Raw genomic sequence first — 115,343 nt, 5'->3', positions numbered from 1 at the left:
TAAAACAGTCGTGTACATATAATATATACTAATAACAACGACTGTTCTTGGTAAAGTTAATCTATCTTTGGCCTATTTAAAACACTTATCTATTTTTTGTTCATAAAGTGCGTTAAAGTTGGCTGATTCTATGGTAATAAATCCTATAAAGACGTATATACCAAGACCGACTCACAATAAAAATACGAGGAGAGATATGAAAGCTGCCGTTATTTCTAGCAGGGGAAGTATCCCGCAAATACAAGAGTTTCAAACGCCACAAGCACAAGCGGGTGCACTATTAATCAATGTCGACACCGCCGGTCTTGGCGGCTGGGATGTACTTGGGGCCTATCGACTTGGTGTTGAATACCCCTGCGTCATTCGCGGTGAGGGCGTGGGGCACACTACAGACGGGAAGCGCGTCTATTTTGGCGAACGCTCGGTACTACCGTGGGGCGCATGGGCAGAGCAGACCCTCGTACCAGAAGAAGAAGTATGGGAAGTCCCCGATAATATTGACGACAAGACCGCGATTGCAATGGGTATCGCTGCAACCGGCGCCCTTGTTCCGCTTGAAAACGCAAAAATTCAAGCTGGTGAGAAGGTATTGATTCTGGGCGCAACAGGGACCCTTGGCCAAATCGCACTGCAATTGGCACGCTATCTTGGTGCCGGTCATGTAAGCGCCGCCGCCCGCAACCAAGCCTCGCTCGACAAGCTACTCGAACGCGGGATTTGTGACAGCATCGTTTGCCTTGGCAGCGACGATGACGCCGCCGCATTAAAAGAAGACGCTGGCGAGGGTTACGATGTTGTTCTCGACTTAGTGTGCGGCCAACCCATGCTCAACGCCCTAAAGGCAACTCGCTGGGGCGCGCGCATAATGACCATTGGCACGGGTGCTGGCCGCGAAGTTAATCTCGACATGGCCTTGTTGCTATTCCGCACTTTTTCGGTCGTCGGCACCGGCCAACGCCCTCCCGCAGATCGCGAAAATATATGGCGCCGCCTGCTAAAAATCGCCGAACAAGAAAATATCGAAATTGATTATCTCGATTTTGACTTTGCCGACGCCGACCAAGCTTGGCAAGCGCAAATCGACGGCCCCCACGCAAAAATCACCGCCCGCGTACGCTAACCGCCAGCCTGCACTACCATAAGTAGTGCAGGCGAATTCAAAACCACTTAAAACACACTTCGGTCCATCAATAATACGCCCATATTAGTGAGATAAACTCACCAAAGAACGCCTCACCGGCACTGTTTGATTTGGCCTTGGGTAAAACACCTCTCCATGCATTTCCCCAGTTTGAGTGCCATTATTCCCTCACACCTTAGCTTCTCCATAACTCAAATAAAGGAGTGTTACCTGTGACTGAGCTAACCGATACCCGTGCTGAAGAACCCCAAGCCCTAAATCCGCAGGCCATAGCCAAATCACTAAAACCACTGTTGCAAGAACACGCAGCAGTAGCCGAAGCACAAGGCCAAATAAGTGACGAAGTTTTTAAGGCCTTGCAAAGCAGTGGCCTATTTTCCATGATGTTTCCAAAGCGCGCCGGCGGTGTTGGCCGCAAACTCATCACCCATCTTGAAACAGTCGCGGAGCTAGCCAAAGTCGATCCGGCGAGCGCTTGGGCCTTTGGCTTGCTGTCGAGTGTTTCAGCCTCTGCCGCGGCGCTACCAAAGAACATCAGCGACACTATTTTTACCACCGGCAAAGAATTGGTATGCAGTGTTGCCGCCCGCACAGGCACCGCTAAACCCTGCGCCGACGGTTATGAAATCTCTGGCAGCTGGCCCTATGCTTCGGGTTGCATGCACGCCGACTGGGCAATGAATGGCGTTAATATTCTCGACGAACAAGGCAATATTGTTGATGCTGGTTTCGCAATTATGCCCCTGCGCGCTAATGAGCAAGTAAAAATTAAAAACACCTGGCAGGTTGCCGGCGTTAGCGCATCGGGTAGCAATACCGTTACTGCTGATCAACTCATACTACCGCCACATCTGCTGCTTTCATTCAAAAACCTGCGCAGTGGCGCATCAGATGACCCAGCTGTTATCGCTGCGCTAGAGCCTCGCGATCGCTGGCCAGTAGAGCCCCTATTTCCCTTAACAGTATTAGCGCCAATGCTAGGTGCAGCTGAGGGGATATTAGAATTAGTAAAAGACACCATGCCCAAGCGGAAAATCATTGGCTGGCAGTACGAAAGCCAAGCGGGCTCGGATATTTTATTAGGCGTATTAGCCGAAGCCAGCCTCGAGATAGAATCGGCATGGCTACATATTCGCCGTACCGCCGCACTTGTCGACGAGGTTTCGCCACAGCGCACACTATCCGGTTTCGAGAAAGCAAAAATGCAGGCCGATTGCGGCTACGCGATGAAGCTCGCGCGCAGCGCAGCCGACAAACTGATGGATATAGCTGGGCCAGGTAGCTTCGCCCTGAACAATGCCATGCAGCGCCTGTGGCGCGATCTAAACGTAGGCAGTCGTCACAATGCGCTCAACAGCCGCCTCTCTATGGCCTTATATGGCCGCGCGATATTGGGCATTGAATCAAACCTCGAATTACTCGCCGATATCGGGCCAAAGCCAAGTGCTGAAAATACCTAACGCGAAGAGAACCCATACAGAATATTGAGATGAGCACACCATGACCGACAGCGAAAAGCTAACACACTTTTTACACCAGCAAGTGGCGCACTGGAATAATGGCGACAAGGCAGGCTTCCTCGCCTGCTATCGAGATATCGCCACCAAAGCCTTGTCTATTGAATACCTTGGCGTTGCCAAGGCCGACCCTTGGTTAATGCTAGAAGGCATGTGGCAGGCACAACCAACGATAAAGATCGAGGTGCTTGAATGCATTCAAATAGGCAACCAAGCTGCGAGCCACCACCGTAATTTACTGGCCGATGGCAGTATCAGCACGGAAACCATCGAGCTTTACACGCTGACCGATGGCGCCCTCGAATCGAGAATTTTTATCCAACGCCCTTAAGGATTAGTAGCAACATAAAACTAAGCTAAAGCCCGTGAGCGCGGCCATAAATTAGCCTTATTGCCAGTTTATGGGCTATTTTTCGGTATCAAGCTGTAGCAGGCTTAACAATCATTAGCGGACACCGTGCACAACCGCCGCCAAGCAACACTACTGACATTGCCAGTTCGCTGCATTATACAAAGCCTCGGTCGATGCCGCTTGACCGACAAAAACAGACTCTTGGGGATAGGGACATAACAGGAACTCCCTTGCCGGTGTCCCCTTAGGGGGGTTATCAAGGTAGTCGTAAAAATTAGGTAGGTATTTCGCAATACCGTCGGCCTTAAACGCCAACTCTTTTTCTCCTCGGTGAGTGACAACCGAGGCCGGCGACACGCCATTTTCTACCCAATCAATAAGTGATTCCAGCAGTCTATCAGGCGTATCTACAGGACCGGGACCGCCAAAGCAATGATATAAACCCGGCGCAAGATACATGCGGGCAAACTGATTTAGGCGCTCATCATCGCCAGTATTTTCTCGAATCGCTTCGTAATACCGCAATTGATCTCGAAATGAGATAGCGGCGTCACTAACACCGTGCCAAAAAATTACTTTAGCACCGGCATTTTCGACCCCACTGTAATCCGCCGAGGCGCGCACACCATAGCCAGTTCGCGCCACCGCGGCCCGCCACGCGTCGATATTTTTTTGATCGTTAAAATCGAAATCAGTCATAAATTCATAATCATCACCAAAATAAGCCTGTGAAAAAGAGGTGCTAATCATTTCCGCACCCATTTCTAAAAAGCTTACCCATCCCGTTGGTGTCACATCGACTAACCCTGGGTAAAGCACCTCACCGGTTGGAGAGCGGGGACCAGCAATAATCGATTTAACCACTTCCAGCTCTTGTGCTGTAAAACAAGCCGCTTGGTCTTGGTCTTGGTCCTGCTCACACAACATTTGCGCAGGATCGTAGGCGCACTTACGAGGGTCCCACACCATTTGATCTACCGCGCCATCACTGGCATCGCATTGAGCTTGTATGGATTGCTCCATCGCCAGTAACTTGCCCTCGGCCAACTCCTTTTCAGGTAGCTTATTGAGTTGCTGGGACATCCACATAAAATTAAGAATATTAGTGGTGTCGATACCCGGAGCGCCAATAAGTAGCCCGTCAAAATCTTCTGGGTGATACGTTGCAGCCATCACGCCCATACGGCCACCACCAGAGCAGCCCGAATGGTAACGGTACATTGAATCACTATTGTAGTAGGCCTTGGTCATTGCCTGGGTTTGCACCGCAGACACATGCGCGCCGCGATGAATATGATCAAGTGCCTGAGCTTCATTGGCGAGAAAGCTCCAGTTCAGCATAAAGGCCTGATGCCCGGTATCAGAGCCCGCCACCGCAAACCCCGCCGCCAGCGGATAGCCAAAGGGCGACTCTGAAAAAATCGGCGTTCTACCGGCTCCGCCACCTAAGCCAATAAAATAATACCGCCCATTCCACGCCTGCTCTTTGGGAAGTTGTAGACGAAAATTCACCTGATTGGGGCCGGGATCTGTCGTTGTTACATAACCTTTAACGATGCAATGTTGCACCGGAAACCACATAGATTTAACTGTTGTAAGCGTGGTATCGTCACTGACCACTGCCGCCATTTTTTCTAATGTACAGCTCTCGAGCGGCGTCGTTAAGCTATAATCTACCAGGTAAAATCCCGCCACCAAAAAAATGATACTGATAAGAAATTTTTTCTTTTTTGTCATAACGCTAAAACTCTTCTTATTTTATTTTTTCTGCACCGCTAGATGCAGGCTTAATTAATATTCCCAATCCAAGTCACCTTAGTAGCAATCTTATGAACGCCGTTGATATCACTCTAAGTATTAGGCCGCTTTAGCTTGGCCACCACTGAATTCAGGTGGGCGACCTAGACTTAGTAACATTGCCCCACCCACTGCAGTGGCGAAAATACAGTACACCAACATCGCTTGGTATCCAGCGCTTGCCTTATACATAGCCGCAAACAATAGCGGCGCCATTGCCGATGCTACGGTAATGAGTGCTTGGTGAAAGCCCATTAAACGGCCGTAATCTTTCAAACCAAAAAACTTCGCCACCAGAAATGCCGCAACATCAAACTCGGCGCCAGCACCTGCCCCCACAAGTCCTACAGCCAACATCATGACGGGGATACTGTCGCTGCCCGTATAAAATATGACGCAACCCACTGCAGGAATCATTAAACTAAAGGCCGCTACGCCCGGCGGCCAATAGCGGTCGAGGAAGAAACCAACCGTCAGCCTCCCCAGCACTAGCGATGCACCAAAAGTACTAAAAATATAGCCCGCTTCTTTACCGGAAAAGCCCATGTTTTGTAACATCGGGACGCCATTGGTAATCATCCCCATTACCGCCGACACCACTAACGCAATCGCGATATTGCAGGTCCAAAAACGACGCGATACAACGCCCTTTTTAAAATCAACTCCGCCGAGCGCAGCAATCGATTTACTCTCATCGCCCCCTTCTGAGCTGGACAAACTCGCCCTCGGAAAGCGGAAAAGCATCAGCGTCAATGGTATTAATACAAAATTTAGAACCGCCAACAGCACGAACACACTGGGCCAGCCCCAGCTCTCAATACATGCCGCGATAGCAGATGGCATTACCGCAGCAGTGAGGCCAGTGCCAGACAGACCAATCGCTAGGGCAAGCCCGCGATTTTCAACAAACCATAGATTAATTAGCTGGGTCCAGGTAATAGCTAATGCCCCCATCCCAACAATGGGTAAAATGCCAAACAGGATATACAAGGACCAAATAGAGCCGCCCAATAATGGGATACACACTAAATAGCCCACGCCCATTAATAATAATGATGCCACGGTAGTGGCACGCACCCCCAATGCTATATTTACCCAGCCCACCGCTTGAAGCCCAATGACCGCACCGCCGTACAAAAACGATATAGCGACCTGCTGACTACCGCGATCCCAGCCGAATGCCTCTTCAAAGGGAATGACTAAGGCACCAAAGCCATAAAGCAATACCGCGTTAATACTAACGGCGATACCCAGCAGTGCCAGAATCAATACTTTCCAGCCCGACCTAAATTCACTCAGGTTCATAACTCACTCGCAGTTTAATGTTTATTTACGTTCAGCAGCGGATTGCCGCACTACTGTACTTCTTATTCTAAATTCTCAGGCGCATTTAACACACTTTGTGCTGCTATATAGCCAAAGGTCATGCCAAGGGTATTATTGGCACCATTAGCCGGTGCCTTACCACGCCACAAAGAGTTCATATCTAGTCCAATAGCATGCAGGCCCTTAATTGGCTTACCCGCTTTATTTAACACCCGTGCCTGGCTGTCTACGCGAAGCCCCACCGTGGTAGTCGAATCCCCAGGGAATACCTCTACGGCATAAAACGGTGCACACTCTAACTTGCCAAGGCAGGGATTGGGCTTATGCTGCGTATCACCAAAGCCAAAGTCTGCGGGCTGACCGCCACGCAAAAAATCTTGGTCGTGTCCCTGCTCTGCAAATTGATTAAAACGTGTAACGGTAGCGACTAGGGAACCACTATCGATGCCCAACTGCTGAGCAAGTAGCGGCAAACTCTCGGCCGATTTTATATAGCCCTCTGCCAAAAACTTGCGCAAACCAAATCCGCCAGGCTTAACCAAACCAAGACCGTATTTTTTTATAAATACGTGATCGCATATGAGATATGCAGGAACTGACGCGGTACGGTGAATCGCCTCGACTAGGTTGGTAGTAGATTCATTGCCAAAACGATTCCCCTGCTTATTTACCGCAATACAGCCCGGCTTGCCCCGATCCATAAACAAGTGCGGAAATTTCCGGAGTTTCCCATCTGGTGCTCGATGCACCGACACTACAACCCAACCTGCATTACTAATATTTTCTCCATCAAACACCGCACCTAAATCAAGGCCTTGCTGAATGCCGTCGCCGGTATTGCCGTTCGGTACTAGCGATACATGACGCTCTGCAAAAGGAATATAGCGCTTGCGCATTTCCGCATTTGCCGAAAAGCCGCCGGTGGCAAGAATTACTGCTTTTCGGGCGCGAAGCTTAATCAATTGGCCATTACAATTAACCGTTAATCCCTGTACGGCTGGGCCCTCGCCAGTTCCATCGGTGCTTATAATATTTTCCATCGCTGCATTCGACCACAGCTCTACTCCCGCATCGACACAGGATTTAAGCAGGCTACCCGCCAGAGCATTACCCATTGTTAATCGCGTCCCCCGCGCATAGCGGACACGGTCAACAAAATAACGCATTAAGAGTTTTGCTACATAAGCAAAGGATTTTAACGACTTTCCAGCATTGCTGATGTGAGGCATATCGTCAATCCCTATCATACAACCACCAGGTGCATTAAACTCTGTCAAAGGCGGCCGCAAGCGGGAGAACCAATCACCAAGCAACTTGCCATCAAAACTTAGGGGTGAAAGCAAACGGCCACTCGCCTTAAATCCTTTAACTTGGGGGTGCCAATCTGCAAAGCCATTTTGCAGAGAAAATTGGACCGCGCTGTTATCGACCAGAAACTGAACCATTTGTGGAGCACTTTCTAGAAATTCATCGAGCAAATCTTCACGTAAAGATTCACCAATAACACCCTTAACGTACGTTGCAGCTTCGTGAACACTGTCCGCAACTCCAGCGGCAACTGCATGGGGGCTACAGGGCACCCATATGCCACCGCCAGATAATGCCGTGGTGCCGCCAAAGAACTCGGTTTTCTCAACCAACAGTACCTCTAGTCCACATTTAGCAGCAACTAATGCAGCGGTCATCCCAGCGCCGCCAGACCCAACAACCACAACATCTTTTACAATCATATTTTTTTTATCTCGATGTAAAGTAGAGTATTTACAGCATCGACCCTAGCACGAAAATAGTCGCGATAAATAAATCTCGGCAAATTGTATTTGACCCCGAGACCAACGATAAATCTTTATAGTGTTGAGCATAGCGCCCTATGGCGAATACTATTTTCAATTACCCAGCAGCTGCTATTAATCAAATATAAAAAGGAAAGCACTTTGCGAGATTCATATAAAATAATCATATGGGGCCCTGGTCGTATGGGGAGTATCTGCTTGTGGGAGATGGCGCAATCACCCTACTTCGAGATTGTTGGAGTAAAAGCCTATTCCGCGAGTAAAGAAGGCCTCGACGCCGGTGAACTTATTGGCATTGATCCCATAGGGGTTAAGGTCAGCTGCGACAGCGAAGCGCTATTAAAACTTGACTGCGACTGCGTGGTATACACCGCCCACGATGAAGGAACATTTCACACCGACGAGGAAATATTTTCTATTCTCCGCGCAGGTAAAAATATAGTAACGCCGCTGCCATACCAAAATGCCCACCTGTTCCGCGAGGAGAGTTTTACTCGAAAACTCCGCGAAGCCTGCCAAGAAGGCCAATCGGTATTCTACTCAGGTGGTATAGACCCAGACCTAATCCCCAACCGAGTGCTACTTGCCCTTACCGGTGGCTGCGCCGATGTTAAGGCAATCCGACTACAAGAAAACTGGGATTGCAGCGAAGCCGCACCCGGCCCGCTCCAGTATATTGGCTTCGGCAAACCACCCGAAGATGCAGAAAAAATAGAAGTATCAAAGAAAATGGCGGCAAACTTCATGCTCTCCATCGTGAAAACCGCTGAAAAAGTCCTAGGCGTTGAATATGACAAGATCGAAGCGAGTCATGACTACGTCGCCACACCAGTCGATATTCACGAGCCTTTTTATATCAAAACCGGAACCGTTGGCCGTATCACCCATAGAATGCAGGGGTTTTGTAGCAATATAGGCGATGAGGCGCTATTTACTATTGAGTATCACTGGCTAATTGGCAACGGCATGCTGCCTGAAGGCACCCTTCCCGGCCAATATTATGTCGCCACCATTGAAGGCCGACCATCAATGAAAATGACCCTAGACTTTTGCGTGTCTAATAATTCTGATGAGCGCTTTTTCAATATGGGCAATATGCAGGTAGAGCCAAATTACATCGCAACCATTATTCCCTGCGTGCAAGCAATACCTCATGTTTGCGCAGCCGAGCCAGGCATTATGGAATCGTTCGACCCCAGCCTTAACTGGCGACAAGATCCTCGGATCTAATCGCCAAGCTCCTCCTTAAACGGGATGATTCGCTCGATAAAAGTAGCGAATCTCCAAATTACCTTTATCAAAACGATAAAACTCAATACTCGGCGATGGCGCTATCCCAGTAGACTTGTCTCGGAGATTTAACACGTGTACCGCCGCTTCATTACCGTTTATCAGTAATTCTTGAACCTCTGCCTGAGTCTTGCCACCATAGGCTTCGCACATTTCGTCCAGCGCCTGCCAACCGTCCTGGGGCGGTAAGCCCACGTATTCAATCGTTAACTTAGCTGGTGCGATTTTTCGAAACAATGCCAGCATATCCTCAAATTTACCTTCATTCCAAAGGCGATACTGGCCACGCAGGAATAATTCTATTTCTTCTCTACTCGCTGTTTCCATAAAGCACTCTGTCCCTTGTATTTATTATAAATATCACGCGCTAACCGGCTCAGCCTTATTCGCGGTAGCCAATCCGAAAATCATCGCTGGCGGAATCACCAAACACGCGAGAAGTCCCGCCCAAAGGCCCTTAAATACACTGAATACCAAAAGATCCATTTCAGCAAAGCCAAACATCAACAAGGCCACCAAAGTAACCGGGTAGTAGATCAGTAGCGCAATAGTCGCGAGTAGCAAGCCCATAAGTATTGGACTCCTCGGCAGCCACCCTGGCAAATCTAACTCGACCGCCGCCAACTTTTCCTTATTTACCTTGGTGCGATGAGTCGCTACAAAAATAGCACCAACAATCCAACAAAGAATAAATGCAGTAATGGCCAAATCACCGGCAAAGGAATGCTCCCCCCACATGGCCACTCGCGCTTTAGCTGAAAAAGCAAACCACGCGATAACGCCATTGATTACAAGGTTAATGGCAAAACTTATCGCCATTTCCTTATACAAATGACGCCGAGTATTCTGGGGCAGGTCTAGGCGAATGTTCATTTTCATCACAACTCTCTCTGCGAATTATCATTATTTTAATTAGATCTTTCTATACTCTGCCAACTACCGGTAACAGAGCACCCGTTACGGCACTGGAATTTGGCGAACTTAAAAACAAAATCACATTGGCCAATTCAGCGGGCGCCACCCACGTTGACGCGTCGGCATCAGGCATATCGCGTCGGTTTATTGGTGTATCAATAATACTTGGTAATACGGCGTTGACTCGCAATTTCCCTTTATATTCGTCAGCGAGTGACTCTGTTAATTTTGCTACTGCGGCTTTTGATGCAGTGTAGGCCGCTACACCCGCTACAGATTTGCTCGCATTATTTGCGCTAAGATTAACAATGCTCGCCGTACTCGATTGCAAGAGATACCTCAGTGCAGCTTGGCTCGCATTCACCGCCGTGCGCACATTGATATTGAACATTTTGTCCCAGCTATCAATACCGCTGTCCGCAAAATGCCCCCATACAAAGCCGCCAGCTATATTGATAAGAGAATCTATTCCGCCCATTTTCTCGGCTGCGGATGTTATACAAGCTACTGTGGCAGCTGAGTCGCCAAGATCCACCCCTGAAAAGGTATAAAGACCTTCTCGATCGGCCTCATTGGTTGGCGTAGCATAATCGACCGCCGCCACCGTTGCCCCTGACTTTAGCGCCAATTCAACCACCGCGCTGCCCAATGTGCCATAAGCACCAGTGATCACTATTTTCCGTCCCGAATTACTCACATCTGCCTCCAAACTAATACCACAAGCCATAATCTAAACAAATTTTGACAATATGTATACATTAACGGAAGATTTGAAAGCCCCGCACGCAAAAAAGGCAAGTCAAGCGGTTAGACTTGAGTCGCCAAGCGCGATTGAACGCGTCTAATAAGTGCCATAAGCAGGCACTTGAGGGTTATCATTAGTTCAGCTCTAAAGAGCCCGATAGCTCCAGGTTTTTACACCTAGAATATTTATATCTGTCGCAGGCAATGATGCATTGAAAACTGCTACCTGTGGGTAGAGACATAATAAAAATTCACGATCACCCGCCATAAAGAGAGGAATAAAAACCCTGATACTGGTCTGTTTTTGGGGTAGAAAATAAGTAGTCAGCACCCTTGCCACGCCTTGCAACAACCGCTTCAGACTCGACACCTTTTTCAACCCAGTCGGTCATTGACGTAATGACTGGTTCAGCGTATCAACGGACCCTGTTCCAGACCCTCAGTAGCCCATGCTCGGAATTTAGTATAAGCGCGCAAACTCAGCGACCTGCTCGCACACCGATGCGCTTTTCAACATCGTGGTAGTAGTTACCTAGCTCGAAATCTCCACAGCAGGAATCGCTGCCGCCACTTCACTAGCCTAGTACTTAATGGTATTCATGAACAAACCAGTGCTTTAACTAATTATTATTAAACTTAGGGAGATAGTATTTTTAAATCGAGATCAATCCATAAGTTACTATGTCAATTTTTATAAACAATAATACAGGTTCACTATATTTACAATAGTGTAAATATATAATACAGACAAAAATATTCGACTTATTAAAAAATTTCGCTTGGACAGTCGATACAGCAATCGGCAACTCCCTTATCTAAGCAAGACTAACATTCATTATATCGCGGAGATTAATCTTAATGCCGCTTGATGTTATCAGCCACATTAGCATTTATTGGCCGACCCAAGTTAATACGAAAGGCAAAATAAAATATACTAAAATAGCTATCTAACTGAGCATCAAGTACTTAGCCCTTCTTCTGATAAAATGGTATATTTAACCCTATTAATTACAATTACCTTAATAACAACTGTAATGGCTTTCGATTTAAGGAGAACCCTTTGAGCCCAGTACGTTTAGCCGAACCTGAAAGACAGAAAGGCAACGCAAACTCTTTGCGCGGAAAGGGGCGCCCCCTTCAAGAAGAAAGCGAAGAGACCTTGCGAGATTTATACCGAGTAGCATACAAGCATTTTGTTTTAAACGGCTATGACGGCGCGAGTATTCAAGCTATAGCAAAGGAAGCTGGCGTTACTCGCCAAACCATCCACAATCGCTTTGGCAGCAAAGAACAATTTTTTCAAACTGTTATCAAGGAAAGCGACAAGCGCCTGGCCAAAAGCTTTGTGATAGACCCATTATTAGACAGCGACGACCCAATCTTAATATTCAATTATCTCGCCAATCTTTTATATGCTATTTACACCGAAAAGAATAAAATTCCCTTCTTTCAGGTAATGGATTCAGCCTTATCAAAACACCCAGAAATGGGAGAACAACACGGTAAGTCCCTAAACGAAGCATTCAAAATTATTATTAAGTACATACGACAATGCTCCCCTACTGACGGCAAACACATTGATGCAAGCATGGGAGCAGCCCGTGACTTTGTTTCCTTAATTCACGGTTACGCACTACCTGTTATTCAAGCTCGACAAGAGATGCCAACGGCAAGAAAGCAAAAAAGTGAAATACAGGCCATTGTATTGAGATTCCTGCGCGGTATAGGCTTTTCAGAAATATAACACCAGCCCAATATCAAAAAATGTTTCCTCAACTATCGTACCCGGCACCTCATAAGTAAAGCACCGGGTACGTTAACCAGTAAAATGCTATTTACGTGTTCGATTGACCGCTATCATTAGCTCCCTTCGCCACCCAATTCTTTACGCCCAGACTTACGCGCTAAATCAGCGGTGTCCAAATACTCTCTCCACGAACAAATTAGCCCCTGCTCATCTAGCTCATACACTGCGACCATCGAGTGCGGCTGAGGACGGCCGTTTACAACGGCATAATCTGCACGTTCGGTCATAACAACGCGATCAGACGACACCATTTCAACGATATTGCACTTGTTTTCGGTTACATATGACATTTGGCGGAGTATTTCCGTACGCAGATCTTCCCTGCCTTTGATTACCGGCCCACCTGGCACCCATAGCTGCCATTCTGCGTCCTCCGACATCATTGCGATAATTTTATCAATTTCAGGACGAGATTCTGCTGTTCCGTCACCCCATAGGTCACAAAACTCTTGTATAAATTCTTCTTGTTTAACACCCATATCATCGTTCCTTTACGTTATTTTTATATTAAATATTTTCGAACTACAGGTACCATCGGTGTGGCGCAGGTCATGCCGCCATTTACTTGATAAAGACTTCCGTTCACATACGATGATTCGTCCGATGCGAGAAACAAAGCCATATTGGCGATATCTTCAGGACGCCCAAGACGAGGTACATTTTGAATATCCAAGAATGCAGACTTCATATTCTCGTTGGCCCACATCTCCATTGATTCTGTTTGAATAACACCCGGCAAAATTGCATTACAGCGAATTCCCGATTTACCATAGGTAGCTGCAATAGATTGAACAAAGAAATTAACAGCAGCCTTAGATGCGCCATAAGTAAACTGCGAAACCTCACCAGCAACCGAACTTGTCGAGGAAGTAAAAATGACGGACCCGGCGCCCTGCTTTAACATATAAGGCAATGCGTACTTGGTCGCCAACACACCAGATAGAGCATTGACACGCATTTTCGTAAAAAACACCTCCGAATCAAAATTCAAAAAATCACGATCTCTTAGCGACATTTCTTTGCTATTAATTACGGCATTATTAAACAACACATCAATGCGACCGAACTGTTTAACTGCGAGCTCTATCATTGCGTTAAGCTCTTGCTCTTCCCCAACATCGACTTTAAGCGATAATGCACGCCCGCCTTGCTCTACGATTTCAGCCACTACCTTATCTGCGGCATCTAAATTTAAGTCGGTTACCAACACCGCTGCACCTTCAGCAGCGAATCGTAAGGCAGAGGCGCGCCCGATCCCAGCGCCAGCACCGGTGATAACGGCAACCTTTTTTGCTAATCTGTCCATATCGACTCCTTTGAAAACGCTAGGTTAGTAATACCTAGCATCAATATTATTAATCAAATTTCTTAGCGTTAAATGCGTCGGTAATTGCTGTGGTGCCAGAGGCTTTCTCTTTCAGAATATTTTGCCAAAACTCCCTAACTTCACTGTTTGGATTGCTAATGACTTTGATCTGGTCATCGAATACCAATACTTCTCGATGCTGCAGCGTATAGGGCTTCCACTCTGGGAGCCCTAAAGTATTAGGGTTGCCACTTCTGGCGAATGCGGCAAAAGACTGGCTCATTACCTTAGCCATATTCTCTGCGCGCTCGCCGTTGCCCACAAGTCCCTCGGCGGTATACACAGTGTCAAATACCAAGGGCAATTCAACAGCATGAGGTGAACGCAACTTACCCCCTAGCACTGGGGTCTCCCAGTCAATTTTGTACATGTATACCGGCGCGTTACCCGCAGCGGCTTTCCGCTCTGCAACGACAATAGTATTGCTTGCGAACATCTGGTCAGTGACCATGCTGCTCCACAGATGCATGGGCTTATCTTTAGGGGCCTTCTTGCGATACAGAGCAATTACCTCCTTAACGTTGTGCGGAGGAACGACCATATTTGCCCTAACAGTTAAATCAGCATCGGTCATTTTGTCCCAGCTTGGATCTGTTAAAAACACATTCGTTGCTTCGTCTTTGGTATAACCCAACATAATAGGCACATCGCCTTGATACGTTGATGGCGCAGGATCAAAGGGACTTTGCGTTATTACTTTGCCGTCAATATGCGGCCCAAAAGGCAATAGGCCCATTTTTGCCGCGGCTTTAACAATTACATCGGCGGGCATCGCCTGCAAGGCTTTTACATCACCAGACTCGACACCCAAGATCTCGTAAAGCTTTTTACTAACCTCTGCAGACTCCGCCTTACCACGTATTGTCGGATTCGCGCCGCTTTGTAGTATCGCTTTATGAAACAAACCCTTGGCCTGCGGCATCGCTAGTAAATTACTGACTTTTCCCGCACCACCAGATTGCCCGAACACAGTTACATTATTTGGGTCACCGCCAAACTTTGTAATATTTTCCTGCACCCACTCCAATGCGCGCACAATATCAAGCATTCCAACATTGCCAGATGCTTGATATTTAGAACCAGCCTTGTCGCCAAGATCGAAAAAGCCAAAGGCATTTAGGCGGTGATTCAAGCTCACCACAATAACGTCATTGCCCCGCGCTAGGTTACTGCCGTGGTAGTATTTATCGCCGCCGCTGCCAACAAAGTAACCGCCACCATGTAACCACACCATGACAGGGCGCGCCTTTTCATCAGCAACCCCTGGTGTCCAAAGATCCAATACTAAGCAATCTTCACTGGTCGGTAAGTCTGAGAATGACAACACAGTGGCCATCTCACCGGGCATATTAACTTCAGGTTGAGGGCAGCGATCCCCCTTCGTGTCAGCTTTACGAACTCCCTTCCATTTATCCGGTTTGTTCGACGGCAAAAATCGGGCACCACCTTCTGTAGAAGCGCCATAATGAACACCTAAAAACTCATAGACGCCTTTACTTACATGCCCTTGCAAACGCCCTTCACCTGTTTTAACAATAGGCGCCTCAATACTTTGCTTGTCCCTTTCGGCAAGTACGGAAGCGGTAAATACTGTTGTGCACAACAGTAATGGTGTCGTGATTAGTATTTTTTTAAAGCGTGGTAAAATCATTTAGCACTCACTTTTTAAGATAATAATTATTCTTTACTTTAAAGTTGATAAAGCACTTGAGTAAGACAGCAGTAAGTAGTTACTCGCCCTTAATTCTCATTTACTAAAAGCTAACCATGGCCTGCATTCCCCAATAAACCCGCGCTTGACTCGGAGTATTGATTGCTACCCTACCAAGAATATTTACACCAGATGTTTTAGATCCAGCAAAAAAGGTATCCAGAACGTTTTTAGCAAAGAATGAAACGCGATATTTATTATTAAAGTCTTCTAGACCCACCGCCATATCAAGAAGCCCATAAGCCTCCTGAACAGTTAGCGGGTCACCGTCGAGGTCAAACTGGGCATCATCTCTCCAGTTCCAGTTCACTGCTAGAAAGCCATTTGCCGACTCCAATAACTGCGGAACTTCATAGCGAGCAGATACCGAATAGGCTAAATCAGATGTACCGATAGATGGGTCTCCGTCGACGTCTTGGCTTTCTGGCGTACCATCACCATCAACATCCATATTGCAGCCTTGTTCAGAGGTTTGTTCATAGTAACAAGCTTCAATAATATTCCGGCGCGCCGTATCTAAGGCCGTTAACGAAGCATTAAGACTTAAGTTCTGAGTTACACGGAAGCCAAAAGTTAACTCCAAGCCCAAGCTTTCTAAGTTACCAATATTACGAGCACGCGCTTGAAACTCACCTGGTGGAATCGTCGAGATCTGAACATCACTACTTTCCTGATAGAATATTGCGCCGTTTAAGGTTATGCGATTATCGAGCAACCCCGACTTAATCCCCATTTCCATTGAGATTGCCGTTGTCGGGTTTAGATATTCTTTGCCCTCCTCGGCAACTGCGCTTGCATCAACCCCGGTCCCTATAAAACCGCGTGAAATACTAGCATAAGCATTAGTATCAGTATTAATAAACCACGCCATACCCGCTCTCGCCGCCCACTCTTCCGTTATGCGGTCGCTTTCAAAAGCACCAATCTGATCAACTAATATCTGATTAAATATTCCCTTATCGGGCTCTGAACTAAAGAATGGTTCCATTGCAGGCGTTATCGCTATTCGCGACGAATGGATTAACGATGTTTTTTCACGGTGATAACGCAAGCCAGTAAACACGTCGAAACTGCTGCCTAAATGCCAAGTTATGTCGCCATAAACAGCAGCTTCGTCGCGTCGCAAGTCGGCATCAGATACGATACCTAACGCTAAATGCGCAGAGGTTGTCGGCAATGGCGGCGCTATACCAAGACCGAGAATATCCTCTTCAGCAGCTGTGTCACCCCGTACTAACAAACCAACATTTGTTGGTGAAACCTGACGGAAATTCCGGTAGTAGAAACCAACAACGGTATCACGACTATCGGTTATATTTTGGAACTTAAGCTCGTGGGTCCAGTAGTTAGTGTCTATTACCGCTGTCTCAGCCCCTGCATCATCATCAATATTGCTGATATTAGAATCAGGAAAGAAAATAAAGGGCATATCAAGGCGATTAGTGACACTCGCTGGGGACGAGTCTAAATCAAAAGTTGTTAAATTAAGCAAATCTCGATAGCTAGAGGTTAACGTGATTAAAGACTTTTCCGAAAGGTCCCACGTCGTTTCTAATGTTATCCCCCAGTTTTCTACCGCGCCAAATGCGTCCTGGTTCTGATTGATCAAGAACGGGTCGGCGATTACATGCGCACCCACGGCGGCTTCTCGCTCTGGGACGTCATTGATTGTTGTTACCAAACCGGTATAACTAATAAAGTCCCGGTACTCACCAGTGAGCAAAAATTCGACATTTTCAGTTATTTCAAAAGACAGTTTCGCGACCACCCCTTGCTCATCAATTGAGCCGGCTTTTTTTGCACCAGGAAAGATGTTTTTTATATGACCCTCTTTATCTTTTTTATACGCAAAAACTCTACCCGTTACATCGTCGCTTATCGCTCCCCCAGCTATCACTCGGTATATTCGCTCTCCATCACTACTGACATCGAACTCAGCCCTTGCGGTATGTTCGTTTTCTGGACGTTTACGAACTAGATTGATCAAACCACCAACGGCGTTGCCGCCAAAGAGCGTACCCTGTGGGCCCTTAAGAATTTCTATGCGTTCAATATCAGCAAATTCCATAACAAATTCAGAATCCATTGCCAAAGGCACACCATCTACAACAAGTGATACTGCTGGCTGAATACCCTGTCCGAGTATCAAACTGCTAAATCCGCGCATACCAAATTGGAGGGCATTGGGGCTCATACCTGCTTTCAAGGTTAGTGATGGCTCTTGCAAGACGAGATCTTCAAATCGATCTACTTTCATCTCCACGAGCTTGTCGCCGCTAAAAACGCTAATTGAAATAGGTACATCCTGAATTGACTGCTCGCGGCGCTGAGCGGTAACTATCAACTCTTCAAGCCTTAGACTTTCCTTTTGAGCTGCTTTAGGAACCTTATCTTCCGCCACAACATTTAAAGACAGAACTGATAAAGTTAATCCAGCAGTTATAAGCTCAACAACTTTCTTACTGATATCTTTATCCACAGATTAGACCTCTTTATTATAATTATTAATCTCACGCATCAAGTGCGCTTTCTAGTATATTTGTTTAAATTTACATAGTTGTCAATTTAATATTTTTGATGGGCCTCATTTCTTTATTGAAAGCAGTGAAACCGGCTAGCGGAGCAATATTTGAACATAATGAAAGCGACGCAATAACGGAGCAGAAAGATTGCCAACAACTGCGTTTCCAACCTTATAATTATGGAATCAGTCGCTTTAAACACTTTAAGAAAGCGATTTTATGAGTACACCTCAAAAGAACTTGCCGGCAAGCACTTATCATAAAAACATTGATTACAGGAAAATTCATCCGCAAACGGAGTTTAGACTATTCAGCAACCACAACGCGCACAGATGCCAAGTTGCTTAGGCGTCTAAAGGTGGCGTTCAGGTCACCTTCACGGTGAGAAATCACCTTCGCTGTGACGTAATAGGTGCCCGGCTTATCGAAACTATGGCGTTTAGTTATATGCAGTTCGTCTTTGGCTCTTTGGAGGTTTTCGGCCTCCTCAAACTGCCCCTGCCCTAACCAGTCCCATTCTATGCTCACGATAGATCCGGCATTTGGTGGAACCGCAGCATGGAGCTCAAAACTGACCGAACCAGTCCTCTCGACCTCAACCCGCGAGCTACCATTAGCCGTAATAGTCACTACCGGCTGAACACCCATTCGCTCCGCAGCACTATCAGGTAAAACGATTCTGCCATCTACGAATTGGTAATTTGTTGCTGCCGGTTTTTTATCAGTCTCTACCCAGTCAACAAGATCTGCGAGCCCCTGTTCGATATGCGGTAAATAATCTACTAGCCACGTGGGTGTAGCCCGGTCAGGCGATGACGGCAAAAACGCTGGCGGTACATGCTCGGCATTTTGGGTCCAGCGCAAACAGAAATTTTCAGACAAGCCCTGTTCACCCTGAGCTAGTTCAACCGCCCGCCGATAAATAACGCCCTGCGGCGGCCATAGCGAGGCGTCGTGGGTGTGGTGTATCCACAGCAACTTACCGTCGTACTGCCCAGAATAAGCAACGCCCATAAGCGGCGACTGGAGCGGCATATCGTGCTGGGGATAAATTGGCACACCATCGAGGCGAAGAAAATCATTAGCTGGATCGTCTGATACGTGGTGACGATAGTAATAACAAAAAGCCAAAAACGCGCGATTGTCTACTTGCACTTCATCTCCGGGCTTTACTCCAGTAAAGCGCAGTAAATTGGCTTCGTTTCTACCATCACAAAACAACACATCTTCTGCAAAGCTTGTGCAGTACAGCTGGCGGCCGGCAGCTTCACCAGTGAGTACTTTCACCCCAGTGCCGAGCAAATAGCCGTCATCCATGCCTTCCAGTTGAACCGCTAGGGGAAAGTCTGCCCCGCGCGCCGCCATCATCATTGCCATTGGCTTGGCACGGGCATACTCCGATCCCGCAAACGCCGGACTCTGCAACAACTCCCCGACGGTGATCACTTTGCGAACCCTGACTCGGCAATTGATTAAATCGTCCTGCACATACTCGGGGTTATCAAAGCCGACATAACCCGGCTTAGTCCAAAAATTAGCGAAATACTCAGCGTCTTCCTCTTGCAGCATGTCAGAGATCGATGTCCACAGCCAAATCTGCCCCATTGGCTCCGAAATCATAAATTCATCACCTCGGGGATAACCTAGACGGTATAAGCTATTCAATTCTTCGCGCTGATGGGAATTGAGTCCAACAAAGGGATTAGCACTACCCCCAGGGCGCATTGCGTCAATTACCAGCTTGATGTCGTCGCCAAGTAGACGCTGCACGTTAAACATACAACCAAAGTGCACCGGCTGCTCACTGCGTATGCGGTCTGTAGTTCCGTGTTCGTCAATCGGACCGCCCCCCATAAACGGCAGCGCGCCATCATAAACCCCCGCACCGTATTCGAGACACAGCGGGGAACGGCGACCACCGCCGCTTCCGCCCCACACATATGCGTATTCTGGCGCTTCGCCGTACACTTGAGCGGCGACATACTTTGAAAATCTAGCCGTTTCCACACTGGCGCGGTGCCCGTAAACAGTTGGGTCTGGCCCAACTTTAGCGTCAAGGCTATCGCCAATATGACCGGAATTCGACTCCACCATGTACCCCCCTAAGCGGACGATCATCGGCAAACCACCTAGCATTTTCCCCATAAGCCCATCAAAAGCATCTTCATGGCCGGCATGAGCGCCCTCTATTGGCTGAAACATCCGTGACTTGTAGTCTGCTGCAGGCGGGTAATAGAAAGTAAATCGGGTATCACAGCCAGCGAAGCCGCCATGTATATTCCGATGCGGATATGGGGTATCTCGCCATTCATCACGATCTATATAGGGGTTACCGAAGGCACTGTCGGTCACTGTATAGCCATCAACTTGTATTGCTAACTCCATGTGCGCCTGCTTACTTTCTGCCATATCCAACTCCGTATTTTTTTATAGAATTTTTATTAAAAAATATCGATAGACACTAATCGAACGTACATTTTTATAATTATATTCATCAGGCTCAAGAAGAGAGCCACATGTAATTATATTTACAATCACGTAAATTTAATTGCATGTCAAGATTTGTAGGATTCAGCGACATTAATTTATTGAAATCTTCGAGTAGGTGACCCTACAAGCGCTAATAAAATTAGTAACGATCAGCTCGAGGAGCTGCCAATACATAAGGCGAAAGCCCAGGACTTGGCCAACACCAGGACCTAAGCTTTACAAATGGATTAATATAGGTGAACGCAGGCAAAGCAAGATCTGCCTGTAGAAATGGTTTACCACTATGCACCCAGCATGGCGCGCGTCGCGTCTACTTTGCTTATTTCTTAGGGATTATTGGTAACACAATATGACTAGGGTATTCTTCTGAGTAATGAACCGTAATATCCGCAGGATTCTCATTGGGGAATACATAGGGAAAGTCACTAGAACTGATCGCCACAGCTATACGATGCCCTTTCTTGACCAGCCACGAAGCAGGGAAAAGGGCAATATTGTATTCAACCACCTCACCCACGGGTATCGCTTCTTGACGACGATAGTCACTCTCGTAACTACGAAAGGTACCTTTTAAATAACCGGGTTGAATCATCAGCCACGCACCAGGTTGCGGCGCTGTTAGGATATCTTCGGCTGGATCGTCGGGAAAAACATCAATTAATTTAACGATGAAGTCGGTGTCAGCTGCCGTTGTTGAAGCAAATAGGGTCATGGTAATTGGGCCAGTAATCTCCATGTCTTCCTCAACGGGATCAGACATATAAACAACACGCGAAAGCGGGTTTTCTAGGCGCTGATCGCCGCGATCACCGGGATCGTTATAACCAACAATATCCCGATTCTCAGGATTGGTCTCATTATGCGTTTGCGAAAAGCCAGTATATCCATTACGCAGGCCGTCTATCGGCGAATAAGTGTATGCATTTGAGCCCGCAGTTGTTGGCGGCAGCCCAGACAATGCTCCCTCGACTAATGGATCGCCCATGGGCAATTCCGAACTGCCCGCTTTCAAATACAGCTTGGTATACTGGGTATTTGCAATAGGCCAATTGTCGGCCTCTTTAGACTCCCACTCTTGATAAGTCATATAGCGGAAGCGGGCACTATCAAGCTCATCCTCGATACCGTTTTTCTCATCTTTCAACCAATAATCAAACCAGCGCAGCGCTTCATTGGTTAAATCAAATCCTGGTGCATTCCCCGCATGACTCATAAATCCGAAGGCAAGCATATTGTCTTTACCGCCAAAATGTTCATAGTCGTCTATCGAGCCAGCGACAAACAGATCATCCCACGCGCTCCAAACCCAGGCGGGGATATCGGTAATTTCTCGGTTGGCAATCCCAAAGGCATCCCAAAACTCATCTTTTTGTGGATGATCCCAGAACCCGTAAACTGCCGGACAATATGGCGTTTGTGCGGTGTAAACTTTATCTGTCCAGATTTTTACTGAACGCTCCCATTCACTCTGATCTTGAGGGGGTGCATAGGTGCCATTTTGACCATAGGCCATTCCGCCGGGAATGCTGCAAACTAGCGAAGCCGTAGCAAAAGACCTAATTCCACCGGGATAGAGCAACATATAACCGTTGCCGCTGGTGACCTGAGGAATCATTGCCTTCCATGACGGAGGGGCATAGGGCGCCGTTTGAACCTGGCTGACGCCATTACCTGAACCACCAATTGTACCGACGTTGCCGGTAGACCATTCCTGTGCGCCCAACCACTCAATCGCATCATAATTACGCAAGGCCCAAGCGGGATCACCATAATTCCAAGGGCCACCCTCACTTTCGCCAGTTCCCGGCACGTTTACATAACCAGCGACATAACCGTTACGGACAAACTCAGGAAAACTGACGCCCAAATCAGCCACGCCGCCACAATCCGGTACGGGACCCGCACGAGTGGTATAGGACAATTCAACAATAACAGGAAAGCGACCGGGCGCCTTCTCAGTGCTATCGGCAGATTCTGCAGGAAAACACAGATCTATATTCATCGTGTCCCCATAGCGAGTTGTAAAATATGCTTGCTCGGTAACCATGCCTTCATAGGTCCGCGACTCACTCACTTTGGCAGCCGCTGGTGCAGTCGTTGGTGCAGTAGCTGAGTTACCCCCACCGCCACCACAAGCAGTAAAAATACAAAAAATTGCCACGAGCACTAGCGTACTTAACATGCGAGTTGACTTCATTATATCTCTCCTACAGTGACGCACAGAAAATCGCGCGCCCATTATTTTTATTGTCAATTCAACGATAATTATTACTTGGCCAATATTTAATAACGGGATAAAAATAAAATTTCCTGCGAATCACTAGCTTCATTCTACGATGTAAAATATTGGTATTTAATTTTGAAAAAATCTGTATTACAAACGCTAAACTATCGCCCGAAAAATTTCTTTACTCATCAAAATACACCTCATTATTCTTATTAGGCTACTCACTGGCACGTGAGCGCACTGTATTGGTTCTGTTGATAGTACGACACTTTACATACAGCAAAGAGAAGTCTCGTTTTACTAGGAGTCAAATGTATTAATTTGTGCATTTAAGCCAAGCCATCTGGCTTACGCTCAACTGAAGAGGACCAAGGGAGGTATTGATTAGATATAATAGATACTTAAAGGCTTGACGCTCGCTCTTTAGATACTTACAGAGAAGAGTATATAATTTATTTATCGCTTATAAATCAGCGTCTTACATCAACCCTTCTCACAAACAGTGCCTGATCTAGGCCTTTCAGTCACACGAAGCAATACACAAGTGGGAGGTATAGAAAGGGGATAACAAATGATAATCACTGATCGACCTGCATGTAAAAAGAATACGGCAACTCCCACAGGAACTAGTTACGCTTTAGTACTCCAGCACTTATTAAATCGACAATAAACGGCCGCCACAGCGCCGCTCCCTCATCGCTAGTCGGATCAATATTTCCCAGCACACTTACCACATAACGGTTTGTGAACGTGCTGCCCGCTATCAAGCCTATTGTTGCGAAGAGTAAATCGGGGTTTATGCTTTCTCTAAACTCACCGCTGGCTTTCCCGCGCCGGACTATTTCACCCAACATTTTTGTAAGCTCAGGGCCCAATCGAGCAAATTCATTTCGCGGCGTTTCATGGCTACCGTGATAGCGAATACCATCACCAGCAAGTGATGCAATAAGTGGATGTTTATAGTAAACCTCGATGGTCTTATCAATTAACTCATATAGCGCTGGCACGGGTGCCATGGAGGAAATATTGGACTGCTGCAATTCAGAAATTAATGTCTGCATGGAGTCGTCAGATGAGGCATCAATTACACAGGCGAATAATTGATTCTTATTTTTAAAGTAATGATATACCAGCTGTTTTGTGACTCCGGCTCGGTCTGCAATATCTTGAATATTCGCATCTGCCAGACCCGACTCCGCAAACACCACACCTGCAGCACTTATGATATTGCTAATCGTATCTGATTTACTGCCTTTCTTTGTCAACTTAACAGCTTCCTTTATAAGGCATTCTAGGTAGAAATTACCGATTATCGCTGCAAAATCACCCAATTTAAGCCCCCTCTGCTGGCGGCAGCGCCAATCCAGATCAGAGGCTAAGCTAGGGGTGGCCGAAAAGCTAACAAAGGGCACAACTCAACGATAGTAGCATCAAATAGCATACAGGCTTAGCGCGAGACTCAAAAGCCGTCGACCACAATACCAATGGAGAAATGTAGATATTGAGAAAATGGTGTTAAACCACTGTTGAAAGGATCTGTAATAATACGACTTGGGCCTAGCGAGCTCGCCAATTCGAGTCCAGTACATTCATACTTTAGCGCATTGCCAGCTCTTCGGGTCGATAAGCTGGCAACGTACCTTAAGCTCTTATCACAAATCGAATACGACTTTTTTATGGCATCACAGAATTTTAAATTTCGCCGCTCGCCTACATGTCGTAAACCGGCCACACCCACTATTATTGTTTTAGGCGAGCCAATAAGCCTGTTTAAAAAAACGTGTAACGGGCTTTAATTCCCCAGTAACGTTGAGCTTCCCGCGGCGTACGGACATATACCCGCCCGATTACACCGTCGGTCTCTCCCGCTTGGGCTACAAACTCCTGACCCAACATATTTTTTCCGAAAAGCACAACCTGATAGCGCTCGCTGCGATCGGTAATGCCAATAGTCATATCAAGTAAGCCATAAGCTTCCTGCGTACTCATTGGATCGTGATTCAGCTGGAAAAAGGTATCGTCCTGCCAGCTCCATCCCGCAGTCGCAAAAATATTGTAGGGCTGCTCTTCCAGAGGAACTTCATAGCGTCCTGAAATACTGTAGCTGATCTCCGGTGTATCGATAGCCTGGCTTCCAGCAATGTCCTGTGCATTGGGTGAGCCTTGACCGCTGTTGTCTATATTACAACCCTGACCCTCTGTTTGCCCTACGTAACAGGGCTGCACTAGGCTACCAAACTCACTGTTCACCCAAGTCATCGCGCCATCAATTCTCAGGCGATTGCTCACCTGCCAAGCAAAGTCCAGCTCAAGACCATAACTCTCGATCAAGCCTGCATTAAACGCTTCGGTGTCGATCGTACCCGGAATCAGCCGAGAGACCTGAAGATTGTCCGTCTCCTGCAGGAATACATCAGCATTCAAACGCAGGCGGTTATCAAACAACTCAGATTTAATACCGACTTCAATCGCCTCAGACGTGCTGGGCTCGAGAATGGCGCGCTCCTGCGTAGTTGTACGACCTGGGTCAAAGGAAATACCAACAAAGCTTCGCGCCCAGGTAGCGTAAAAATTAATTGCATCACTGGCAAACCAAGAGATGCCTGCCCGGGCCGACCACTCACCTATGGAACTGTCTGCACTGAACTCAGTTGTATCATTCACAACTGGAACGCACCCCAGCGCATCCGGCGTGAATGTTGCTTTCGTGGCAGTTGTGCTGAAACAGGTTGGCACATCAGCCACAACGACATCACGCCGATAATGATCTATCCCGCCTTCTTCTTGCGTGTACCTGTAACCAGCAAAAAGATCGAGGTTATTCAATGCATGCCAGGTAAGATCCGAATACGCAGACATGGTTTCTATCGTCATATACGCTTCAGGTGTTGTGGTGTAACCAAAGTATTCCCCGGTGGCCAGCGGCAATGACACACCGGCTTCTTGCGCAAAAAATGTGTCTTTAAGGTACAGCGCGACCTCTGCCAACTGGTCTTCATTATAGTCTTGATAGAACACACCGAAGGTCCAATCGACACTGTCATTGCTAAGATCGAAGCGAAATTCCTGACTGGCATAATTCAGTTTGTCGACAATCGGCTCTTCGCTGTCACTATTGGGGTTCAAATTTGAGCGGGGAATATGCACCGCAGGAATATTGAGTGTATTGGTTGCCGTTGCGGGAGACGCGTCGATATCCTGATCAATATCAGAAAACCATTGACGATAATTTGTGATTGACTTGAACAGCAGTGCATCGCTCAGCCGCCAAGTCAGGTCGGCGATAAACCCAGAGTTTTCAATATTCGCTTGGGTCTGGCGATCCTGATTGATTTTAAATATATCTGAAAGCGCTTCTTCACCAATAGCTGCGCGTCGGTCGGGATCGCTGACTACAGTCGGAATCTGCGGCTGACCGCCGTTATAGGAATCGCGGTGCTCAGCGGTGAGCAACAGATCTACTGAATCAGAAAAATCGATCTGGAGCTTGCCCATCGCCCCCCATACCTCCTCGAAGCTGTCATTGCCGATACCTGGTGCAAGGTTTTCGATGTGGCCTTCTCGGTCTTTATAAAACGCAGAAAAGCGAGCCCGCATGCTATCTGATAGTGCGCCATTCACCATAAATCGGGTAAGCGCCTCCTCGTCAGTGGTATAGCTACCTTCGATAGCTAACTCAAACTCTTCACTGGGAGCTTTACGTAACAGATTAATTAATCCACCTGTTGCGTTCTTCCCGTACAAGGTTCCCTGCGGACCACGAAGTACTTCAACTCGCTGAATATCTCCCAGCTCAGTTGCAAACTCCCCCGCACGGGACAACGGCACCCCATCGATAATCAATGCCACACTGGGCTGAATCCCACCCTGACTAGAAAATGAGGTTACACCCCGCATAGAGAAATTCGCGGTAAAAGCAAAACTCGCGGTGGTAAAACGCAAGGATGGCTCAATACGCGCTATTTCAGATACCGAGTTAATATTCATTTCACCCAATTTCTGATCTGAATACGCGTTCACCGATATTGGTACATCCTGCAGACTCTGCTGACGCTTTTGCGCAACAACAATAACCTCCTCAAGCGCTTTCGTGCCCGACTCTGCCACTGCGTATGCCGCTGAAGAAAATACCGATGCCGCAGTAAAGACAGTCAATACTCTAACTGACGATGAAGCCATGCCGCGTAATTTATTCATTATTATTTACCCCGAGTACAACTATCGTGAAAGCTATTGCTATTATTTTATATTGAGCGAGCAGCTTTGGGTCCACGCTCACGCTTTTCTAAAACGTAACAATACGTGCTCGCTAAATTATATGACACAAATATACATTTTGTGCAATTGCGTGTAAACAAGAAATACGGCCAACTTGGTTTAACCCCCCTATTACGTCGTTCAAAAAGGAGAATTCAGATAAACGTTTAGGCCTGAAAACCCCAGCCCTGCCTTTCGCAGCCCTTTGCGCCCTCTCAGAATCTGTCCCCTCGACTGCGTCTAGCTCACGCATCAATCGAGTTATAAAAACGTGGCCATGCCTCCCGCAAGCTCTGCACCCCCGACCGAGCTCGTCACAGGCCTACTAGACGCCACACGGGCAACATTCTGTTTGCAACAAAAACAATTACAACTGCACAAGAATTTCAGGGAAAAGACCAGAACATCGAGAAATAAGGTACCAAATGAGTGATGCCTTTGTTAACTTTATACACCAGATCACCAGCAACGGCTGAGTTAGGTATATGGCCAAGCGACCAAAAGCGACGAACCCTACACTATGATTCGTAACGCCGAATTATAAGTTGAACAGGTTTCACTTAAATGCCGCAAAACTTCGCGCCAACACGAATATTTTCGTGCAATAAACGTATTGATTCCGAGCGAAATATTTGTCCAAGGCGATCTAAATTTCGCCTCTCGCCAACATATCTTTAATCATCGGCGAGACCTCCCGCGCGCCCTCGCCAAGCCGAATTTCTCGACGTGGTGATTTTCCGGCGGTGAGTCGCTCCACAGTTTCGTAGTCGGCCGCAGCGGTCCAGAATCGGCGGATCATATCACCACCGCTTTGACCCCAAACATCCATATTCGAGAGCCAGGCCTGCATGCCATAGGCCGGCCATAATTGAAATTGCTGCCACGCGACTTCCCGTGACTCGACGCCTTTTACACCTAAGGAGAGCAGGTGGTCGTAGTAGTGATTTACTAAATCACGCGCGCTGCTGCGGCGCTCTTCAACCGTGAGTGCACCTAGGGTGAAGTAAACGATATCCCGCCACGGCTTACCCTTGCGCACCAATTGCCAATCTAACCAGACTCGTTCGCCGTTATCGCGTAGAAAACTATTACCTTGATGAGAGTCGCCGTGAACAAGGCACAGCGGCCCCGCCATTTCTCGGTCTATCGCCGCCAGCTCGTCAAAAGCGTGGGCGAAGCGTTCGGGGGTTTGATGGAGCCAGTCGGGTAGAAATTCCCGATAGGCTGGGCGATCAATATTAATTTTTGAATAATTGTACATCCGTAGCACCTGTTCGGTATCCACGGCAGTGTTCATTGAGCGATGCAACCAGTCTTGATTTAACTGTGGGCTATCCCACAGTGAGGCGTGCAATACGGCGAGGGACTCCAGCCCTTTGGCAACGCCGTCGACCCCGAGATGATCGAGACTATTGCCGAATGTGCCCGCAGCGCAACCAAGGTCTTCGAACATAACCACGCCGCGACCACTGCCATCACCGTCCCAATCGGCGAAATAAGACCTGGGCACTGGCGCGCTTAAATGATTTTGCATCATTGAGTAAAAGCGCGCCTCCAATTCGCAAATTTCGCCGCTTTCAAAACCCTCAGACCAGTTTGATTTTAAACACACATTCTGCGGCAAGCCCACGCTGTGCCCTACCGCATTGTAATGCAGCTTCACGCGTAGCTTGGTGGTATGGCTGTTTATTAGCTGGACCTCTTCTAGCTTCTCGACCACGAGCCCTTGGTACTTTCGGCCCAATAGCTCAGTGAGCCACTGCGCAGTTACCTGATTCAGCTCCCGTGGCAAACTACCAGGCCTACTTGGGTAGGGGCGATCATCTTGCTTTGTCTCCAGTTTCTCTTTATCAGCCATTTCCTTGTCCTTATTAAACTTATTATTTACTGCACTGTACTCGAGTTTTATTTGAGAAAGCGGCCACAAACATTTTCACCGAGGCTCACCGTAGCTTTCCATTAGCGACGCCCAATGTTTACGCGCCTCTAGCATGTTGCGCTCTTTAACATGACCAAAGCCGCGAATTGTTTGAGGAATCTCCGCCAGCGCAATCGCGGATGCCAAGCGCTCTTTACTTAAGCTAGCGCAGAACTCCTCAGTTAAGGCGAGGTAATCCGCAATCCACTGACGTTCGTGCTGGCGTTCTTCGGTATATGAAAAGATATCCAGCGCCGTGCCTCTTAAAAATTTCATTTTGGCCAGCAATTTAAAGGCAGGCATCATCCAGGGGCCAAACTGACGTTTGATTAAATGGCCGTTGTGATCCTTTTTCGAAATCAGCGGCGGTGCCATATGGAAATTCAGCTGGTAGTCTTTACCTGGTGTACCCGCAAACTGTTTTTTTAGCTGCTGCATAAAGACTGGCGAGGCGTGCAAACGCGCAACCTCATACTCGTCTTTGTAGGCCATTAGCTTCATTAAATTGCGTGCTACCGAAATGCTTAGGGGATTACCCCGATTAGCACCGACCTTGTCTTCTGCCTGCCTAACGCGCTCAACAGCATCAGCATAGCGCTGGGCGTAAGCCTCGTTTTGATAATCACGCAGCAAGGCCATACCGCGTTCGACCACGCCGTTTAGCGTTTCTGGCTCTACCCATTGCACCGCACGGGTATCCGTAGCCACTTCTGGCAATAAATTGCGATCGTGGGCGGCAACCCGGCCCCACTCAAAAGCATCGATATTTTTATCTACCGCCACCCCATTTAATTCAATGGCGCGCTGCAAAGACTCATAAGAAAGCGGCACCCAGCCCTTCTGCCAGGCGTAGCCAAGCAAGAGCGGATTGGCAAATATACTGTCGCCCATAACCGACTCTGCTAATGCCGTGGCATCGATATATTCACAATCATTACCCAGTGCTTGCTGAATATTGCCTTCAGCCGTTTCCGTAGGGAACTTCCAATCCGGGTTCGACAAAAACTCTGCCGCCGGCGTTAGCGCGGTATTGATGACTGCTTTGGTCAAGCCCACTTTCACCCGCGACAACACATCATTTGAGGCCGCGACAATTTCATCGCAACCAATTAGTGCGCTCGTCTCAGCCACCGCAATGCGGGTGGCGTGAATATCGTCAGGACGGGCGGCAATCTGAATATGACTCATCACCGCCCCGCCTTTTTGGGCGAGTCCGGTTTGATCTAACACTGTAATACCGCGGGATTCTAAATGCGCCGCCATGCCCATTAAGGCGCCAATGGTTACTACGCCAGTGCCACCAATACCCGCTACCACCAAACCATAAGGTTGCTCTAATGATGGGAGTACCGGCATCGGTAAGTCTTGCAGCAGATCGCGTTTACCTTCAAGCGCTTCGGGCCGACGTAAGTCACCGCCTTCAATCGTCACAAAACTCGGACAGAAGCCTTTTAAGCAGGAGAAGTCTTTATTACAACTATTCTGATTAATCTGGCGTTTAGTGCCCAATGGCGTTTCTAAAGGTTCTACCGACACGCAGCCAGAGGCCACCGAGCAATCACCGCAGCCTTCGCATACAGCGGGGTTAATATAGGCTCGGCGCTTTACATCAACCATTAAGCCGCGTTTACGGCGGCGGCGCTTTTCGGTTGCGCAGGTTTGATCATAAACAATCACGGTGACCCCAGTGGTATCCCGCAGGCGCAATTGTATAGGTTCTAATTCATCACGATGGAAGACCTTGGCATTGACCTTGAGCTGCTGATATTTTTCTGGCTCGTCGGAAACCACCAGTACCTCGGCAACATTCTCTGCTAGTAATTGGTCGACAATTTGCGGCACCGTCAATACGCCGTCTACGGGCTGGCCGCCGGTCATTGCCACCGCGTCGTTAAACAGAATTTTATAGGTCATATTGGCGGAGGCGGCTACTGCAGCGCGGACGGCCAAAATACCCGAATGGAAATAGGTCCCGTCGCCAAGATTCACAAATACATGCTTATCGTTGGTGAAATGCATTTGCCCTAACCACGTAACCCCTTCACCGCCCATCTGACTAAAGGTTTCGGTGTTGCGGTCCATCCACATTGCCATATAGTGGCAGCCAATACCCGCCAAAGCCCGCGAGCCTTCTGGCACTTTGGTCGAAGTATTGTGAGGGCAGCCAGAGCAGAACCACGGCTTGCGCTCGACCGGCATACCAGACTGCTGCGCCGCGTTTTCTTTGCCTTCGATAATATCGATACGCGACAGTATACGACGCCTAACTTCATCGCTGAGCGGCATTCTGGTTAAGCGCGAGGCAATCGCCTTGGCGATGATGGCCGGTGATAATTCGTAGCGCGCAGGCAAAAGCCAGCTACCACGGGGCTGCGACCATTCGCCACCGGCATTATCACGCTCGTCAAACTTACCGTAGATGCGTGGCCGCACGTCTTCGCGCCAGTTATACAGTTCTTCTTTAAGGGCGTACTCTAAAATTTGGCGCTTTTCTTCCACCACCAAAATTTCTTCTAGGCCCTCGGCAAAGGCGCGGCAATCTCGGGCATCCAGTGGCCATACACAACCCACTTTCATAATACGAATACCAAGCTGGCGGCAGGTATCCTCGTCTAAACCAAGATCGACCAGCGCTTGACGAAGGTCTAAATACGCCTTGCCCGCGGCCATAATGCCGAAGCGGGCACTGGGTGAATCCAATACCACCCTATTCAACTTATTAGCACGAATATATTCTAGTGCCGCATACCATTTGTAGTTCAGCATACGTACTTCTTGATCGAGAGGCGTATCCGGCCAGCGGATATTTAAGCCGCCCTCAGGCATTTGAAACTCGTCAGGTAAAATGATCTTGGTGCGATCTGGATCTACCTCTAGCGAGGCTGAGGACTCAACCACGTCGGTAACACATTTCATGCCAGCCCACAGGCCGGAATAGCGACTCATCGCCCAGCCATGCAAACCGTAGTCGAGATATTCCTGCACATTGGCGGGGTACAATACCGGAATACCGCAGGCGATGAGAATGTGCTCTGATTGATGGGCAATAGACGAGGATTTAGCCGCGTGATCGTCACCCGCCAGCATTAACACCCCGCCGTGGCGCGAGCTGCCCGCTGAATTTGCGTGTTTTAACACATCCGCAGAGCGGTCTACCCCTGGGCCTTTGCCGTACCACATACCAAACACGCCGTCGTAGCGGCTGCTTTCATACAAATTGGTTTGCTGGGTGCCCCACACTGCCGTAGCCGCAAGGTCTTCGTTTAAGCCTGGCTGAAAGACAATATTCTTCTCGGCAAGCTCTTTTTTCGCCGCCCACAGCGCCATATCAACGCCGCCGAGGGGCGAACCTCGGTAACCAGAAATATAACCTGCAGTGTTTAATCCAGCGCGATGATCACGTAATTGCTGCATCATTGGCAGACGCACCAAGGCCTGGGTGCCGCTGGCGTATATTTGGCCCTGCTCTAGGGTATATTTGTCGTGTAGAGCAACTTCGCGCAGTGCTTTTGGCGGCGTTAATAATGACTCAGAGCTCATAATCTTACCTATTCATATGTCGTCGGCCAGCTGCTGCATTGCCGATGGTGTTTATTATTTATTGAACAGATTCTAGAAAATTATTAACATATCGTAAATTTAAATATATTCATCGAATGTATCTGTTTTATAGATACCAGTCTCGCTCTCACAATTTCACGGTCGGCGCTAACATACACGCCTCCGCCCAGATGCGTGCCCGCGTTAAGGCATAGCGCGATTGTCCGCTCCAGCACAGCCACAAACCCAATAATGACACGGGCAAGGCGGTAACCGACACCGCGAGGTGCAAGGCTTTGCCGGCAAACACTAGATCGCTCGTTAGCGCCACAAGGGTTGGTCCTAGGCCAATGCCCAGCAAGCCGCCCAGCAGTAAGTAAATTGCTATAACTTGGCCGCGCATGGCATTTGGCGTTACTTCCTGAATAGCCGCGGGCGCAGCGGTTTGCGCAATCGACAGCCCTAAAACCGCAAAGAACAATACACCGAGGGCCATGCTTGAGGTGGGCATTAGCGACCAAGTGCTCACACAGGGCAATAACAGCATTTGACCAACAAGCGCGACTCTAAACCGCGCCGCTTGCACCCCCTTCGCACGCCAGTAATCACTGAGATGGCCACTGATCAGGCCGCCTATAATTCCTGCGCCCGCAATAAGGCCACCCAATAACATTCCCGAATGGGAGATATCCAAGTTAAAGCGACGGGTAAATACCGACGGTGCCCAAGCCAAACTGCCGTAGCCAATAATCGCTAGTATCGAGGGATAAAATAGTAAACGCCCGAAGGTGGCGCGCTCGCTGCTCAGAAAGGCGAGTAATTCAGAAACAGGCACATTGAGGCGCTGCGCAAGCTCGCGGCGCTCTGGTTCGCGGATCGTAAACATCAGCAAAGACAACAGTAGCCCCGGCAAGCCGGCAAAAATAAATACCCAGCGCCACGCCAGTAAATGACCAATAACAGGCAGCGCCATACCCTCGCTAGGAATAAGTTTGAGCAGGTAGCCGCCCAGCAACAGCGAAGCGCCTGAACCGATGGCGATAGAAATATAATATATGCCCAGCGCGCGACCGCGGCGCTCGGGCGCAAAGTAATCGGCAATAATGGAATATGCCGCTGGAGCTAACACCGCCTCGCCAATACCAACGCCCATACGCGCTATAAACAGGCTGCTGTAGTTCTGAGCGAAACCCGCAAAGACAGTCATCAGGCTCCAGAATAGTAAGCCCCAAAAGATGAGTAAGCGACGGCTGCGCTGATCTACCATTCGCCCTAGGGGCAAACCCGCAAAGGTGTATACCAAGGCAAAGGCGTAGCCTTGTAAAAAACTAAAGGCAGTGTCGCTAATGGCAAACTCACGCCGAATAGGCTCAACCAGCAAAGTGGGTAACTGCCGATCTAACTGTGAAAAAACCGTTACCACAAACAACACAAAAATTACGTAGCACGCATAAATGTGATTTGGGTAAGGCCTGTTTGTAATATCTGCAGGCGAATTCACTACAGGGGAAACCTCAGCCATTTATCACCTCGTATCGCGCCGACGCTAGCTGGTTACTGACGCCGCTGAAATTCGACCCGACAGAGTCATCCAGCGTAAAAAATAGATTCCAATTAACGACAGCGCCAACATTGAGGCTGCACTCATCGCAAGATGCAAAGGTGAGCCCCAAACAAAAGGTGCAATCACCGCCGCCAACAAGGCGTTAAATCCGGTTTGGGTAAAAAGCTGTATTGACGAGGCGGTGCCCCGCCGCTCGGGCAGGCAATCTAAGCCTAATAAGGTGATGGTTGGCTGCACCAAAGACATACCTAGGGTGTACACAAAAAAATACGGTAAGTAATAATAAAAGTTGCTAGGCGCAAGCCAAGACACTATTAAGTTATATAAGGTCGCGGCCGCCATAATGACAAAACCAATACGCAGCAATCGCGGCAATGGCCAATGCCCAGCAAGGTGTCCGGAAAGGTACGCCCCCAACATCATGCCCGCCGTTGCGGGGCCGAATAGCCAAAGAAACTCAGTTGGCCCGAGCTGGAGATGCTCCAGTAAAAATACCGGCGCCGACAGCACGTAAACAAAAAAACCGCCGAACATAAGTGCAAACGACACCGCCCAGCTCATAAACCGAAAGTTTAAAAATACTTCTTTATAAGTTTTTACCAGCGACACCAAGGACATTGACTGGCGCGATTCCGGGGCCAGTGTTTCTGGCAAAATCAGCAGTACCAAGACTAGTAGTAACGCACTGGTGCCACCCAAAAAAATGAAGCACGAGCGCCAGCCAAATTCGCTGTGCAGCAGCCCGCCAACCACAGGGCCAATAGCCGGAGCCACTGAAAACACCATAACAACGGTTGCGTAGGCACGCTGCGCCGCGGCGCCCGCATACACATCGCGGATAACGGCGCGACCAATAACAATTCCCGCTCCGGCAGATAACCCCTGCAAAATGCGAAAAACATAAATCACTTCGATGCTGCTGCTAAAGGCAATACCGAAAGACGCAAGCGTAAACACCGACAAACCAATAATAATAGGTAGTCGACGCCCGAATCTGTCGGACAAGGTGCCATGCCATAAAGACATAAAAGCAAAGGCCATAAAATACAGCGACAAAGTAAACTGCAGCTGCACATCATCAACGCCGAGTTCTGCCCGCATTGCCGCAAATGACGGCATATACATATTTATTGTAAACGGGCCTAGCATCGCTAAGCCGGCTAGCAATAGGGGTAAAGCCTGGGACCTCAGCGGCGACAGCATATTCTTACAGTCCCATTGCGATGCGGGGAGCTGCGGTCATCACTGGGGTTTTAATGAACGAGAAATAATTTCCTTCATGATCTCTGACGTACCGCCGTAAATTCTCGCAACCCGCGCATCTACCCAAGCGCGGCTAATACGGTATTCAGTCATAAAGCCATAGCCGCCGTGCAGCTGTAGCAGCTCATCCAGCAACTGCCCCTGCATTTCAGAACCCATTAACTTCGCCATCGCGGCTTCGTCACCGCTTAGCTCGCCTGCCATAACTTTGTTAAGGCAACTGTCGATAAACGCACGTAACATCGTCGCTTTAGCTTTCACTTCGGCGAGCTTAAAACGGGTGTTTTGAAAATCGAATACGGTTTTACCAAACACCTTGCGGTCTATGGTGTATTGAATAGTATCGTCTAACAGACTGTGTACTGAGGCCGCAGCGCGAATACCAATAATTAAACGCTCCCACGCCAGTTGGTGGGTAAGATAGTTAAAGCCCTGATTTTCTTCGCCAAGGCGATTGCCCACCGGCACCCGCACATCGTCGAAGAACAACTCGGAGGTGTCTTGGCCTTTAAGGCCAATCTTGTCCAATAGGCGACCTTTGCTAAAACCCGGCCTATCGGTTTCTACGCATATTAAGGTTAAGTCTCGGGATGCTGGATCAAGCTTGCACGCCAATACTACTAGATCGGCATTGCCACCGTTGGTAATAAAGGTTTTCTGGCCGCTAATAATATATTCATCACCTTCTCGGCGCGCCATTGTGCGAATTGAGCGCAGATCGCTACCCACTCCCGGCTCACTCATGGCGATAACACCAATGGTATCGCCAGAGACCATACCGGGTAGCCACTTGGCATTCTGTTCGCTATTGCCGTAGGCAACAAAGTAATTAGCAACGATTTCAGAGTGAGTTGTAAAGCCAATCGCGGTGGCATTGACCCGCGCCAACTCTTCGATCATCACCGCAGAATGGCCGTAATCACCACCTGGCCCACCAAACTCCTCACTAACACACGAGCAGAGCAAACCAGCTTTACCTGCTTTTTGCCAAATTTCTTTAGGGACAATACCCGCCTTCTCCCACTCATCTAGGTAGGGAACAATTTCCTTATCAATGAAGCGACGCGCTACATCACGAAACATCTCATGATCTTCACGAAACACAGCTCTCATACATTCACCTGTTCAAATAATTTATTAAGTAAGCGAAAATCTTAAAAGGATAAGACTTTAGTTGCCGGTAAACTGCGGCGCCCTGCGCTCTAGGAAGGCATTCACTGCCTCGCCGTGATCCTCGGTGGTATGCGCCAGCGCTTGGTAGGCCGCCGACATTTCCAGCAGTGAGCTCAAACGCATGTGCTCGCCTTCGCGCAATAAACGCTTAGTTAGCCGCAGTGCGTGGCCGGGGTTCGCTGCCATGCTGCGCGCCACGCTCATCGCGGTTTCCATCAGATCTTCGGCCGGCACGGATTCGGTTATCAAACCCCACGCCAACGCTTTCGCACTGTTAATAGCATCACCGGTTAAAGACATCAGCGACGCTCGCGGCATACCGATAACCCGAGGTAAAAGCCACGCACCGCCATCACCTGGCACTAGGCCCAGCTTTATAAAACTTTCTGCAAAGCTCGCTTTCTCCGCAGCAATACGTACATCGCACATACAAGCGAGGTCAAGACCAGCGCCCACCGCAGCGCCGTTAATCGCGGCAACCACCGGAATATCCAATTCATAAACACAAAGTGGAATACGCTGAATACCATCGCGATATTGATTGCGCAGCTCTACTGGGCTGCCCTCAAAAATACCGCTACGATCGCGCATGTCTTTAACATTACCGCCAGCGCAAAATGCCGACCCATTGCCGGTCAATACCAACACTTTAATACTGCGATCACGACGAATCACTGCACAAAGATCGACAAACTCCTGAATATATTCCGGCGACGTCAACGCGTTGCGCGACTCCGGGCGATTCATTCGCGCAATAATGATGTGGTTTTCACGTTCTAGCTGTAGAAACGGCTGCATAGTCGACTCCGAAATTGGGACGCCCTCCCACCCCAAAGCCATTTATAGATACTAGCCATATAGGCTGTGTTCGGCAGGAGTGATCAGCGGGCTGAGGCCCTAGTGCTTATGTTTACTTTTATTCAAGAGCCTAAATATTATACACTTATTAAAATTATGTCTAACTTAAAATCTAAATTAAGTATTATTAGACCAAATCAGCCAACTAAATCTCACCTAGTTATCAATACCTAGAACTTGGCGAAGATCTGTGGTTGGTTTAGCATCGGCAAGATAGCTGTAGTCACCGGCTTGCTGGCGCTCCCACAGTTTTTTCATTAAATAGCGATAGCGAACACCCGGCGCGTCAAATCGTGAGTGCTGATCGGCACGCCCCTCGGCATTGCGATACCGCGGATTCTGCGGCCTCACGACGGCATTGTCTTGTGGCCCAACCACATAAGCTAAACGCGGCATCAATTGCCGAAACGGCGTTGGCGCGGCGCCAAGACTAAAGATTTGATCGACCCGTGAACGGTAGGGACCACTTGGTACAAAAGTTTGAATATTGGGGATATCAAAACCAGGTCTAAAACGCGGGTAGGAGATGCACACATTACTGCGTAAATGGACATGCAGTGTGGAGCGAAACTCCTGATACTTCGCCCGCACCCCGCCTAGCCAACGCATAACAGGCGAGACCGGTTTGCCTACCACATGACGCACCCGCGTAAGGGTTTCAGAGGTATGATCAAAACTTATCTCATCCGACTCCGCCTCGCCCTCGCCGCCCACAACCTCGCCATGTAAAAAATCTGCATGGGTGAGGTCGAGTAAATTCTCTACCGACAGCAGAGAGTTACCATCAAAGCGAACTGAGGTGCGCATGTATTCTGGAATGCCGCGACCATCACGAGGTAAAAATGGCACATCGGGAATCAGATCTTCGTCAGCGTTTTCTGGGTTGCCATACCACACCCAAATATAGCCAAAATATTCGCAGCTCGGGTAGCAGCCGCTGCCCGCCGTAAAACTGCTAAAGGTCTTATTCTTCTGGCCAGGCAAATACTCAGCGGCCACAGCATGACCACGATCTCGCCATAAAAAAACGGTTTGGCGATGCATAGCACGGCGTATTGGCGTGCTATTAACATGGTTGGCATGCGCTAAAGGAAACCAGGTGTCGTGAAGATCTATTTCCATCGGCCGCCATTCGTCCTGCGGGCGCGAACGGCGCAACACTGGCTCAACAACATTTTCTAAAATTATTTCACGGCGCATTAGGAATCCTCCCCACTGCTAAGCGTTGGTTCACAAACCGGTATATTCAGGGTCGCAATTCGATCACTAGACGCTACTGAATGCTCATCGTGCTCATTCAATTCAGTAGCCAAACTGGCTGACGGCCCAACCATCAAATTTGCCATGTCACTGCCGTCTATTGCCGAAAACACCGTAAGTGGGCAAGCTTTGAATGCGGCTACCGACTTAAGAAGCAGGGGCGCGGATCGCGCATAGCCATAACTTTTAGAAAAGTAGCAACGCCAATGCAACTGGCTGGTATTGCGCTTACCCGGCACAACAGCCATCACCGCAGCCAATAATATTTGCTCACCGCCGTCGAGTAGCTGCACGCGCACCGCCGACTGCTCAGGCCAAATTTCGGTTCTTAACATTAAAGTCGATAAGCCCCACCATTTTTCGTGGGGCTTGCTTTTCAAGGTCCACACAGCGGTTCGATCTAAGCTCAGGCAGCCCTTCTCACTCACCACATCACCAATATAAAAATCACTGACGTGCACACCAAAAATCGAAAGCAGTACATGCGGCCCATCTAACATTGCCGCCAAATAATCTTCTGCGGCAACACTAACAACCGCGCTGCCGTGGGCGGTCTTTTCATATTCCCATTGCGCGGGGGGCTGACAAACATAGTCGGAATCACTATTCACGGTATCGGCCGTCGCCACGTAAATAAAGCCATCTTTCTCATTGGCACGGAAGGCCTTGGCACACAAGCTTGCGGGGATATTTTCTGTTTCTGCCAGGTTAGGCACCGCCACACACTGGCCACTTAAACCGTCAAAGGTCCAGCCGTGGTAGGCGCAACGTAAGTTTCCATCTATTACCTTACCCAAAGACAGCGGCACTCGCCGGTGCGGGCAGCGGTCTTCGAGCACGCACACCACACCACTTTCATTGCGAAATAAAACAAGGCTCTGATCTGCAATTTGTGCGGCGTAGGTTTTCCCTACTGGCACTTGTTCAGAACCCGCTACAGGAAACCACATGCTGTGCTCCTTGCATTATTGTTGGCTAGCAACGGCCGCGCTTAACGGCCGCTGCGTATAGATCAGCGCTTTTTGACTTGGATGTCGGTGTCGTCTAAATCCCAGGTAGTTGCCGTTTTGCCTTCATCGCGCAGCAAATATTTCAGCACGCGGCCTTGGGGGTTTTTCGGTAGACTATCGCGAAACTCTATATAGCGAGGCAGCGCATAGTACGGCACTACATTGGTAGACCAGTGAAACAAATCAGCTTCGCTTAAATTGGCATTAGCGTGCAGTACAGCAGTTACTTTAACGTCGTCTTCACCCTTGTCAGATGGCACTGCGTGTACCGCAACTTCGGCGAGCGCCTCATGCTTAAGAAAAGCCGCTTCCATTTCAAAGCTCGAAATATTTTCGCCGCGGCGACGCAAATAATCTTTTTTCCTGTCGACAAAATAGAAGAAGCCATCATCGTCAAATTTGCCAATATCACCGGAGTGAAACCACATATTGCGCATTAACTTGAGCGTTTCTTCGGGACGCCGCCAATAGCCCATAAACATAACATCGGGGTGCAATGGGCGAACAACGACCTCGCCAGGCGTATTTGCTGGCAGCTCGCGATCTAAATCGTCAACTATGCGCACATCGTACTCGGGTATGCGCTTGCCAGACGAACCCGGCGCAGCATATTCACCGCCGGGTAGGGAAGTTACTACACAAGCCTCAGTTAAGCCGTAGCCATTGCCACCCACTTGCTTAGCACCAAAGCGTTCTCTCCATATAGATTTAGCTGCTTCAGTGAAGGGGTTGCCACGCACGGTATGTATCTGGCCGTGGCATTTTTTCATCGATTCGTTTTCTTCTGCCTGCGCCAATAACCAGCCCATGCTGCCAAGAATAGACGCGATGGTTGCACCGGAGCGCTCCACTTCTGGCCAAAAGCCCGAGACCGAAAAGCGCGGCACAATAGCGACTCTTGCGCCAACCATGATATTAGAAATCACGCCCACACAAATCGCATTCATATGGAATAAGGGCAGTGGCGTGATCGTAATATCGTTAGCGGTAGCAGGCCCTGCACGCAACTGCTGGCGAGCGAGACTGCACATAAAATTGTAACTAAGCATGCAGCCTTTAGATGGGCCAGTGGTGCCAGAGGTGTAAATAATGCACGCCAGATCCGCTGGGTCTGGCTTGTCCGTAAATGCAGAAAAATCGCTACCCCGATACTCATCTAAGGGCGCAAACTCAATATCACCTTGCGATTCACACGCCACCGCCTTACCGCGGTGCAATACCAAGCGAACTGAGCTAAGCTCAGTAGATACGTCGGCAATGCGCTCTACATAATCAGTTTCACAAATAACTATTTCCGCACCGGCATCGGCAACCTGATGCTGCAAAAACATGCCACGCAGCGCAGTATTAATGGGTACACTTACCGCGCGCAGTTTATTCACCGCCAGCCAGCTAATGATCGCATCGACATTATTATCGAGCATGCTCACCACAGTATCGCCGCGTTTTACACCCGCGTCAGACAGCGAATGTGCCATCGCATTTGATAGACGATCAACCTCAGCATAAGTGAATAACTCACCAGAAAAATCCAGCAAAACTCGGTCTGGATGCGCGGCAACAGCACGATCAAGCGCGTCAATAACCGTATCGCGCTCGCCTACACTCCACATTTCTTGCTTACCCATTCCCAACATCTTCGGTATCTCTTTTCTTTATCATTATGAAAACTGTTCGCTGAAACGCGAGCCCCGAACTCACCAATCCAGCACTTAATCTAGACACTTTTTAAATAAGTGTCAATATTAAATGAGGTTTGCGGCTCATATACCGTGCCGAAGCCCCTAGGGTGACCCTATTCGTTGCCTTCGGCACGGCAATCACGGACAAGCCAGCCAGGACGTAGAGGACTACTCCTCTACATAAGATGACCATGATGGCCTAAACTCTACTGTTGAACTCCGTTAAAAATGGAAGGAAGGTCAGTTCAACTCCCAGTTCACTTTAAGACCATAAGTGACCGGCTTAGCCAAGTGACTTAACACACCAAAGTCTGTCTGAAACAATCCATCGGTATACTTCTTATCTTCTAAGTTGTTGCCAAACGCGGTAACCCGCAAATTCCAGGGCTCATACAGGTAGCTTATCCGCGCACTAAGAACGTGGTACTCCTCCTGATAGCTCGCCGCAGTATTCTGGGGAAGGTAGTAAAATCCAGAGTTATAATAAATATCTGAACCGACTTCTATCACGCTGCGATCAAAGAAAAACGACTTATTAAACCCTAATGTAGCAGACCACTCAGGGGTTCTGGGGATAACATTGCCCGAATAATCGCCATCTTCACCACCTTCGAACACCAAGCCCGTATCCTCGTTATACCCACGAGCTCCTGTATAGTCAGTAAATTGCCCGTTTAGATACGCACCACTAGCCGTCATAATTAGATCATTAATTAATGAAGGAAAAACCTGAACTGTAGCATCGAAATCGAAACCGTCGACTTCGCTTCCACCAGCATTTTCAAAGCTTACTGCTCCGCCCTGAAAAGCAGAAACAAACTGAACCTGTTGATTTTTCTGCTCATACTGAAATGCGGCGAAGTTCAAACGTAACCGGCCATCAAGCCACTCACTTTTAATACCAATTTCGTAAGCCTTAAGCTCTTCTGGCAGAACGTAGTCTGGTTCATCCGAAATCGTAACCACATTATACGTCGCACTCTTAAGCGCTTCCTGGTAACTTAAATAAAGCAAAAACTCTCTATCCGCAAAAGGTCTAAAATCCAGAGAAACTTTTGGTTTAAAGCTGTACGTTGTGTCGTTGCGACCATCAGAGAAATTAACAATATATATCCCCTCGCCATTTGGGTTCTCAAGCTCAGAACTAGATTTAATAACCTCGCGATTCTCTTCTTGATAGCGGCCGCCAACAGTAAATGTGAACCAATCGTTTACATCAATAGTACTTTGGAAAAATCCCGCAATAGACTCCGTGCCAATAAGGGCTCTTAGTGCAACCTTGCCACTTGGAATAAGGCCGACCGAAGCAATTGTGTCTACAAGCAAAGGCGGCAATGGAATGCCAGCCGCGGTACCAGCGGAAAGATCTAAATTTGCTATCTGCAATACCGTTGGATCAAAACCTTGAATGCTTTCAAAATAGTAGGCACCCACTATCCAAGACAACCACTCACTTCCCCAGCCATCTTCATTCGATAAAATTTGTAATTCCGCAGTGTCAACTTCAGCGTATTGATTTGTCGCGTCAAAAGTTACTAGTACTGAAGACGTACCGTCAAAGTCATATGAATAACTTGTTTCGATCAACTGCGTGCTTGCAAGCAACTTCACATCAAATGCATCTAAGGCCCACTCAACGCTGGCATAATACACTTCGTTATCGAGTGTTTGGTCTACTGGAGCGTCAAATTCGGCGGTATAGCCATCTTCGCCTTCGATAACAGCGCTAAAAACTTCGCCAGGTTCAGAATTTGGCGTTAACAGAGACCCAGGACCGGAACTATTGTAGGTAAAGCCAGCAAGATTAAGCCTTATGTCGTCGCTAACATCCCATCTAATTTTCACTCGAACGCCGTCTGATTCATCATCAGGAATTTCCTTACCCCCATCCACAAAACCGTCGTAATAAGACTCACTACCGCCTTTGAATGCAGAAAGGCTCGCAGCTAGCGAATCGGTAATTGGATAGCTACCATGCAAACGGACACTGTTAGTACCATAACTACCGTAGCTCAGCTGCACCGACGCTTCAGGCTCTGTTCCTGGATTTTTGGAATGGATACTGATCGCACCACCCACAGCATTTCGACCAAACAAAGTACCCTGCGGCCCTTTTAAAACCTCTATGCCCTCAACCGCACCAAACGATTGCGCCAAACCCTGCGCGAAGGGGAAGTAAACATTGTCAATGTATAATGCGACACTAGGATCAGCCATAAGGAATGCATCTGACCCGATACCGCGCATATATATAATGGAAAAACCAACTGCGGTATTATAAGTTAACCCAGGAGTAAAACGCTGCAAGTCCTGGGGATCAGTTATGCCTAAGGCATCTAAAGTGTCCTCACTAAATGCCGTCACCGAAATAGGCACATCCTGATTGTTTTCAGCACGCTTTTGCGCGGTAACAACGACCTCTTCGAGCATTCTATTCTGACGAACCTTTGGCGTTTTCTCCTCGGTCGATTGCGCATAAGAGCTAGCAACCGTAAATGGAAGAAACATAGTGGACACTAGAAACGAACGTAACAGCACACTACTTACTAGAATTGAACGCTTATTATTTATGTCGGAAATATTCATAGCACCTCAGCGGAAAAAATTCTGAAACATATTGTTAATAATTTTTATTCGAGCCACCTAACCGACGCAACACGCACCGAACAATTAGCAAACGCTAGCTTGATGTTTTCCGGATCTTATAATCTAGTTCTACTTTTTAAAGGTGAGCAACAAACATGTGGGAATTAGATTCCTTTATTAATATTATTATTTGCTGTCGGCGCGGGAGTCAGCCTCTCCAGCAGCGCCTGGTCGATGACCGACAATTTACCGTCGAGCATCAATCATTACTGAAAATTAACACTATCATTAGTAAAATCATATACCTACTCTCACGCATCAATTGGACTCGAAGTAAAACCAAATCCACAGCGTTGACTTATAGCAGCAACGGAAGTTGTGGTCATGCGAGATGCGTAGAGCCTGACAACTGCAAACTACCGTTTTATTCCTTCGAAATTAACGCCTTAGATGACCTTAGATTAATGCTCCACGGTGGCCTCGGGTTACAACTGAAAGCCGCACCGCCCAGTCCGATTCCGCTGATGGCTATTGCTACGACACGGAAAAGTCATCGCTCACCGTCTCTAGGCTTAATCTTTGGCGCCTTGATCGAACAGGGCCATCAAGGCGCCAAAAACCTACTTTCGACGTAAAATCCAAACAATACATTTGAACATTAAGTGAAAAAGTGTGTATATTTACCGATATACTGAAACCCTCAGAACAATAATGGAAAAACATCATGAACACCAAAAAGCTAGCAAACCGCGTCGCCGTTATCACCGGAGCCGGCGGTGGACTGGGTGCCGAATGTGCCCGCGTACTCGCCTCTCACGGTGCAAAAATTGTGGTAGCTGACATCAATTCCGAGGCGGGCCTGCTAGTTGCCGAGCAGATCATAAAATTGGGAGGCGAAGCGATTTCCATTCCCACCGATGTGTCGCAGGAAACCTCTGTACAAGCAATGGTCAGCGCGGCAATGGCGCACTTTGGCCGCATCGACATTTTATACAATAATGCCGCAATACTCAGTGCCGAACAGCGCGCCGGTGATCGCGACGTGATAAACATGGATGTTGACGCTTGGGACCGCGCCATGGCGGTGAATCTGCGCGGTGCGATGTTGTGCAGCAAGCACTGCATACCCCATATGATTACCTTAGGAAAAGGCTCGGTGATTAACGTCACGTCGGGGCTTGGCACCATGGGCGACCTCACCCTGTCTGCCTATGCGGCATCTAAGGCCGCATTAATCATGCTAGCAAAATCTATAGCCGCCCAGTACGGCAAACAAGGTGTTCGTGCCAATGCTCTGCTTATTGGCCTAGCGCCAGCCGAAAATGCCCACGCCACAATGCCCCAGCAGTTACTCGATATTATTCGGGACAACCACTTAACCCCAGAGCTGGGCACCCCCAAACAAATTGCCGACGCGGCGGCCTTTCTCGCCAGTGACGAATCCTCATTTGTTACAGGCTCGGTTCTCAGTGTAGACGGCGGCTTCTGCAGTCACACCCCAAGCTTTGCCGCTACCCGTGAGCTATTCGCACAAATGGGCTCGAATACAATGTAAATTAACAACACCGCTGAGCCCCTACGCTCACTAAGCGCGTAGGGAGGCGGAATTCACCCACGCTAACTCGCCACACCTTTCTCAGCGCCCCGCACAAACTTCTGCAACAGCGCAGGCAGTAACGTGAGGTCTGCCACTAAGGCAATCGTAATTGCCAGCCCTGTTAATAAGCCGAATAAGATCCCAGGCACAAAATCTGAGAACGCCAACAAGGCAAAGCCGAACGCTATAATTAGCGAGGTATAGATCAAGGCGTAGCCAACGCTGTGATGACTGCGGGCAACGGCCTCCTCTGGCGAGTGTGTAGCAAGCTCATGAAGATAGCGGTGGGTATAGTGAATGGTATCATCCACTGCGATCCCCATGGCAATGGCCGCTATAGTCATGGTCATAAAGTCGAGGGGGATTGCCGCCCAGCCCATTACCCCTAGCACGGCAATGGCCGAAATAATATTGGGAACGATGGCGATGAGTGCAATCCGCAGCGACCTAAAAATAACAAGGAAGGCGATCGTTAACGCAATAAAGACCGCGCCCAGGGTAAGTATTTGCGAGGTAAAAAGCTGATCGAGCATGGACTGGTAAAGTACAAATAACCCGCTGAGCTGATAGTTTTCTGGCGCCACGCCCAAACCTTGAATTTTGCTATGCATCTCATCTAGCAAAGCGCCGCGATCTAAATCTTTGGTGCTGTCTTTAATTCTGGCACTAATGCGCAGCTGCGCCGGCGGCTCAATAAAATAACTACTGAGTAGATCTTCGCGAATATTTTTATCTAATGTCCAGTAAATCGCGGTGAGCTCATACTCGGTAAGCGGTTTGTTATTGTTTAACTGCTTTGCCAGTTTAGTGAAATCCACAACCGAGAGCGTGGTGCCCATGGCATCAAACTCGCCAATCGCCTTCTGGATACCTTGCACCATTTGAATATCACGCGCCCGCAACAGCAAATTCTTATCGGGGCTCGCTGGCGGGGTATACACAATATCTAAGGGGGTTGAACCGCCAAACTCCTTATCGATAAAACTGAGTTCTTTATAAACGTCAGTATCGCTACTAAAATAATTTATAAAGCTGTTCTCAACGTCTAAGCGCAGCGTACCGGCAACACTCACGCCAAACACCATCAGGCTAAGCGCGATCATCAAAGCAGCGCGTTTTACACATAGCTTCTGCAATTTTTGCAGTGGCGAGCTAAGCCTGCGGCTAGACTTATTAATATGCTCTCGTGGAAACAACAGCAATAAGGCGGGAAACAGCAGCAGCGTACACAGGATTGTCACCGCCATCGCCAAAATCATCATTAAACCAAAAGTACTTACCGGCTCAATATCGCTGAGCAGTAAAGACGCAAAACCGAGGGAGGTGGTAAAGCCTGCAAAAAAACACGGCGCAATTTTTTCTCTTAAGGTCTTTAAAACTAGCTCTTTTTGTGAAAATTTAGGGTTATTCTCGGCTTCTTCGCGGTACTGAACAATTAAATGGATCACTATCGCCAAGCTAAGAATCAGTTGCAGCGATATAAAATTAGACGAAATTACCGTTGCTTTTAAGCCCAGCAAACCGAATGCACCCACCGTAATAAACAAATTACTAGCGCAGCACAGCACGGTAATAAGCAGCCAAGTAAAACGCCTAAATATCGCATAGATCAACAAGCAAATAACCAGTGCAATTGCACTGCCAAACACCTTTAGGTCGTGCTGAATTATATTGATCAGCTGGTAACCCAGCACATGCATACCACCCAGATACAGCTCTGCATCGCCGCTATATTTCTTAATAATGCCGCGAAGCTGCTCTATTTCTTGGTTGCGGGTTTCCCGCAAGCTGCTCTCCAGTGGTTCACGCTTAGACTTTAAGCTTTTTAACGCTGCTTTATCTGCATCACCGAGCGGGCCTTTTAGGCGCTTCGTTTGAATGGCGAGAATCTCGGCGTCGAGCTTTTGCAGCTTTGGGTTTGGCTTAAAAAGAATTTGTATGCCACTGGCGGTTTGCTCGTGATTTACCAGCAAGCCGTCATAGATTGGATGATCTTTGAATAAGGCCGCTAACTCGTGTTCACTAAGTTTAAGCCGCTCTTGGCTAAATTCGGCGGGATCGATCTCGGCACTCAGCGCTTTTCCCGCCTTGGAAAGCAGTGGCACATTCATTACCGAGCGCACCGCCTCAACCCGTGGCAGACTCCCCACTTCCTTACTAATACTGCTTATATTATGCAGGTTCTGCGCCGAGAAAATACGCCCTTGTTTGGGCTTGTAGGCAATAATTAGAAATTCTTCAGGGGAGAACTTTTGGTTTATTTTCTGACTTTCAATAAAGTCGCGATTGTCTTCTGAAATAAGAGTGTCGGCCGAAGCGTTAATTTCAAAGCTGCGGCTATGCCAAGCAAATACCCCCACCAATACAAAGAACACCAACAGTATGAGTTTATGACGAGAGAACAAGGTCTCGAGCATGTATAAATTCCTTGTTATTGACTGTCGGGCTGCAGATTTGTATCGGAGTCTTTAAATTGCTGGTCACGCAACAAGCCCTGTAAATACATATTTCTGAAAAACAGATAGGGATCGTCGCTTTCGTCGCGCAGGGTTTCATACTTTTCCGCTGTTGGCGCAAAATTCTGCAGCGCATCCGCGGCCATAATCACGCTGGTGTCTGGCTGCTCAGTAAGATAGGGGACCGGGTTCAGCAAGTAATCGGCCACCATCCCCGTGCCACTGCGTAAATCTGCAGGGCCGAGAAACGGCAACACAATATAGGTGCCGTAGCCGGTGCCATAATGCGCTAGAGTATCCGAAAAACCAGTTTCCTCTTTGGCAAGCGAAAACCACGCCTCCGCCGGATCAAATATGCCAGCGATACCAATCGTGGTATTGATCAAAAACCGTGCCGTGCTAGTACCCGCCTTGCTGGGTTGCCATTGCAGCAAGTAATTAACAATATGGATGGGGGCTTTGATATTGGAAAATACATTACTAACGCCGTTTTGCACGGGCTGCGGGGCAATATAGCGGTAAGTTTTGGCAATTGGGATCAGGGCATAGCGATAGCTAAAGTCATTAAAGGCAAACATTGCCCGATTAAAGCCAATTAATGGGTCGTTAAACTCGCTTGGCTCATAACTCACAACGGTGATTTCATCATCACTTAAGTTGCTAGGCGCTGTTTCCGCGGCAATAAGCGCAGAACTCACACCAATGGCCAGCAAGAAAACCAATGCCAACCGAAAGCTATGAAACAGCCCGTAAACAGGCTGTTTCCGCAATGTTTGGCCCGCAGTATGCAAGCGTGTAATCTCTAATAAAGGCATGCATTTACCGCATTTTATTGTCACGTTTACCGGTGCAACTCGTGTTCCGGCGCCAGAGTTTAGAAGGCCGCAGTACTAAATCGTTCCCTCCTCCCGCTTGGCATGCCCAGTACTACCAAAGCCCAGTAAAACTAAGCCAAACTTTAGGCTGGCCTCTTAAACCGCAAACCACGCTACCTTTACGATGCTTTGGTTCAAGCCTAAATTGCATAGCCTAAATAGCTTGAATATTGGCGTGAGCCAGCCCCCTAGCTGATAAGCTAGCTTAATATCGACAAGCATACTCTTTAATCGCGTGCTTGTTCGTAACACCCAGTAATATCGCAACACAGCTGCGCTGCGCGCGATATGGGCTAAATAAACTCATGCATTTTCTACTACCCGGGAACGTATAATGACAACGATTAGACGCCGCTCAGACGAACTTTTTAACGACCTTTATCTGCCAGAAGAAACCCTAAAAATACGCCAAGAAGTTCGCGAGTTCGCCGAAGACGTAATTCGTCCGGTTGCACATAAATTAAACACCACCCCAGAATCAGCCGAGGGCTTCGCCCGCGAGCAATTTGACGCCATGGCAAAAGCGGGTCTTTACGAGATCCCCTACCCTAAAGATGTTGGCGGCCGCGGTCTTGAATTTCCCACCTTAGCAATAATGACCACCATTGAAGAGCTGGGTTACTATTCAGCCAGCTTGGCATCGGCGTTTTACGACGGCCAAGCCATTCTGGTTGGTAAAACCTTAGATGGCGCCCAAAACGAGATCCGCAGCAAATTTCTGCCCATGCTGATTAAAGGTGAATTCGTAGGCTGCTTTGCCACCTCTGAACCCGGTGCCAGCACCGACCTGTCGGCGACGTCGATGGAAACCATTGCGGAGAAAGTCGATGGCGGCTACCGCATAAACGGTGTTAAACGCTGGATCACCAATTCGCCCGCTGGCGACTATATTCTCACCCTGTGCAAAACCGGCGATGCCCTCACCATGTTGCTGGTCGACATGAAGCAAGAGGGTGTCTCAGTTTCAGCCCCCGATCTAAAAATGGGCAACCATGTTCAGCAAACTGCCGACGTTAGCTTTGTTAACGCCTTTGCCGCAGACGACCGCGTGGTTGGCACCGTAGGCGGTGGCCTGCGCACCGCGATTAAAGCGCTGGTACAAGGCCGGATGGGCATTGGTGCCATTGGCTGCGCGATGGCTCAGCGGGCCTTCGATTTTTCTACCGACTATATGACCAAGCGCAAGGTGTTTGGTCAGGAGCTGGCGCGCTTCCAACACTGGCAGTACAAATTTGCCGAGTACGCCATGCAAATTGAATCTGCTCGCAACCTCTACCAAAAAGCCGCCCTACTGCACGACAAAATGGGCATTGCCGACACCGAGGCCGCCATGGCCAAGCTCGCCGGCTCGCGGGTAGCCTGCGACATCGCTAGAGATGCAATTCAAGTGTGTGGCGCCTACGGCTTTGTTAAAACCCTGTCGGGCACTGGCCAAGAATTTCCACTCGAAGCCATTTACCGAGACTCCAAAATTGGCGAGATTTACGAAGGCGCCAATGAAATCCAAACCTGGGTTATCGCCAGACGTATTTTTGGCCGGGAATTTACTGGTTGATAAGCAGAGCAAACTAACGGCGATATATTCACTGCCTGTGCAGCGCCGTTAATTTAATATTTTCTGTTCGGTTACTAAAAATTTCCAAACGATTTCAATCTTTACCTGTAACAGTATAAGAAGCGGGCGGGAAAACCGTCTATCTGGACGGCAACAGACAGGTTTCTCTACGGTGTGAACGCCTTAATACTTTTAACTTAATATTATGGGTGAACCACCGTTAGCTCAGTACATATTATTTTTATAATCTAGCTCTAAGCCCGCCTCAAATGCTCCGGGCAACGATACTGCTGCTCGGGCCAATTTTGCTTTCAATGAACTCTCTTTACTATGTTTTATATGGGCTTTGAATATTTCTGCCGGATTCAATTCCTTGCACCCGCCTTTCGCAGGCCACAAAGCTGCTTTTGCAATTGCCATACTCGGTTTGATCGCCTTAGAACCTGAAGATATTTTTGTGACGAGCTTAGGTCGCTTACCCTTAACAGTAAATCGGTCTAAAAGGTCTAAATCTGTGCAAAGCACTGCTGAACCATTTATTTCCAACATGTCTTGGCAGCCTGGTGCAATAGCCATAACGCATATATGGGGCTGCTCAATTATATTGCGAAAGCTGTCTATTCTCCTATTACCCGGTCGATCCGCAAATAAAATACAATCTCCCTCTTCTTGAATCAGAAAATTTTCGGGATCACCCTTGGGGCTGACATCCACCTGCCCATTGTTATTCATGCTGGCTAGCACCAAAAATGTAGATCGCTGAAAAAATGCTGAAATGTCATTATTTGAGTGCTCTATAACCTCAGGCTGCCAGAAATTTGAGCGCCTAAAGGCTTTAGCGCAATGCAAATAGCACTCTTCCACAAGTAACGTCACTAGACCATCTAAAATATGCGAGACCGTGCCATTTATACGTAAAGTCTCATCCATACCGCTCACTATAAATAACGAGCCAAAAGACACATTCTGCTCAACGACGCCCTCCTCATCAAATGCCGACAAAGAAAACTGCAGGTGCTTGGCGTCTAACACAGAGACAAAACCCTCGTCACCTCCAACTGCTGACAGCCGTATGTTTCCCAACTTTCCAAATGCGACAAACGCAAAATGACTATACGAAAGCCATCTCTGAGCATGCTCATCAATATAGTCGATTACCTTTAGATCACGTGGCGCAGGAGACTTGCCAACGATCTCTTCTAGCTGAGCAACCTTGGTCAACTCCATATTTCCTCACTTAGTAGTTGTTGCGAATAATGTCGCCACAAACCGCAGCAGAAGCAGCACGTAGGCAGCCCGATGGGAATTGCTCTTTTTGTGACCGGAACGTATTTGATGGCTTTGTTATGTGTGTTACCAGCCAAGTTAAATGTTAAATTTCTGAAAGATCTCTATTCTATTCTTTGAGCACTTAGCGCTTGCTCATCAATTTTGTAGCATTCCTCTGGATTGGCTCCAGTGATACCAGCTTCTCGATTCACGCTACTCGCGTCTTTTAGATTGCGGTCACAGCAAGTCCATAAACTTTCATAAACTCGGCTTGTTGATTCAACGTCTATGTTTTCATATGAATAATTTTCGCTAACTACTCAGTGTTTATCTGTTGTGCACAACAACATCCCTTCCCCTGATCATATCTCCTTATGGGTAAATTTCAATGAGTTAAGTAGTTTAGCTAGCTGCTAGTGGGAATGACTCTATGCTCACAGAGCTTGATGGCGTGAACGATTGATTATAAGGGTGTGGCGCTTATTTACTGCTCAGTGGTATTGGATTCTGAATCAAGTTTAGAATGACGGTGCGCGGAGAATAGCAATACTCAGGAGATGGCAGTTCACAGGGGCGGTGTACAGGGAATGATGGCGTACAGACACCGGCGCTTTTATAGACAAGATCGCCATGCCGCTACGCATACAACACGAGTGCTAGCGGCCAAATTTTTTAAAATTTTCTGGTCAACAATCTCTTTCGTTCAATACCCGAGGCTTCAACTTAATATTCAATTTCTCTCCTCGGCCAACTGCGCCAGAATGCGACTGTAGCTCTCGATCCCTTGCGCACCAGTCACAAGGTGACGCCGATTGAAAACGATTGCTGGCACTCCCTGAACACCTTGGTCTAACCAAAATTTTTCGGCAGCGCGCACTTCTTCAGAAAATCGTTGATCGGCCAACACTGCCAGAGCCTCGCTTCGCTCTAAGCCAATCTCGGCAGCCACATCGGCTAACACCTTATCATCGGATAGATTCCGACAAGCGGTGAAATGCGCCGCAAAGAGCGCTTGTTTCAAGTCGTGCTTACGCCCCTGCTGACCAGCCCAATGTAATAATTGATGTACATTGAAGGTATTGTGCATACGCATATCATCGGTAAACTGAAATTCAAATCCGACTTCTGCAGCAATCTCAGTCATCTGGACTCGGCTCTGCTCCGATTGCTCCTTCGTTGTACCGTATTTTTCCGCCACGTGGTCCTGCAGGTTTTGGCCCTCAGCAGGCATTCTTGGGTTAAGCTCAAACGGGTGCCAATTAATCTCATGCGGTATGGCGCTAGCTTCCAGCGCCTTTGCTAGCTGCCGGTAGCCGATGATGCACCACGGGCAGACCACATCAGACACAATGTCTACCTGTAGTTTATTTAGAACAGTGCTCATAATCTTCTCCTTAAATGAAAACTATTTAGCTACTCAGCATTCGAAAGTTTGGCGCATACCAGTCACGCCTGCTTTAAAGTACTTTAATCCTGCATTACCGATGAGCCACAAGTTGATCGGCAAGATCGCTGAGGTCTTGCGCCACGAAATCTGGCTGAGGTACGTTTTCAGCCCTAAGGATGTTGTTGTTAGGGCGAGTAATGAATGCGCCGTAACACCCCGCGGCTTGTGCGCCGATCGTATCCCACAAGTGACATGCCACAAGACATACTCGATCAAGTTCGACCCCCAATTCCTGCGCGGCATGACGATAAGTTGCAGGATGGGGTTTGAAAACACGCACCGCATCGACACTCAACTGCTGCTCAAAGAATTCACTGACCCCCGCTTTTTCCAATAGCGTCGGCGATTGTGTTGGGGCAGAGTTTGTAAGCGTCGCCAGACGAAAGCCCGCTGCCTGTAGTCGTTTTAGCGCCGGTATAACATCTAGGTGAGGCGGCATATTACCGAGTAGCACTTTAAACTCGGCGACATCGTCATCGGTAATCGGAAGACGATGATTAGTGCCGACCATTCGCAGCACACCAACTGCCAAGTTTCCAAACGGCTCGTATAGACCCGAAGCCGTCATTGTTTGCGAATAGAGAACAAGCTCGGCAAACCAGCTTCTTAGCACTGATGGATTATTGAAAACCCGCAAGAAAAATGGTTCGAGAACCGTAATATCGAGTAAGGTCTCATTTACGTCGAAAAGTAGTACATCAATGTTGCTGATTTTGTTCATTTTATATAGCCCCTTTCTAAATTCTCATTCGAGCGCTACAGCAAAGCACCTATAATTGTCTTTGCTTTTACCGTAAAGACTTGAGCGGTAGATAGGCCAACACCGAAATTGTTACCAGTGATTCAATGACTTTATTTATGCGTGGTTTATGCAGAGTATCTTAACATTATGGACCGGCGGCTTTAGAGCAATAATCATCTAAAACCACAACGGTATTAGGGAACTTATTTCTTTTCCCAAGCAAACGGCTTAAAGGCTTGATCGATCGGCGTTTTGGCGATGTGATTGGTATAGTTACTCATGACTTTTTGGCTCAGCCCCAAGATAACTTCCAGCACGTTTTGCTGGCTATAGCCGGCCGCATAAAAGTCTTGCAGCTGCTTTTCGGCAAGCTCGCCACGCTGGCGTACCATCGCCAGAGTAAAATCGCGCAAAACCTCAAGTTTAGTTGTAGGTAGTGGTGTTTCATCGCGCAGCGCATTGCTGATTTCGTCAGAAACCTTCATAGACTTGGCTATACCAGTATGTGCGGGCACGCAGTAATGACAGGCGTGCTCAACGTTAATTGTTTGCCACACCACAGTTTTTTCATCTGCATTAAAACTGCTATTAAGAAACAGACTATGCAAAACTTGATAGCCTTCAAGCAAGCTGGGCGCTTCGGCCATCACTGCATGCAAACCTGGAATCATACCAAAGGATTTCTGCGATCCCTCTAATAGAGGCTTGGCTGCGTCAGGTGCGCTATTTTTGTTGTGTAAAGTAAAGGTGCTCATTGATGGGTTCCTTTTTTGAGTGATCGTTCAAATACGATTTCATCCTAGTTGCACCATCGGTGCCAGTCAAGATAAAATTGAACGATCATTCAAAATTTAAACTCGGCCGACTTTGCGAAGGCCTCTATTAGAGAAACTACAATGGCCCGCACTGCTAGTTTTGATCGCCAAGTTGCCCTTGATAGCGCCGTTGAACTATTCTGGTCTAGAGGTTATTACGCCACCTCAATGAAGCATATTGAGAAAGCTCTAGACATGCGTCCTGGCAGCCTCTATGCCACCTTCGGCAGTAAAAGTGGTTTATTTGCTGAAGCATTAGACGCTTACGCCGCCCGCGCGGGTAATGAATTTGCCCTGATCGCCGAAGGTTCATCAAGCGTCATAGAAGGTTTAAAGTGCTATCTGCGCTCATTCGCCATGCCCTGTAGCGGCGAGACACAAGTGCCGGCACAGGCTTGCATGCTGATCAAAACCTTACTCGAGGTTAATGCCGAAGACGCCGCTTTACGCTCTCAGGTTGACAGCATACTCGCAGGCATCGAACAACGGCTGTGCGAGGCCCTCAACCAGGCCAAAGCGGCTGGGGAGTTGCGCACAGATGTTGAGTGCCCACGACTGGCGCGCTTGCTGCAAACGCAAATCATCGGCCTGCGGGCATTTGCTGAGCGTAATGTGCCCAAGGATCAGTTAACCGCCCTCGCCGACGATATGGCCAGTATGCTCGACACTTATCGAGCTTAGCTGAATCGATCGAGATATCGAGGCCCGATGATCGTTCGCTACTGATTGTCAGCTAAGATACTAGGCAATACGACAGTGTATCGCTCGCCTATATATCCAGCGCCTGCACAGCCAACTCCAACATATTCAGCTCCTCCTCGTGCAGCGTAAAGGCACCCACTCACACCGGCATACTTTCTCCTAATCAGCTTTGCCAGACTTTGGTTTGGTGTCATTAGCGACCAATCCAACCATGCTCTTGGCTGGCATTACGCTACATGAGCTCACACTTCTTATAAAATCCTCATAACGCTGCGCTGCGTGCCAAAGGACGCAGCTATTTTGATCGGAGACAATAATGCAATTTACCCAAGGCCTACACCGCGCCGTACAGCAACAGCCCAATGCTATCGCCACTATTCAGGGTGATCGGCAGCAAAGCTTTCAGCAGCTTCACGACCGCGTTGTCCGCTTTGCGGGGGCGCTTAAGGCCCAAGGTTTTGCCGCGGGCGACCGTATCGCGATTTTGTCTTTGAATTCAGACCGCTATCTAGAGGCCTATCTCGCCATTGCGTGGCTAGGCGCGGTGGTGAATCCCATCAACTTTCGCTGGAGCAATGCGGAGATTATTTATTCTTTAAATGACTCCAATTCTGTCGCGCTCATTATCGACGACAATTTTGCCCCACAGGCCGCTGATATAAAGGCCGGCACACGTTCACTGCGCAGCATCTTTTACAACGGCGAGCAAAGCGCGCCGGCCGATATGCTCAGTTGCAATGCGCTGATCGACACCGCCACGCCCATTCCCGATGCCGAAGCTGGCGGCGATGACTTGCTGGGGGTGTTTTACACCGGCGGCACCACTGGCGCGCCCAAAGGAGTAATGCTGTCTCACGCCAATGTGTTCAGCTCTGGCCTTGCCCTGCTCAGCGAACACCTGTTTGCCGAGCAGGCCGTTGGCCTGCATGCCGCGCCCATGTTCCACCTTGCCGATATGATGGTTAGCATCAGTTTACTGATCCGTGGCGGCCGCCATGTTTTTCTGCCGGCCTTTCGGCCCGAGGCGGTATTAGCCCTCACCCAGCAACACGGCATTACTGATTTGCTGCTGGTTCCGGCCATGTTGCAGATGGTGGTCGACTGTCCTGAGTTCGGCAATTTCAACACCAGCAGCGTGCGCAACATTGTTTACGGCGCTTCACCGGCCTCGGAGCCGCTGCTGGATCGCACCCTGCAAAATTTCCCAACAGCGGCGCTTACTCAGGTTTACGGCATGACCGAAATGGCGGCGGTAATGACCGTTCTGCCCCCCGCCATGCACACTGCAGATGCCCGTGAGTTCGGTCGCCTGCGCAGCGGTGGCCGCGCCGCACATCATGTGCAAGTGCGGATTGTGGATGAACACGACACTGAGCTAACACGGGGCGAAGTAGGTGAAATTATTGTTCGTGGCCCCAACCTAATGCAGGGCTATCTCAACCAAGCCGAGACCACCGCAGAGACCCTGCGCAATGGCTGGATGCACACCGGCGACGTGGGCTACATGGACGCCAATGGCTATGTCTTCATTGTTGATCGATCAAAAGACATGATTATTTCAGGCGGCGAAAATGTGTATTCGGCAGAGGTCGAAAACGCCATTGTTAAACACCCCGCCATCGCCAGCGCGGCAGTTATTGGCATACCCTGTGCAGAAATGGGCGAGAAGGTGCACGCCGCACTAGTCTTAAAAGCAGGCGCCAATATCACCCAAGAGGAGCTTTACGCCCACTGCAAAACCTTGATTGCCGGTTATAAATGCCCGCGCAGCATCAGCCTGCTCGACGCCCTTCCCATCTCCGGTGCCGGCAAGGTATTGAAGACCGAATTGCGCAAGCCATTTTGGGAGGGCAAGGCCCGCAGTATTGGCTAGTAACACCCCAAGCCGCCGCACAGCAGTATAAGTAGCATTGACATTCGCGCCACTTAATATACTGTATATGCATACAGTAAAAATCTGCTAATGTATTTTGTGCGGCGCTATGAAAAACCACTCTCTCAATCAATTACTCGATGAGCGTAAGCTCTGGCGAGGCCAGCAACTCCGCACTACGGTCGCGGCCAGCAACCGCCTGAGCACCGGATTTAGCCCTCTAGATACCGCCTTGCACACCGGCGGCTGGCCCCGCAGCGGCTCCACCGAATTATTGAGCGAGCAGGGTATTGGCGAATTGTGGCTGCTGATTCCCGCCCTGCGCGAACACCTTTCAGACCGACCTATGGCGTGGTTGAATCCGCCCTACTTACCCTATACCCCAGCCTTGGCTGAACAGGGTTTAGCCATAGACCGGCAGCTATTAGTTAGACCCAAAACTTTGGCCGATCAACTGTGGGCCGCAGAAGAGCTACTGCGCAGCGGCGCATACGCCGCCGTATTAAGCTGGTTTAGCGAAGCCGATCTTAATGATAGACAGCTGCGCCGCTTGCATATTGCCGCCCTAGAAGGCGAGTGCTGGCATATTCATTTTCGCCCCACCGCCTTGGCCCAGCAAATATCCCCCGCGCCGCTGCGCCTGTGCTTGAGCGCAGCAAAACAAGCACTGCACATTAAAATTCTTAAGCAGCAAGGCGGCCACGCTGGCCAGCAAGTGCAATTAGCCCGCCCCGCCGCCCTGTATGTGCAGCAAAGCGCCGCCACCCAGTGGCCGGTTTATAACAGGGCATCCGCCGCTGTCGCCACTAAGCCTCGCCGTAAAATCAGCCTACTTGCCAATACCGGCCTATTCGCTACTACAGACCAGCAAGACAGCGCAGCGCAGTTTAGCAAGACCGGCAATAATGAGCCCTCTCACTAATGCTGTGGTTATGCCTACGGCTGCCAAGCCTGCCCCTTGATGCCCTTGGCCCGCAGCACACAAAGGGCATGTTAGCGCTAAGCAATAACAATATTATTGTAATGGCGAATGCCGCCGCCCAGCAGGCCGGAATCGCTGCGGGCATGTCGGTGGCTAGCGCATTGAGCCTGAGCAACAAGCTTGAACTTCGCCCCCGCGACGAGCAACGCGAGCAACAGCACTTAGCCAATATCGCGCTCTGGGCCTACCGTTTTAGCGGCGATGTCTGCCTTTGCCCGCCCAATGCAGTGTTGCTAGAACTGGGGGCATCACTGCGTCTATTTAAAAATTTAGCGCGGCTCTACCGCAAGTTTATTAGCGCCTTTCGGCGCCGTGGGCTTAGCGTGCAACTGGGCATTGCCCACACGCCATTGGCGGCGGAATTGCTCAGCCACCAAAATCTAAGCCCAGCGAACTTAGTGAATGGCGCGGGCCAGCTGCACCGCACCGCATTAGACAATGCCCTGCGCGAACTGCCCATTGGCCTATTGCCGCTGGCACCCAAAACCTTGAATACCTTGCAGGAAATGGGTATGCACACACTGGGCAATATCCAAGCCCTGCCCCGCGCCGCCCTTGAGCGCCGCTTTGGCAAAAACATCGTCACCGTACTGGCTAAATTACAGGGCGAGCAGCCCGACATTCGACCCAAGTTTACGCCCCCAGAAACCTTCCACGCACAGCGTCATTTTGACGGCGGCCTACACAGCAAACAGCAACTGCGTTTTCCGATCTCGGCCCTGCTAAGTGAGCTGGAACACTATCTACGCCTGCGGCAATGCCTAAACCGCGACTTAGAATGGACCTTCCACTATTTGGATGGCAGCAGAGAAGCATGGTCTTTAGATCTGAGCCATCGCCATTTTGATCGGCGCAGCTTGATTGAATTGGTCATGCTACGCCTAGAACGCCTCAGCTTGCAGGGCCCAGTAGAAAGCCTAAGCCTTAGCTGCACGCAATTTATTGGCAATGAGCAACACAGCGATCAATTATTCGATACCGCCAATCACAGCAAGCATCAAGAAAAAGCCGCGCAGGTATTAGACAAGCTAAGGCTCAGATTAGGCGCCCAACGCTGCCACCTATTTAGTTTACAAGACGCCCATCTACCGGAATTAAATTGGGTGCTGCGCGATGCTCATACATCTGCATCGGCACCTAGCCAAAGCAAGTTAAAGCCGATCTTAAAACCGGTTGCCGCCCAACAAACTACAGCCCCAAGCACCACCGAGCTAATTCGCCCCAACTGCTTATGCCATCCACCAGAAGCCATTACCGAAACCACCGAGGGCTTATTTTGGCAGGGCGAGTTGCACTTATTACAAGGACCAGAACGCTTCGACGGCCAGTGGTGGCAACAGCGTCAAACCCGCGACTATTATATTGCCCGCCACCAGCACGGCGCGCTGTGTTGGGTGTTTAAAGACTGTCTAAACCGGCGCTGGTATTTGCACGGTTTTTTCGCTTAAGCCCATGCCTAAAACAAATACCGCCGCCGCGTTTTACGCCGAGCTTCACTGCCTGAGCAATTTTAGTTTTTTGCGCGGCGCCTCCCACCCTCAAGAGCTGATCGCTAGCGCCGCTGAGCTTGGCTATACTGCCATTGCCATTACCGACGAGTGTTCGCTGTCGGGGATTGTGCGGGCCTACCGCGCCAGCCGTGAGCACAATATTAAACTCATTTGCGGCGCCGAATTTATGCTCGACGAAGGCGTTCACTTGGTCTTGCTTGCGCCCGTCAAACAGGCTTATACCGAGCTGTGCGCGCTGATCAGTCGCGCCCGCCTACACAGCGGCAAGGGCAACTACCAATTAAACTTAGGCGACTTGCGACGCTACAGCCAGCACTGCTTTGCGATTTGGATTAACCCCGATCAAACCGAAGATCACGTAACTACCCTGAAGCAGTATTTTGGCGATCGGCTGTGGCTGGGCATTAACTTTCACGGCCAACAGCAGGCCGAACCTTACTATTTTAAACGCTACCAAATAGCACGCCACCACGGCATTAATATGGTCGCCTGCGGCAATGTGCATATGCATTGCCGCCAGCGTAAACCCTTGCAAGATGTGCTCAGCGCGATTCGTCTTAACACCTCGGTGCAGGGCCTTGGCAGCCAAGTGCAGGCCAATAGTGAATACTATCTTAAACCCCTGCCGCTGCTGCAGCGCGACTACCCCGCCGGTTTGCTCACCGAGAGTATCGCTATTGCCGAGCGCTGCACGTTTAGTCTCGCCGAGCTGCGCTATCAGTACCCCAACGAGGTGGTGCCCAAACATAAAAACGCCAGCGAATTTCTACGTGAAATCACCTTGCACGGTGCCCAGCGCCGCTGGCCTAAAGGCGTACCCGAGCTGGTTAAAAGCCTAATCGACAAGGAGTTGGGCTTAATTGCCGAGCTGCGCTACGAGCATTATTTTTTAACGGTTTACGACATTGTGCAGTTTGCCCGCAACCAAAATATTCTCTGCCAAGGTCGCGGTTCGGCAGCTAATTCTGCGGTGTGTTACTGCCTGTTTATTACCGAGGTAGACCCCTCGCGAGGGCAGTTATTATTTGAACGATTTATCTCTCGCGAGCGCGACGAGCCGCCAGATATCGACGTTGATTTTGAGCACGAGCGCCGCGAAGAAGTTATTCAATATATTTATAAAAAATACGGCCGCCAGCACGCCGCCCTCGCCGCTACGATTATTAGTTACCGGCGGCGCAGCGCCGTGCGCGATGTGGGCAAAGCCCTTGGGCTCGACGATTATTTACTGCAAAAACTGTCGGCCAATATGGCCTGGTGGGACGACAAAAACACCTTTATTCAGCGCCTAGAAGAAAGTCAGTTCGATACCGCCAGCGTGCCGGTGCAGCAGTTTATGAGCTTGCTCAATGAGATTCTGGGCTTCCCCCGGCATTTATCCCAACACGTTGGCGGCTTTGTGATTACCCGCGACCCCATCGCCAGCTTGGTGCCCATAGAAAATGCCGCCATGCCCGAGCGCACCATTATTCAGTGGGACAAAGAAGATTTAGAAGCCCTCGGGATGATGAAAATTGATGTGCTGGCCTTGGGCATGCTCAGCGCCCTGCGCAAAAGCCTCGGCTATATCAGCGCCTCGGGCGGCGCAATTCGGCAACTCAGTGATATTCCCGCCGAAGACCCCGCCACCTACCAAATGCTGTGTACCGCCGACAGCGTGGGGGTATTTCAAATAGAATCCCGCGCGCAAATGACCATGCTGCCCCGCCTGCAGCCCCGTACCTTTTACGATTTGGTTATTCAAATCGCCATTGTTCGGCCCGGCCCCATTCAAGGCGGTATGGTCCACCCGTTTTTACAGCGGCGCCAGGGCTTGGAAGCCGTAGAATATGAAAACGACGCCATCGCCCGCGTATTAAAACGCACCCTCGGCGTACCGGTATTTCAGGAGCAGGTTATTCAGCTGGCAATGGTCGCCGCGGGTTTTAGTGGCGGCGAGGCCGATCAACTGCGGCGGGCGATGGCAAGCTGGGGCAAAAACGGTGATTTAGCTGGGTTTCGCAGCAAGCTAGTCGACGGTATGCGCGAGCGCGGCTATAGCGAAGACTTTGCCGAGCGACTGTTTAGCCAGATGAAGGGCTTTGGCGCCTACGGTTTTCCCGAATCTCACTCCGCCAGCTTCGCCCTGCTCGCCTACGCCTCGGCATGGCTTAAATGCCACTACCCCGCCGCGTTTTACTGCGGCCTCTTAAACAGCCAGCCCATGGGCTTTTACTCGCCATCGCAACTCATACAAGATGCCAGTCGCCACGGCATTGAGGTGCGGCCTATTTGTATTAATCACAGCGACTGGGATCATCGCCTTGAGGGTGACGCTGCCACCCCCGCCCTGCGCCTCGGCTTACGTTTAGTTAAAGGCTTGCCCAAGAGCAGCGCCACCCAGCTTTGCCAAGTGCGGCAAGACGCGCTCTTTCACAGCATTGACGACTTCTGTACGCGGCTGCGCACCGCCAAGCAGTACTGGCAGCAACTGGTGCAGGCCGATGCCTTTCACTGTTTTAATTTACACCGCTATCAAAGCCTGTGGGAAATCAGTGCCTGGCAAGCCCCCACCCCTTTGGCTAATCTAGCCTCGCCGCAAAGCGAGACTACCAAGCTTAAGGCCCCCGCCGAAACCGACGAGGTACTCAGCGACTATCGCCACACGGGTCTCAGCCTGCGACGGCATCCGCTGGCTCTGCTGCGCGCCCACACGCTATTTGCAAACTGCGCCCGCGCAGAGGATTTAAAAAATATTGATAACGGCTGCTTTATTCGCATCGGTGGTTTAGTCAGTTGCCGACAGCGACCCGGCAGCGCCTCTGGGGTGATGTTTGTAACCTTGGAAGATGAAACCGGCAACAGCAATATTATTGTGTGGCCGATGGTACAGGAGCGCTATAAAAAGGCCTTATTGCAAGGCCAAGTGCTGATTGTAAAAGGTTGTGTGCAAAAGGCCGCGAGCGGTCACGCCACACCGGTGATTCATGTAGTGGCCTTTAGTATTGAAAGCCACGATCATCTTATGCGGGTAGACGCTAGCTCCCATGACTTTCATTGACGCCGCAAATTAGCCCACCATTCCAAACAAGCCAAGCCCGTCCTGTTACACTCGTCCACGCTAATAAACTTCGCATACCTTCAACGCTAAAGGCTACTCAACATGACGACTTTACTCAGCCTACTGGCCATACTCGCGCTAAGCTTAGTTGTGATCATTCCGCTATTAGAACGCTTTGCGCCAAAGGCAAATCCCGAACAACAAGCTAAAATTAGCCGCTGGATATTACCGCTGGTTGGCGTAATGCTGGTCATTGCCTTGATAAAGAGCGCAATCAACTAAACCGGCCCTAACTACTAAAACTCATCATGGTTCCGGCATCGTTGCGCAGCGCTCTAGGGCTACTCTCTATACGCGCCCACGCCTTTTCATGAAAATAAAACACCACGGTATTCACTGCTGGCTCGACCAAAGCCAGCATGCCACCAATTACCGCGCTGCCAGTGAGCAGGTAGGCTACCGAAAATGCGACGCTAAAATGCATCATGGCAAAGCTGATTGTCTTTTTCATGCTGGCGAGCCTCTAAATACCATTCAAACCCCAGTGGGCTTTTATTCGTGTCGAAGGTGAACACGTATCAATAATAAGCTCTCGTCATCAATATATATAACAAATTAAATCCATGACAATGATAGGAATACCCTATTCAAGATATGGCACCACCAACATGCGTGAGCGCGCACCACACCTAAGCCAACATATATTTTTTGCACCATAACGATGCTTGAAATCCCTCTATTTGCCAAATACTGACGGCAAAAACGCCAAAGTTCCACAGACCGCAACAACTTCTCGAACCAATAATATGTGGCATAGCAGTTGCAATAACGCTAGTTAAGGGCTGCGCCGATTATGTGTGCAGCCACCTTATGAAATAAGGTTTCAAATGAAAAAAATGCACCACACCTTTGCATTAAGCATACTGTTTTTCTCCCCTTTTGCCTTTGCTGCCGACGGCGATCCCGCCACCGATATGATATGGCTAGTCACTGCCAGTGCGCTGGTGTTTTTAATGCAGGCCGGTTTCGCACTTTTGGAATGCGGTATGTCTAGAAGTAAAAACGCCCTAAACGTGGTGATGAAAAACTATATGGATGTGTGCCTAGGCACCTTGATTTTTTGGGCACTGGGTTACGGCCTCATGTTTGGCAGCAACCCCAGTGGCCTGATCGGCACCGACCTATTCCTTATTAACGACAGCGACCCAAGCACCTACGGGGTATTACTCTTTCAAACCATGTTTGCCGCTACCGCCGTAACCATCGCCAGCGGCGCCATGGCCGAACGCACCCGCTTTGACGCCTATCTGGTTGGCGCGCTGTTTATCACGGCGGTGATCTACCCAATATTTGGTAGCTGGGTGTGGAATGCCGATGGCTGGCTGGCGAAATTAGGCTTTATCGATTTTGCGGGTTCAACCGTGGTTCATTCGGTAGGCGCGTGGACGGCACTAGCCGGCATCATTATATTAGGCCCACGCCTAGGCCGCTTTGACAAACAGGGGCGGCCCCGCGAATTGCGCGGCCACAACTTAACCTTTGTAGCACTCGGCGGCTTTATTCTGTGGTTTGGCTGGTTCGGGTTTAATGGCGGCTCCACCCTCGCCGCCTCAACTGATATTGGTTTAATCAACCTTAATACTCAGCTCGCTGCGGCGGCTGGCGCCACGGCTAGCATGCTACTCGCGGTCGTCATGCGCCGGCCAATTTTACTCACTGAAACAGTGAACGGCAGTATTGCAGGCCTCGTCGCCATTACGGCGGGCTGCGCCACCATGCTGCCGGTGTACGCTGCGCTAACCGGCGCCATTGGTGGTGTGGTCTGCACCCTTGGCGCGCAGCTGATGCTGCGCATGCGTTTAGATGATGTGGTGGGTGCGGTCTCAGCCCACGGCTTTGCGGGCGCGTGGGGAACCCTCGCTGCAGGTATGTTCTACACCGGCAATCTCTTTGACGGCCACCTTATAACCGTGCAGCTAATTGGTATTGCCGCCTGCTTTATTTGGACATTCTGCAGCGCGCTCATTATGTATTTCGCAATCGACATAGTGATGGGCCTGCGCGCGCCAGCACAGCACGAGCAACGCGGTCTGGATTTAAGCGAGCACGCAGAAATTGGCTACCCCGAATTCGACTCCGGCAATATCGCCTACACTGCCGCCCGCGCCACCAATATGGATTTACGCTAATGACTAAGCGTAGCCTTAGCGACCGGCGTCGCGCTATATACACCGGACTCAATCCCTTTTTGGATGAAGCCGCACTACTCAAAGCCGTTAGCCACTGGGAGAATCGCTACGCCGACCAACCCAGCCTCGCCCTGCAACGCTATGTAGCCGACATTTGCCAAAACACCGGCTTAAAAGATAAGCGCGCGACTATTCTACGCAGTTTATTGCATGCCATGGGGCAGGACAGCACCGAGCTTCTGGCCGACCCCCGTGGCGGCAGTAACACCAGCACCAGCACCAAGCATGTGGAGTCGGCCTCGGCCAGTCAGGCCTTTGCCGAGCTAATGCTGGCCATGATGAGTCAAGTTGACGACAGCCAGCAACACAAGCTCAGAATCGAATTGTTTGCCGCGCTGCGCCAACGGCAATTACCCTTAACAATACTAGAAGCGCTGCAGCGCTGGCTGGGCAACCGCGAGCCCTTGGAACTGGGCACTGCGCCTCCAGCTCTTCTGCAGAAGCTGCTCAACCAGTACTATGTGCTACTGTGTGAGAATTTGGGGCCGGTAAACGCCGATAAAATTTTGGCGCGCGGCGTGCAACACGTGCAAACTCAACATCCAAAGCTTGACCCTTTTCTCGCTAGCCTGCTGTAAATCGCCGATCTTATCGGCGATAACGCCGGATAAAATCGGAGAACCACCGTGCGAAACCCTGCTGTAAATTACCCAAGCGCGGCGTCAACAGGCGCCGCAGTGCTTTTTATTAGCCTCGCACTATTAATAAGTGGCTGCAGTGAAGCAACAGACAACAAGGCCCCAGCCACCGTATTAAGCGCTCCCCAGCAGCAGGGTTTAAACTCAGCGCAGCAGATGGAGCAGCAGCTCCAAAAAGATGTTGAGCGCCGCGAGCAGCAGATGCGCGATCAAGATATTTAAGCTAGCAACCCAAAGAAAGGAATAAGCATGAAGACACTGTGCTGGCTGGGGATATTCGCTGCCACCTTGCTCTGGTCGGGCATCAATCCCAAAGATCATTTCACTTGGGTACTAGAGGTTATTCCGGCGCTAATCGCCCTAGCCATTATGGCGGCCAGCCGCACACACTTTCCCTTAACCCCTCTGCTCTACACCCTAATTCTCACCCACAGTGTGATTCTGATGATTGGCGGCCACTACACCTACGCCGAGGTTCCGCTGTTTGACTATTTGGCCGAGCAATTCGACTGGCAGCGCAATCACTACGACAAGCTCGGCCACTTTGCGCAGGGCTTTGTACCCGCCATGGTCTGTCGCGAGCTGTTCCTCAGGCATCAGGTTATTGCCAAGCCGCGCTGGCTAGGCAGTGTAATTGTGCTTATTTGCTTGGGCATAAGCGCATTTTACGAGTTAATTGAATGGTGGGTCGCGGAGCTTAGCGGCGAAGATGCCGAAGCTTTTCTAGGCACCCAAGGCTATGTTTGGGACACCCAATCCGATATGGCAATGGCTATGCTTGGCGCTATTGTCGCCCTAGCAAGTTTAAGCCGGCTACATCAGAGCCAGCTTACAGCAATTCACCAAGGGGACACGTTGCCCACGGCGACTTGAACATCGCCTCCATCTCTAGCTCGGGCACCTGCTCGATACCGCTGTAACACCAGCGTGGGTCGCGATCGCGATCTATTAAGCGCGCCCTAACACCCTCGGCAAACTCAGGATCGCGCACTCTGTTTGCCGACAACACCAACTCCATGCGAAACACCTCAAGCAAACTTAAGCCGCGACCGGTATCTAATTGCCGAAATATTAATTTGGCGGTGCTCGCTGCCCCCGTCGCAAGACCTCGTGCCGCCTTACTAAGCCAAGGATCGGTGCCGCGATACTGACAGATACTCTTAATTACCGCCGACGCTGAGGGCTGCCCGCACACCTCATCTATCCAGCCTCGGTAATCCTTTAACGATGCGGCGCCTAGTCCAGCGCCTTGTTCGGCTTCGATATCGGTCAGGCACTCGGTGAGGCACTCCGCATTCCACTCTGGATCATCGCACCAATCCAGCTGTAGCAATTTACGCAATACCAAGGCTTTACTATTGTCGGTAAGGCAGTAATCCGCCAACCCAGCATAAAGCGCGTCGGCGGGCGACAGCTCGACCCCAGTCAAAGCAGTAAACAAACCGCTGCGCCCCGGCATTTGCCCTAAAAACCAACTCGCCCCCACATTGGGAAATAAACCGATGCTAATTTCTGGCATCGCGATCCGACTACTCTCCGTTACAATGCGATGACTGGCACCCACCATCAATCCCAGTCCGGCGCCCATCACAATACCGTTTCCCCAGCACACCACCGGTTTCGGAAAGCTATGAATTAAATACGCCGCCGCGTATTCATGGGCAAAAAAGGCTTCTGCCTCCACCGCCGCGCCACCGGGATTGGCTAGCGCAGAAGCGCGAATTCGCAAGGCATCGGCGCCCACACAAAAACCTCGGGCGCCAGCGCCATCAAAAAAAACCGCCACCGCCTCGGGGTCATCGCGAAGCTCTGTTAATAGCCGGTGTAATAAGGTGACGGTTTCTAGGGTCAAAGCGTTGATGCGCGCAGGCGCATTGAGGGTGAGCTGGGCCAAATACCCCCCCACCGGCAGCGGATGACGCTCTAGGCATACTGAGTATTCAATTTGCATTGTGCCCCCATACCAAGTGTGTCCCCATATTAAACGTGGGAATAAAGCGGTAGAACAATGTCCAGTATCACCCTAGTAACGATCCGGCTCAAGACCGACGTAACGCCTTGCAAACAAGATGATAAAAACAAGGCCCGCACAGCAACATAACTATTCGAGCGGGGATCGAATTCAGCGCTATGGTACGAAACAGGATAACTACTTAGCCAGCCAGATAGGCCGCTACTACCCATAAACACCCGTAAATTGACCGCAGCGTCAGCACACCGAGCAGATGCGGCCAATTGCCCACCTAGTCGCATCCGCTATGCTCCATCGCGTTAACGAAATACCCCGTATCTTGGGAATAAGTACAGAGGCTACATATGACCACATTTAAAGCGCCAGTTAGAGACATCGACTTCGTCCTTAATGAAGTCTTAGACTACCAGGCCCACTACAAAACCATTGCTGCTGGCGCCGAAGCCACACCAGACATGGTTGAAGCCATTACCGCAGAAGCGGCCAAATTTGCCGAAGAAGTGCTATCGCCCCTTAATAAAGTGGGTGATGAAGAGGGTTGTACTTGGAATGACGGCGACGTCTCCACTCCTACCGGCTTCAAAGAAGCCTACCAAATGTGGATAGACGGTGGCTGGCAGGGATTGTCACACCCCACTGAATACGGCGGCCAAGGCCTGCCAATGTCACTGGGCCTAATTAAATCGGAATTAATTGGTACCGCCAACTGGTCTTGGGGCATGTACCCAGGCCTGAGTCTTGGCGCAATGAATACCGTATATGTACACGGTACTGAAGAGCAAAAAAACCAGTATATGCCCAAGCTTTGCGACGGCACCTGGACCGGCACCATGTGCTTAACCGAAGCCCACTGCGGCTCGGATCTTGGCCAAATGAAAAGCAAGGCTGATCCTCAGCCCGACGGCAGCTATAAGCTGACTGGCAGTAAAATCTTTATCTCTGCCGGTGAGCACGACCTGACCGAAAACATTATTCACATCGTACTTGCACGTACCCCTGGCGCGCCTGAGGGCACCAAAGGTATCTCGCTGTTTATTGTGCCCAAGTTCCACGTAAACGCTGACGGCAGCCTTGGCGAGCGCAACAACGTTAAGTGCGGCAGCATTGAGCACAAAATGGGTATTCACGGCAATGCGACCTGTGTAATCAACTTTGATGACGCCACCGGTTATATGCTGGGTACCGAAAATGCCGGTCTAAACGCTATGTTCACCTTTATGAACACCGCGCGGATCGGCACGGCAATTCAAGGCTTGGCAGCATCAGAATTGGCTTACCAAAACGCCCTGCCATACGCCATGGACCGCTATTCAATGCGTTCACTGTCGGGCACTAAAAATCCAGACAAACCAGGTGATGCCATTATTCATCACCCAGACGTGCGCCGCATGCTGCTCACCGCCAAAGCCTTTGCTGAAGGTGGTCGCGCCATGATCTATGACGCGGCTAAATATTCTGACCACATGGTGCAGGCCGACACTCAAGAAGAGCGCGATGCTGCTGAAAATGAGCTGGGCTTTTTAACCCCTATTTTAAAAGCTTTCTTGACCGAAACAGGTCTGGAATCAGCAAGTAATGCAATGCAGGTTTTTGGTGGTCATGGTTACATCAAAGAACACGGCATGGAACAGATCTACCGCGATGCCCGTATCGCCACCTTGTATGAAGGTACTACCGGCATTCAAGCCATGGATTTGATTGGCCGCAAAGTTGTACTGGACGGATTCAAACTCTACGGCGGATTCTGCAAGAAACTCTATAAGTTTGGCTTTAAAAACCTGCTTGGCGGCAAGCGTCGCGGTTACTCTGCAAAACTGATCGGTTACACTGTTGCATGGAACTGGCACACCGTAAAAATGGTTGCTCGCGCTTCTAAAAACCGCGATGCAGTCGGTGCAGCGTCTTACGACTTTTTGATGTACAGCGGCTATTTGTCGATGGCTTACTACTGGGCAATGATGGCTGAAGTTGCGGCCACTAAATTGGCCAGCGGCGAAGGCGATGCGGCTTTCTACCAAGCCAAATTAGAAACCGCCGAGTTCTACTTCTCACGTTTGCTACCACGTGCCAAAGCGCACGGCGGATCAATGGGCAGTAGCACTGACAGTGTAATGGGCATGGATCTAGAGCGTTTTACCGTTCGCTAATCCCTCACTTATTACCAAAAAAAGCCCCGCAGCTTACACTGCGGGGCTTTTTTTATTCTGTGCAGTAACCTTATTACTATAGGCCCTCTCTACACAAGCTGTGTTTAGTAGCTAACCTGCGACACCTGATAAGCGCTTTCGTTATGCATATCACAGGGGTTTGCAACTTCTTCTGTTTGGCCTGGGTCAACACTAAATGACTGCACACTCATCACTGACTTTTTACTAATATCGTCTTTAAAGTAAGTGAATACGCCATTAATTTTAATATCACAACTATTTCTCACCACAAAGCGAGTTGAGACTTTGTCTTGATTAAAATAAGCACAACTAGACTGCTCTGAACTGGCCGGAAAATTCTGCACATCCCAGTCCAAACACTTTTCCGCTTCGGCAGTGGCGGTTAGGGCCGCTGAACTCATTAAACAGAAAAACACACTAGGAAGTAATTTATTGTTCATGGCTGACTCGCTTCTATGGTTGCCATACTACTGTTTTATTCTGTGAGCTCTGCACAACAGTAGTAGTGATCCTGAGATGTACAATAGTTAATAATTGAAGAAAATGGCAGTGGGTATATACTCGTAATTGCGCGTCGCCAAGCAAACAAAAGCCATAAAAATCAAAAAGATAATTAAATTTTATAGTTCTAAAAAACTTACAAAAAAGCGTCAGGTTTGTGACCTATATCGCAATTAATCTTAATCGTTAGAGCCTAGTTTGCTGGAAAATCCAGCAACTACACCAATAACCAAGTGTCTTAAGGCGCGATTTTTGATCCCGCGCACGTCCTTTAATCCTAAAACTCGCAGCACTCTATCAGCTTCTTGGCTACACTCACACCGCCGTAACAGCAATAGTGTGAGCTGCCACCAGCTTAAACCCGATAATTTTTTCAGTACTGTACCTGCATACAATTCATCGGCGCTAAAATCACAACCAAAGGGATAATTTGGCAACATATCTCGGTTTTTTGCCCACGCCACACTTTCCCGTATTCGTGCAGCAGTGTTATCGCTAAATTCAACCGGCAACTGGTAATCTTTCGCCAATTTGCCAGCGGCTTTAGCGCTGCGCATTAAATCACCCTGAAAACGCGAATCGGCAATATTCAGCAAGGCCTTAATAACCTGCTCATCGGTTTTAGAGCGCAGGTCAGCAATGCCGTACTCAGTAATTACAATATCGCGTAAATGTCGGGGAATCGTGCAGCTTGAAAAACTTTCTACAATATTAGACAACAAGCGTCGGCCTTCGCCGCGACTCGCTCTAATCATCAGTATCGAACGGCCATCAGTTAACTGGTGCGCCATCGCCACAAAGTTGTACTGGCCACCCACCCCCGACACCACCTGTCCTGAACCTAGGGTATCTGAAGCCACAGCACCCTGCAGACTCACGTTTAATCCGGTATTGATAAAACGCGCTTTGCGCCGCTGGGCCTGGTACAAACGCGGATTAAAATCTAACTGATTAATTTTCCCGACGCTGCACATGGCTAATTTAGCGCGTTCAGTATCACTCATTGTGCGTAAGCCACGATAGAACTCGGCACTGCCCAAAAAGAAACCGCCATGTAAAACCTTGCCATTGCAAAGCTCAGTGCCTAAACACTTTTCAGCAATAATGCGCTGACTCTTGGGATTGGCCATATTCGCAGGAAAGGATTCGCCATCGGGGGCAGTAATATAGCCTTCGTGGTATTGGCACTCGGCAGAAAAATAACCGTGATACTGCAATACTGCAAAATCATTGCCCCGCAACTCTCTTACGCCCAATTCCGCCATTGCGCGAATGGTATTGGCACTCAGCGCCTGGGGGTCGCAAACACCGTCATTAATTAGGGTTTGCAAAGCCCAAAAATCATAAACCTCGCGGCGCAATATTCCACTGTTAAAAAGTTGCCAAAACCCTTCAACAAACATTTCGGTGGCGCCGTACAAGCCCTCCTTAAAGGGCGCGCGACCACCCCAGCGGTCAACTAAGTCGCCCCAATACGCATCAATCTTAAAACGTTCGAGGAGGGCTCTATAGTCTTCATTACGGCTGTGGCGCAACTGCAAGCCATGCACAATGGCATCACTCATGGCGCCGATGCCCAGTTGCAGAGTGCCGCCGTCGGCAACGAGGCTACTGGCATGTACGCCAATAGCGTAATCCGCAGCCGGCACTGGCGGCAGCTTAGGCATCACAAACAAGCCGTGCTGAGATTCGTCGGTGTCGAGCAAAAACTGATATTGCGTGGCGTCAACCTCCGCGTCGCCAAGCATATAAGGCAGCTCGCGATGAACTACCCCCACGCTGACAAAATCACGCCCGAGTTCAGTAAGACGTTGCACCACCTCTAACGAGGTATCGGGATTACAGCTCATACTCAGGCGCTGTGGATTACTGGGATCTTGAGCGACCAGTTGCATCACCACATTGCAGCCTTGGGCCACCACATCGCGGGCGGCGTGGGTGTAATTTGAGCTCACGTAATTTTGCTGCGCCCCCGCATTACCAAGGCGACTACCGGGTTTAAAATAAAATTCACGAACAATGATATTTTCTGGCAAAGCAGCTTCGCGCACCGCTGTTGCATAGCTTGGCTCGGTGTAATTAGCATAGAGCCGATCAAACACCGGATTCAGCAGCCGCCCGCGAATAGGGTCGGACTCACGCGGCCGCTCAAGGGTCAGTGCGGTTAAAATCGTTAACGACAGCGATGGGTCCTGACAAGCCCGCGCATAGAGCGCGTTAATCAACTCCACGGGTTTACCCAAGCCCAGCGGCAGGGCCACTACCAAGGTTTTACCTAGCTGCGCAATAAGGCCATCTAGGCATTGCTGGTATTGCTTGGCCCGCTCCTCAGCAGCGCTTGCTATCGCCTGTTGCATAGGTCTCCATTAATTCCGTATTTCACTAGGCCAATTTAATGCAATTTTAAGCGCGGCCGTAATAGGCGATTAAAACGGCCAGCCAAGAGCAGCATCAAGGTGCGGCCCCAGCCGTAAATCGCCGCTTGATGCAGACGGTATAAACTGATGTACATCATGCGTGCCAGCCAGCCTTCAATAAAGAAGCTACCGCCGCGCACACCGCCCATTAAATTACCAAGCGCAGAATACTTAGACAGCGACACCAGCGAACCGTGATCCCGATACTTAAACGCTTGCAGGGGCTGATCCGCAACTGCCCGCTTTAAATTTGCGGCGGTGTGCATCGCCATCTGCTGGGCAGACTGCGCGCGCGGTGGAATATTTTTACCCTCACTCATCTCGCAGGCGCAGCAATCGCCTATTGCAAAAATTGACGGGTCTGCCGTTTGCAGCGTGGTATTAACGGTTAATTGGTTAATACGATTGCTGTCTAGCCCAAAAGACCCGAGCACATCGGGGGCTTTAATACCCGCCGCCCACACCAGCAGCTCACCATCAATACGCTGCTCATCGCTGGTCACAAAGCCCTGCGCATCGGCGGCCTTCACTTTGGTATTGGTGTGCACCAGCACACCCATTTTTTCCAGCTCAGCTTGGGCGGCAGCGGCAATCTCTTCTTTGAGCGCAGGCAATAGCCGCGGTCCAGCTTCAATAACATGCACTTGTAGGCGACTGCGATCCAGCTGCTCATGGCCATAAAGTTTTAACAGCGCCACCGCGTGATGAATTTCAGCGGCCAGTTCAACGCCGGTCGCCCCGCCACCCACAATCGCCACCGATAAGGCGCTGTTATTAAAATTGGCGGTCATACAATGATTTAAAAAGCGCTCATGGAAACGGTCGGCCTGTAAGCGGGTATCTAAAAACAAACAGTGTTCACGCACACCCGCGGTATTAAAGTCGTTGCCCAAACTGCCGATGGCAATCACCAAATAGTCGTAACTTAGCCGCCGCTCAGGGAGAATTTCTCGACCACTAGGGCCTATCATTGCCGCGAGGATTAACTCTTTCCGCTCGCGATCAAGGCCAATCACGCGGCCCATCGCAAAGTGGTAGTGATTTTGATAAGCGTGAGCGCGGTAGTCGACCGCATCCAGATCGGAATCAATAGCGCCGGTGGCCACCTCGTGAAACCGCGGCTTCCAGATATGGCTTGCGCTGCTATCAACGAGGGTAATATCCGCTTTTCCGCTTTTGCCTAAGCGACGACCTAATTTTGTTACCAATGGCAGGCCCCCTGCACCGCCGCCAACGACCACAATTTTTGCCGCCACAAGCACCTCCGCGAAAATACAGCCAAATTAATACTGGCGCCTGAATGGCCCCAACTATTAAAAACAAATAAGAATTACCCACCAGAATGGAGAACACTTTCCAATGGATCGCGCTTTGCCGTATGAATGAAACTAAGCCGCGAACCTTACGGCCCGTTGAGCATAATCCGTGTTGCCAACTGAATTTCACGTAAAAATCCCGTTAGAGCGAATATCAAAAATATCATGGCAAGAACAAATAAAGCCGCCACTGCCAAGCTGCTATTCCATTCCATAACGGCGCTAATAAACAGCATGGCGATGACCACACAAACCAACAATGCGCTGGTAGTGCTATAGCCAATAGAGCGATGAACGACGCGAGCGCGCCGAGTGAGCATGGCCAACTCCTGATGCACCACCGCACCGCGCTCTGCGCTAAGTGACTCTAAACGGTGATGTAAGGAACGGCTGCGGTCTATAATCCGCGCCAAACGATTGGTTAATACGTTGAGAATACCACCGATGCCGGCGAGTAAAAAAACCGGCGCAACCGATTGCTGGATCGCGTGAGCAATAGTAACAACTTCAATTTCTACAGCCATGAAGAACCTTAATTACGTACTTAAAGAAATTCACACATTTACAAAAACCTGTTCGCCTTCACACTCTACTGTAAAAGTATTAAGGGCTTTTGGGGCTTTGCCAAGGGCGATCAGTTTGTGTGTCCAACCTGGCATTGGCATGCCAATAAAAGCGTTGGTCCAGTCGATATTTTCGCCGGTCAATAAATTAAAGCTTGAGCCATGAAACGGACACGTCACCGCGCCATCGCAAATTTTACCTTTGCCAAGTGGCAAACCAAGGTGCGGGCAGCGGTTCTCTACTGCACAAATCTGACCATTCACTTTGGTCAGCAGTACTTTTGCGCCACCAAGGGTTTTGTTTAAAAAAGCGCCCTCTTCGATTTCATCAAGATTTGCTGCAAAAATCCTATCCATTTCTGTGCTCCTTAGAATTAATCAAAAAGTGTTTTTTCTGCGGCCTATGCTGCTATGCCGTCCGCATTAGGGACAAATTTCTAGCAAACCGCAACAAGGATTTATCCCCCAGCCACTACAACAAAGGCAGGGCAGTTTTACTCACCGGCGACTTCATAACAAAACTGGAGTGTACGCCGGTGACTCCATCAATTCGAGTAATCTTATTTAATAACAAGGCCTGAAAGCCATCCATGTCGGCAACGATTACCTTCAGCAGATAATCTGCCGCTTGACCGGTAATTAAATGGCACTCTAAAACCTCAGGGCACTCGCCAACATGGCGCTCAAAATTTTCAAAACGCTCGGGGGTGTGCCGATCCATACTGATATGAATAAACGCCATTAGGTTGAGGCCTAATGCCCGCGCATTGAGCAATGCTCGATAACCGGCCAACACGCCGCTCTCTTCTAATCGCCGCACCCGCCGTAAACAGGGCGACGGTGACAAACCTATGCGATCGGCGAGCTCTTGATTACTCAGCCGGCCATCGGCCTGTAGAGCCTCTAGAATCCGCTTATCATAGCCATCCAACTTCACAATAAATCCACCTAATTCAACTTTATAAGCATAATATTCCAATATATCTAACAATACAGCAATAAATAAAAAGCTGATCAGGTATTTTACGCCAAGTTCGCAATCCCCTGCTGCCGCTCTATCCCTATACTGGGAACCGTGAAGTTACCCCTTCGCAAACATCGTCAGCCAGCTTGCAGCACCCCGCAAACTGAACACGCGAACCAGCTCTTACACTACAAGAGTGAATGAAAACGCCCAGCGCCGCTGGGCTTCAACACCCGAAACCCAATAGCCCCCATACAGCCCAAGGAAGCGAGATTTATCATGGCCGACTTTAATCACCGCAAATACCGCGCAACACCGGCAATTGTTATGCCCGACCGCCAGTGGCCAAACAACACCATTACCCAAGCGCCCCAGTGGTGTTCTGTGGATCTTCGCGACGGTAACCAAGCTTTGGTTGAGCCCATGACTGTGCAGCAAAAATTGCGGATGTGGGATCTGTTGGTCAAAATGGGCTTCACCCAGATAGAAGTAGGTTTTCCGGCTGCCTCGCAGCCAGATTTTGATTTTGTGCGCGCCTTAATCGACGGAGATCGAATTCCCGATAATGTAACTATCCAAGTACTAACACAAGCGCGAGAAGAATTGATCGCCCGCAGCTACGAAGCTCTTAAAGGTGCCAAACAAGCCATTGTTCACGTTTACAACTCCACCAGCCCCGTGCAGCGCGAGCGGGTATTTAGCTTAGACAGAGACGGAATAAAGGCAATTGCGGTGCAAGGTGCGCGCTGGGTAAAAGAATATGCCGCACGCAACCCAGAAACATCCTGGTCATTTCAATACTCCCCCGAGAGTTTTAGCAGCACCGAGGTCGATTTTGCGGTAGAGGTCAGTGACGCCGTTATTGCTGAATGGCTGGATACCGGCGCACCGATCATTATTAATCTGCCGGCCACCGTGGAGTGCACCAGCCCCAATGTATTTGCCGACCAAGTGGAATGGTTTTGCCGCCACACCCAATTCCGCAACAACATTAGCGTATCTGTACACACCCACAATGACCGCGGCTGCGGCGTGGCCGCCGGCGAGCTGGCAGTGATGGCCGGCGCCGACCGTGTTGAAGGTACCCTGCTCGGCAATGGCGAGCGCACCGGCAATATGGATATTGTGACCATGGCCATGAACCTGTACAGCCAAGGCGTAAATCCAGAGCTGAACTTGGCTGATATGGACGAAATTATAGCGGTGGTCGAGCACTGCACTACCATTCCGCTCCACCCCCGCCACCCCTATGCCGGTGAACTGGTGTTTACCGCCTTTTCTGGCAGCCACCAAGACGCTATTCGCAAGTGTTTGGCCAAGCAAGGCCAAGACGAACACTGGCAAGTTGCTTACCTGCCAATCGACCCCGCGGATTTGGGGCGTAGCTACGAAGCGGTTATCCGCATTAACAGCCAGTCTGGTAAAGGCGGCGTGAGCTGGGTACTGGAAAACGACTACGGACTGCAATTGCCCCGCTGGCTGCAAATCGACGCCAGCCGCGCAGTGCAGGCCAAAGCCGAAGAAATTGCCGGCGAAGTCAGCGCCAAGCAAATTTGGGAGCTGTTCGACGAGCACTACCTGCAAGCGGCACGCAATACCGAGCTAAGCCACTTTGCCATTAGCCAGAACAATGCCGAAAACCACGGCCAAGACCAGCTGAGCCTGAGTTTTCAGCATCGCGGCCAAGAAGTGGCTCTGCAAGGCCATGGCGACGGTGCAATTAGCGCCCTAGCTAACGCGTGGCAGCAGGAGTTTGGCGACAAAGTAGAAGTGCTCGACTACCGCGAACACGCGCTGGACACCGGCACCGCCTCACAGGCCGTGGCCTATGTGCACCTGTCGATCAATAATCAGCGCTATATCGGCGTAGCCCTGCACCGCGATGTGGTAACAGCCTCATTGCAAGCAGTGCTGAGTGCGGCGAGTCAGGCAGTGATGGATGCTCGGAAGGCAGGATAGTAAATCGCTAAACGCTTGATGGGAGACGGAAAACGCTAATCCAATTCAGTGCACGGTTTAATCTTTTGCGCCTCCCGTCTCCCATCAAGCATTAGGCGCCAGCTCAATGCGTCTTCTGATACAACATCGTAATCAAATCTGCTTCTGAAGCGGAAATACCACAGCGCTGGGCCAGTTCTTCGGCGCTGAGTCCTTTGTCAACCATGCTGATCGCCTGCTGATAAAAGCGCATGTCTTTTTTATCGGCGTCTTGCCGCTGCTGGCGGGAGCCGATCATTTCTAAATACTCCTCCAAGGCCGAGACCCGTTCACCCAGCAGGCTCATGGCTGAGTTTTGCAATTCGATTTTCTTTTCAAGGGTCGCAATTAATTCTTCCGCACTTGGCGGGCGCGGTGCATCAAGCACTGCCGTTCGCCGTGTTTTCAATGCGTACAATAACAAGCCGATACCGACCACACTCAGCACCAAGCCCAGTAGCGATGCCTCACCTAGGCCATTAAACCAATTGCCGACTAAAGAAGAGAACTGCTGGCTACTCTCCATAATTGCTACTCCGCAACATTATGCTGCCGTCCAATCGCCAAGCCGACTTTTTAAGCGCACGATAGCCTGGCTGTGAATCTGACAAATACGCGACTCACTCACTTCCATCACCTCACCAATTTCCTTGAGGTTTAGGCCACTGTCGTAATACAGCGCCATAACGAGTTTTTCGCGCTCGGGCAGATTGTTAATTTGGCTGGCCAAGGCCTGCTGAAAATCCTCTTCCAAGATATTTTCTAAGGGCGCGTAGCGATCGTCGCCGCCGCCAATATCAACCGCTTCCTGCTCGCTCTCACCTATCTGCTCGAGACTAAACAGGCGCACCGAACTGGTGTCGCGCAGCAGGTCGTGATACTCATCAAGGGATACGCCCATTTCACCAGCGACCTCTGCGGGCGCAGCTTCACGCCCCAATCTAGCCTCAGTGCGCCGCACCGCTTCAGACATTTCACGGAGTTGGCGAGTTACTGAACGCGGCGCCCAGCCGCTCTGACGCATTTGATCGATCATCGAGCCACGAATACGGATACTGGCGTAGGTTTCAAAACTGGCGCCTTTATCCGCTTGGTAGTGACTACCGGCTTCGAGCAGACCAATCATGCCCGCCTGAATCAAATCGTCGACCTCAACACTCGCCGGCAACCGGCTAACGAGGTGGTAGGCAATCCGCTTAACCAAAGGCGCATGACGGCTCACCAGATCTTCGCGGCTGCCATTCTGCACATTAAGATAAGCGGCGTGACCGTTCACATTGCCGCTCCTGTGGTGACTTCAGCAGCGTCTTCTGAGCTAAACATACGATCGACGAAGAACTCGATATTGCCGCTCGGGCCCTTTGGCCCCTCCCATTTATCTACCGTTTCGGCCAATTTACGAAAAGCCAATGACGATTCCGCGCCGGGATACAAATCACTCACCGCTTTTTGGCGAGAGTCAGCTTTAATTAAATAAGGATCGCGGGGCACAAAACCCGCGTATTCCAAGCTCACGTCTAAAAAGCGCTGAGCCACCTCGTTAAGGCGTTCAAAACCATCGCGCGCTTGATCTTGGCTGTCGACCATATTGCGCAACACTTTAAAGCGGCGAATACCCGCGTCACGATTCATTACCTTGATCAGCGCATAGGCATCAGCCATGGAGGTTAATTCGTCGGTCACCACCACCAAAACGTACTGACTCGCTTGGCAGAAGGTCACTACGCTGTCGGAAATTCCCGCTGCCGTATCGACGATTAACACGTCGTAATCGTCGTTTAATTCACTTAAAGACCGCACAATTGCGGCATGTTGCGCGGCGCCTAAATCCGCCATTTTCTTAATACCCGATGCGGCCGGAATAATGGTAATACCAACGGGGCCAGGAACCAGAATGTCTTGAATTGCACATTTGCCATCTAACACATGGGACAAATTCCACTTCGGCCGCAAGCCCAGCATGATATCGACGTTAGCCAAGCCCAAATCGGCATCCATCAGCAGCACTCGCCGACCGCGACGCGCCAGCTGGCAAGCGAGGTTTACCGATACATTGGTTTTACCAACACCACCCTTGCCACTGCTTACGGCTATTACTTTTACTGCGCTCATTTAATTATCTTTCTCCCTTGGTACATCACCGCAGTTTATCTTAAGCCTTCACCACACAGATTGCTCTACGCAATAGCACTCACTTTAGCCCATCAGCAGAGTATTTACTAAACCCAGTATAGCCTCAAACCCGCACACTAAGGCGTGCTGGCGGCACATTCACCGCTGGCCGCGAAGCTGCCGGCGTGGTTTCGGCAACCTCTTGCCCAGGGCGGCACTTCAGTTCAAAAGCTCGACCCATGCGCACGGCCATATTCACCAGTTTAGTCCCATCTGCGGCCGACAGGTTTTGTGGCACTTTGGGGCCATTCGCACACCAAACCACGGGTAGGCGGTGCTGTATTAGGTTAGAGATCACACCACCCAAACGCATGGCCTCGTCGATCCTTGTAATTACTGCACCCTGCGGCGCCAACGGCGCATAGGCATCGATAATTTCGCTTTGCACATAGGCTTCAGCGTCAGCCGGCAAGGTGACAAACACCTGCACGTCCTGCATCGCTGCAGTTAGTTGCTGCAATTCACTAATCCCTTTGCTGTCGCGAAATGACATGCCCGCCGTGTCGATTAGCACTAATTTCTTCTTGCGCAGAATACGGTAGGTTTTAACTGCCTCTTCGATATCTACTGCGGTGTGTACCGGAATTTGTAAAATTCGGCCATAAGCTCGCAATTGCTCCTGCGCGCCAACCCGTGCCACATCGGTAGTCAGTATAGCAATGCCGTCGCGGCCATGATTTAACACATACTGCGCCGCAATTTTTGCAATTGTAGTGGTTTTACCGGCGCCCTGCGGGCCAACCAAACAAATGGCGCCAGAACTTGGCGGAGCCGCTACCGGCAATTGCTTAATTAGCAGCATTTTTAAAATTTCGCGCTGCAATGAATCGCTTTCATCAGCGGGAATCTCGGCGCACAAGCGCTTACCCAGGCTCGGATCGATATCTAGAGTCGATAGAAACTGGTTTAATTCTCGCTGTTCAGGGGCCTGAAAACTGGCTTGCTGCCAATTGTGGCCTTTAAGCTGCTCCATCAGCATCGACTTCATTGACGACAGCTCCTGCTTGAAGGTCAGCAATTCATCCTGCTGTGACCACGCCAGCTGCGGGCTTTGGTGTTGCTCACTTTGGCCACGGCTAACTGGCTGGTTTGGCATCTCTGGCGCGGGCTGACGACTAGCGCCAAGATTTTGGCGTTCGCTAGCGGCAGTTTCCTGCGCCATTTGCGCGTTCTTTTTCTGACGATCTAATAAGGCATCTAGCGCAGTACGCTCACTGCGCGGCGCCGGTGAAAACTGCTGGCTAATTTGGCGAGCAAGCTGTTGTGCAGCATTTTCAGCAACGGCCACTTGAGCACTGGCCGCGCCGTGACTAGCAGCCTCGTCGAGGCTAACCACCACCTCTACACCACCCTCAATGGTATGTAAGTCTAGAATCACCGCATCGGGGCCGTGGGCGGCGCGCACCATCCGCATGGCCTGCTGGCTGTCCACAGCACGATATTTCTTTACTTGCATACTCGCTCTCCTGCAGCCCTGCGTCTTACGCTAAGCGCGCTTGCTGCCCAATAGTTGATAACAGGCGCACTTGCTTGCTATCGGGTACTTCGTTGTAAGACAAAACCGACAATCCGGGAACACTCCGCCGAGTAAAGCGTGACAACCAAGCCCGAATCGACGGCGATACCAGAACCACCGCAGGCTGACCAGATAACTCCTGCCGGTGACTAAAATCTGCCAATTCATTTTGCAATCTCTCGGCAATCCCCGGCTCTAATCCCACCGCGCCAGAGTTGCCTCTAAGCATGTCTTGCAACAACTGTTCCAAATCGGCATCCAGCGCAGAAACTGGCAATTCATCTTCTAAGCCATTGATTTCCTGAACAATCATTCGCCCAAGCGCAACCCGCACGCCCTCCAATAACTCGTCAGGATTTTTGCTACGCGGCGCCTGCTCCGCCAAACTTTCGGCGATCATTCGTATGCTGCGGATCGAAACACCCTCTTTCAGTAAGTTTTGCAGCACTCTCACCACAATACTCAGCGGCAATTGCTTGGGCACCACATTCTCTACCAAGCGCGGGTCAGTCTTGGCCAAACGATCCAACAGCTGCTGCACTTCTTCATGCCCCAGCAACTCATGAGCGTGTTGTTTAATGACCTGGCTGAGATGAGTCGCAATAACCGTGCAGGGATCCACCACGGTATAGCCCATGGTTTGCGCCTGATCGCGCTGGCTAGAGTCGATCCAGATCGCATCCATACCAAAGGCGGGGTCTTTAGTCGTGGCGCCACGCAGACCAGGCTGGGCGCCGCCTGGGTTAATTGCTAAATCTTTACCAACCTGAATATCGCCCTGGGCAATGGTGTCGCCCAATAACTGAATGCGATAACTACCTGGCGACAACTCCAAATTATCGCGGATATGCACCGGCTGAATCAAAAACCCTAAATCCTTGGAAAGCTTCTTGCGAACCCCCGTAATACGGCCAATCAGCTCGCCGCCCTGATTGCGGTCTACCAAGGGAATTAGGCGATAACCAACCTCTAAACTCACCACGTCCATATGCGTCACTTCATCCCAACTCAATTCGCTGGGCTCGCGGGGCGCGATCGCTAACTCTTCACCAGACTCCTCTTCTGCAACAAATTCCTGCGCCGTTTTTTTCTTGTGTTGCAGCCACCAACCACTGCCGCCGCAGGCAGCTGCGAGCATTAAAAACACTAAATTTGGCATACCGGGAATAATCCCGATTAAGCCCAGCAAGGTAGCAGAGAGATACAGCACATTGGGGTTAGCAAACATCTGACTCGCCATCTGCTCGCCCATATTTTGGGGTCGCGAGATACGAGTAACAATAATAGCCACTGCCGTTGATAACAGCAGTGACGGCAGCTGCGCCACCAAACCGTCACCAATCGTCAGCAAGGTGTAGTTATGCATGGCTTGATCGAAGCTCAAGCCATGCTGGCTCATACCCACGCCCAAGCCGCCAATGACGTTAATAAACAGAATCATGATGCCGGCCACAGCGTCACCGCGCACAAACTTGCTGGCACCGTCCATGGAGCCGTAGAAATCGGCCTCGGTGCGCACTTCTTCTCGGCGGCGGCTAGCCTCTTCCTGATTTAACAGGCCGGCATTCAAATCCGAGTCAATCGCCATTTGCTTGCCTGGCATCGCGTCCAAGGTGAATCGAGCCGTTACTTCAGATACCCGGCCTGCACCCTTGGTCACCACCACAAAGTTAATAACAACTAAGATGATGAACACCACAATACCAACAACATAATTGCCGCCGATAACAAACTCGCCAAAAGACTCAATAACCTTACCCGCCGCACCGGGGCCAGTGTGACCCTCGAGCAACACCACGCGGGTTGAGGCGACGTTCAACGACAGACGCAGCAAGGTCGCCAGCAGTAATACAGTGGGGAAAACCGAGAAATCGATGGGCCGTTCGACGTAAATAACCGCCAAAATAATGATCAGCGACAACGCAATATTAAAGGTAAATAGCAAGTCGAGTAGGAATGGCGGCATCGGGATAACCAGCATTCCCAAGCACGCAACAAGCATGACCAGCACGCCAATGCCGCTGCTGGCAACCTTCTCCATCCAGCCGTTTGTCGCTATTGTTTGTGTTGCTGCAGCCATACCCACTCTCTTCTAAGATGGATTTTCCAGCGCGGAAAAGCGCCAAAATTTCGTCGTTACCAAGAGTAATTGCAACAACAGGGCCAACTTAGCTAAGCGGCACAAAGATCTATGCGCCAAGTAGCGCATCCTCCTCACCCCTACAGGCCATCAACCTCTTCGGCAAGTTCTTTAGTTCTAAGACCGCCAGCGGCAAGCCATTAACAAACACAATCACATAGGGGCGGCGATTACCCTTGCTGCCGGTAATCGTGTATTGGTTCACCACTAAAAACTGATTATTCGCGGTATTGGCAAAATCCACCAATTTAACGTAATAGGTCTTCTCTTCCCCTGCCCCATCGTTAAAGCTGACCTTAACGCCTTACAACAAGCAAGAATGAAAGGTTTTATTGTTTTTAATTAAGCTCGGGGATTCTGGTTTAGCTACCTGAAAAGCCACTTGCACTAAAGTGCTGGCTGGAATAGCTGGGTTTAAACGCTGTAAACTACCCAACGGGCGGTCATGCAAAACGACTTGCCAGTAGTCACTGCGCTCAGGGCTGTCGCCATCTGGAGCAATATCATAGCCGCACACATAGTCGTAGCCGATGGCTTAAAACCAAGCGAGGCAGAGCTGTTCCAGCTGGTCTTTTGTTATCACTTATTAGTCCTTCAATAAGCCTTAAGCACTATCAAACTGCTGCACAAGGCGAATAATCAGTTCTTTTTGATCCGGCTTACTTTCGGCAACCAATAAGGCCAAGGCCACCAAGGTGTTGTCGTTAACCAGCGCCTCAACCGGCTTGGCCAGCAGATGCTGATTATTGCGCAGATACCACAAAAACGAACCCGTGCGCTTATTACCATCGGCCAAGGGGTGATTCTTAATAACCGCAGCTCCTGTGCATCCATGCACCCGCTGCATACCGTACATCGTGTACATAAAATACAGCAAGTGAGCGGCTCGGCTTGCCACATTGGGATAAAACCATTCGTCGCCAAAACCTTGCTCTAATGTTCCTAGGGCCGAGGCCAGACCATCGCCGCGCAACTGCGCAAACAGCTCAGTGGCCTCACCTTTGGCAAGCAAGACCTGCTTCAACTATGCAATGGCGGGTAATACCTGTTCTAACTCCAGCCTTGCCATGTCGGTTTGGCGGGCAGTTTGATCAACGATACTCTGCTCATCGTAGCCCTGTAACAAGGACCAACTGCGGGCATAGTCATTAATCACCTGCAATACCGCCGTGCTCTGCGCGGTCACTAACTGCTGATTTGCTAATGTTTGCGACAGCAGCTGCACCACCTGTTCAAATTCAATACCGCGCTCCTTCAGCCGGCGCTGGTTGAGCGTGAAACCTTGGACCAAGTGCTGTTTTAGGGTGTTGGTAGCCCAAATGCGGAATTGCGTAGCACGGGCAAAGTTCACCCGATAACCCACAGAGATAATTGCATCCAGATTATAGTGTTTAACGGTTTTCGTTTGAGTTTTACCGGCTATAGCACCATGTACAGTGGTATGTTCCAAAATGGAACATACCACTTGCTCTTCAAGTTCATTGCTTTTGAAGATATTACTTAAATGCTTGGTGATAGCGGGCCGCTTAGTGCCAAACAGCTCAGCCAGTTGCGCCTGAGACAGCCAGACGGTCTCTTGCTGTAAGGCGACATCTAATTGCACACTCCCATCGTCAGATTGATAGATTTGAATTTGCTGCGCTTCAGACATCTATAGCTCCTCCATAAGCCTTTTATAATATGCTACTACAAACCCCCAGATACCCATGGGAGATAGATTTATCATAAATTGCGCCAAATAAGGACGTTAGCGGAAAAATGAAAATACTCACTTGGAATTGCAATGGTGCACTCAGGAAGAAACTCTTCGCATTAGAGCAATTTGATGCCGATATTTTAATAATACAAGAGTGTGAAGACCCAACCCAATCCACCGAGGCTTACAGAAATTGGGCCGGCGACTATATTTGGAAGGGAAAAAATAAAAACAAGGGAATCGGCATATTTCCGAAAAAGCAGCGTCGAGTTAAAAATTTGAATTGGACTGGCGAGTTCTTTCTATCAGGGCTGCACAGCACTAGCCCCAGTTTAAAGTGGCGGTCCGAAGACTTGCAGCTCTTTGTGCCTTTCTCCATAAACGGCAAAATAACAATTTTAGCAGTCTGGACGAAAGGCCGAGAAGACCAAGCCTTCATGTCGGTAACTATCAAGAATGGATTAAGCTAAGCGACCCCGTCCCGCTGCTGCTGGAGATACACACACAATGAGATTGATACGAAAAGCTCAGCAGCAGCCCTTCACGAAGCCTCAGAGATAGCCGAACCCCGCACCACTTCGAACCTTAGCAAAGACGCTAGCGTCTTGGATGGCATCGATTGTTGCCATCTGGCGATTTCGAAAAAGTAACGGGATTACTGAAGGCTTTCACAACAAGATAGAAATCATCACGGTGAGCGTATGGTTTTAGGAGCTTTGAGAATTATCGATTACGAGTGCTGATCCACTGCGGGTGGGACGGGATTATAGCCAGGGCTTGATGAGTGCCCCCCCATTAATGAGGTAGAGCCCACACAAAAACTGCAGACGAAAAAAAACCTGCTAAATCAGCAGGTTTTTTCAATAATGGCGGAGAGGGAGGGGTTCGAACCCTCGATGAGGCTATAAACCCCATACTCCCTTAGCAGGGGAGCGCCTTCAGCCACTCGGCCACCTCTCCGGAAATTTTCCACCTAAACAAGCTAGGCTTGAAAAAGTAGAGCGTTAATCAGCACATAGCGCTGTTCAACGAATCGGGCGGCATAATACCACACTCAGAAAATAAGCAAAGGCCTAAACGGCTTTTTTCGCTTTATTCCTTATTTCCATTGCTTTCATTTTGAATACGATCGTAAATTTCTTCACGGTGTACCGCAATGTCTTTAGGCGCATTTACACCCAAACGAACCTGATTTCCCTTTACACCTAAAACAGTCACTGTGACTTCATCACCAACCATCAAGGTCTCACCAATACGACGAGTTAAAATTAACATTATGGCATCTCCTTGTAAGAGCCCAACGCCAAACCCTGGTGCGAATCCTTGTGCAGCACAGCGCAAATAGCGTCTTAGATTTAAATACTAGGCTCCGAATCCAGTTCGAATGCTGCGTGCAGCGAGCGAACGGCTAGTTCCAAATACTTCTCATCAATTACTACAGAAATTTTTATTTCTGAGGTTGTGATCAGCTGAATATTAATAGACTCCTCTGCCAGAGTTTTGAACATTTTGCTGGCAATACCAGCGTGAGAACGCATTCCCACGCCAACCAGCGACACCTTGGCAATCTTGTCATCCGTTTTGACTTCTCGCGCACCTGTTTGTTTCACCAGTTTACGCACAATGGCTTCAGTCTTTGCCATATCTCCCCGACTGACCGTAAAGGTGAGGTCAGTGGTGTTGTCTTCGGCGACGTTTTGTACAATTACGTCGACTTCAATATTTGCATCGCTTACTGGACCAAGGATTTGATAAGCCAAACCCGGAGTATCCGGCACGCCTAATACAGTAATCTTCGCTTCATCACGGGTGAAAGCGATGCCCGAAATTGCCGGGTTTTCCATATCCGAGTTTTCCTCTAAGCTAATCAATGTCCCTGGTCCATCCTGGAAAGCATGCAACACCCGCAATGGCACGTTGTACTTACCAGCAAACTCTACTGAGCGGATCTGTAATACTTTAGAACCTAAGCTGGCCATTTCCAGCATTTCTTCAAAAGTAATACGGTTCAAGCGGCGGGCATTACTCACCACCCTCGGATCGGTGGTATAGACCCCATCCACATCAGTATAAATTTGGCATTCATCGGCTTTCAGCGCTGCCGCCAAAGCCACCCCAGTGGTATCTGAACCACCGCGCCCCAAGGTAGTAATATTGCCGTTTTCATCAACGCCCTGAAAACCTGCCACCACAACCACATTGCCCGCAGCGAGATCGCTGCGGATCTTGGCATCATCAATATCCCGAATTCGCGCCTTGGTATGCGCTTCATCGGTCAATATTCGAACCTGAGTACCAGTGTACGATTTCGCACCCTGTCCCAGATCATGCAAGGCCATACACAGCAGAGAGATAGTTACCTGCTCACCGGTAGACACTAATACGTCTAACTCACGCGGTGTAGGCTCTTCCTGCATTGCCTTGGCCATGTCGATCAAGCGGTTGGTTTCTCCGCTCATTGCCGACACAACTACGATGATGTCGTGGCCCTGTTCACGAAAAGCTGCAACTTTTTTGGCTACCGCTTTAATCCGATCAACAGTTCCTACCGAGGTACCGCCAAATTTTTGAACTATTAGACTCATGATTCGCTTCTGCTAATAAACGCCCATTTCAGAGGGCGCTCATTAAACACCAGATCAAATTTAAAGGAAATGACCCACAGGCCGCTATACGTGATTTACGTAGTATTTGCACCCAGATAGATCAAGCTAAGGTCTTATTTGGCTGCACAGTAATCGCGCACCGCCTGCAAGGCTGCAGGAATAGCCGCCACATCAACACCGCCGCCCTGCGCCATGTCTGGACGGCCACCACCCTTGCCACCCACCGCTGCGGCGGCAAGTTTCATTATTTCACCCGCCTTAAAACGGCCAGTGAGGTCTTTCGTCACCCCCGCCGCCAGCGCCACTTTGCCGCCGTCATCTGCGGCCAGCAGAATCACACCGGAACCGAGTTTATTTTTTAGCTGGTCTAAGGTGTCGCGCAATGTTTTTGCATCGGCGCCGTCGAGCTTGGTCACCAATACTTTAATGCCGGCAAATTCTTCGCACTGATTCAGTAAATCGTCACCCGTCGAGCTCGCCAATTTACCCTTCAGCGCCGACAGTTCTTTTTCGAGCTGCTTTTGCTGAGTGAGCAGTTGCTGAATTTTGTCACTGAGTTTGTCACGGCCGGTTTTAAGCAAGCCTGCCAATTGGCCCAGTTCACTTTCAGCTTGCTCGAAGACGGCTAGCGCCGTGGCGCCAGTCACCGCCTCGATGCGGCGTACGCCGGCAGCAATGCCCGATTCCGCCACAATACGCATCAGGCCAATATCGCCGGTGCGCTGCACGTGGGTGCCGCCACAAAGTTCTATAGAGAAGTCGCCGCCCATGCTGAGCACCCGAACCTCGTCGCCGTATTTCTCGCCAAATAGCATCATGGCGCCACGCTTGGCCGCACCATCCATATCCATAATTTCGGTCTGCACAGCACTGTTCCGACGAATTTGCTGATTTACCAAGGCTTCAATTTCGGCGAGCTGTTCTTTACTCACGCCTTCAAAGTGCGAGAAGTCAAAACGCAGGCGCTGGGCATCGACCAATGAGCCCTTCTGACCGACGTGCTCACCCAACACCTGACGCAATGCCGCGTGCAATAAATGGGTTGCCGAGTGATTCAAAGCCGTTGCTTGGCGAATATTATTGTCGACTTCGGCCTGCAGGCGATCGCCTTCTTTGATAGCGCCGCTAACCAGCACGCCGTGATGCAGGTGATGACCAGCTGATTTATGGGTATCGCGCACTTCAAAACGCACACCGTTGGCGCTAAGTACACCGGCATCGCCGGCCTGACCGCCGGACTCCCCGTAAAACGGGGTTTGATCTAGAATAATGACGCCAGCGTCACCTTCTTTTATGGACGTTACCCGCTGGCCATCTTGCAGCAAGGCAACAACTGCGCCCTCTTCAACTAGGCTCTGATAGCCACAGAATGCCGTTTCGCCGTCAATATTTAACTCTGAGCTCAAATCGACTTTAAAATTAGAGGCAGAGCGCGCCCGCTCACGCTGCGCATTCATCGCTTGCTCAAAGCCGTCCATATCCAAACTCAAACCCTGCTCGCGGGCGATGTCGGCAGTGAGATCAACGGGGAAGCCATAGGTGTCGTAGAGACGGAATACGGTGTCACCGGGAATCTGTTTGCCGCTTAATCCCTGCAAATCCTGCTCAAGAATCTTCATACCCTGATCTAGGGTTTTGGCAAACTGCTCTTCTTCCTGCAGCAATACCTTTTCAATTTGCGCCTGGCGAGTCACTAGCTCTGGATAAGCTTCGCCCATCTCCAAGGCTAGAGGTGCCACCAGCTTGTGGAAGAAGGCTTTCTCGGCGCCCAATTTATTAGCGTGACGGGCGGCGCGGCGAATAATCCGCCGCAATACATAGCCCCGACCTTCATTGGAAGGAATAACGCCATCAGAGACCAAAAAAGCGCACGAGCGAATATGATCGGCAATCACCCGCAGCGAAGTGTGCTCAATATCGCTCACATTAAGTACTTCAGCGGTGGCTTTTATGAGATTTTGGAACAAATCAATTTCGTAATTACTGTGCACGCCCTGCATCACCGCAGAAATACGCTCTAGGCCCATACCAGTATCCACCGAGGGCGCAGGCAATGGCGTCATCGTGCCATCGGCGTCGCGGTTAAACTGCATGAACACGTTGTTCCAAATTTCAATATAGCGGTCGCCGTCTTCATCGGGGCTGCCCGGCGGGCCACCCGCTACGTCGGCGCCGTGGTCGTAAAAAATCTCGGTGCACGGGCCGCAGGGGCCGGTGTCGCCCATCGACCAGAAGTTGTCGGAGGCGTATTTGCCGCCTTTATTGTCGCCGATGCGCACCATACGCTCGGCGGGCACACCCATCTGCTCATTCCAAATTTGGTAGGCTTCGTCATCGTCGGCGTAAACCGTTACCCAGAGTTTTTCGGTGGGAATGCCCATCCACTCGGGCGAGGTTAAAAACTCCCAAGCAAATTTAATGGCGTCGTGTTTAAAGTAATCGCCAAAACTAAAGTTGCCCAGCATCTCAAAAAAAGTGTGGTGGCGAGCGGTGTAACCGACGTTTTCTAGGTCATTGTGCTTGCCGCCCGCGCGCACACAGCGCTGCGAACTCACCGCGCGAACATAGCCCCGCTTTTCTCTGCCCAGAAAGGCGTCTTTAAACTGCACCATACCAGCATTGGTAAATAACAGGGTGGGGTCATTACCCGGCACCAGCGAGCTGCTGGCCACTTGGGTGTGAGCTTTGCTTTCAAAATAACGAATAAAGGCTTCGCGAATGGCGGCGCTTTTCATGGGAATTCTCTCACTCCGTGGGCAACAACGGCCTATGCCACCAACAGTGTCTTTGCGATAGGCAAGGCAATTGGCGGCGACGAAAAAACGGCAAGTATAACGAAAATAGGGAAAGGTGTATCCTGCCGAATAAGCCAAGATACACCCCAATATCAGGGATTAACGCGACTTTTTAGCCTAGTTTCTCATCGGTTGTCAGAACTCGCGCTTCCGACTCGAGCATCACTGGGATGCCATCGCGAATCGGATAGGCTAAACCGCTGGCCTTGCACACCAATTCATTGCGCTGCTGATCGTAGTCCAGCGGTGCCTTACTCACTGGGCACACCAGAATTTCTAGCAATTTCTTATCAATCATTGTTTACCGCACTCTCAATTCAAATTCTATTAGCAAGCAATGCAAGCTCTGTCGCCAGCACATTCTATTTAGCTGACACTAATCTAAAGTAATACTTAATCTTTTGCTGGCATTTGCCCAATCACCAGCGCTGGGTCCAGACGCTTGCCCGCCCAATTCATTCGCCAATCCAAATGCGGACCAGTTGCCCGCCCTGTGGCGCCAACTTCAGCAATAACATCGCCCTGTTTAATTTCCTGCCCAGCCTCCACCAACACCCGACTCAAATGTATAAAGGTCGATGAAACCCCCATACCATGATCAATAATTAAGGTGCCGCCGGAATAAAACATATCCGGATACGCAAGACTCACAACGCCATCAATAGGCGCAGTTACTGTTGTGCCGGTAGGCGCAGCAATATCCAAACCGTAGTGGGGACGCCCAGGGCTGCCATTATAGACACGCTGAGAACCGAATACACCCGTAATAGGGCCGAGCACCGGCCATTTAAAGGTTTGGGTAAAATCGTGTCGAGCCAAGCGCTGCTGACGAGCACTGGCAACCAATGCGCCCTCTTTGCGAATACGCTCTAATACCGACGCCGGTGGAGTGACGGTTTGCTGTGGCACGCCCGTTATCCGCTGAATATCGTATTGCCGCTGAGCGATGTTTAAAACTTGCTTTTGGCAGGTAGCTGCAGCGCTGCAAATTTCTAGCGTAGCTGTTGAATTGGCGTCTCGATCAAAGCCAAAAACAAAAACACCGTTATCCGCAACCTCAAGCGCAGTGCCATCGAGCTTAGCCGAGCTACCAGCGGCCAGCGTGCCCCACAGTAAACCGCCCTGTTTCAACTCGCCGTGCAGAGCGACCTCGGCATGAACCGCTAGGCTTAAGCTCAAACCAAAGCCCAGACTCAGCGCGACGGAAAATACCCTCCGCAATATGGCCACACATTTATTCATTTCCAGCTATCCTCTGTCGGTGTTCGCTGCGCTACCATAGCGCCTTATTATTCTCAAAAACAGTAGCCTAGTATGTCACGTTACCGCCCACCTCGCGCCAAAGGTTCCTGCTATATCACCCCAGAAGGTGAGCGCCGTTTGCGCGAAGAAGTTCGTCAATTGTGGAAAGTTGAACGCCCCAAAGTGACCGCCAGCGTTCATGAGGCGGCAAAAAATGGCGACCGCTCTGAAAACGGCGATTATATTTACGGCAAGCGCCGCCTGCGTGAAATCGACAGCCGCGTTCGATTTCTAACAAAACGCCTCGAAGAACTCACCGTGGTTAACGATATTCCCGCCAACCAAAACAAAGTCTTCTTCGGCGCATGGGTGACCCTTGAAGATGACGACTGTAGCGAGTATGAATACCGGATTGTTGGCCCAGATGAGTTCGACTTGAGCCAAAATAAATTATCAATGGATTCGCCCCTGGCCAGGGCCATGCTCGGAAAATTATTAGAGGATGAAGTTAAAGTGACTACTCCCAAGGGAGAAACCCTGTATTACGTCACCGCTATTCGCTATGGCAGCAGCGCTGCAGATTAATGCCCGCTAAGCTGGCGATCGACTTTCTAGAGATCGTCACACGCTTAGCCTATGATGCTGACAAACTTTACGGAGAGATACCCTATGTTTTTACTTTCACTACTCTGGGCCTGGACAGCATGGAATGTCTACCACCCCTATAAATCCCGCCCCGAGCTATTGGGTGTGACGAGCTTTATTTTTGGTGTACTCACTGGCGAATTCGGTATTCATATTATTGCCATAGAAGTCGGGCTGACGCTGCTCATTATTTTATTTGGCGAACTCAGTGGCTTTGGCGACGCGCTCGGCCTCGCCATTGCACTGTGCAGCTGGGTGGCCATTGGCGTATTCTACTTCCGAGCCCAACGCGCCGACCCCATCATGGCGCAAGCGGTTCGCTACGGCTTGGGCCTCAGCCCCGAACAAGCCTTAAATACCGCCGACTCGCTGCAAATGACACCGGATTTTCAGCGCTTGCTTAAACCCTTTGCCTACCGACTCCCCAATGTTAGCCGCCACAAAAACATCGAATACTGCACGGTAAATACCCGCAGCCTGCGTCTTGATATTTATCACCGTAAAGATTTACCCGCCAATGCACCCGTGCTCTACCAAATGCACGGCGGTGCCTGGCTAGAAAAATGTGGCAGCAAAAATGAGCAAGCCCTGCCGCTAATGAATCACATGGCCGCCAATGGCTGGGTCTGTGTAGCGGTAGAATATCGCCTCAGCCCTGGTTCAACCTTTCCAGAGCATATTATCGACTGCAAGCGCGGCCTGAGCTGGATTAAAGAACATATTGCCCAGTACGGCGGCAACCCCAATTTTGTCATTGCCACCGGCGGCTCCGCTGGCGGTCATCTCTCAACCTTATTAGCACTCAGCGCCAATGCCCCCGAGTTTCAGCCCGGCTTTGAGGAAATCGACACCACAGTGCAGGGCTGCGTGCCCTTCTACGGCGTATACGATTTTCTTAACAGCCAAAACCAGCGCAGTAGCGAAACCCTAAGCCAATGGGTGTCGGCTAAGGTCTTAAAGAAAACGCGCGCTGAATCTCCCGAGTTATGGCGGCAGGCGTCGCCCCTATATTGGGTGCACAAAGATGCGCCGCCGTTTCTTATAATTCACGGCGAAGCCGACACTTTGGTGCCAGTCGAAGAATCTAGGGTGCTTTACCAAGCACTACAGAATGAGTCGACCCAAGCCGTGGCCTATGCAGAGCTGCCAGACGCGCAACACGCTTTTGAAATTGGCATCTCGCTGCGCACCCAGATTGTGGTCAACCACCTCTGTGTGTATTTAGATGAGTTGTATCGCCGCCACCTGCAGGCTGCGCCAGACGCGACCACTCAAGAACCAGCCGCCACCCCCGCCACCGAATCAGAAGTTGCTGGCACAGCCGCTGCTAAAGAAGTATTGGAAACCAACGAAGACTTACCAAGCCAGGAAAACCTAGAAACCCAACCGTAAGCAAGTAAGCCAGAGATGCTGAACACCTCAGCATCTCTGTAGCTTTAGATCAAAACGGCAGCCACGATTTTTTGCGCGTGTAGTGCACATAACCAACACTTGCGCCGGCACGTAAACCCACACCGGTTCTGATCGGCGCCAGAATCATCTCGCCGCTCTGCTGGTAATTAACCCCGACACCGGCCACAACATAAAAACTGCCATCAACACCCGGAAAACGCTGCATTAAATCGTCGGTCGATTTCAGATGGTAGACCAAGGTAAACACCTTGGCCGCATTGGCGCCCATATCAAAACCCACGGACGGTCCCTGCCAAAAAATAGCCTCGGGAGCTTGCCCCGCCAACTCGACCTCGCCTTGGCCATAGCGCACACCAACCCCTATAGCAGCCGACACTTCTTCACCATATATAACCGCGTTCGGACTGCCTTGCTCGGCAAATAGTTTTTCAAGAGCCTTGGCCAAGCCCTCGGTCGTTTCTCCAAAAAAGCCATTGGCCTTAGCCAAAACCTGCTCTTTGCTAAAGCCCGCACTACCACTGGGTTCAGCGTATGCGCTGGGTATAGCAGCGAACGCCACTATAGCGAGTGCGACAAATATGTCGCGGACTTTTGTGAATAAACTTTCGCTGCTCTTATTCATTGTTAAACCCTATTCGCAATTTTTGAGAAAATAGATATAACACGTTTACGCTCGCCGCAGCGTCTCGTTTCGACTCAGGCAAGTTCCGGCATCGACGCCAAGTATGCGGCCAACTCACCATTAAACCGGCCCAATAAAACATAAATTTTCAAAAGCGCGGCAACGCTAATACCGTCGGTAATACGACCATCCAAGGCCATAGCAACCGCATCACTGAGCAACACCCGCTCTACCAAGATATCTTCGGTGACCTCTAGGGCTTGCTGACCTTGACTCAAACCTGCAGCGATAAAAACGACCGCGCACTCATCGGTCACCGAGTTTGAGGTGTGTAAATCTTGCAATTTAAACCACCGCGCGGCCGACAAGCCAGTTTCTTCAAGCAGTTCACGGCGCGCAGCCGCTATAGGTGCGCTAGTTAAAGGGCAACCGCCTTCTGGAATTTCCCAGCTGAACTCCTCAAGTGGATAGCGATACTGCCTAACGAGATAGGTGTAGCCCTCGTCATCAATAGGCACGACCCCTACCGCAATGTTCTTAAAACAAATTTTGCCGTAGATACCATCGGTGTATGCTGGTGTTTTCACCTCGTGGTGCTCCAAGCGCAGCCACGGATTTTCGTAGACTTGCCGGCAACTGAGCTGCTGCCAAGGCCCCAATTTTTTACTCATTTAAGCTCCAAAATAGTCCGCACCCGCGCCTGTAAACAGGGCAGCACATCACTATCAAACCACGGATTACGTTTTAGCCACAGCTGATTGCGTGGCGAGGGATGAGGCAGCGGAAAATAACGATCTTTTAGCGGGTGCTGCTGAACACGCTCAGCCAGGGTCTTGAAGCCATCGCGTAAATAGTAGCCCTGAGCGTACTGACCAATCAGTAACACCAGCTCCACATTTGGCATCTGGGCCAACAAGCGTGCATGCCACAGCGGCGCGCACTCTTTGCGCGGCGGCAAATCACCTGACCTCCCCTTACCGGGGTAGCAAAACCCCATAGGCATAATGGCTAAGCGTGGATCGGCGTAAAACTGTTCGCGGCCAATGGCCAGCCATTGCCGCAGGCGATCACCCGAGGGGTCGTTCCAGGGAATACCGGTTTGATGCACCCGAGTGCCCGGCGCCTGACCAATAATCAGAATTTTTGCAGCCGTATTCGCCACCACCACTGGCCGCGGGCCGAAGGGTAAATGCTCAGCACAGGCCGTGCACGCTCGAATATCAGTGAGTAACGTTAATAGAGATTCCATGCACTATTGTGCGCTGCACAAAATCATATCGGCAAGCAGCGCTGGATAATTTTATTGTCCAGCGCTCATCGGGCAAAGCGCTATTGCGCCGCTAGCAGTGGTATTCCCAAGGTTTCTAAAACCTCTACAGATAGGCGCCCAGTCGCTAAACCCTGCGACTTTTGGAAGTCGTGTATCGCCGCCAAGGTGTATTTACCCAATACGCCATCAACCCCGCCGGTGTCGTAGCCCTTGGCACGCAGTGCACGCTGCACACTGTAGACCAGCTCCTTGCTAAGCTCGCGCTCGCAGGGAATCATCCGCCAATCCAAACGCGCATCCGCCACTTTCTCGCGGTAAGTAAAGCGTTTGTAAACCGGCGCTATCGGGTGGCGGACCTCACGCGAGGGAACTGTTTCACGCTGCACTTTTACGGTTTTGTACTTAGCAGGCACCAGCTCTTCAATAGTGTGCTCGGGAACATCAACCACCCGTTTGCGCAAAGTCTCATACACCGGCGGCGTCACTTCTTTGCGATATTGCGCCGGCGCGACCAATACCTGTTTGCTAATTTGCTTGTATTTGGCCGGAATTCGCCGCTGATGAACTATTTCGCCGCTCTCTTCATCGATTTTTTCAATTTCACCGCGACCAGGCTGCCACACCAACTCTTCAGGGGTCACGATTACTTCTTCCATGACGGTTTTATACTCGGCGGGGGTAAGTAATACCTGTTGGCTCCGCGCGGGCAGTACTTCGGTGCGCTCCTCCAGCCATTTATAGGTGGCGGGCACCACGGTTAAGCGCACATGCTCTTCGCTCACTAAAACCTGCTCATCAAACCACGCAAAACTTGCTGGCACCGTTTCTAGACGCTCACTCGCCTCTTTAACCATGCGTGTCTCAACCCTATCCACATAGGCTGGTGGCAATAGCATGCGGGCATAGCAGCGGCCAGTTTCAGCATTGGGCGGAATTGCCGGTAGCTCGTCGCCACTACTGACTGTGCGGGCCTTCATTTTCTCGATTTCTATCATCGCATCGGCAAGTGCCGATTCCAGCGAGGAAATGCGTCCTTCTTTGGCGGTGTATTCCGGTGGTATTTGCGCGGTATTCGGTGTCGAGACCGGCACACAAGCGCCGAGTAATACACCCAGCCCAATTACAGCGGGCTTACTACACACCCTAAGCATCCCTTTAAGTTCCACCAGCACCACCGAGCCTCACATAATTACGCAATTAGCGACCATCTTATAACGCTTCAACTAAGGGATTCGAGACGCTAAACGCCTTCATCAGTACTAATTTCAATAAATTAGCCGCCTTGCGACACATTAGCGGCCAATGGTGTAAATAAAATTAAAAACGCATCGCCCGTCAGGTAAAAAAAGGCCTTAAATGCGGTTTGCGATTCCACAGAAAAATACCAAGATTAGCGCAGTGAATTTGCGGCGATCTGCATCAATAAAGCACGCCAATCAGGGAAAATTGCCAAGGAAACCCCCGCCTCTTTATGGTTTAATGGCGGCCGCAAATCCTACTACGCAGGCAGCCCTCAGCATGACCCACAACCTCAACACCCTCTCTCAAAGCGATGACTTCTTGAGACGTCATATTGGCCCGGACGCCGCGCAAACCAGCACCATGCTAAGCGCCCTTGGCGTGAGTTCACTCGATGAGCTAATTCAACAAACCGTTCCCGCCGCCATCCTGCGCGGCGACATGCCGCTACCTGCGCCACAAAGTGAAACCGCAACGCTAAATCGCCTGCGCGAGATCGCCAGCAAAAACCAAATTGCCCGATCTTTTATTGGCATGGGTTATTACGACACCATCACCCCGCCGGTCATTCTGCGCAATGTATTGGAAAATCCAGGCTGGTATACCGCGTACACGCCCTACCAGCCCGAGATTGCACAAGGTCGCCTTGAAGCACTGCTGAACTTCCAGCAAATGATTATCGACCTGACCGGCCTCGAATTGGCCAATGCCTCGCTATTGGACGAAGCCACCGCCGCCGCCGAAGCCATGGCGATGTGTAAACGCGCCGTGCGCAAAAACAAGAGCAATGTATTTTTTGTGGATCGCAGCTGCCATCCTCAAACGCTAGCAGTACTACAGACCCGCGCCCTGCCACTGGGTTTAGAAATACATATTGGCGATGCAGAAAGCGAGCTAGCCAGCACACCCTGTTTTGGCGTGTTGATTCAAAACCCCGCCAGCAATGGCGAGATCCGCGACTTACGCCCCATTACCGCCACCGCCAAGGCACAAGACGCATTGACGGTAGTCGCCACCGACATTATGAGCCTACTATTGGTGACACCACCCGGCGAGCAAGGCGCCGACATTGTGGTGGGCAATACCCAGCGCTTTGGCGTGCCCATGGGCTTTGGCGGCCCCCACGCCGCGTTTTTTGCCACCAGCGACAGTTACAAGCGCTCTATTCCGGGCCGCATCATTGGCGTTTCGGTAGACAGCCGTGGCAACCAAGCCCTGCGCATGGCCATGCAAACCCGGGAACAACATATTCGCCGTGAAAAAGCGACATCCAATATTTGTACATCCCAAGCCCTGCTCGCGATCATGGCGGTGTTCTACGCGGTTTATCACGGCCCCGACGGCCTAAAAACCATCGCGCTGCGCATCAACCGCATGACTGGTATTTTTGCCGAGGGCCTCAAACAATTAGGCTTTGCCAGCAATACTAACTTCTTCGACACCCTCACCGTGCAGTGCGGTGACCAAGCTGCCGAGTTAGCAAACAAGGCTGAAAGCGCACTGCTTAATTTGCGCCGCGGCGCCACCGAGCTCGGCATTAGCTTTGATGAAACGACCACCGCTGCCGACATTGAAAAGCTGTGGGCGGTCTTCGCCGGCGACAAAACCCTACCCTCGGTAGCTGCAATCGACGAGAGCCTCCAAGAATTACCGGGCATCGCCAGCGAGCTCCAGCGCCACAGCAGCTATTTAACGCATCCGGTGTTTAATCAGTATCACTCCGAAACCGAAATGCTGCGCTATATGAACCGCCTTGAGCGCAAAGACATCGCCCTCAATCACTCCATGATTGCACTGGGCTCGTGCACTATGAAGCTCAACGCCACTACCGAAATGCTGCCCATAACCTGGCCGGAGTTCGGCCGTATTCACCCCTTTGCACCCAACAGCCAAGTTGCCGGTTATTTACAACTGGTCGACGAGCTTGAACAACAACTGATTGCCTGCACCGGCTACGACAAATTCTCAATGCAGCCCAATGCTGGCTCGCAAGGTGAATACGCCGGCCTGCTCGCCATTAAGCGCTACCACGAAAGCCGCGGCGATTTTAATCGCGACATCTGCTTAATTCCCAGCTCAGCCCACGGCACCAACCCCGCATCTGCCGCCATGGCAGGTATGCGCGTGGTGATTGTTGGCTGTGATGCCCTAGGCAATGTCGATATCGCGGATCTGCGCGCCAAAGCCGAACGCCACAGCGAACAACTGTCGGCACTGATGGTGACCTACCCCTCAACTCACGGGGTATTTGAAGAAGGCATTCGCGAAATTTGCGACATCACCCACCAGCACGGTGGCCAAGTGTATGTCGACGGCGCCAATATGAACGCCCTTGTCGGCTTAGCTGCGCCCGGCGAGTTTGGCGCCGATGTATCGCATTTAAACCTGCATAAAACATTCTGCATTCCCCACGGCGGCGGCGGCCCCGGCATGGGCCCGATTGGCGTTAAAGCCCATCTGGCACCGTTCCTGCCAAGCCACCCGGTATTTCCGGTAGAAGGCCTAGAAATTACCAACGACACCGTCTCGGCCGCCACCTATGGCAGCGCGGGTATTCTGCCAATATCGTGGACCTATATTGCCCTAATGGGCGCAGAAGGCCTTAAAAAAGCAACTCAGGTTGCGATTTTGAATGCCAACTACGTGGCGAGCCGCCTCAATGACCACTACCCCGTGCTGTACACCGGCCGCAACGGCCGTGTCGCCCACGAATGCATTATTGACCTGCGGCCCTTGAAGGAAAGCACCGGCATTAGCGAAGAAGACATTGCCAAGCGTTTAATGGATTACGGCTTCCATGCACCAACCATGTCCTTCCCAGTACCCGGCACCTTGATGATTGAGCCCACCGAGAGCGAATCCAAGCGCGAGCTAGATCGCTTCTGCGACGCCATGATTCATATTCGCCGCGAAGTAGGCCGCGTCGAAAGTGGTCAGCTTCCCGCCGACAATAATCCACTGGTCAATGCCCCTCACACCCTAGCAGATATTATTGCTGGCGACTGGGACCGACCTTACTCCAGAGAAGAAGCTGGCTTCCCAGTAAGTAGTTTGCGTGAGAACAAATATTGGCCAACAGTGAATCGCATCGACAATGTGTTCGGTGATCGCAACCTAATCTGCTCCTGCCCACCGATCGAAAGCTATCAATAATTGAATTTTGCCCTTCCAAACGGAAGGGCATTCCCCGCCTATATCATTAAATCCAACGCTTTTTTTTGCTTAAAAGCCCTGTTTTAAAACTGTTTCACAGAAATTTTCACATAATTGGCGCTAACATCAAAACCTAGCCGCGCATAGTGTTGTTTTTAGCAACCACATCCGTGAAACTACGTACTTCTAAAAACTTTAATTTTCACCTCACTTGTGTTTCAGCTGTCTTCTCCCGGAGGGGAATAAATGAAAACGAAATTTCTTAGCATATCGTTAGCTATCGCAGCGAGCTTGCTCGTTGCTTGCGGTGGCGGTAGTGACGCCCGCAGCCCAGACCGTGCCAACCCAAGGCTCGACCCTACATCTCTGCGCATAGACTTCCCTTCCGGCACAAATAAGTTCGCCGGCTTAGGTAACAGTAAAGCTAGCGAAGGCCTTCCCGTGCGGATGGTCGCTCTGCAAACAGATGGCGTTCAAAAAAACCTTGGGCCGGAGCTGAACGTCACCGAAGGCACCACTTGGTCTATTGAAGTCCATGACCCAGAGTATGCGGGCCTTGCTGACGGGGTTCGTCTCACAAGTGCCGGCAAAGTAAAAGACATTATTAGCACCGCGCTCCTTCCTGAGCCAAGCGGCCAGATTAAACTTCTCTTAACAGGCACCTACATTTTTGAAGGTGAAAGCAAGGAAGTAAGCGAATATTTTTATATTGTGCCACCCACGCGTAAAGGCGCACCTGAAATCAAAGGCCCAGAACTTATCCTAATCGACCCGCTGAATGCAGACGCGACTGCCACTGCTTCTTATCAGTTGCTGCAAGCCCTGCAAGGTCTGACCCAGACTGAAAACCGCACTGCAGAAGCCCAGTTTTGCGCTAATAAAGGCTTCTTCAACTTTGCAGAATATTCAAGCGACCAAACCGCGGCAGCTGCAACCATCACCAACCCCTTTAATAGCATCAATAATACGGAATCCACTACCGTTATTATCAGCGCCATCGCTCCGGGTTCCGACTGTGAACTGCTCTATGATGACGACACGACCAACGACCCAGCGACCTTTAATGTTAAAACCATCATCATTCAGCCCGCAGCGGTTAAGTCTGTGGATGTGTGCGTCGTAGTCAACCCTGCAGGCCAAACCTGTAATGGTAACGGCGACTTAGACCAAACCGTTACCCCACTGGCAAGCTGCAAAGGCTTAGATAACGGCACCACCCCCATTACAGAAGCAACGGTACCCGCTGGCGAAGTGCTGCAAATGGTTGCCAAACTTCACTACGAAAACCCCTTAAATGTTAACCAAGCATTTGATCGCTACCAGTGCCGCGGCGCCGGTGTTTTAAGCTGGTCAGGAACGCCAACCGACATTTACAGCACCAACCTAAGTGCAACTGACGGCAGTGCGACATTAATTGGCCAGGCTGCATACAACGCCATTCGCAACAATACGGCTAAAAACAATAGCTTGGTTACCGCCAGCTATAAAAATAGCGGCACTAGCACCATCACCGGCAATTTAAAGCTGAACCTTACCGATGCAGATGTTGACTCAATCACCATCAAGCCCATTAATAAGGACGGCTCCCTCGCTACCGTGAACGCGAACGACACATACACCATCGAATACGGCATTCTTCAGGAAGACCAAGACTTCGTTGCCTTTTGCAAATACGCTGACCCTGCCATCCCTGAAGCCCGCTGCGGCGACAGCACAGTTAAATGGACTGTTAGCGCACCGACTATTCTGAAGGTAAACCCAGTACAAGACTCAATGACTACCGCGAGCCCAACCACGCCAGCTAACCCAATCTTTGGTAGCTCTGGTTTAACCGCAACCTACAAAGAGTCATTGGCCGATTCCGTTACTGTCAAAGTTATCGATGACCGCTTAGTTGCTCTGTACCTGTTACAGCAACAAGACGACCCATCACAGGCACCGATTGTTGATGAGTTCTCCTGCCTTGGCAGCGGCAACTACAGCGCTGACGCCAGCCAAGAAAACGGTTTTGACTTTAGCGCTACCCCAGGCAGCCGCAGATTCTACGCCCACGCTCTGTTGAAAAGCGCAGTAGACGCTGGCGCCGACCCAGCGACTGTTGATCCTGCTGACCTCAGTATATTACGGCCTGTTACGGATCTAGAGGCCGTTATATTCACCGCCGATGTTGGCTACTACGACAGCACCAACAAAACCTGTGTTATCGCGCCTATTACCGAAGGTGTTGGCCTGCCAGAAGACAGCATTCCAACTGACACCCCACTGGATGCTGCACTAATACCTCTTGCTGATGCCCTCGGCTCCGGCGTACCAGCCGAAACACTCAACACCCTGCCACTGCAATTAACCAGTGCTGGCAAGCCAGCAGAGTTTAGTGCAAGTGATAATGGGTTATTAGTTACTCAAGGCGATGCCCGCATAGCAACAATGTGTATTCGTGTGTTTGTCGACGCCGACAAAAACCTGATGTACACCGCCGCTAAACCCGCCGAAGGTGGCAACCCTGCAGTAGAAGCAGATCCGCTGTCTGAAAACGGCGCAAGCGTGCTGATTCAGCCTGCTGGCACCATTGCACTGCGAGATCAGGCCGGTTCTGCCTGCCAGATTTTCGACCCACTGCTGTCGGCTAATGACGATCTGTCTAACCAGCTGTTACTACCTGCCCTGTTTAACCTTGGCTACTACGGCGACCCAGCGATCTCTAACCTACCGGTTGGCGACGCGCTGAACCAGATCCCCGTTGATGCATTGCTCGATGCAATTCTAACCGGCGACTTCAGTGCCATTCCTGGCGCAGATCAGCTGCCAGTGCCTATTCCAAGCGATTTGGATGGTGTGCAGGCAATTGTGGGCGACTTAATCACCGCACTTAGCAATGGTGGTGGAGAAGGTTTGCCAACAGACGACGTCATAGCCGCAATTACCGACTTAGTGGCTATGATTCCTGGCGCAGAGGAGATTAATCCTGAGGATTTGGCTAGCGCACTCGAAGGCTTAAATCCGGAAGACTTAGCTGCAACCTTGGCCGGCGCTTTAGCGACAGTTGCAGAGCAAACAGGTCTTCCCTTAGATCTAGCTCCTGATCTTACAGCGCTTAACGGTGTGCTTGACACCTTAGGTTTGGGCGACATCTTATCCGGCCTCGAGCTCCCTCTCTAAAAACAATAGAAAAAACGCGACCAACTGGTCGCGTTTTTACAACACAAAGCTATGGAGAAATTATCAATGAGTAAACTGCGTAATATAACGCTTGCTCTTGCTGTTGGGTGCAGTGCATTTTCCGCCTATGCAGCCGATGACGAAGAAACAGTAATCGATAGCCGCTGGCGTGTTCATGGCATGATTGGCTCTACCTTTGCTGATAAAGACGATTACGACTCAGGTAACGAAGGCAAAATTGGTATTGGTAAACCGATAAGTGCCTATGTCATGGTTGATACTCACCTCAACTACGGTGAGTTAAAAAACACCAAAAATGACACCTACAGCCGCTTTGCCGGTGGCTTAGATTTTCTGTATTTCCCCCGTGGCGCGTTTATGCTAGACGCAGATGCACTGCAGCCCTATATGGGCGTAGGCGTCACTTACCATGAAATTGATTACGAAACGTCTACCGTCACGTCAAATCAAACTGATTACGGCAGTGATGCAATCGTCGGCTTTATGTATGAGCTAGATAAAGTCTCCCTTCGCGGTGAGATTCGCTACCAAATTGACAGTATTCAGCGAGACCTCCCGTTATTTCCTGACGACGATAATTTCTACACCTACGCAGCCCTAATCGGTATTTCGGTGCCCTTTGGCGAGAAACCGCGCCCGTATAATTACGACTCCGACGGTGACGGCGTACCCGACCGCATCGACAAATGCCCCAACACTCCACGCGGCACCCCGGTTGACGCTACTGGCTGCCCGCTGGATAGCGACGGCGACGGCATCCCTAACTTCCGCGACCAATGCCCCAACACGCCTCCTGGCGCACGGGTTAACGTAAACGGCTGTTCTATTGATGACGACGGCGACGGCGTTCCAAATGATATTGACCAGTGCCCAGGCACCCCACGCGGCGTTCCAGTAAATGCTCAGGGCTGCCCATTGGATAGCGACGGCGACGGTGTACCAGACAAGATTGACCAGTGCCCCGGTACTCTGCCAGGCCTTAAAGTCAATTCACGTGGCTGTGTAATTTCTCAGACTGTTGCTTTAAGCGGCGTGCATTTTGAGTTTAACAAATCGCGACTCATGCTGGATTCGCAGACCGTACTTGATAAGGTCGCAGAATCACTGGCCAATGAGCCTGACGTCAACATTATCATTATGGGTCACACCGACTCTGTGGGTAGTGATGCTTACAACCTGAAACTGTCTCAGTCTCGCGCCGAATCAGTAGTACGCTACCTGACCGGCAAAGGTATTAGTGAGTCACGTCAAAAAGCCAAAGGCTACGGTGAAACGAAACCAGTTGCCGACAACAACACCGACGCAGGTCGCGAACGCAACCGTCGTGTTGAGCTTCAGGTGATAAGCCCTAATAAATAAGGGCTTTTAATCTGCAAACAAGGGAGCGCGGTTTTGCCGCCCTCCCTTTTTTATTGCCAAATTAAAACGCTTTACCGGAGACGGTGAACGCAAATCTACTGCATCACCAATGCCAATTTTTATGATGCTTGCGAAGGTGAACTTCTGGGGAGCATGGCTATTAAATAGAGGGGCTATATACCAGGATCAAACAAATCTAACTGATATTCAGCGCGACGTTCAGCAACCCCATTTTGTTTGGCCGCAAAGCGAACACCCACACCAATCAGCCTAAGGGACGATTCCATTCTTAGCCAAGCTTCTTTGAGCAAGGTCTCAAACAGGTCTAATTCAAGAAAGCCGTCGCAGCGCCGCTCTATGGTGGTCTGCCTAAAATCAGCCGCCTTCAATTTCACAAACACACCGCTAAAGGTTTCACCCTCGTGCTTATGCAGGCGCCGCTTGAGTTCATCGAGTAAGGCCGGCAAGGCCACTAGTGCCAGCTCGACACCCTCGATATCTTCGGCGTAAGTATTTTCGACACTCAGGGATTTACGCTGACGGTGGGTTTTAACATCGCGGTGATCTATTCCCCGCGCATAGTCATAAAGCTGCTGACCAAACTTGCCAAAATGACGCTGCAGCTCATCCATACTACGCTGACGGAGATCGGCGCAGGTGTAAATATCTAGCGCGGCCATACGCTGCTGCATCACCTTGCCCACACCATGAATTTTGCCTACGGGCAGGCTCAAAACAAAGTCATCGACTTGCGCAGGGGTAATCACGGTAAGACCATCGGGCTTATTCCAATCACTGGCCACCTTGGCCAAAAATTTATTGGGGGCCACCCCCGCAGAAATAGTAATACCAAGTTCAGAACTCACTTGTTGACGGATTGCTTGGGCAATTCGGGTTGCGCTGCCCTGAAATGCACTGCTGTCGCTTACATCCAAATACGCTTCATCGAGAGAAAGCGGCTCAATTACTTCTGAATACTGGGCAAAAATAGCGCGGATATGCAGCGCCACCTCGCGGTATTTATCCATATTTGGCGTAACAATAACGAGATCTGGGCAACGTCGCAATGCAGTTGCTGTAGCCATGGCCGAATGCACGCCAAAAGCCCGCGCCTCGTAATTACAGGTCGCAATCACGCCGCGCCGCGCCGCATCGCCACCAACGGCTACGGGCCGACCACGCAAACTGGGGTTGTCGCGCGCCTCTACTGAGGCGTAAAAACAATCACAGTCGCAATGTATTATTTTGCGCAAACGCTGCGTCTCACGGTAAGCGACCTACTGCTGGATAAATAGCCAGTAAAATAGCAAATCACCAAGCACAAGTCACCCGTGATTGTGCGTTATACTAGCGTATTAGCCCTCATCATCAGTATTAGGTATAGGCAAAAAATGGCGATTGGCAGCTGGACCCCAGAAAAAGAGAAAGACACCCTTAGTATCGACCAGCAGTGGTTACAACAATGCATTGCCCTGAGTCGCAAGGAGCAACTCGAATCCTTACCCGCACCCTTTAGCGAACAAGAGCAGCAAAGCTACTCGGCCTTTATGCGCTTCTCTGCAGAGCAGTGGCAGACTGCAGTCGCCGAACTGAGCAACGACGATTTAATCGATTTAATTCGCTTTTTCACCCGCGCCGAGAAATTAATCAGCGGCTGGGATGCCGGCAAGGAATCCCCTGCTATCTGGATTAATAAAGCCCTGCGCAAGCGCGGTGAGAAGCTGTCTCGCGACATGTTATTGTGGATTCGCGCCAACACCGATAACCGTTTCATTCCAAACGGCGGGCTTTAAGCCCCCGTTTAATCGCTTTTTTTCGCAAAGCTCGCCAATTGTTCTGGGCTTGCTTCAGCCTGAAACTCAGCCTTCCACTGAGCGTAGGGCATACCGTATACCCGCTCCCGAGCTGCTTCATAATCTATGCTTTCGTCCTCTTGCTCTGCGGCGGCAACATACCACTTAGATAAACAGTTGCGACAAAAGCCCGCCAAATTCATTAAATCGATATTTTGCACATCTTTGCGACTATCCAAATGCGCCAATAAACGTCGAAACGCAGCCGCTTCGATAGCATCAGTTTTCAATTTATCCATTTTTTTCACCTATCATTCCAGTATTCACTGTCCATTATCGCAAAGTTTGCTATGTTAATGCTGTTGCTGATTTTTATTTAACAACAAAAATCGACCCTCAGAGGCTCACCGACATGGCAAATAAGAAAATGGATCCCGTCGCATTGATCCGCAAAGAAATCGAATCCCTAGAACACAAACTTGAACAGTTGCGCGATCGCTTAATGGCGGATGCCCACAAGGCAATGGATAAGGCCAAAGCCCAAGCTGAACGCGCGCGTGAAAAATTAAAAGCCGAGCAGCAAAAGCTGAGTGAATTACAGCACAAAGCCAAGGCCAGTATGGACGCTAAAATCCACAAACAAGTCGAGCGCGCCCACGGCGCGGTAGACGCAGCCAAAGAATTAGAGCTAGATGCCAAAGCCTTAATGATCATGGCCAAAGAGCAGCTCGCCGACCTAAAAGGCGATTACCAGCGCGCTAAAGCACTGGCAAAAGCAGCTCAGGATGCCGCGAAAAACTTTGACAAAACTAGTAAACCGCCAGCCAAGAAAGCGACCGCAAAAAAAGTCGCTGTTAAAAAGGCCGTCGCCAAGAAAGCCCCAGCAAAAACTGCAGCCCCAAAAAAAGCCGCAGTGAAAAAAGCACCAGCCAAAAAACCAGCTGCTAAAAAAGCCGCCGCGCCTAAAAGCTAGCGCTCCCTCGCTTGTTCGCCGGTCAAATTAATACCGAGCAGAGCTACTCTGCTCGGTATTATTCGTTTAAGCGGCGGGCCATCATTTTTCTAAAACCGCTTTCACTTGCTGTAAGGTTTTGAACGGCGCATCTATCGAAAGCCAATTCAACAACCATGCCGGAATTGGCCCTGCGGGGTCGGCATGCATCTCAGCGATCAGCTCCTGCTCGCTATCAGACAAAGGTATTATCCGCCAGCGATTCTCCGCGTTGATCACCCGCACCCTATTTTTATACTCGGGCACCCCGCCAGCAACCGCCCTGGCCGACATTGAAACGACTCCAGTCACCGTATCGGTATGCCACTCCGTTAGCAGCAGCATGTCGCGGTCTGTTACCGGCCAAGGCAAATCATGATGCACATATATACGTTCGACCCCCGTCGTAGGGGAGTCATGGCGATAAGACTCCTTACACATCTCATCCCAGCTAGGCCGCAATTCAGGATTCTGCAACAAAGCCACCACCTCAGCTAGCTCTGCACGAATCTTCACAATCCCTTTCACCGCGCGAATTGGCGAGCCAGCTACCGCGCGGCTGTATACTTGAATACCATCGCGGTCCCGCTCTAAGCGCCAATCCTCCGCGGCAAGGGCGCCAGAGAGAGCGATACCCACCAACACAAGCCAGATACGCAGCCACGGCCGCATCACGCTCACTCTGTACTTGCCTTGAATTCGGGCCATTAAATATCACCAATGGTAAATTCCACGCCTAGACGGACAGTGCGGGGCGGATTAAAGATCGTCAAAATACCGCCGGAGTTTGGCGTATCAAAGACCACCGCAGGCTTAAATTCATTGGTTAAATTGGCGCCAATCAAACTAAACACTGGCGCGCCAGGCCAGTTTGTCATGCTAAGATTGGCAGAAGCGCCGACGAGCGCCAGTGGTGGATGTTTATAGGTTTGGGCCAAATTATTGTAATTACGGTTTTGATAAGTATAAGACAAAGTCGCACTAAACTGCCCCTCACTAAACGGATAAGCCCACAGCAATAACGCCGAGCCCGAGACCGGTGGCGAGCCAGGTAATTCGGTACCTGCTGGTGCAGGCCCTTGGAAATCATCAAAGAAGGTGGTGGTTTGGGCATCCACATACGAGCCATTTAATTTAAGATAAAAACCCGCTGGCAGCAGCATATTCATCCCTAGCTCAAAACCACGATTGCGCGCACCGCCAACGTTATCGGTATACGCAAAGGCGCCAGTATACTCGCGCTGCTGGACCTGCATATCAGTCCACTCTAGCTGAAAGACCGTGGCATCGAGCTGCAACGCCCCTTCAAACCATTCCGTGCGCACCCCAAGCTCATAATTCCAAATTTCATCGGATTCAAAAAACAAAGGTACATCGGGATCGCGGCTGGGATTTTGGTTGGCGCCAGCATAGCGAAAGCCTTTTACAATAGAGCCAAATACCGAGAATTCATCGCTATAGCGCCACTGCACCGTAAACTTAGGATTAAATACCGTCTCGCTGATTTCGCCCTGATCACGCCCCAAACCAATACCCGACTCAATAGGCAGGGCATTAATGACCGGCGCTAGCGCGGCAACCAGGGGATTAGCCCCCGCCAAGCCAGAGACGGGATCTGCTGTGGTGGAAATATCGGCGGTAGTCGACTGTTCAAAATAACGACCGCCAAAACCCAGTTCCCAGTGCTCACCAAAGCTACGCTTAATATCAAAGAACAAGGCTTTTTCTTCGGCGTAGACATCGCCCTTTAATTGCAGGAGATTACCGGTTTCTTGAGTACCGATGTCTAAACTTAGAAACTGATCACTCTCTATATAAAACAGGCCCAGCACATAGTCCCAGTCTTTGAATATCCACCAATCCGACTGCGTCGCTTCTGCTGACACTAGGCGCAATTCAGCACTGGGCTGAGATGAATAAATTGTCGTATCACCATAGGCGCCAATACCCGCTTGCGAGGTGCCAAAAAATTGCGAGTAATCTAGCCGCTGAGGGTAATCCTTATCGAGCTGGCTCAGAATTAAACTAAGGTCGGCAAATTCAAAGCCGTACTCACTGGTAAGAATAACTATATCGGTGCGGGAATCGAGAATATCGGGAAAATATCTATTTGAATGCGTCGCCTCTTGGTCGTTGTCGGCAAACGAGCCGTCATCCTGGTGGGTTTCTCTGCGCAATGCGTTTAAACGAAACTCGAGCTTTTCGCTAGCCTGCCAACTCACAATACCCCGGTATTGCTGTGAGTCCGTGGTGTTTATATCATCCTCGCCGGAGCGCAGATCTTTCACATAGCCTGGCCGATCACCAGTGCTCACCGCAAAGCGCATGGCCAACTTATCGTTCAACGGCTGATTCCACATTACATCGTAGCGGTGAGATTTCCCGTCGCTACCCTCAAGCGTGCCCACTGCCGCCGCCACTTTGCCATACGCCTGTTCATAGTCGGGATGGTTAGGCACATAGCGCACCGCGCCTGACAGCGCCGAACCACCAAACAGGGTTCCCTGTGGCCCTTTTAAAATTTCTACTGACCGCAAATCGAAGGGATCTATATTTGGCTGCGGGCCAAGTATCGAGGGGTTTACCAGTGAGATATCTTCGTAAAACATACCGAAGGTGCGAGTAAAGAAGGTAAAAAAGGTATCAGTAGATACACCTCGAATAATGATTTGGGCCGCCTCTGGATCCAAGCCTGGACTTACGGAAACACCTGGTGAAAAGCGTGCAATCCCCTCAACATTTTCTACCCCAATTTCTCTCAGTGCGTCGCCGCTAAAAGCATCAATACTTAAAGGAATGTCGCGCAAATCAGTTTCGCGCTTAGTGGCAGTCACTAGGACCTCCTCTAAAACCCGCGAACGCAAGGCTTTAGACGATTTGGCCTCGGCAGTCGCGAGCCCCTCCTCGGCTTCCTCACAATATAAGGGGCTGCTTAAACTTAAACCAATAATTATTACACTCAGCAAATACAAATTACTGCTGGAACGTCGTGACATATGCCCTTCTCCTTGGCGTCATTAATAGATGGAATATTTATTGTTATGGTTTGTCTGCTGTGATGTCTTCTGTCTGAGGTTTCGCGCAAATTTGAGATGCTGAAAAATGCTAATTGCTATCACAAGGCGACCGCGCAAATCGACCAAAATTTGTAAGCTTATCCCTTCTACAACAGTACCTGTATGGGCAGGACATCGAACAGACCATTAAAGACTAGACCCAGCATATATATTTCGCAAGCACAAAATATCTAAACTAACTTGATTTAAATGTATTAGATTTTGTAGCGTTTAAAATGCAAACTTAAGTAGGCCGACAAATATCGATCTATTCGGTAGGACTTTAAGGGTATTTGACAATACCACTGGGACAGAGAGCTAAATCAACCATGTGGATTAATAAAGAAATTCGTTTAAAACCACGCCAGCGAGGCTTTCACCTGATTACTAATGAGCTTATTAGCCAACTACCTGAACTAGCCAAATTCAAAATCGGCCTACTCAATGTTTTTATTCAGCATACCTCTGCCTCCCTATCCATCAATGAAAATGCTGACCCAACGGTGAGAGAAGACTTTGAAAGCTTTTTCTGCCGCGCCGTTCCTGAGGGTGAGCGCTACTACAAGCATATTTTAGAAGGTGATGACGACCTTCCCGCGCATATTAAAAGCAGCCTTTTGGGAAGCAGCCTTACTATCCCGATCAGCGACGGTAAGCTTAATTTAGGCATTTGGCAGGGGGTCTACCTCGGCGAGCACCGCAATCACGGCGGCTCGCGTACCTTGGCAATTACCTTACACGGTGAATGATGCTCACAGCGCCCTCTATTCAGTAACTGTTCAGCTACACCCTCTAAACTATGAACTAAGCGTCATCTTTCCCTGCTGAGCGCTATGTTATTCTTGTCGATATTTTTAAATCATTAGTTCCACAATTAATAATACAGGTACACAAAACATGCTGAATCTTAAAAAAGTACTGCTGGGTCTTACGCTAATCACCGGTGCTTGCAGCAGCTATGCCGTAGAAATGGGGGGTACGCTTCCCGATGTCAGCATCCCCACTAAGGGCGAACTACTATTAAACAAATCCAAGGTTACTTATAAGAATTGGTCCAGCAGTAGCATCCAACGTGGCTCGCCAGCACTGATTTTTCATATGGCAGCCAGAATGTCTTCAGACAAAATTATTGCGCCGCTACGGGAACGCCTAGAGAAAGAAGATTTCACACCCGGCAGCTTTCAATCGATCAGCGTGGTCAATATCGACGACGCCCTGTGGGGCACCTCTGGCCTAGTCAGTAGCGAGATGGAAAAAAACAAACGTGCCCACCCTGAAGCAATTCTGGTCGCCGACGATGGTGGTCGCGGGCTCAAGGCGTGGCAGTTAAAAAAAGGAGATGTCGCGGTGATGCTACTCGACGCCAAGGGCGAAATTCGTTATTTGAAGGAGGGTTCGCTGAGCAGCGACGACATCAACACTATTATTGGCTTACTAAATACTGAAATTGCGCGGGTAGCCAGTAATTAAGCCCCAACTGGGGCTGCAGTACGCTTACTTAGCAGCACTATTATTTTTTGTTTCGCTCCTCAAGCATGCACGCTAACCGACGTAACATTAGTTTCAGCCCCACTCGCATCACGGGGCTGACCAGCGGTAAAAAAAATCGACTCACGCCCCTAGGGCGTAAAGCGACCGTTAACTTCACCCTACAACTGTTGTCATCGATTTCGTCTATCTGGTAGCGCTCGGCAAAGGACTCCATACGTCCGTCACTGGTATGGGTAAAGCAAAAAGCCATTTCCCGTCCCCGCTCCCACGCGATAAACTCTTCATGCGCCACGAGCCCACCAACTGTGCTCACGGTGCGGGTGGTACCAATACCAAAGGGCTGTTCGGCAGTCCATTCTATCGTTCTGATTAGCTTTACCCAGCGCGGCCAGTCCTCTGCGTTTTCAAAGGATGAAAATACGTCCACAGCACTGGACTTAATCACAACGTCAGCAACGTAGCGAAAAGGCGCCGTATCAAAAAATGTCATATCGACAGTTTTACACGGGTATTTTTTTACCACACAAACTCTCCATGGGCATTAAACTAGCTCGAAGCCAGCAAGTAATCCGAAATCTAACACCCCCAGTAAAACTCAAACAAGGTAAGACCGTGAATATGACAAAGTCTTCATCTAAGGCTATCAGGTAAAATAATGAGTATATGCGCCGAAACCCTTCCTATTCTCTACCGCGACGAAGCCATTATCGCAATTAACAAGCCCAGTGGCCTGCTTGTGCATCGCAGCCCTATTGACCGCCATGAAACCCGCTTTGCGATACAATTACTGCGCGATCAAATCGGCCAGTACGTGTATCCAGCCCACCGCCTCGACAAACCCACCTCGGGGGTTTTGTTATTCGCATTAAACCCCGATGTAGCGCGCAGCTTGGCCCAGTCTTTTCAGGCCCACCAAGTAGCCAAATCTTATCTCGCGGTGGTTCGTGGTTTTTGCGCCGACAGTGGCCATATCGATCACCCACTTACTGAAGAACCAGATAAACGCATCGCCAGAAGCCAGCCCGCGGCCCCGCAAGATGCGGTTACCGACTTTCGCTGCCTTGCCCACCATGAACTGGATACTGAGATTGAAACCTACCCGACGTCCCGCTATTCGCTGGTCCTAGCCGAGCCCAAGACTGGCCGCCGTCACCAGCTACGGCGCCATTTCAAGCATATATCGCATCCAATAATTGGTGATGCCAAGCACGGCCGCGGACGACACAACCGCTATTTTGCCGAGCAACTAGATTGTCCGCGACTGCTACTTCATGCGGCGCGGTTAGGCTTTAAGCACCCGTTAACTCAGCAGGAAATAAAATTGAGCGCTGATTTAGACCATAGCTATAGCCAGCTTATTACGCGCTTTGGCTGGCAGAAGAAACTTAGCGAGGTTTAGCGGCCGGCGCTAATTCTGCCGGTAGGGAATTTGGCAGTACTCGATGCCGCGCACCGGGCGAATACCGTGTTTAGCAAGGCACATCTTCATTGAGTTCATCGACAGGCTTATATTGGGAGTGGGTCCAAGAAACACGTGATCGAGGGCCACTGATTCATGCTCTTCCAATACTAAGGCAAAACTCATATAGGGCACCAACATACTGCGCCCTTCCCGGAAATTCACCGCCGCCTGGCGGTAATCAGGAATAACCGGCGAGACCAGTCGCCACTCCTGCTCCTCTTCAAAGGAGGGGTGCTTGAGAATTGCCGCCAAACGCAGCAAATCGCTCTCAAGATGTTCAAATAATTGGTGGTATACCTCGCGCTCAACGCCGTCGTCGATATCCGCAGCCAACACCTCTACTGCATCGACCACCTGCGCGATTAAACTCTGCTGCGCCTGATGATCGTATATGCAGCGGCCCATACGAAAATCTTGGGCGCGGGCGCAGCGGCTCACCGTTTCGGGATTAAAGCCTAGGCTTGCACCCTTACCCACCGCGCTATAACCCCGCCATTGGCTAAGTAAGTTGCCATTAGCTCGAAACGAGGCGCCAAATAAAATATGGCCATTGGTAATCCGGTTCTTTACCCAATCTAAAAAGCTGGTGAGCAGATGGGGACGGCTGTGACCATTATTTATACGCGCGGTCACGTCGCGGCCAACTAAGTCGGCCGTGTGTCGCAACTCAGCAGAATCATTCATATAGCGGATATCACTGGCCCACAATGTGCGGCTACCAATAATCCCCAACACACCGCTTAAAGACGTGTAGTGATATAAGGTTTCCTGAGGCGGCTCCGAAAACAAAGCCTCAGTAATGGCGCTAATCATAGCCCTCCCCCATTTATCGTATGTTCTAGCCAAACCTGTGGCGCAGCTTACTCGGTTAAGTATAGCCTGCCACGAGCGTACTGAGGCGCAGTTACACCTCCGCTTTATCCGCCGCCAAAAAGTCCTTTACCATGCTATTAAATATCTGCGGGTATTCGGCGTGTAACCAATGGCCAGCACCGTCTATAGTGTGCATATGCATTTGCGGAAACTGGCGTTGCATTGGCACCCGATTTTCGTCGCGAATATATTTCGACAACCCACCACGAATAAACAACGTTGGCCCGTCAAAAGACTCGCTGTTGGGCGCATCGCGTAAATTATCATAACACTCAGCAATCACCGGCAAGTTCATCCGCCACATCCAAGCATCTTTGCCATCGCGGGCGATATTTTTTAATAGGAACTGCCTAACCGCCAGTTCAGGAACCGCTTTCTGTAATAGCTCACCAGCCTGTTCACGGCTGCGTAAAGCCCGTAAATCCATCCCTAGTAGGGCGGTAATAATTTCATCGTGACCCCGCCCATAACGCACCGGCGCAATATCCGCCACAATGAGGTGGTCTACGCGCTCGGCATGTGTCACTGCCACTTGCATAGCCACCTTGCCCCCGAGTGAATGACCAAGAAAATGGGCCTTGGCAATTTTCAGCTGATCCATAGTGGCCAAAACATCCGCCGCCATGCTCGGAATATCCATGTAATCGCTGTGCGGAGATTTACCGTGGTTGCGCAAATCCATACGAACAACCTTAAAATCCGCGGCCAAGACCCTAGCAACCGACATCAAATTACTGGCGGAGCCAAATAAACCGTGTAGTAAAATCACCGGAAAATCGCCATCTCCGCTGACTTCGGTATGTAAACTAAGGGCTCTGGGCATATGTTCGCTTCTCTTCATCTATAGCGGTTGTTAGAATGCACAGGCTTTCAAATAAAAAGGTGTTACTG

Annotated in this window: 92 protein-coding genes, 1 tRNA gene and 3 pseudogenes (1 of these 96 only partly in view); 33 read left to right on the top strand and 63 right to left on the bottom strand. The window is 50.1% G+C overall.

What is annotated here, in order from left to right; all coding sequences use genetic code 11:
- The first annotated feature begins 196 nt into the window (after nucleotides 1–196).
- The 3 genes from AB4876_RS11975 to AB4876_RS11965 all read left to right on the top strand — a co-directional run bounded on the left by AB4876_RS11975 (nucleotide 197) and on the right by AB4876_RS11965 (nucleotide 2,989).
- A complete protein-coding gene (locus AB4876_RS11975; RefSeq protein WP_368381895.1) occupies nucleotides 197–1,120 on the top strand; it encodes a quinone oxidoreductase family protein in 924 nt (307 codons plus the stop codon).
- Nucleotides 1,121–1,353: 233 nt separating this feature from the next.
- Nucleotides 1,354–2,601 carry an acyl-CoA dehydrogenase family protein gene (locus AB4876_RS11970; protein ID WP_368381894.1) on the top strand — a complete coding sequence of 416 codons (1,248 nt, stop codon included), beginning with the start codon at nucleotides 1,354–1,356 and terminating at the stop codon, nucleotides 2,599–2,601.
- Between the two features lie 40 nt (nucleotides 2,602–2,641).
- Nucleotides 2,642–2,989 carry a hypothetical protein gene (locus AB4876_RS11965; protein WP_368381893.1) on the top strand — a complete coding sequence of 116 codons (348 nt, stop codon included), beginning with the start codon at nucleotides 2,642–2,644 and terminating at the stop codon, nucleotides 2,987–2,989.
- A 150-nt stretch (nucleotides 2,990–3,139) separates the two neighbouring features.
- Here the strand turns inward: AB4876_RS11965 and AB4876_RS11960 are convergent, their stop codons facing one another.
- The 3 genes and pseudogenes from AB4876_RS11960 to AB4876_RS11950 all read right to left on the bottom strand — a co-directional run.
- A complete protein-coding gene (locus AB4876_RS11960; RefSeq protein WP_368381892.1) occupies nucleotides 3,140–4,747 on the bottom strand; it encodes a tannase/feruloyl esterase family alpha/beta hydrolase in 1,608 nt (535 codons plus the stop codon).
- A gap of 120 nt (nucleotides 4,748–4,867) precedes the next feature.
- Nucleotides 4,868–6,112 carry an MFS transporter gene (locus AB4876_RS11955; protein ID WP_368381891.1) on the bottom strand — a complete coding sequence of 415 codons (1,245 nt, stop codon included), beginning with the start codon at nucleotides 6,110–6,112 and terminating at the stop codon, nucleotides 4,868–4,870.
- Nucleotides 6,113–6,174: 62 nt separating this feature from the next.
- A pseudogene (locus AB4876_RS11950) lies at nucleotides 6,175–7,866 on the bottom strand (FAD-dependent oxidoreductase); the annotation flags it as partial.
- Nucleotides 7,867–7,947: 81 nt separating this feature from the next.
- Here AB4876_RS11950 and AB4876_RS11945 point away from each other — a divergent pair.
- Nucleotides 7,948–9,156, top strand: a complete 1,209-nt coding sequence (locus AB4876_RS11945; RefSeq protein ID WP_368381890.1) for an NAD(P)H-dependent amine dehydrogenase family protein — start codon at nucleotides 7,948–7,950, stop codon at nucleotides 9,154–9,156.
- Between the two features lie 15 nt (nucleotides 9,157–9,171).
- Here the strand turns inward: AB4876_RS11945 and AB4876_RS11940 are convergent, their stop codons facing one another.
- From AB4876_RS11940 to AB4876_RS11930, 3 genes are read right to left on the bottom strand one after another with little or no spacing between them, the layout of a single operon-like run.
- Nucleotides 9,172–9,543, bottom strand: coding sequence for a hypothetical protein (locus AB4876_RS11940; protein WP_368381889.1), 372 nt, complete (start codon nucleotides 9,541–9,543; stop codon nucleotides 9,172–9,174).
- 33 nt (nucleotides 9,544–9,576) lie between these two features.
- A complete protein-coding gene (locus AB4876_RS11935; RefSeq protein ID WP_368381888.1) occupies nucleotides 9,577–10,095 on the bottom strand; it encodes a hypothetical protein in 519 nt (172 codons plus the stop codon).
- A gap of 43 nt (nucleotides 10,096–10,138) precedes the next feature.
- Nucleotides 10,139–10,828 (bottom strand): SDR family NAD(P)-dependent oxidoreductase, encoded by a 690-nt coding sequence (locus AB4876_RS11930; RefSeq protein WP_368381887.1) that lies wholly within the window; start codon nucleotides 10,826–10,828, stop codon nucleotides 10,139–10,141.
- Nucleotides 10,829–11,935: 1,107 nt separating this feature from the next.
- Between AB4876_RS11930 and AB4876_RS11925 the strand changes: the two genes are divergently transcribed.
- Complete coding sequence (locus AB4876_RS11925; RefSeq protein ID WP_368381886.1) at nucleotides 11,936–12,619, top strand: TetR/AcrR family transcriptional regulator; 684 nt, start codon at nucleotides 11,936–11,938, stop codon at nucleotides 12,617–12,619.
- 116 nt (nucleotides 12,620–12,735) lie between these two features.
- Here AB4876_RS11925 and AB4876_RS11920 read toward each other — a convergent pair whose 3' ends face one another.
- From AB4876_RS11920 to AB4876_RS11825, 18 genes are all read right to left on the bottom strand, one after another.
- Entirely contained in the window at nucleotides 12,736–13,161 is a 426-nt protein-coding gene (locus AB4876_RS11920) for a limonene-1,2-epoxide hydrolase family protein (RefSeq protein ID WP_368381885.1), read from the bottom strand.
- Nucleotides 13,162–13,184: 23 nt separating this feature from the next.
- Nucleotides 13,185–13,988, bottom strand: a complete 804-nt coding sequence (locus tag AB4876_RS11915) for an SDR family NAD(P)-dependent oxidoreductase (RefSeq protein ID WP_368381884.1) — start codon at nucleotides 13,986–13,988, stop codon at nucleotides 13,185–13,187.
- Nucleotides 13,989–14,037: 49 nt separating this feature from the next.
- The gene (locus AB4876_RS11910) at nucleotides 14,038–15,699 is read right to left on the bottom strand and encodes a carboxylesterase/lipase family protein (RefSeq protein ID WP_368381883.1); all 1,662 of its coding nucleotides are present in this window, start codon (nucleotides 15,697–15,699) and stop codon (nucleotides 14,038–14,040) included.
- A 103-nt stretch (nucleotides 15,700–15,802) separates the two neighbouring features.
- Nucleotides 15,803–18,238 (bottom strand): TonB-dependent receptor, encoded by a 2,436-nt coding sequence (locus tag AB4876_RS11905; RefSeq protein ID WP_368381882.1) that lies wholly within the window; start codon nucleotides 18,236–18,238, stop codon nucleotides 15,803–15,805.
- A 349-nt stretch (nucleotides 18,239–18,587) separates the two neighbouring features.
- Nucleotides 18,588–20,690: a PKD domain-containing protein gene (locus AB4876_RS11900; RefSeq protein ID WP_368381881.1), complete on the bottom strand. Its 2,103-nt coding sequence runs from the start codon at nucleotides 20,688–20,690 to the stop codon at nucleotides 18,588–18,590.
- A gap of 400 nt (nucleotides 20,691–21,090) precedes the next feature.
- Nucleotides 21,091–22,968 (bottom strand): CocE/NonD family hydrolase, encoded by a 1,878-nt coding sequence (locus tag AB4876_RS11895; protein WP_368381880.1) that lies wholly within the window; start codon nucleotides 22,966–22,968, stop codon nucleotides 21,091–21,093.
- A gap of 656 nt (nucleotides 22,969–23,624) precedes the next feature.
- Nucleotides 23,625–24,329, bottom strand: a complete 705-nt coding sequence (locus AB4876_RS11890; RefSeq protein ID WP_368381878.1) for a TetR/AcrR family transcriptional regulator — start codon at nucleotides 24,327–24,329, stop codon at nucleotides 23,625–23,627.
- 439 nt (nucleotides 24,330–24,768) lie between these two features.
- The gene (locus tag AB4876_RS11885; RefSeq protein ID WP_438273415.1) at nucleotides 24,769–27,195 is read right to left on the bottom strand and encodes a TonB-dependent receptor; all 2,427 of its coding nucleotides are present in this window, start codon (nucleotides 27,193–27,195) and stop codon (nucleotides 24,769–24,771) included.
- 706 nt (nucleotides 27,196–27,901) lie between these two features.
- Nucleotides 27,902–29,113 (bottom strand): phosphotransferase, encoded by a 1,212-nt coding sequence (locus AB4876_RS11870; RefSeq protein WP_368381877.1) that lies wholly within the window; start codon nucleotides 29,111–29,113, stop codon nucleotides 27,902–27,904.
- 75 nt (nucleotides 29,114–29,188) lie between these two features.
- Complete coding sequence (locus AB4876_RS11865; RefSeq protein ID WP_368381876.1) at nucleotides 29,189–32,713, bottom strand: indolepyruvate ferredoxin oxidoreductase family protein; 3,525 nt, start codon at nucleotides 32,711–32,713, stop codon at nucleotides 29,189–29,191.
- Nucleotides 32,714–32,861: 148 nt separating this feature from the next.
- On the bottom strand, nucleotides 32,862–34,235 hold the full coding sequence (locus AB4876_RS11860) for an MFS transporter (RefSeq protein WP_368381875.1): 1,374 nt from the start codon (nucleotides 34,233–34,235) through the stop codon (nucleotides 32,862–32,864).
- Nucleotides 34,236–34,259: 24 nt separating this feature from the next.
- The gene (locus AB4876_RS11855) at nucleotides 34,260–35,480 is read right to left on the bottom strand and encodes a multidrug effflux MFS transporter (RefSeq protein ID WP_368381874.1); all 1,221 of its coding nucleotides are present in this window, start codon (nucleotides 35,478–35,480) and stop codon (nucleotides 34,260–34,262) included.
- A 39-nt stretch (nucleotides 35,481–35,519) separates the two neighbouring features.
- Nucleotides 35,520–36,653 carry an acyl-CoA dehydrogenase family protein gene (locus AB4876_RS11850; RefSeq protein ID WP_368381873.1) on the bottom strand — a complete coding sequence of 378 codons (1,134 nt, stop codon included), beginning with the start codon at nucleotides 36,651–36,653 and terminating at the stop codon, nucleotides 35,520–35,522.
- Nucleotides 36,654–36,710: 57 nt separating this feature from the next.
- Complete coding sequence (locus tag AB4876_RS11845) at nucleotides 36,711–37,511, bottom strand: crotonase/enoyl-CoA hydratase family protein (protein ID WP_368381872.1); 801 nt, start codon at nucleotides 37,509–37,511, stop codon at nucleotides 36,711–36,713.
- Between the two features lie 216 nt (nucleotides 37,512–37,727).
- Nucleotides 37,728–38,771 (bottom strand): hypothetical protein, encoded by a 1,044-nt coding sequence (locus AB4876_RS11840; RefSeq protein WP_368381871.1) that lies wholly within the window; start codon nucleotides 38,769–38,771, stop codon nucleotides 37,728–37,730.
- Nucleotides 38,771–39,781, bottom strand: coding sequence for a Rieske 2Fe-2S domain-containing protein (locus AB4876_RS11835; protein WP_368381870.1), 1,011 nt, complete (start codon nucleotides 39,779–39,781; stop codon nucleotides 38,771–38,773). Before AB4876_RS11835 ends, AB4876_RS11840 begins: the two co-directional genes overlap by 1 nt.
- A gap of 62 nt (nucleotides 39,782–39,843) precedes the next feature.
- Nucleotides 39,844–41,469, bottom strand: a complete 1,626-nt coding sequence (locus AB4876_RS11830) for an ATP-dependent acyl-CoA ligase (RefSeq protein ID WP_368381868.1) — start codon at nucleotides 41,467–41,469, stop codon at nucleotides 39,844–39,846.
- 294 nt (nucleotides 41,470–41,763) lie between these two features.
- Nucleotides 41,764–44,109: a TonB-dependent receptor gene (locus tag AB4876_RS11825; protein WP_368381867.1), complete on the bottom strand. Its 2,346-nt coding sequence runs from the start codon at nucleotides 44,107–44,109 to the stop codon at nucleotides 41,764–41,766.
- Nucleotides 44,110–44,264: 155 nt separating this feature from the next.
- Between AB4876_RS11825 and AB4876_RS11820 the strand changes: the two genes are divergently transcribed.
- Both AB4876_RS11820 and AB4876_RS11815 read left to right on the top strand, forming a co-directional pair.
- Complete coding sequence (locus tag AB4876_RS11820) at nucleotides 44,265–44,744, top strand: hypothetical protein (protein ID WP_368381866.1); 480 nt, start codon at nucleotides 44,265–44,267, stop codon at nucleotides 44,742–44,744.
- Between the two features lie 89 nt (nucleotides 44,745–44,833).
- A complete protein-coding gene (locus tag AB4876_RS11815) occupies nucleotides 44,834–45,664 on the top strand; it encodes an SDR family NAD(P)-dependent oxidoreductase (RefSeq protein WP_368381865.1) in 831 nt (276 codons plus the stop codon).
- A 62-nt stretch (nucleotides 45,665–45,726) separates the two neighbouring features.
- On the opposite strand, the gene AB4876_RS11810 is transcribed toward AB4876_RS11815, so the two are convergent.
- Nucleotides 45,727–48,123, bottom strand: a complete 2,397-nt coding sequence (locus AB4876_RS11810) for an efflux RND transporter permease subunit (RefSeq protein WP_368381864.1) — start codon at nucleotides 48,121–48,123, stop codon at nucleotides 45,727–45,729.
- 14 nt (nucleotides 48,124–48,137) lie between these two features.
- Nucleotides 48,138–48,977: an MlaA family lipoprotein gene (locus tag AB4876_RS11805; RefSeq protein WP_368381863.1), complete on the bottom strand. Its 840-nt coding sequence runs from the start codon at nucleotides 48,975–48,977 to the stop codon at nucleotides 48,138–48,140.
- 394 nt (nucleotides 48,978–49,371) lie between these two features.
- Here AB4876_RS11805 and AB4876_RS11800 point away from each other — a divergent pair, with 394 nt between their 5' ends.
- Nucleotides 49,372–50,592: an acyl-CoA dehydrogenase family protein gene (locus tag AB4876_RS11800; protein WP_368381862.1), complete on the top strand. Its 1,221-nt coding sequence runs from the start codon at nucleotides 49,372–49,374 to the stop codon at nucleotides 50,590–50,592.
- 225 nt (nucleotides 50,593–50,817) lie between these two features.
- Here AB4876_RS11800 and AB4876_RS11795 read toward each other — a convergent pair whose 3' ends face one another.
- The 4 genes from AB4876_RS11795 to AB4876_RS11780 form a co-directional block, all read right to left on the bottom strand.
- A complete protein-coding gene (locus AB4876_RS11795; RefSeq protein WP_368381860.1) occupies nucleotides 50,818–51,819 on the bottom strand; it encodes a pyridoxamine 5'-phosphate oxidase family protein in 1,002 nt (333 codons plus the stop codon).
- 772 nt (nucleotides 51,820–52,591) lie between these two features.
- Nucleotides 52,592–53,245 carry a DsbA family oxidoreductase gene (locus AB4876_RS11790; RefSeq protein WP_368381859.1) on the bottom strand — a complete coding sequence of 218 codons (654 nt, stop codon included), beginning with the start codon at nucleotides 53,243–53,245 and terminating at the stop codon, nucleotides 52,592–52,594.
- Between the two features lie 94 nt (nucleotides 53,246–53,339).
- Entirely contained in the window at nucleotides 53,340–54,029 is a 690-nt protein-coding gene (locus tag AB4876_RS11785; RefSeq protein ID WP_368381858.1) for a haloacid dehalogenase type II, read from the bottom strand.
- Between the two features lie 224 nt (nucleotides 54,030–54,253).
- Nucleotides 54,254–54,805: a carboxymuconolactone decarboxylase family protein gene (locus tag AB4876_RS11780; RefSeq protein ID WP_368381857.1), complete on the bottom strand. Its 552-nt coding sequence runs from the start codon at nucleotides 54,803–54,805 to the stop codon at nucleotides 54,254–54,256.
- A gap of 141 nt (nucleotides 54,806–54,946) precedes the next feature.
- Here AB4876_RS11780 and AB4876_RS11775 point away from each other — a divergent pair, with 141 nt between their 5' ends.
- The 6 genes from AB4876_RS11775 (at nucleotide 54,947) to AB4876_RS11750 (ending at nucleotide 63,255) form a co-directional block, all read left to right on the top strand.
- On the top strand, nucleotides 54,947–55,546 hold the full coding sequence (locus tag AB4876_RS11775; protein ID WP_368381856.1) for a TetR/AcrR family transcriptional regulator: 600 nt from the start codon (nucleotides 54,947–54,949) through the stop codon (nucleotides 55,544–55,546).
- 337 nt (nucleotides 55,547–55,883) lie between these two features.
- Nucleotides 55,884–57,440, top strand: a complete 1,557-nt coding sequence (locus AB4876_RS11770; protein WP_368381855.1) for an acyl-CoA synthetase — start codon at nucleotides 55,884–55,886, stop codon at nucleotides 57,438–57,440.
- Nucleotides 57,441–57,549: 109 nt separating this feature from the next.
- The gene (imuA, locus tag AB4876_RS11765; RefSeq protein ID WP_368381854.1) at nucleotides 57,550–58,362 is read left to right on the top strand and encodes a translesion DNA synthesis-associated protein ImuA; all 813 of its coding nucleotides are present in this window, start codon (nucleotides 57,550–57,552) and stop codon (nucleotides 58,360–58,362) included.
- Nucleotides 58,362–59,870 (top strand): Y-family DNA polymerase, encoded by a 1,509-nt coding sequence (locus tag AB4876_RS11760; protein WP_368381853.1) that lies wholly within the window; start codon nucleotides 58,362–58,364, stop codon nucleotides 59,868–59,870. The genes imuA and AB4876_RS11760 overlap by 1 nt, the downstream gene beginning before the upstream one ends.
- A gap of 4 nt (nucleotides 59,871–59,874) precedes the next feature.
- On the top strand, nucleotides 59,875–62,973 hold the full coding sequence (locus AB4876_RS11755; RefSeq protein WP_368381852.1) for an error-prone DNA polymerase: 3,099 nt from the start codon (nucleotides 59,875–59,877) through the stop codon (nucleotides 62,971–62,973).
- A gap of 102 nt (nucleotides 62,974–63,075) precedes the next feature.
- On the top strand, nucleotides 63,076–63,255 hold the full coding sequence (locus AB4876_RS11750) for a hypothetical protein (protein WP_368381851.1): 180 nt from the start codon (nucleotides 63,076–63,078) through the stop codon (nucleotides 63,253–63,255).
- 7 nt (nucleotides 63,256–63,262) lie between these two features.
- Here AB4876_RS11750 and AB4876_RS11745 read toward each other — a convergent pair whose 3' ends face one another.
- On the bottom strand, nucleotides 63,263–63,484 hold the full coding sequence (locus AB4876_RS11745) for a DUF2061 domain-containing protein (RefSeq protein WP_368381850.1): 222 nt from the start codon (nucleotides 63,482–63,484) through the stop codon (nucleotides 63,263–63,265).
- Nucleotides 63,485–63,860: 376 nt separating this feature from the next.
- Here AB4876_RS11745 and AB4876_RS11740 point away from each other — a divergent pair, with 376 nt between their 5' ends.
- From AB4876_RS11740 to AB4876_RS11725, 4 genes are read left to right on the top strand one after another with little or no spacing between them, the layout of a single operon-like run.
- Nucleotides 63,861–65,162, top strand: a complete 1,302-nt coding sequence (locus tag AB4876_RS11740; RefSeq protein WP_368381849.1) for an ammonium transporter — start codon at nucleotides 63,861–63,863, stop codon at nucleotides 65,160–65,162.
- Nucleotides 65,162–65,800 (top strand): hypothetical protein, encoded by a 639-nt coding sequence (locus AB4876_RS11735; RefSeq protein ID WP_368381848.1) that lies wholly within the window; start codon nucleotides 65,162–65,164, stop codon nucleotides 65,798–65,800. The genes AB4876_RS11740 and AB4876_RS11735 overlap by 1 nt, the downstream gene beginning before the upstream one ends.
- Nucleotides 65,801–65,848: 48 nt before the next feature.
- The gene (locus AB4876_RS11730) at nucleotides 65,849–66,082 is read left to right on the top strand and encodes a hypothetical protein (RefSeq protein ID WP_368381846.1); all 234 of its coding nucleotides are present in this window, start codon (nucleotides 65,849–65,851) and stop codon (nucleotides 66,080–66,082) included.
- 27 nt (nucleotides 66,083–66,109) lie between these two features.
- On the top strand, nucleotides 66,110–66,733 hold the full coding sequence (locus AB4876_RS11725) for a DUF2238 domain-containing protein (protein WP_368381845.1): 624 nt from the start codon (nucleotides 66,110–66,112) through the stop codon (nucleotides 66,731–66,733).
- Here AB4876_RS11725 and AB4876_RS11720 read toward each other — a convergent pair.
- Nucleotides 66,690–67,811: an enoyl-CoA hydratase/isomerase family protein gene (locus AB4876_RS11720; RefSeq protein WP_368381844.1), complete on the bottom strand. Its 1,122-nt coding sequence runs from the start codon at nucleotides 67,809–67,811 to the stop codon at nucleotides 66,690–66,692. The two genes, AB4876_RS11725 and AB4876_RS11720, sit on opposite strands and share 44 nt — an antisense overlap.
- Before the next feature lie 365 nt (nucleotides 67,812–68,176).
- Between AB4876_RS11720 and AB4876_RS11715 the strand changes: the two genes are divergently transcribed.
- Entirely contained in the window at nucleotides 68,177–69,979 is a 1,803-nt protein-coding gene (locus tag AB4876_RS11715) for an acyl-CoA dehydrogenase C-terminal domain-containing protein (RefSeq protein ID WP_368381843.1), read from the top strand.
- Nucleotides 69,980–70,083: 104 nt separating this feature from the next.
- On the opposite strand, the gene AB4876_RS11710 is transcribed toward AB4876_RS11715, so the two are convergent.
- The 6 genes from AB4876_RS11710 to AB4876_RS11685 form a co-directional block, all read right to left on the bottom strand.
- Nucleotides 70,084–70,440 carry a hypothetical protein gene (locus tag AB4876_RS11710; RefSeq protein WP_368381842.1) on the bottom strand — a complete coding sequence of 119 codons (357 nt, stop codon included), beginning with the start codon at nucleotides 70,438–70,440 and terminating at the stop codon, nucleotides 70,084–70,086.
- 240 nt (nucleotides 70,441–70,680) lie between these two features.
- The gene (locus tag AB4876_RS11705; RefSeq protein WP_368381841.1) at nucleotides 70,681–72,858 is read right to left on the bottom strand and encodes an acetyl-CoA hydrolase/transferase C-terminal domain-containing protein; all 2,178 of its coding nucleotides are present in this window, start codon (nucleotides 72,856–72,858) and stop codon (nucleotides 70,681–70,683) included.
- A 35-nt stretch (nucleotides 72,859–72,893) separates the two neighbouring features.
- Nucleotides 72,894–74,174 (bottom strand): NAD(P)/FAD-dependent oxidoreductase, encoded by a 1,281-nt coding sequence (locus tag AB4876_RS11700; RefSeq protein ID WP_368381840.1) that lies wholly within the window; start codon nucleotides 74,172–74,174, stop codon nucleotides 72,894–72,896.
- A 146-nt stretch (nucleotides 74,175–74,320) separates the two neighbouring features.
- Nucleotides 74,321–74,758: a DUF2721 domain-containing protein gene (locus AB4876_RS11695; RefSeq protein ID WP_368381839.1), complete on the bottom strand. Its 438-nt coding sequence runs from the start codon at nucleotides 74,756–74,758 to the stop codon at nucleotides 74,321–74,323.
- A 30-nt stretch (nucleotides 74,759–74,788) separates the two neighbouring features.
- Nucleotides 74,789–75,154, bottom strand: a complete 366-nt coding sequence (locus tag AB4876_RS11690) for a Rieske (2Fe-2S) protein (protein ID WP_368381838.1) — start codon at nucleotides 75,152–75,154, stop codon at nucleotides 74,789–74,791.
- Nucleotides 75,155–75,269: 115 nt separating this feature from the next.
- Complete coding sequence (locus tag AB4876_RS11685; protein WP_368381837.1) at nucleotides 75,270–75,734, bottom strand: Lrp/AsnC family transcriptional regulator; 465 nt, start codon at nucleotides 75,732–75,734, stop codon at nucleotides 75,270–75,272.
- Between the two features lie 306 nt (nucleotides 75,735–76,040).
- On the opposite strand from AB4876_RS11685, the gene leuA reads away from it, so the two are divergent.
- Nucleotides 76,041–77,720, top strand: coding sequence for a 2-isopropylmalate synthase (gene leuA, locus AB4876_RS11680; RefSeq protein ID WP_368381835.1), 1,680 nt, complete (start codon nucleotides 76,041–76,043; stop codon nucleotides 77,718–77,720).
- A 103-nt stretch (nucleotides 77,721–77,823) separates the two neighbouring features.
- Here the strand turns inward: leuA and AB4876_RS11675 are convergent, their stop codons facing one another.
- From AB4876_RS11675 to AB4876_RS11640, 8 genes and pseudogenes are all read right to left on the bottom strand, one after another.
- On the bottom strand, nucleotides 77,824–78,264 hold the full coding sequence (locus AB4876_RS11675; protein ID WP_368381834.1) for a DUF2802 domain-containing protein: 441 nt from the start codon (nucleotides 78,262–78,264) through the stop codon (nucleotides 77,824–77,826).
- An 18-nt stretch (nucleotides 78,265–78,282) separates the two neighbouring features.
- Nucleotides 78,283–79,014 carry an RNA polymerase sigma factor FliA gene (locus AB4876_RS11670; protein ID WP_368381833.1) on the bottom strand — a complete coding sequence of 244 codons (732 nt, stop codon included), beginning with the start codon at nucleotides 79,012–79,014 and terminating at the stop codon, nucleotides 78,283–78,285.
- Entirely contained in the window at nucleotides 79,011–79,850 is an 840-nt protein-coding gene (locus AB4876_RS11665) for a MinD/ParA family protein (protein ID WP_368381832.1), read from the bottom strand. The genes AB4876_RS11670 and AB4876_RS11665 overlap by 4 nt, the downstream gene beginning before the upstream one ends.
- 124 nt (nucleotides 79,851–79,974) lie before the next feature.
- Entirely contained in the window at nucleotides 79,975–81,366 is a 1,392-nt protein-coding gene (flhF, locus tag AB4876_RS11660) for a flagellar biosynthesis GTPase FlhF (RefSeq protein ID WP_368381831.1), read from the bottom strand.
- A 25-nt stretch (nucleotides 81,367–81,391) separates the two neighbouring features.
- Nucleotides 81,392–83,506, bottom strand: coding sequence for a flagellar biosynthesis protein FlhA (gene flhA / locus AB4876_RS11655; RefSeq protein ID WP_368381830.1), 2,115 nt, complete (start codon nucleotides 83,504–83,506; stop codon nucleotides 81,392–81,394).
- Between the two features lie 109 nt (nucleotides 83,507–83,615).
- Nucleotides 83,616–83,858: pseudogene (locus AB4876_RS11650) on the bottom strand (type I restriction endonuclease); the annotation flags it as partial.
- A gap of 312 nt (nucleotides 83,859–84,170) precedes the next feature.
- Nucleotides 84,171–84,578 carry a type II toxin-antitoxin system death-on-curing family toxin gene (locus tag AB4876_RS11645; protein WP_368381829.1) on the bottom strand — a complete coding sequence of 136 codons (408 nt, stop codon included), beginning with the start codon at nucleotides 84,576–84,578 and terminating at the stop codon, nucleotides 84,171–84,173.
- Between the two features lie 12 nt (nucleotides 84,579–84,590).
- Nucleotides 84,591–85,217 (bottom strand): virulence RhuM family protein, encoded by a 627-nt coding sequence (locus tag AB4876_RS11640; protein WP_368381828.1) that lies wholly within the window; start codon nucleotides 85,215–85,217, stop codon nucleotides 84,591–84,593.
- A 107-nt stretch (nucleotides 85,218–85,324) separates the two neighbouring features.
- Here AB4876_RS11640 and AB4876_RS11635 point away from each other — a divergent pair, with 107 nt between their 5' ends.
- Complete coding sequence (locus tag AB4876_RS11635; protein WP_368381827.1) at nucleotides 85,325–85,732, top strand: exonuclease/endonuclease/phosphatase family protein; 408 nt, start codon at nucleotides 85,325–85,327, stop codon at nucleotides 85,730–85,732.
- A 106-nt stretch (nucleotides 85,733–85,838) separates the two neighbouring features.
- A pseudogene (locus AB4876_RS19085) lies at nucleotides 85,839–86,043 on the top strand (transposase); the annotation flags it as partial.
- An 86-nt stretch (nucleotides 86,044–86,129) separates the two neighbouring features.
- Here AB4876_RS19085 and AB4876_RS11625 read toward each other — a convergent pair.
- The 6 genes from AB4876_RS11625 to AB4876_RS11600 all read right to left on the bottom strand — a co-directional run bounded on the left by AB4876_RS11625 (nucleotide 86,130) and on the right by AB4876_RS11600 (nucleotide 91,905).
- Nucleotides 86,130–86,222: transfer RNA gene (locus tag AB4876_RS11625), tRNA-Ser, on the bottom strand.
- Between the two features lie 132 nt (nucleotides 86,223–86,354).
- The gene (gene csrA / locus AB4876_RS11620; RefSeq protein ID WP_008247082.1) at nucleotides 86,355–86,537 is read right to left on the bottom strand and encodes a carbon storage regulator CsrA; all 183 of its coding nucleotides are present in this window, start codon (nucleotides 86,535–86,537) and stop codon (nucleotides 86,355–86,357) included.
- Between the two features lie 80 nt (nucleotides 86,538–86,617).
- Entirely contained in the window at nucleotides 86,618–87,847 is a 1,230-nt protein-coding gene (locus AB4876_RS11615; RefSeq protein ID WP_368381826.1) for an aspartate kinase, read from the bottom strand.
- A gap of 134 nt (nucleotides 87,848–87,981) precedes the next feature.
- Nucleotides 87,982–90,603 carry an alanine--tRNA ligase gene (alaS, locus tag AB4876_RS11610; protein WP_368381825.1) on the bottom strand — a complete coding sequence of 874 codons (2,622 nt, stop codon included), beginning with the start codon at nucleotides 90,601–90,603 and terminating at the stop codon, nucleotides 87,982–87,984.
- A gap of 172 nt (nucleotides 90,604–90,775) precedes the next feature.
- On the bottom strand, nucleotides 90,776–90,961 hold the full coding sequence (locus tag AB4876_RS11605; protein WP_301027900.1) for a Trm112 family protein: 186 nt from the start codon (nucleotides 90,959–90,961) through the stop codon (nucleotides 90,776–90,778).
- Between the two features lie 95 nt (nucleotides 90,962–91,056).
- Nucleotides 91,057–91,905 (bottom strand): M23 family metallopeptidase, encoded by an 849-nt coding sequence (locus tag AB4876_RS11600; protein WP_368381824.1) that lies wholly within the window; start codon nucleotides 91,903–91,905, stop codon nucleotides 91,057–91,059.
- A 72-nt stretch (nucleotides 91,906–91,977) separates the two neighbouring features.
- On the opposite strand from AB4876_RS11600, the gene greB reads away from it, so the two are divergent.
- The gene (gene greB, locus AB4876_RS11595; RefSeq protein WP_368381823.1) at nucleotides 91,978–92,490 is read left to right on the top strand and encodes a transcription elongation factor GreB; all 513 of its coding nucleotides are present in this window, start codon (nucleotides 91,978–91,980) and stop codon (nucleotides 92,488–92,490) included.
- Nucleotides 92,491–92,574: 84 nt separating this feature from the next.
- Nucleotides 92,575–93,942 (top strand): alpha/beta hydrolase fold domain-containing protein, encoded by a 1,368-nt coding sequence (locus AB4876_RS11590; protein ID WP_368381822.1) that lies wholly within the window; start codon nucleotides 92,575–92,577, stop codon nucleotides 93,940–93,942.
- Nucleotides 93,943–93,991: 49 nt separating this feature from the next.
- Here AB4876_RS11590 and AB4876_RS11585 read toward each other — a convergent pair whose 3' ends face one another.
- The 4 genes from AB4876_RS11585 to AB4876_RS11570 all read right to left on the bottom strand — a co-directional run bounded on the left by AB4876_RS11585 (nucleotide 93,992) and on the right by AB4876_RS11570 (nucleotide 96,997).
- On the bottom strand, nucleotides 93,992–94,585 hold the full coding sequence (locus AB4876_RS11585) for a DUF1134 domain-containing protein (RefSeq protein WP_368381821.1): 594 nt from the start codon (nucleotides 94,583–94,585) through the stop codon (nucleotides 93,992–93,994).
- A 74-nt stretch (nucleotides 94,586–94,659) separates the two neighbouring features.
- A complete protein-coding gene (locus tag AB4876_RS11580; RefSeq protein ID WP_368381820.1) occupies nucleotides 94,660–95,256 on the bottom strand; it encodes an NUDIX domain-containing protein in 597 nt (198 codons plus the stop codon).
- On the bottom strand, nucleotides 95,253–95,834 hold the full coding sequence (locus AB4876_RS11575; protein ID WP_368381819.1) for a uracil-DNA glycosylase family protein: 582 nt from the start codon (nucleotides 95,832–95,834) through the stop codon (nucleotides 95,253–95,255). The genes AB4876_RS11580 and AB4876_RS11575 overlap by 4 nt, the downstream gene beginning before the upstream one ends.
- Nucleotides 95,835–95,914: 80 nt before the next feature.
- Nucleotides 95,915–96,997 carry a peptidoglycan-binding domain-containing protein gene (locus AB4876_RS11570; RefSeq protein ID WP_368381818.1) on the bottom strand — a complete coding sequence of 361 codons (1,083 nt, stop codon included), beginning with the start codon at nucleotides 96,995–96,997 and terminating at the stop codon, nucleotides 95,915–95,917.
- Between the two features lie 376 nt (nucleotides 96,998–97,373).
- On the opposite strand from AB4876_RS11570, the gene gcvP reads away from it, so the two are divergent.
- The 3 genes from gcvP (at nucleotide 97,374) to AB4876_RS11555 (ending at nucleotide 104,786) form a co-directional block, all read left to right on the top strand.
- Entirely contained in the window at nucleotides 97,374–100,247 is a 2,874-nt protein-coding gene (gene gcvP, locus AB4876_RS11565; protein ID WP_368381817.1) for an aminomethyl-transferring glycine dehydrogenase, read from the top strand.
- Nucleotides 100,248–100,493: 246 nt separating this feature from the next.
- The gene (locus tag AB4876_RS11560; protein ID WP_368381816.1) at nucleotides 100,494–103,406 is read left to right on the top strand and encodes a hypothetical protein; all 2,913 of its coding nucleotides are present in this window, start codon (nucleotides 100,494–100,496) and stop codon (nucleotides 103,404–103,406) included.
- Between the two features lie 66 nt (nucleotides 103,407–103,472).
- Nucleotides 103,473–104,786, top strand: coding sequence for an OmpA family protein (locus AB4876_RS11555; protein ID WP_368381815.1), 1,314 nt, complete (start codon nucleotides 103,473–103,475; stop codon nucleotides 104,784–104,786).
- Between the two features lie 173 nt (nucleotides 104,787–104,959).
- Here the strand turns inward: AB4876_RS11555 and dinB are convergent, their stop codons facing one another.
- Nucleotides 104,960–106,039: a DNA polymerase IV gene (gene dinB, locus AB4876_RS11550; RefSeq protein ID WP_368381814.1), complete on the bottom strand. Its 1,080-nt coding sequence runs from the start codon at nucleotides 106,037–106,039 to the stop codon at nucleotides 104,960–104,962.
- A gap of 138 nt (nucleotides 106,040–106,177) precedes the next feature.
- Between dinB and AB4876_RS11545 the strand changes: the two genes are divergently transcribed.
- Nucleotides 106,178–106,579 carry a hypothetical protein gene (locus AB4876_RS11545; RefSeq protein ID WP_368381813.1) on the top strand — a complete coding sequence of 134 codons (402 nt, stop codon included), beginning with the start codon at nucleotides 106,178–106,180 and terminating at the stop codon, nucleotides 106,577–106,579.
- Between the two features lie 8 nt (nucleotides 106,580–106,587).
- On the opposite strand, the gene AB4876_RS11540 is transcribed toward AB4876_RS11545, so the two are convergent.
- The gene (locus AB4876_RS11540) at nucleotides 106,588–106,878 is read right to left on the bottom strand and encodes a DUF1244 domain-containing protein (protein WP_368381812.1); all 291 of its coding nucleotides are present in this window, start codon (nucleotides 106,876–106,878) and stop codon (nucleotides 106,588–106,590) included.
- A 113-nt stretch (nucleotides 106,879–106,991) separates the two neighbouring features.
- On the opposite strand from AB4876_RS11540, the gene AB4876_RS11535 reads away from it, so the two are divergent.
- The gene (locus tag AB4876_RS11535) at nucleotides 106,992–107,552 is read left to right on the top strand and encodes a hypothetical protein (protein ID WP_368381811.1); all 561 of its coding nucleotides are present in this window, start codon (nucleotides 106,992–106,994) and stop codon (nucleotides 107,550–107,552) included.
- A gap of 81 nt (nucleotides 107,553–107,633) precedes the next feature.
- On the opposite strand, the gene AB4876_RS11530 is transcribed toward AB4876_RS11535, so the two are convergent.
- On the bottom strand, nucleotides 107,634–108,278 hold the full coding sequence (locus AB4876_RS11530; RefSeq protein WP_368381810.1) for an START domain-containing protein: 645 nt from the start codon (nucleotides 108,276–108,278) through the stop codon (nucleotides 107,634–107,636).
- Nucleotides 108,278–110,566 carry a TonB-dependent receptor gene (locus tag AB4876_RS11525; RefSeq protein ID WP_368381809.1) on the bottom strand — a complete coding sequence of 763 codons (2,289 nt, stop codon included), beginning with the start codon at nucleotides 110,564–110,566 and terminating at the stop codon, nucleotides 108,278–108,280. Before AB4876_RS11525 ends, AB4876_RS11530 begins: the two co-directional genes overlap by 1 nt.
- A gap of 389 nt (nucleotides 110,567–110,955) precedes the next feature.
- On the opposite strand from AB4876_RS11525, the gene AB4876_RS11520 reads away from it, so the two are divergent.
- Together AB4876_RS11520 and AB4876_RS11515 are read left to right on the top strand one after the other, a co-directional pair.
- Nucleotides 110,956–111,375, top strand: a complete 420-nt coding sequence (locus AB4876_RS11520) for a secondary thiamine-phosphate synthase enzyme YjbQ (RefSeq protein ID WP_368381807.1) — start codon at nucleotides 110,956–110,958, stop codon at nucleotides 111,373–111,375.
- Nucleotides 111,376–111,523: 148 nt separating this feature from the next.
- A complete protein-coding gene (locus tag AB4876_RS11515) occupies nucleotides 111,524–112,096 on the top strand; it encodes a YtfJ family protein (RefSeq protein WP_368381806.1) in 573 nt (190 codons plus the stop codon).
- Between the two features lie 40 nt (nucleotides 112,097–112,136).
- On the opposite strand, the gene AB4876_RS11510 is transcribed toward AB4876_RS11515, so the two are convergent.
- Complete coding sequence (locus AB4876_RS11510) at nucleotides 112,137–112,640, bottom strand: SRPBCC family protein (protein ID WP_368381804.1); 504 nt, start codon at nucleotides 112,638–112,640, stop codon at nucleotides 112,137–112,139.
- Between the two features lie 132 nt (nucleotides 112,641–112,772).
- On the opposite strand from AB4876_RS11510, the gene truC reads away from it, so the two are divergent.
- Complete coding sequence (gene truC, locus AB4876_RS11505) at nucleotides 112,773–113,516, top strand: tRNA pseudouridine(65) synthase TruC (protein ID WP_368381803.1); 744 nt, start codon at nucleotides 112,773–112,775, stop codon at nucleotides 113,514–113,516.
- A gap of 9 nt (nucleotides 113,517–113,525) precedes the next feature.
- Here truC and AB4876_RS11500 read toward each other — a convergent pair whose 3' ends face one another.
- Both AB4876_RS11500 and AB4876_RS11495 read right to left on the bottom strand, forming a co-directional pair.
- The gene (locus tag AB4876_RS11500) at nucleotides 113,526–114,392 is read right to left on the bottom strand and encodes a DUF2971 domain-containing protein (RefSeq protein WP_368381802.1); all 867 of its coding nucleotides are present in this window, start codon (nucleotides 114,390–114,392) and stop codon (nucleotides 113,526–113,528) included.
- Between the two features lie 91 nt (nucleotides 114,393–114,483).
- On the bottom strand, nucleotides 114,484–115,275 hold the full coding sequence (locus AB4876_RS11495; protein ID WP_368381801.1) for an alpha/beta fold hydrolase: 792 nt from the start codon (nucleotides 115,273–115,275) through the stop codon (nucleotides 114,484–114,486).
- Between the two features lie 67 nt (nucleotides 115,276–115,342).
- On the opposite strand from AB4876_RS11495, the gene AB4876_RS11490 reads away from it, so the two are divergent.
- Nucleotide 115,343 carries a 1-nt sliver of a hypothetical protein gene (locus AB4876_RS11490; protein ID WP_368381800.1) on the top strand. Its footprint extends 803 nt past the window's final position, so a 1-nt sliver of its 804-nt coding sequence is all that appears in the window; its start codon straddles the right edge of the window (only 1 of its three bases is visible, at nucleotide 115,343); the stop codon falls past the right edge of the window.

The sequence above is a fragment of the Zhongshania guokunii genome (assembly GCF_040892635.1).
GTDB lineage: Bacteria > Pseudomonadota > Gammaproteobacteria > Pseudomonadales > Spongiibacteraceae > Spongiibacter > Spongiibacter guokunii.
Note: the sequence above shows the minus strand (reverse complement) of the source record. Positions and strands in the feature narration are given on the sequence as shown.

Coding starts and splice junctions, on each gene's coding strand:
- AB4876_RS11715 (WP_368381843.1), top strand. CDS start 68,177: ATGACCACATTTAAAGCGCCAGTTAGAGACATCGACTTCGTCCTTAAT.
- AB4876_RS11735 (WP_368381848.1), top strand. CDS start 65,162: ATGACTAAGCGTAGCCTTAGCGACCGGCGTCGCGCTATATACACCGGA.
- AB4876_RS11755 (WP_368381852.1), top strand. CDS start 59,875: ATGCCTAAAACAAATACCGCCGCCGCGTTTTACGCCGAGCTTCACTGC.
- AB4876_RS11520 (WP_368381807.1), top strand. CDS start 110,956: ATGTGGATTAATAAAGAAATTCGTTTAAAACCACGCCAGCGAGGCTTT.
- AB4876_RS11845 (WP_368381872.1), bottom strand. CDS start 37,511: ATGCAGCCGTTTCTACAGCTAGAACGTGAAAACCACATCATTATTGCG.
- AB4876_RS11760 (WP_368381853.1), top strand. CDS start 58,362: ATGCTGTGGTTATGCCTACGGCTGCCAAGCCTGCCCCTTGATGCCCTT.
- AB4876_RS11750 (WP_368381851.1), top strand. CDS start 63,076: ATGACGACTTTACTCAGCCTACTGGCCATACTCGCGCTAAGCTTAGTT.
- AB4876_RS11515 (WP_368381806.1), top strand. CDS start 111,524: ATGCTGAATCTTAAAAAAGTACTGCTGGGTCTTACGCTAATCACCGGT.
- AB4876_RS11825 (WP_368381867.1), bottom strand. CDS start 44,109: ATGAATATTTCCGACATAAATAATAAGCGTTCAATTCTAGTAAGTAGT.
- AB4876_RS11495 (WP_368381801.1), bottom strand. CDS start 115,275: ATGCCCAGAGCCCTTAGTTTACATACCGAAGTCAGCGGAGATGGCGAT.
- AB4876_RS11720 (WP_368381844.1), bottom strand. CDS start 67,811: ATGCAAATTGAATACTCAGTATGCCTAGAGCGTCATCCGCTGCCGGTG.
- csrA (WP_008247082.1), bottom strand. CDS start 86,537: ATGTTAATTTTAACTCGTCGTATTGGTGAGACCTTGATGGTTGGTGAT.
- AB4876_RS11885 (WP_438273415.1), bottom strand. CDS start 27,195: ATGAATAAATTACGCGGCATGGCTTCATCGTCAGTTAGAGTATTGACT.
- AB4876_RS11605 (WP_301027900.1), bottom strand. CDS start 90,961: ATGATTGATAAGAAATTGCTAGAAATTCTGGTGTGCCCAGTGAGTAAG.
- AB4876_RS11790 (WP_368381859.1), bottom strand. CDS start 53,245: ATGAGCACTGTTCTAAATAAACTACAGGTAGACATTGTGTCTGATGTG.
- AB4876_RS11585 (WP_368381821.1), bottom strand. CDS start 94,585: ATGAATAAGAGCAGCGAAAGTTTATTCACAAAAGTCCGCGACATATTT.
- AB4876_RS11560 (WP_368381816.1), top strand. CDS start 100,494: ATGAAAACGAAATTTCTTAGCATATCGTTAGCTATCGCAGCGAGCTTG.
- AB4876_RS11830 (WP_368381868.1), bottom strand. CDS start 41,469: ATGGGTAAGCAAGAAATGTGGAGTGTAGGCGAGCGCGATACGGTTATT.
- AB4876_RS11640 (WP_368381828.1), bottom strand. CDS start 85,217: ATGTCTGAAGCGCAGCAAATTCAAATCTATCAATCTGACGATGGGAGT.
- leuA (WP_368381835.1), top strand. CDS start 76,041: ATGGCCGACTTTAATCACCGCAAATACCGCGCAACACCGGCAATTGTT.
- AB4876_RS11815 (WP_368381865.1), top strand. CDS start 44,834: ATGAACACCAAAAAGCTAGCAAACCGCGTCGCCGTTATCACCGGAGCC.
- AB4876_RS11745 (WP_368381850.1), bottom strand. CDS start 63,484: ATGAAAAAGACAATCAGCTTTGCCATGATGCATTTTAGCGTCGCATTT.
- AB4876_RS11530 (WP_368381810.1), bottom strand. CDS start 108,278: ATGGCCCGAATTCAAGGCAAGTACAGAGTGAGCGTGATGCGGCCGTGG.
- AB4876_RS11940 (WP_368381889.1), bottom strand. CDS start 9,543: ATGGAAACAGCGAGTAGAGAAGAAATAGAATTATTCCTGCGTGGCCAG.
- AB4876_RS11555 (WP_368381815.1), top strand. CDS start 103,473: ATGAGTAAACTGCGTAATATAACGCTTGCTCTTGCTGTTGGGTGCAGT.
- imuA (WP_368381854.1), top strand. CDS start 57,550: ATGAAAAACCACTCTCTCAATCAATTACTCGATGAGCGTAAGCTCTGG.
- AB4876_RS11800 (WP_368381862.1), top strand. CDS start 49,372: ATGACAACGATTAGACGCCGCTCAGACGAACTTTTTAACGACCTTTAT.
- AB4876_RS11965 (WP_368381893.1), top strand. CDS start 2,642: ATGACCGACAGCGAAAAGCTAACACACTTTTTACACCAGCAAGTGGCG.
- AB4876_RS11850 (WP_368381873.1), bottom strand. CDS start 36,653: ATGAGAGCTGTGTTTCGTGAAGATCATGAGATGTTTCGTGATGTAGCG.
- AB4876_RS11785 (WP_368381858.1), bottom strand. CDS start 54,029: ATGAACAAAATCAGCAACATTGATGTACTACTTTTCGACGTAAATGAG.
- AB4876_RS11960 (WP_368381892.1), bottom strand. CDS start 4,747: ATGACAAAAAAGAAAAAATTTCTTATCAGTATCATTTTTTTGGTGGCG.
- AB4876_RS11580 (WP_368381820.1), bottom strand. CDS start 95,256: ATGAGTAAAAAATTGGGGCCTTGGCAGCAGCTCAGTTGCCGGCAAGTC.
- AB4876_RS11590 (WP_368381822.1), top strand. CDS start 92,575: ATGTTTTTACTTTCACTACTCTGGGCCTGGACAGCATGGAATGTCTAC.
- greB (WP_368381823.1), top strand. CDS start 91,978: ATGTCACGTTACCGCCCACCTCGCGCCAAAGGTTCCTGCTATATCACC.
- AB4876_RS11810 (WP_368381864.1), bottom strand. CDS start 48,123: ATGCTCGAGACCTTGTTCTCTCGTCATAAACTCATACTGTTGGTGTTC.
- AB4876_RS11910 (WP_368381883.1), bottom strand. CDS start 15,699: ATGATTTTACCACGCTTTAAAAAAATACTAATCACGACACCATTACTG.
- flhA (WP_368381830.1), bottom strand. CDS start 83,506: ATGGCTGCAGCAACACAAACAATAGCGACAAACGGCTGGATGGAGAAG.
- AB4876_RS11665 (WP_368381832.1), bottom strand. CDS start 79,850: ATGAGCGCAGTAAAAGTAATAGCCGTAAGCAGTGGCAAGGGTGGTGTT.
- truC (WP_368381803.1), top strand. CDS start 112,773: ATGAGTATATGCGCCGAAACCCTTCCTATTCTCTACCGCGACGAAGCC.
- AB4876_RS11915 (WP_368381884.1), bottom strand. CDS start 13,988: ATGGACAGATTAGCAAAAAAGGTTGCCGTTATCACCGGTGCTGGCGCT.
- AB4876_RS11690 (WP_368381838.1), bottom strand. CDS start 75,154: ATGGATAGGATTTTTGCAGCAAATCTTGATGAAATCGAAGAGGGCGCT.
- AB4876_RS11835 (WP_368381870.1), bottom strand. CDS start 39,781: ATGTGGTTTCCTGTAGCGGGTTCTGAACAAGTGCCAGTAGGGAAAACC.
- AB4876_RS11865 (WP_368381876.1), bottom strand. CDS start 32,713: ATGAGCTCTGAGTCATTATTAACGCCGCCAAAAGCACTGCGCGAAGTT.
- AB4876_RS11525 (WP_368381809.1), bottom strand. CDS start 110,566: ATGTCACGACGTTCCAGCAGTAATTTGTATTTGCTGAGTGTAATAATT.
- AB4876_RS11675 (WP_368381834.1), bottom strand. CDS start 78,264: ATGGAGAGTAGCCAGCAGTTCTCTTCTTTAGTCGGCAATTGGTTTAAT.
- AB4876_RS11535 (WP_368381811.1), top strand. CDS start 106,992: ATGGCAAATAAGAAAATGGATCCCGTCGCATTGATCCGCAAAGAAATC.
- AB4876_RS11955 (WP_368381891.1), bottom strand. CDS start 6,112: ATGAACCTGAGTGAATTTAGGTCGGGCTGGAAAGTATTGATTCTGGCA.
- AB4876_RS11740 (WP_368381849.1), top strand. CDS start 63,861: ATGAAAAAAATGCACCACACCTTTGCATTAAGCATACTGTTTTTCTCC.
- AB4876_RS11870 (WP_368381877.1), bottom strand. CDS start 29,113: ATGGCTGATAAAGAGAAACTGGAGACAAAGCAAGATGATCGCCCCTAC.
- flhF (WP_368381831.1), bottom strand. CDS start 81,366: ATGCAAGTAAAGAAATATCGTGCTGTGGACAGCCAGCAGGCCATGCGG.
- AB4876_RS11805 (WP_368381863.1), bottom strand. CDS start 48,977: ATGCCTTTATTAGAGATTACACGCTTGCATACTGCGGGCCAAACATTG.
- AB4876_RS11820 (WP_368381866.1), top strand. CDS start 44,265: ATGTGGGAATTAGATTCCTTTATTAATATTATTATTTGCTGTCGGCGC.
- AB4876_RS11540 (WP_368381812.1), bottom strand. CDS start 106,878: ATGGATAAATTGAAAACTGATGCTATCGAAGCGGCTGCGTTTCGACGT.
- AB4876_RS11600 (WP_368381824.1), bottom strand. CDS start 91,905: ATGAATAAATGTGTGGCCATATTGCGGAGGGTATTTTCCGTCGCGCTG.
- AB4876_RS11895 (WP_368381880.1), bottom strand. CDS start 22,968: ATGAAGTCAACTCGCATGTTAAGTACGCTAGTGCTCGTGGCAATTTTT.
- AB4876_RS11900 (WP_368381881.1), bottom strand. CDS start 20,690: ATGGCAGAAAGTAAGCAGGCGCACATGGAGTTAGCAATACAAGTTGAT.
- AB4876_RS11920 (WP_368381885.1), bottom strand. CDS start 13,161: ATGGGTGTTAAACAAGAAGAATTTATACAAGAGTTTTGTGACCTATGG.
- AB4876_RS11780 (WP_368381857.1), bottom strand. CDS start 54,805: ATGAGCACCTTTACTTTACACAACAAAAATAGCGCACCTGACGCAGCC.
- AB4876_RS11710 (WP_368381842.1), bottom strand. CDS start 70,440: ATGAACAATAAATTACTTCCTAGTGTGTTTTTCTGTTTAATGAGTTCA.
- AB4876_RS11545 (WP_368381813.1), top strand. CDS start 106,178: ATGGCGATTGGCAGCTGGACCCCAGAAAAAGAGAAAGACACCCTTAGT.
- AB4876_RS11935 (WP_368381888.1), bottom strand. CDS start 10,095: ATGAAAATGAACATTCGCCTAGACCTGCCCCAGAATACTCGGCGTCAT.
- alaS (WP_368381825.1), bottom strand. CDS start 90,603: ATGAAAAGCGCCGCCATTCGCGAAGCCTTTATTCGTTATTTTGAAAGC.
- AB4876_RS11705 (WP_368381841.1), bottom strand. CDS start 72,858: ATGCAACAGGCGATAGCAAGCGCTGCTGAGGAGCGGGCCAAGCAATAC.
- AB4876_RS11855 (WP_368381874.1), bottom strand. CDS start 35,480: ATGCTGTCGCCGCTGAGGTCCCAGGCTTTACCCCTATTGCTAGCCGGC.
- AB4876_RS11775 (WP_368381856.1), top strand. CDS start 54,947: ATGGCCCGCACTGCTAGTTTTGATCGCCAAGTTGCCCTTGATAGCGCC.
- AB4876_RS11770 (WP_368381855.1), top strand. CDS start 55,884: ATGCAATTTACCCAAGGCCTACACCGCGCCGTACAGCAACAGCCCAAT.
- AB4876_RS11725 (WP_368381845.1), top strand. CDS start 66,110: ATGAAGACACTGTGCTGGCTGGGGATATTCGCTGCCACCTTGCTCTGG.
- AB4876_RS11860 (WP_368381875.1), bottom strand. CDS start 34,235: ATGGCTGAGGTTTCCCCTGTAGTGAATTCGCCTGCAGATATTACAAAC.
- AB4876_RS11695 (WP_368381839.1), bottom strand. CDS start 74,758: ATGGCTGTAGAAATTGAAGTTGTTACTATTGCTCACGCGATCCAGCAA.
- AB4876_RS11575 (WP_368381819.1), bottom strand. CDS start 95,834: ATGGAATCTCTATTAACGTTACTCACTGATATTCGAGCGTGCACGGCC.
- AB4876_RS11500 (WP_368381802.1), bottom strand. CDS start 114,392: ATGATTAGCGCCATTACTGAGGCTTTGTTTTCGGAGCCGCCTCAGGAA.
- AB4876_RS11840 (WP_368381871.1), bottom strand. CDS start 38,771: ATGCGCCGTGAAATAATTTTAGAAAATGTTGTTGAGCCAGTGTTGCGC.
- AB4876_RS11635 (WP_368381827.1), top strand. CDS start 85,325: ATGAAAATACTCACTTGGAATTGCAATGGTGCACTCAGGAAGAAACTC.
- gcvP (WP_368381817.1), top strand. CDS start 97,374: ATGACCCACAACCTCAACACCCTCTCTCAAAGCGATGACTTCTTGAGA.
- AB4876_RS11795 (WP_368381860.1), bottom strand. CDS start 51,819: ATGGAGTTGACCAAGGTTGCTCAGCTAGAAGAGATCGTTGGCAAGTCT.
- AB4876_RS11975 (WP_368381895.1), top strand. CDS start 197: ATGAAAGCTGCCGTTATTTCTAGCAGGGGAAGTATCCCGCAAATACAA.
- AB4876_RS11615 (WP_368381826.1), bottom strand. CDS start 87,847: ATGAGTCTAATAGTTCAAAAATTTGGCGGTACCTCGGTAGGAACTGTT.